The sequence below is a fragment of the Variovorax sucrosi genome, from assembly GCF_051216635.1.
Taxonomy (GTDB): Bacteria; Pseudomonadota; Gammaproteobacteria; order Burkholderiales; family Burkholderiaceae_C; genus Variovorax.
In genome coordinates, this window is the sequence record NZ_JBPJZU010000001.1 from 171,733 (window position 1) to 283,506 (window position 111,774).

Sequence of the window (111,774 nt, forward strand, 5' to 3'; positions counted from 1 at the left end):
CGCCCGACTGCAGCAGCCCCGTGTCGTTGGTCAATGCGCCCGAACGGACGTCGAGCGTGGTGGCGGCGATGACCGTGCCCCCCGCGTTGTCGAAGGCCTGGCCGTGGGTTTCGATGGCCACGGAGCGGCCCGTGACCTTGCCGCCTGCTCCGTGCAGGCCCGCGTTCTCGAGCACAACGGCGTTTTCGGCTTGCAGCGCTCCGGCCGTGTTGACAGTTGCAGCCGCGGTCGTGACACGCAGGTCGCCATGCACCGACGCCGCCGTGCCCCCCGTGTTGTCGAAGCTTTGCGCGCCGAGGGTCGTGTCTCCGTCGGCTGCCATCGTGCCGCCGACGTTGGTGGCCGCGCCGCTGATGACGGCAGACAGGTTGCCGACGGCCGTCAGCGTGCCGCCATCGTTGTTCAGGCCATCGGCACGAATCGACGCATCGGCTGTCGCGCCGATCTGCCCTGCATTCGTGTTTTGAATGTGCGAGGCGTCCAGCAACACCCGACCTGCGCTCAAGGTGCCGCCGTCATTGAGCAGTACCTGGCCCGCTCGAACGCGCGCGGCGACGGTCAGCGTTCCAGGGGTCACGACGGTCGCTCCGCTCGTGACCACGTCGCCCTGATCGGCGGCGATCGCGAGGTTCGCACCGCTGGTGTGGCTGCCGCCCAGGTTCACGCTTGCGCCCTGTAGCACGACATCGCCCGCCGCAAGGTTGGTGCCTTGGGCGACAAGGCCGCCGGCCGTCGTGACCTTCAGATCGCCGATGCCGGCGGCCGTGCCATTGGACTGGATGCCCGCGCCGAGAACGGCAGCCGCGCTGCTGTTCATGTCGGCCGCGGAAAGCACGGCATGTCGGCCGGCCGTGATGCTGCCCTCATTGAGCAAGGTGCCTGCCACCGCCAGGTTCAGATCGTTGCCGGCACGCACGGTGCCGACACCGGTGTTGGCCAGGCGACCCGCCTGAATACCGATGTCGACGCCGGCGACGATCACACCACCGCCGTTCGACAACGCACCGCCGGTGCTCAAGACCAGCGAGCCGCCAGCCGACAACGTGCCCGCGCCGTTGTCGACTTGACCACCCGCATGCAGTGCCATGTCGCCCTGGCTGACGAGCGAGCCACCGCGGTTGGACAACTCGCCGGTCGTGTCGATCGTGACCCGCCCGGCCTGCAGGGTGCCGCCGCTGTTGTCGAAGCTCCCCACGTTCGCAGTGAAGTCGCGGCTGACGTTGAGCGTGCCCCCCGCGTTGCTGAAGCGATCGCCGGTCACCGCCATCGTGCCCACGCTCAGCGCGCCACCGGTGTTGTCGATGCGCGGCGTGTTCAGCGCAATTTCGCCGCCCGCGTAGATGCGCCCGCCATCGTTGAGCACGCTGCCGGCGGCCACGATGGCACCGGGGCCGGTCGCGGCCGCTGGCTGCAGCGGCGCGACCTCGGTGATGCCCGCTGTGGAGGTCGCTGTGCCTGCCGTCGTGCCGGTGGTTGGCGTGGCGCCGGTGTTCGTGCCTGTTGCACCGGTGTCGGTGCCCGGTGTGCCCGATGCCGGATCCGCAGTTGCCACCGGCTCGGCCCCGATCACCCCGCCATTCGTGTTGCTCAGCACCGGCGCCGTAACACTGATGTCCCGCGTGCCCGCCTGCCGGATCGTCCCGCCCCGGTTGTCGATGTCCGCTGCGCTGCTCAGCTCGACCTTGGCACCTTCGAGCGTGCCGGTGTTCTCCAGCCGTCCCGCGGCCGTCACGGCGAGGCCGCCGGCACCGGCGCCGATGTGCCCCGCATTGCGCACGCCCACCCCTGCTTCAGTCCCCACCAGCGTGATCTTGCCGGCGTACATGCCGCCCAGCGCCGCCACGTCCAGCGCGAAGCTCGGCGCCGCGCCGTTGCCCGTCGTGGGCGTGGCCTGGCTGCTGTCGGCGCTGACCTGGTTCGCACCGGTCACCACCTTCAACTCGTTCGCCCAGAGGCCCGCATTGACCTGCACCGCCCGCGCGAGGATGGCCGCGTAGTCGGTCTTGCTCGCATCCAGCCCGGCGCCGTCGATGCTCACGCTGCCGCCGCGCACGACGAAGCTGTCGAGCCCACCCTGGGCATTGAACTGCGGCGTGCCGGTGGTCAGCGTCGCACGGCTCGCGTTGATGAAGCCGCCGCCATCGACCTGGATGCCCGCCGGGTTGGCGATGATCACTTCGGTGCGCGGGCCGGCCACTTCCACATAGCCGCGCAGCTGGCTCGGGTTGGCGCTGTGGACCTCGTTGAGGATGACGCGCGCCCTGCCGCCGGCCAGCCACGGGTTGCCCTGCACCCAGCCGCCGAGCTGGGTCTGCACGTTGCCTCGACTGTTGTTGAGGATGACGCCGTTGCGCTGCACGTCGAACCGCGAGTAGGTGTTGCGCGAGACGCCCGCGGCGCTGGGGGTCTGGATGTTCACCAGCGGCACGCCGTTGGGCGCAACGAGCACGGTCGGGCGCTGGCGCCCGGGGGCACCGGGGTCGGCCACGATCTGGGCATGCAGGGGAGCACTCATCAAGGCCGCGGCGATCGCAGCCACGCTGACGGCGGCGCTGCTGGCGCCTGCGCCGCCGCTGGCGGCCTTGCGCGCCCCACGGCCGGTGCTCTTGGCCGTCTCCTGCACGACCATGCGCAGGCCGCGGGCGGCGTTGAAGACGATGCGGTGTAGATGCTTGTTCATTTCTTGTTCTCTCCCTTTGCTATCGGCCGTGATCTTTCTGTGCTGTCCTGCCCGTCAGGGCGTGGCCAGGGCACCTTGCTTGGCTTCCAACGGCGGCAGTCCTTTGAACGCACGGTCGTAGGGGGTTCGATCGAAAGCCGGCAACGCGGCCTTCTTGATGTCGACGCCTTGGAGCGCCGGGAACGTCTCGCGAAAAGCGGCCAAGTCCTGGTCTGCCCGATCGGACACGATCACGTCGAAGGTGCCGCCGGTGACACCGGTCACGCTTTGATCGAGCAGGGGAAAGATCGGGCCGGCCCGAAATTCGTCGTCCTTCCGCGGCCTCAGTTCGGCAGCGACCCGTCCGAGGTACACCACGGACGTCGCGGGAACTTCGAAGGCGAGACCCAACGGAGCGAACCAACTGCCGGCGAACGGCAGCGTCACAACGGCGCCATCGGCGTCTGCCAACACGTACTGCCCAGGCGCCAGCGCCATGCGCACCAGAACGATGTTGTGCCTGCCATCGCCCTTGCTTGCGCCCTCGCTGTCGAGCGAGAAGCGCTTCGCTTGCTTCACTTCCTTGTTGGCCTGCGCACCCGTCGGTGCGACGGTGACGCCGTTCGGCCACGGGATCGAGAGTTTGCTGTCGCGCTTGGACATGTCCAAGCTCATCAGCACCACAGACTCCTTCGACAGGTCCAGGGGACCGGACTTGCTGTGAACAGCCATGCGTGTGGTTGCACAGCCTGTCAGCAGGAGTGCGCAAAGACCCGGGAGAAGGAAGGAGAGGCGAAGGGTAAGTGATGTCATGGTGATGGCTCAGAAGTTGAAGTTGAGGTTGAACCCTGCGGTAGTTGTCGCGGTGCGATACCCCGCGGGCTTGTGAATGGGCGCACCGATGAAGAAGTCGTAGTTCAGTCCCTGGACGGCGCCGCGCAGGCCGACGACGCCACCCGTCAGGCGCTTTCCCAGCAGGTTCGCGGTCGACATGCCGCCCACCTCGCCGTGGTCGATGCCCACGTACAACTCCGCCCCGCTCGCGCCGAGTGCGTCAAGGGCCCAGCCGATGTCGTTGCGCACCAGCCAGCCGCGCTCGGCCAGCAGGCTCGTCTCGCCGTCGAAGCCGCGCACCGTGTAGCGCCCGCCGATGGCAAAGTGGTCTTGCGGCGTGAGCGAGGTGCGGTTCCACTGCGCACGCCACAGCGCGGTGTAGCGCAGCTTCTGGTCACCGAGCTGGAAGGGCAGGTTCAGGTTGGCGTCGGCCGCAAGAAGGCGAAAGCGCGAACCGTCTTCGCCGGTGAGCTCATCCACTGCGGGGATGGCCCCGAAGGCGCCGGTGCCGCGGCGGACCTGCAGGTTGGCGTCGAGCGTGGCCTGGCCGATGAACTCGCGATGGTTCGCACCCAACTCCCAGCCGGCGACCACGGGCCGCTGAATGCCGATCTCGGTGTCGTCGATGAAGTTGTTCGAGGCGCGCCGGAAGCCGCGCAGCCACATCGTCGTCTTGCGGCGCTGGTCGCGGTACATCAGCCGCGACAGGCGCAGTTCGGCATTGCGGGTCTCGCCGGCGTAGACGTAGTCCTGGCTGAAGCCGGCCACGCTCTGGTGGTACTTGCTCTGGCTGGCGGTAGCGCCCAGCAGCCAATGGCCGTAGGGCACCGAGTAGTGCAGCGTCTGGCCGCTGGTGCCCTGGCCGCTGTGGTTGAAGAGGTCGTGGTTGACGCTGACGTAGGCCAGGTCGTTCAAGCCGAGCGGGCCGTCCCAGGCCAGGGTGGCGCCGCCCTGGGTGCGGCCGGTGGACTTCGTGCCGCTGTCGTCCAGGCTGAGCGTGGCGCGCAGGGGGCCGAGGGTTCGGGCAGGTCGGCTGTACTTCACGACCAAATCGCTGTCGCCGGGCTGGGCGCCGGGGGCCTGCGAGGGCTCGATCTGGATGTCGGCCTCGGCCGTGGGCAGGCGCTTGAGGTTCTCCAGGCCCTGTTCGATGTCGCGCAGGTTCAGCAGGTCGCCGGGTGTGGCCGGGATGGCGGTGCGCAGGCTGGTGGGGTCGGTCGTTCCTTCGGCGAAGCGGATGGCGGCGATGCGCCCGGGCACCAGGGTCAGGCGCAAGGTGCCAGAGGCCAGGTCCTGCGGGGCCGCGAGGACTCGGCTGGTGACCCAGCCACGGGCGATCAAGGCCTGCTGCAGGCGCTCCAGGACGGTGTCGACGCCTTGCGTTCCCAGGCAGCGGCCGAGAGGGCTGTCGTCATCTTGCTCACCAGCAGCTTCACGCAGGAGTCATTGGAAGTCGTCGGCGCGCTCGCCCTCGAGCACCAGGTGGGCGATGCGAAAGCACGGGGCCTCGGACTCCGGCAGGCGTCCGGCGCCGCGCACGGGGGCGGTAGGCAGGCGCACATCGACGGCGCGCTCCTGCTGCTCGCGCAGGGCGCGTTCTCGGTCCTGCCGGCGCAGTTCTTCGATGAAGGGCTGGGGGGCAGAGGGGTTGGCCTGCGCCCAGGCGCCGGTGGCTGCGCACAGCCACATCGCGCCAAGAATGCACGGGCGCAAAGCCCCGAGTCGCCCATGCACCCCTCCACGGACACCACGCCCCGCCGCGTTCTTGATCGACATCACCCGCCCTGTATCTGCTTGTAAGGCGCGGATTCTGGTGGCGGGTCAGCGCCTCAAATGTCAATGAATGTGGACTGGGCGTGAGCCAGGGGAATTCACCCTCGTTGCGTGATCGAAATCGCAGGTTCAGTGCGCGCGAAAAAGCGGTCTAGAACTTCTCGTGCGGCAGCAGGTAGCGCCACTCCCCCGGCACCAAGCCCGCGAGCGGCACGCGCCCGACGCGCAGGCGCTTCATCGCGACGATGCGCAGGTCGACGCTGTCGCACATCTGCGCGATCTGCCCGGGCCAGGCGCCCTTCATCGCGAAGCGCAGGCCGGTCACGCCCTCGTTCTGGCGATTGACGCTGACCTTGGCCGGCAGCATGGCGCGGCCGTCGACCACGGGTGACTGGTTCAGGCGGTGCAGTGCCTGCGGCCCCACCTCGCCCTGCACGTCGACCATCACCTCGTACTCCATCAGCCCGGCGTCTTCGACCAGCTTGCGTTCGATGCGCGGGTCCTGCGTGAAGACGATGAGCCCGCTCGCGCCCTTTTCCAGCGGCGTGAAGCAGTGCTGGTTGGCGAAGTGCCTTTGCAGCGTGGGCCGCTGCGAGTCGTCGGCCTCGCTGCGCTGCGCGGGCACCAGCAGCTTGGCGATGGGTGCATCGAACGCCAGGCCGGCGGGCTTGTTCAGCAGGATCGTCACGACCTGCACCGGCTCCGGCTTGGCGGCCTTGTCGATGTCCACCGTCTGCTGCGGCGTGACGCGTGCCTGCGGCACTTCGACCACCTTTCCGTCGACGCGCACCGCGCCGTTCTCGATCAGCAACTCGGCCTCGCGGCGCGAGCAGTTCATCTCGGCGGCTACGCGCTTGGCCAGGCGGATGCCTTCGTCCCGGGTCTGGAGGATGTTCATGCCAGTGCCCGTCCACGGATGCGTTCGACATGCGCCGCCAGCGAGCGTGCCGCCATCGGCCACAGGCGCTGCGGCACGTCGGCGTAGGCGATCGGCAGCCAGTCCTCCGGCGTGCCCTCCGGATGTTCGCGCATCGCCTCGAGGATGCGCGCTTCGCGCCGGAAGCGGTGCATCTTGAGCGCGGCGATGGCATCGCGTGCCGAGGCGATCGCGTAGCCGTGCGCGGGCAGGATGAAGTCGACGCCGCCGACGCGGCAGACGTCGTCGAGCAGGTCGAGCGAATCGAGGTAGGCGGTCATGTTGCCGTCCGGTGGGTCGACCACCGTGGTGCTGCCGTTGAGGATGTGGTCGCCCGAGAACAGCAGGCCGTCTTCCTGCAGCACCAGGCACACGTGGTTGGCCGCATGGCCGGGCGTGTGCACCACGCGCAGCGTGTGGCTGGCCTCGGCTGTCGGCCCTTCGAGCACCAGGCGTTCGCCATCGGCCAGCGCGCGGTCGGGCGTGAAGCGGGCGGTGGACTTGGCGGTCGCGGCCGAGGGCAGGCCGAGGATCGGCGGGCGCGCTTCGCACAGCGCCTGCAGCGGCCGCGCAGCCGGCGAATGGTCGGCGTGCGAATGGGTGCAGACGATCATGCGGATGTCGCCGCCGGTCGCCTCGTGCAGGCGCTGGATGTGCGCCGGGTCGAGCGGGCCTGGGTCGATCACCACATAGCCGGTCGCTTCGTCGCCGACGATGTAGCTGTTGGTGCCGGGGCCGGTCATGGCGCCGGGGTTGGGCGCGGTCAGGCGCCGCAGATGGCGCAGCAGCGTCACTGGCGCGTCGCACTGCCAGTCGAGCGCATGCACGATCTGGCCGTCGGGGCAGACCAGCGCCAGTTCGCCGTAGGCCGTCTCGTGCTCCATGAAGCGCGCTTCCTGGCCACCGAGCAGCCCGGCGCGCGGGCAACTGGTGAAGAGCGCTTGCTCCGCCGCGCAGTCCTCGAGCACCTCGTCGACGGTGGCATAGCCCGCCAGGCGCTCGAGCGTGCGCACCGTCGGGAACATGAGCTGGAAGCGGCGCGCCTTGTGGCGCTCCAGTGCCTCTGCCGGGCGCACCCAGACCGGCTCGAACTGCTCGGTCTCGTCGGCGGTGGGCACCTGGTCGTCCGGCATGCGTGCCACCAGAAAGGGCACGTCGAAGCGCTTGGGCAGGTCGCGGTCCGTCACCCAGTGCGCGAAGGTGAAGACCCGGTCGGTCGCCAGCACCAGGCCGCGCTTCGCGCACTGTGCGGCGAAGGGCGTCGCGCCGTCGGCCGTGCTGCGGTCCATCGCCGCGACGGACGCGGCCTGCACTGGCCGGCCGTCGTCGGCATGGTGGGCCAGCAGCACGCCCAACTCCTCGAAGGTCTCGCGCAGCGCGGCGATCGCCTGGGTGAGCTGCAGGTCGCTCTGGGTCGGGCGGCGCCGCGCGATGGCATGGGCCTGGGCGTCGGTCGGGTCGATGCGCCCGCCGGGGAACACATAGGCCCCGGCGCCGAAGCTGGCCCGGTCGGAGCGGCGCGTCATCAGCACCTCCAGGCCCGCCGGTGTGTCGCGCAGCAGCAGGAGGGTGGCTGCCGGCCGCACGGGTGCGGGCTCGCGCTGCGGGTGAATGAGTTGGGTAGGGCGGACCATCCCGGGATTATCGGCAGCATCGCGATGCGCTGGCGTCCGGCAAGCCGCCGATCGATCCGCGTGGCAAGATTGCCGCGTTTTCACGCCCGGGGCCTGCCTGCATGCTGATCAATTGCGTTGTCTACGAAAACGGCACCAAGCTGGCCGACATTCCGGTCGACCGCATCAACGAATACATCGCGCTTCCCAACTGCTTCGTCTGGGTGGCGCTGCACGATCCGACGCCCGAGGAGATGGACGAGGTGCAGCAGGCCTTCGACCTGCATCCGCTGGCCGTGGAAGACGCGCAGAACGGGCACCAGCGCCCGAAGGTCGAGGAGTACGGCGATTCGCTGTTCGTGGTGATGCACCTGATCGATGCCGACACGGCCGAAGCGCGCCACAACATGGAAGTGGGCGAGGTCGACGTGTTCGTCGGCCGGAACTACGTGGTGTCGGTGCGCAACCGCAGCACGCACGGTTTCGTCGAAGTGCGGGAGCGCTGCCAGCGCGAGCCGGAGCTGCTGAAGAACGGCTCCGGCTTCGTGCTGTATGCGCTGATGGATGCGGTGGTCGACCGCTACTTTCCCGCCATCGACGCTTTCGATGTCGAGCTCGAAGCCATCGAGGAAAGCATCTTCACCCTGGGCGGCGCGCGCGAGAACATCCAGCGGCTCTACGGCCTGAAGCAGCGGTTGACGGTGCTGAAGCACGCCGTGGCACCGCTGCTGGAGGGCACCAACCGGTTGCACGGCGGACGGGTGCCGCAGGTCTGCATGGGCACGCAGGAGTATTTCCGCGACGTGCTCGACCACCTGAGCCGCATCAACGGCACCATCGATTCGATGCGCGACACCATCGGCACCGCCATCCAGGCCAACCTGTCGATGGTGACCATCAGCGACGGCGAAGTCACCAAGCGGTTGGCAGCCTGGGCCGCGATCTTCGCGGTGTGCACCGCCTTCGTCGGCATCTGGGGCATGAACTTCGAGCACATGCCCGAGCTGAAGTGGCGCTACGGCTACGCGATGGCGATGGGGCTCATCGCGTGCGTGTGCGGCTACCTTTACTACCGCTTCCGAAAGGCTGGCTGGGTCTGACCCCCGGCCGGCGGCGACGCGCTCAGCGGCCCCAGCGCAGCACCAGCGGATCGAGTCGGCGCGCGATGTCGAGCAGGCCGCGGCGCACCTCGGGGTGCATCCCCGGCCACGGATGGCGCGGCGCGTCGCAGGCGATCACGCCGCCTTCCTTCATCAGCGCCTTGGCCGCCAGGAAACCGGCCTGCCGGTTCTCGTGGTTGATCAGCGGCAGCCAGCGTTGGTACAGCGTGAAGGCGAGGTCGGCATCGCCGCTTCGGTGCGCCTCGATGATCGGGCGGATGCCGTCGGCGAAGGCGCCGCCGGTCATGGCGCCGGTGGCACCCGCGTCCAGGTCGGCCAGCAGCGTGATGGCTTCCTCGCCGTCCCAGGGGCCTTCGATGGCTTCGCCGCCCAGGCGGATCAGCTCGCGCAGCTTGCTTGCCGCGCCGGGCGTCTCGATCTTGAAGTAGCTGACCTGCTCGATTTCGGTGGCCATCTTCGCGAGGAAAGGCGCCGACAGCACCGTGCCGCTGGCCGGCGCGTCCTGCACCATGATCGGAATCGACACCGCATCCGACAGCTGTGCATAGAACTCGAAGGTTTTTGCTTCGGGCACGCGGAAGGTCGCGCCGTGGTAGGGCGGCATCACCATCAGCATGGCGGCGCCCATGGCCTGCGCGCGCCGGCTGCGCTCGATGCACACGGTGGTGCTGAAGTGGGTGGTCGTCACGATCACCGGCACGCGGCCGGCCACGTGTTCGAGGGCGGTGCGGGTGAGCACCTCGCGCTCGTCGTCGGACAGCAGGAACTGCTCGGAGAAGTTCGCCAGGATGCAGAGGCCGTCGACGCCGGAGTCGATCATGAAGTCGAGGCAGCGCTTCTGGCTGTCGAGGTCGAGCGCGCCCGATTCGGTGAAGGTGGTGGGCGCGACCGGGAAGATGCCGCGGTAGCGTGGGTTCGAGAGGGTGTGGTTCATGGCGTGGATCAATGCGAGTGACGGGGAACGGCGGAGCCGCGGCAGCCGACGAGAAAGTCGAAGTCGCAGCCTTCGTCGGCCTGCAGCACGTGGTCGACATAGAGGCGCTGGTAGCCGCCGGCCATGCCTTCGGGCCGCGCAGCCAGGGAGCGCAGGCGCTCGGCCAGCTCGTCGTCGCTGATGTCCAGGTGCAACCGGCCGCCGGCGCAGTCCAGCTCGATGAAGTCGCCGTCGCGCACCGCGGCCAGCGGGCCGCCGTCGGCCGCCTCGGGCGCCACGTGCAGCACCACGGTGCCGTAGGCGGTGCCGCTCATGCGGGCATCCGAGATGCGCACCATGTCCTTGATGCCCTGGCGCAGCAGCTTCGGCGGCAGGCCCATATTGCCGACCTCGGCCATGCCGGGGTAGCCCTTGGGGCCGCAGTTCTTCATCACCATCACGCAGCTGGCGTCGATGTCGAGGTCTTCGTCGACGATGCGCGCCTTGTAGTGCTCCAGGTTTTCGAACACGACCGCGCGCCCGCGGTGCTGCAGCAGCGCCGGCGTCGCGGCCGAGGGCTTGAGCACCGCGCCGCGCGGCGACAAGTTTCCGCGCAGGATGCAGATGCCGCCGTCGGCGATCAGCGGGTTGTCGAGTGGCCGGATCACCTCGTCGTTGTAGCTGGGCGCGGTGCGCACGTTGTCCCAGAGCGAGCGGCCGTTGACGGTGAGGGCATCGGGATGCGGCAGCAGGCCGTTCTCGCCGAGCCGGCGCAGCACGGCGGGCAGGCCACCGGCGTCGTAGAACTCCTCCATCAGGAAGCGGCCCGAGGGCATCAGGTCGACCAGCGTGGGCGTGCCGCGGCCGATGCGCGTCCAGTCCTCCAGTTCGAGCGGGACGCCGATGCGCCCGGCGATCGCCTTCAGATGGATCACCGCGTTGGTCGAGCCGCCGATGGCCGCGTTCACGCGGATCGCGTTCTCGAAGGCCTCGCGCGTGAGGATCTTCGACAGCGTGAGGCCTTCCTTGGCCATCTCGACCGCGCGCATGCCCGACATCTGCGCCAGCACATAGCGCCGCGCGTCGACCGCCGGAATGGCCGCGTTGTGGGGCAGCGAGGTGCCCAGCGCCTCGGCCATGCAGGCCATGGTGGAGGCCGTGCCCATCGTGTTGCAGGTGCCGGCGGAGCGCGACATGCCGGCCTCGGCTGCGAAGAACTGGTGCTCGTTGATTTCACCGGCCTTGAGCGACTCGTGCAGCTGCCACACGGCCGTGCCCGAGCCGATGTTCTTGCCTTCGAGCTTGCCGTTGAGCATCGGCCCCCCGGTCACGACGATGGCCGGGATGTCGCAGCTGGCGGCGCCCATCAGCAGCGCCGGCGTGGTCTTGTCGCAGCCGACCAGCAGCACCACCGCATCGATCGGGTTGCCACGGATGGCTTCCTCCACGTCCATGCTCGCCAGGTTGCGGGTGAGCATCGCGGTCGGGCGCAGGTTCGACTCGCCGTTGCTGAACACCGGGAACTCGACCGGGAAGCCGCCGGCTTCGGAGATGCCGCGCTTCACATGCTCGGCGATCTTGCGGAAGTGCGCGTTGCAGGGCGTGAGTTCCGACCAGGTGTTGCAGATGCCGACGATCGGCCGGCCGTCGAACTCGTGGTCGGGGATGCCCTGGTTCTTCATCCAGCTTCGGTACATGAAGCCGTTCTTGTCGGCGGAGCCGAACCATTCGGTCGAGCGCAGTTTCTTCTTGGGCGGGGTGTCCGGCATCTTGGTGCGTCCTTGGCGGGCGGGAAAAGCGAGGGGAAGCTCAGCGCAGCGGTGCGCGCGAGGTGAAGAAGCGTTGAAGCAGGCAGAAGACGAAGAGCAGCGCACCGACCACGATGCGCGTCCACCACGAACTCAGCGTGCCGTCGAAGGAGATCAGCGTCTGGATGATGCCGAGCATCAGCGCGCCGAAGAGCGTGCCGGCCACGTAGCCGACGCCGCCGGTGAGCAGCGTGCCGCCGATCACCACCGCGGCGATCGCGTCGAGCTCCAACCCGACCGCATGCAGGCCGTAGCCCGACAGCATGTAGAAGGTGAAGATCACGCCGGCCAGCGCCGAGCAGAAGCCCGACAGCGTGTACACGCCGACGATCGTGCGCCGCACCGGCAGGCCCATCAGCATCGCCGAATGCTCGCTGCCGCCCACGGCGTACACGGCACGGCCGAAGGCGGTGCAGTGCGCGATGAACACTGCGGCCAGCACCACGGCGATGGCAATCAGCGCGCTGATCGACAGCGACGCGTCGCCCCAGACCGGGATGCGGACCTGCGCCACCTCGGTGTAGAACGCGTTGGTGATGCTGATCGAGTCGATGCTGATCAGGTAGCACAGGCCCCGCGCGAGGAACATGCCGGCCAGCGTCACGATAAAGGGCTGCAGCCGGAAGCGCTCGATGAGAAAGCCCATGAAGGCGCCGAACACCGTGCCCATCGCCAGCACCAGCGGGATCACCGCCAGCGGGCTCCAGCCATGGCGCTCGACCAGCGCGGCCGACACCATGGTGGTGAGCGCGATCACCGCGCCCACCGACAGATCGATGCCGCCCGAGAGGATCACGAAGGTCATGCCGACCGCCACCACGATCAGGAAGGCGTTGTCGATCAAGAGGTTGAGGAAGACCTGCGCCGAGAAGAAGCTGTCGTAGGCGAAGGAGCCGAAGCTCGCCATCAGCACGAACAGCGAGATGGTCGCGGTCAGCGGCAGGTACTTGGGGTTGATGCCGCGGCGGCGTGGCGCGGGCACCGTCGCCTTGGCCGGCGCCGTGGCGGGTTCGGGCAGCACGGCGCTCATCGACGCACCTCGCCCAGGGCAGGGCGCAGCGCCCAGCCCCGCACCGTGGTGCGGAACTCGGCCGACTGCAGCAGCATCACGATGAACACTACCACCGCCTTCACCACCAGGTTGATCTCCGGCGGCACGCCGAGCGAATAGATCGCATAGGTCAGGGTCTGGATGATCAGCGCGCCGATCGCGCTGCCCACCAGGCTGAAGCGCCCGCCGGTGAGTGCGGTCCCGCCCAGCGTGACCGCCAGGATCGCGTCAAGCTCCAGCAACTGGCCGGCGTTGTTGCCGTCGGCGCTCTTCACGTTCGAGCTGATCAGGAGGCCCGCGATGCCGGCGCACAGGCCGCAGAAGGCATAGGCGCCGACCAGCAGCCGGCGCGACTGCACGCCCGCCACGCGCGCAGCCGTCGGATTGATGCCCACCGCTTGGATGAAGAGGCCGAGCGCGGTGCGGGTGATCGCAAGGTAGAGCAGCGCAAACACCGCCGCCGCCACGAAGAGCGAGAAGGGCAGGCCCAGCAAATAGCCGCCGCCGAGGAAGAAGTAGGGCTTGTAGTAGATCGTGATGATCTGGCCGTTGGTGATGAGCTGCGCGATGCCACGGCCCGCCACCATCAGGATCAGCGTCGCGATGATCGGCTGCATGCCCACGCGCGCCACGAGCAGGCCGTTCCACAGCCCGCAGAGCAGCGCCACGCCCAGCGCCGCGCCGATGGCCAACGGCAGCGGGAAGCGACTGACGTCGCCGCCCATCGCGCCGCCGATCATCCAGGCCGCGGTCGCCGCCGCGATGGCGACCACCGCGCCGACCGAGATGTCGATGCCGCGCGTCGCGATCACCAGCGTCATGCCGAGCGACACGAGCACCAGCGGCGCGGCGCGGTTGAGGATGTCGATCAGGCTGCCGTAGAGGTGCCTGTCGCGCCACTCCAGGTGCAGGAAGCTCGGGTTGAACGCGGTGTTGAGCGCGAGCAAGAGCAGCAAGGTGATGACGGGCCAGGCGAGGCGATGGCGCATGGCAGTGGCCAGGGGGTTTTGTCTTTCTTGTGTCATGCCGCCGCAATCATTTCGTAGACCTCGTCCTCGGTCGAACCGCCCGGCAGCTCGCCCACCTTCTTCCGGTCGCGCAGCACCACGATGCGATGCGCCACGCGCACCACCTCGCTCATTTCCGACGAGATGAAGATCACCGCCATGCCGGCTTCGGCCAGCTTCAGGATCTGCTCCATGATTTCCTGCTTGGCCGCCACATCGATGCCGCGCGTGGGCTCGTCGAGGATCAGGAGGCGCGGCTCGGTGGCGAGCCAGCGCGCGATCATGGCCTTCTGCTGGTTGCCGCCCGACAGCAGGCCGATGGGCGTCTCGATGCTCGCGGTCTTGATGCCCAGCGCAGCGACGAAGCGCTCCGCCAACGCCGTCTGCTCGGCATGCGACAGGAACTTCGTGGTGCCCATGCGCGCTTGCAGCGCCAGTGCGATGTTCTCGCGCACCGAAAGCTCGGCCACGATGCCGTCGGTCTTGCGTTCTTCCGGGCACAGCGCCAGGCCCTGGCGGATCGCGTCGGCGGGGTTGGCGAAGCGCACCACCTGGCCGTCGATGCGGATCACGCCGCGGTCGGGCGTCTCCATGCCGAAGAGCAGGCGCGCGAGTTCGGTGCGGCCCGCGCCCAGCAGGCCGGCCAGGCCGACGATCTCGCCGGCGCGCACGCGCAGGTCCAGCGGCTGCAACTGCGTGGCCTGCGCCAGGCCTTCGGTCTGCAGCAGCGCAGGCGCCGTGTCGTCGAACGATGGCAGCACGTCGGGGCGGGCGGACTGGGCCGCGAGCTCGCGGCCGAGCATGGCGGCGATCAGCGCCTGCGGGCCCAGTTCGGCCGCGCGCCATTCGCCGACCCAGCGGCCGTTGCGCAGCACCGTGATGCGGTCCGACACTGCATACACCTGGTTCATGAAGTGGGTGACGAAGACGATCGCCAGGCCCTCGTCGCGCAGCCGGCGCAGCACCTCGAAGAGCTTGTTCACCTCCTCGTCGTCCAGGCTCGACGTCGGCTCATCGAGGATCAGCACCTTCGACGACACGCCGAGCGCACGCGCGATGGCCACCATCTGCTGCACCGCCACCGGGTAGCTCGCGAGCAGCCGCGTCACGTCGATGTCGAGGCCAATGCGGGCCAGCAGCGTGCGGGCGTGCTCGTTCACCGTGCGCCAGTCGATGCGAAAGCCCTGCGCGATGCCGCAGCGCGGGTAGCGCCCGGCGAAGATGTTCTCGGCCACCGACAGGTTTGGGCAGAGGTTGACCTCCTGGTAGACGGTGCTGATGCCCAGCTGCTGCGCCTCCAGCGGCGAGCCCGGCCGGATCGCCTCGCCGGCCAGCCGCATCTCTCCGCCGTTCGAGGCCAGCACGCCTGTCAGCACCTTGATCAGCGTCGACTTGCCGGCGCCGTTCTGGCCCATCAGTGCATGGATCTCGCCCGGGTAGAGGTGCAGCTGCACGTCCTCCAGCACCGGGATGCCGGCGAAGGACTTGCCGATGCCCGCAAGTTCCAGCACCGGGGCGGGATGGCTTCCAGCGGTCATCACTTGTTCTTGTTGTAGACGTCGATGAACACCGCGGCCAGCAGCACCAGGCCCTTGATGACCTGCTGGTAGTCGATGCCGATCCCGAGGATCGACATGCCGTTGTTCATCACGCCCATGATGAAGGCGCCGATGACCGCGCCCATCACCTTGCCCACGCCGCCGGAAGCCGAGGCGCCGCCGATGAAGCAGGCCGCGATCACGTCCAGCTCGAAGCCCAGGCCGGCCTTGGGCGTGGCGGTGTTGAGCCGGGCGGCGAACACCAGTCCAGCCAGCGCCGCCAGTGCGCCCATGTTCACGAAGGTGAGGAAGGCGAGGCGTTGGGTCTTGATGCCCGACAGCCGCGCCGCCTTCTCGTTGCCGCCCAGCGCATAGATGCGCCTGCCGAGCGTGGTGCGGTTCGTCACGAAGTCGTAGACCACGATCAGTACCGCCATCACCACCAGCACGTTGGGCAGGCCCTTGTACGACGCGAGCAGCCAGCTGAAGAACAGGATGACCAGCGCGAAGAACACGTTCTTCACCAGGAAGAAGGCATAGGGTTCCTGTTCCATCCCGTGCGCCGCCAGCTTGGCACGGCCGCGCAGTTTGAAGAACACCAGGGCCGCAGCCGCCAGCGCGCCGACGATCAGCGAGGTGGTGCGCAGGGTGTCACCGCCGAGCGGGTCGGGGATGAAGCCGGAGCTGAGCTTCTGGAAGGTCTCGGGGAACGGACCGACCGACTGGCCCTGCAGCAGCGCCAGCGTCAGGCCCTTGAAGACCAGCATGCCCGCGAGCGTGACGATGAACGACGGGATCTTCTGGAAGGCCACGAACCAGCCCTGCGCCGCGCCGATGAGCGCCCCCGCCAGGATGCTGACGATGGCGGTCGGCAGATAACCCCAGTCGTACTGCACCATCAGCACCGCGGCCAAGGCGCCGATGAAGCCGCAGACCGAGCCGACCGACAGGTCGATGTGGCCGGCCACGATCACCAGCAGCATGCCCAGCGCCATGATCACCACGTAGCTGTTCTGCAGCACCAGGTTGGTCAGGTTGAGTGGCCGCAGCAGCGTGCCGTCGGTCAGCACCTGGAACAGCACCATGATCGCGACCAGCGAGATCAGCATGCCGTATTCGCGCAGGTTGTTCTTGAGGAAACCCGCATGCAGCTTGCCGCCGGGGGCGGGCGTCAGCGGGGCGGCGGACTGCGCCGCTTCGGTGTCACTGGGGGACATGGACGGAACTCCCTGAATTCACGATCGCGCGCATGATGCGCTCCTGCGAAGCCTCGGCCACCGGGTATTCGGCGACGAAGCGGCCTTCGTTCATCACATAGATCCGGTCGCACATGCCGAGCAGCTCGGGCAGTTCCGACGAGATCATCAGGATGCCTTTGCCCTCCTGGGCGAGCTGGTCGATGATGGTGTAGATCTCGTACTTCGCACCGACGTCGATGCCGCGCGTCGGCTCGTCGAGGATCAGCAGCTCCGGCTTGGCGAACAGCCACTTGCTCAGCACCACCTTCTGCTGGTTGCCGCCCGACAGGTTCACCACCAGTTGGTCGGTGCCGGCGCAGCGGATGCGCAGCGCCTTCCGGTACTCGCCGGCCACCTGCCATTCGCGGCCCTCGTCGATCACCGAGCCGGTCGATACCGCCTCCAGGTTCGCCAGCGTGATGTTCTTGCGGATGTCTTCCTCGAGCACCAGGCCGTAGCCCTTGCGGTCTTCGGTCACGTAGGCGATGCCGTGGTCGATCGCCTTGCGCACCGTGCTCACGTCCACCGGCTGGCCGTTCATGCGCACCGTGCCGCGGATGCGCTGGCCGTAGGAACGGCCGAACACGCTCATCGCGAACTCGGTGCGGCCTGCGCCCATCAGGCCGGCGATGCCGACGATCTCGCCGCGCCGCACGTTCAGCTCGACGCCCTTGATCATCTCGCGCTCGGCATGCACCGCGTGGTGCACATGCCAGTCGCGCACCTCGAACACGATCTCGCCAATGGCCGGCGTGCGCTGCGGGTAGCGGTGTTCCATGTCGCGCCCGACCATCCCGCGGATGATCCGGTCTTCGCTGATCGGCGCGGCGCGGCAGTCCATGGTCTCGACCGTGGTGCCGTCGCGCAGCACGGTGATGGCGTCGGCCACCTTGGCGATCTCGTTGAGCTTGTGCGAAATGAGGATCGACGCGATGCCCTGGCGCTTGAGTTCCAGCAGCAGGGCCAGCAGCGCGTCGCTGTCGCGCTCGTTGAGGCTGGCCGTCGGCTCGTCGAGGATCAGCAGCTTCACGTCCTTCGACAGCGCCTTCGCGATCTCCACCAACTGCTGCTTGCCCACGCCCAGGTCGGTGACCAGCGTGGTGGGCGACTCGGCCAGGCCGACCTTGGCCAGCAACGCCCGCGTCTTCGCATGCGCGGCGAACCAGTCGATCACGCCGCCACGCGCGATCTCGTTGCCCATGAAGATGTTCTCGGTGATCGAGAGCAGGGGCACCAGCGCGAGCTCCTGGTGGATGATGATGCCGAGCTTCTCGCTGTCGGCGATGTCGCGAAAGCGCCGTGGCGCGCCCTCGAAGCGGATCTCTCCCTCGTAGCTGTCGCAGGGGTAGACGCCGCTGAGCACCTTCATCAGCGTCGACTTGCCGGCGCCGTTCTCGCCCACCACCGCGTGGATCTCGCCGGCGCGCACCGCCAACTCGACCTGGCTCAGCGCCTTCACGCCGGGGAAGGTCTTGGTGATGCCCCGCATCTCCAGCAGGGTGTCGCCGTGCACGCTCACTTGACCTGGCTTTCCTTGTAGTAGCCGCTGTCGACCAGCACCGGCTTCCAGTTCGTGATGTCCACGCTCACCGGCTTGAGCAGGTACGCAGGCACCACCTTCACGCCGTTGTTGTAGGTCTTGGTGTCGTTCACCTCGACTTGCTTGCCGGCCATCATCGCGTCGACCATTGCGACCGTGACCTTGGCGAGTTCACGCGTGTCCTTGAAGACGGTCGAGGTCTGCTCCTTCTTCTGGATCGACTTGACCGACTGCACCTCGGCGTCCTGCCCGGTCACCACCGGCATCGGCAGCTTGGGCGTGCCGTAGCCCACGCCCTTGAGCGACGAGATGATGCCGATCGAAATGCCGTCGTAGGGTGAGAGCACGGCGTCGACCTTGTCCTTGGTGTAGTAGGCCGACAGCAGGTTGTCCATGCGGGCCTGTGCCACTGCGCCGTCCCAGCGCAGGGTCGAGACCTTGTCCATGCCCGTCTGCTTGCTGCGCACCACCAGCTTGCCGCTGTCGATGTAGGGCTTCAACACCGACATCGTGCCGTTGTAGAAGAAGAAGGCGTTGTTGTCGTCCGGCGAACCGCCGAAGATTTCGATGTTGAACGGGCCCTTGCCGGCCTTCAGGTCGAGCGCCTTCTCGATGTAGGCGGCCTGCAGCACGCCGACCTGGAAGTTGTCGAAGGTGGCGTAGTAGTCGACATTCTTCGAGCCCTTGATGAGCCGGTCGTACGCGATCACCTTCACGCCCTTGTCGGCCGCCTTCTGCAGCACGTCGGACAGCGTGGTGCCGTCGATGGCCGCGATCACCAGCACCTTCGAACCCTTGGTCACCATGTTCTCGATCTGCGCGAGCTGGTTCGGGATGTCGTCGTCGGCGTACTGCAGGTCGGTCTTGTAGCCCTTCTCCTGGAAGTACTTGACCATGTTCGCGCCGTCGGCGATCCAGCGGGCCGACGACTTGGTCGGCATCGAGATGGCGATCGGGCCCTTGTCCTGGGCCTGAGCCAGGGAGGCCAGCGAGGTGGCGCCGAGGGCGCCGGTGACGGCGATGGCCAGCAGGGTCTTGAGGAAATAGCGTTTCATGGGTCGGGTCCTCAGTACTTGCGGTTCGGGAGTTCCTTGGCGGCGACTTCCATCGGGAAGATGCCTTCCACGGTGACGATGCGCTTGGGCAGCGGCTTGCCGGCCTTGATGTCCTTCACGGCGCTCATCAGCTGCGGCCCGAGCAGCGGGCTGCATTCGACCGACACGTTCAGCTTGCCGGCAATCATGGCTTCGAAGGCACCCTTGACGCCGTCGATCGAGATGATGGTGATGTCCTTGGCCGGCTTCATGCCGGCTTCCTCGATGGCCTGAATGGCGCCGATCGCCATGTCGTCGTTGTGCGCGAACAGCACGTTGATCTTCTTGCCCTCGGCCTTCAGGAAGGCTTCCATCACCTCCTTGCCCTTGGCGCGGGTGAAGTCGCCGGTCTGCGAGCGGATGATCTTGAACTTCGGGTCGGCCTTGACGATTTCCTCGAAGCCCTTCTTCCGGTCGATGGCCGGGGCCGAGCCCACGGTGCCCTGCAGTTCGACGATGTTCACGTCGCCCTTCTGGTCCTTCATCTTGTCGACCAGCCAGCGGCCGGCCTTGCGGCCTTCCTCGACGAAGTCCGAGCCCATGAAGGTGACGTACAGCGTGTCGTCCTTGGTGCTGACCGCGCGGTCGGTCAGTACCACCGGAATGTTCGCGGCCTTGGCCTCGCGCAGTACCGTCTCCCAGCCGGACTCGACCACCGGCGAGAAGGCGATCACGTCGACCTTCTGCGCGATGTACGAACGGATCGCCTTGATCTGGTTCTCCTGCTTCTGCTGCGCGTCCGAGAACTTGAGCTCGATGCCCGCGTCCTTGGCCGCGGACTTGATCGACTCGGTGTTGGCGGTGCGCCATTCGCTTTCGGCCCCGACCTGGGCGAAGCCCAGCACGAGCTTCTTCTGCGCCAGCACGGTGGCGGGCAGCAGCCCGGCAAGGGTGGCGGCCGCCAGGCTGGCGGTGACGGTGCGTCGGTTCATGGTCATGGTCTGTCTCCTGTCGTTGTTGAAGGGAAGCGCGGATGAAAGAGGTGGGGCGTCAGGCCGGCAGGTAGCCGGTGCGCGGGGTGCTGAAGAAGGGCGCCGCGCGTCGGTCGATGGCGTCGTCCGCCGCGGTCGTCGGCAGGCTCAACAGCGTCGTCGTGGCCGTGGCATGGCGGCGGAAATGCAGCGCATGGCGCAGCGACTGGGTGCACAGGGCGGCGCTCAGGGCGTCGGGCGTATCGTTGGCGAGCGCGAGGGCGTCTTCGTAGTCCACCGCACGCAGCACGCAGGCGATCGGGCCGAACAGGGCCTCGCGGGCGATGCGGTGCGTCGGTCGTGCGAGGAAGAGCGCCGGGCTCATGTAGTGGCCGGGCGTCGCACGCGTGAGCGCTTCGCCGCCCCAGACGCGTTCTGCGCCCTCGTCGCGTGCCAGTTGCACCCGCTCGAGGTTACGGGCCAGTTCGGTCGCGTCGGGCAGCGGGCCGAGCGCGGTGTCGCGTTCGAGTGCGTGGCCGACCTGCAGCGTCGCCAGCCGCTCGCGCAGCCGGGCGACGAAGGCATCGTGCAACGGCGCCTCGACCACGATGCGGCTCGATGCGCTGCCGCGGTGGCCATTGACGCCGTACGCCCCCTGCACCGCGCAATCGATCGCCTGCGCGAGGTCGGCGTCGGCCAGCACGACCAGGGTGTTGAGGCCGCCGGTGTCGAGCCGCAAGCGGGCACGCCGCGCGGTGGCCGCGAGCCGCACGCGCTCGGCCTTCGCGGCGGAGCCGACGAAGCTCAGTGCCTGCACCTGCGGGCTGTCGACCAGCGCCTGGCCCAGTTCTCGGCCGCTGCCCATCAGCAGGTTGAAAGTGCCCGCCGGCAATGCCGCGCGGCTGACGATGTCGGCCAGCGCCCAGCCGCAGGCCGGCGCCCGCTCGGCCGGCTTGAAGACCACGCTGTTGCCGGCGGCGAGCGCCTCGGCCACCTGCGCGGCAGGGATGGCGAGCGGGCTGCTCCAGGGTGTGATCAGCCCGACGACGCCGACCGGCGCATGCGACACATCGGCCTGCAGGCCGGCCCGCATCACGGCCCGCGTGCCCCAGCCGTCACCGGAGCCATGCCGCAGCGCCTCACCGGCCAGGAACTTCACGCTGCGCCCGGCCTGCACCGCCTCGGCAATTGCGTCCGTCAGGGGCTTGCCCGTTTCGCGGGCGATCAGCAGCCCCAGCGCGTCGCGGCGTTCGAGGATCTCGCTGCCGATGCGGTCGAGCACGTCGGCACGCCGCTGCGGCGTGCTGCGGGCCCAGTGCGGGAAGGCATCCGCGGCGGCCCGCACCGCGAGCTCGGCCTGGTGGCGGTCGGCCCGGGCGTATTCGGCCACCACCTCCCGGGTGTCGGACGGATTCACGCTGACGCCGGTCGTCGCGCTGGTTTCCCAGCGGCCGTTGATGTACTGCCGAACGTTCTGATGAATCTCGCCGTGTCTCACCGGGCCACCTCTCGTGCTTGTCTCGTCGTTCTTCGCTGTTCTCGGAAGCGGCGGCCAGTCTAAAAACGATTTGGATATCGATCCAATCATTTTTTCGTCAAAATAGATATCGATCGACGGATTCTGGAAAACCCCATGACCACCACCACCCACTGGTTCATTCGCGCCCGCCTCAAAACACGCCAGCTGCTGCTGCTGGTGGCGCTGGCCGAGGAAGGCAACATCCACCGCGCGGCGCAGGTGCTGAACATGACGCAGCCCGCTGCCTCCAAGCTGCTGAAGGACCTGGAAGACGTGCTCGAGGTGCCGCTCTTCGAGCGCCTGCCGCGCGGCATGCGGCCGACCTGGTACGGCGAAACCATGATTCGCCATGCGCGGGTCGCCCTGGGCAGCCTCAACCAGGCGCACGACGAGCTGCAGGCGCTCAAGGCCGGCAGCTTTGGCCAGGTGAGCGTCGGCGCGATCACCTCGCCGGCGCTCGCGCTGCTGCCGCCGGCGGTGGCGATGGTCAAGCGCGAGCAGCCGAACCTGCGGGTGTCGATCGAGATCGAGACCAGCCCGGTGCTGCTGGAGCGGCTGGAGCAGGGCAAGCTCGACATCCTGGTGGCGCGCCTGTCGGAGGAGCACGACAAGTCGCGGCTGCGCTACCAGGCGCTCACCGAGGAACTGGTCTGCGCGGTGGTGCGGCCGGGCCACCCGATGCTGGGCACGGCGGGGCTGGCGCTGCGCGATGTGGTCAACGCCGGCTGGATCGTGCCGCCGGCGGGCAGCGTGCTGCGCCACCGCTTCGAGCTCATGTTCCAGGAAGACGGGCTGGCGCCGCCGATCAACACGGTGGAGACCGCCGCGCTGCTGTTCATCACCCGCATGCTGCAGCAGAGCGACATGCTGGCGGTGCTCGCGGCCGACGTGGCGCGCTACTACGCGGCGCACGGCATCGTGGCGCTGCTGCCGCTGGAGATGCCCTGCCACATGGACAACTTCGGCCTCATCACCCGCACCGACCGGCTGCTCTCGCCGGCCGCGAAGGTCATGGTGAAGGCGCTGCAGGCGTCGAGCCTGCCGGTCTACAACCGCAAGCTGGCGCTGGCGGACTGATGGCTTTCAGACCCAGCCGGCATCGACGGTGAATTCCTGTGCGGTGCACATCGCGCCGTCGTCCGACGCCAGGAACAGCACCATGCGGGCGATGTCCTCGGGCAGCAGCTTGTCGGGCAGGCACTGGTTGCGCTTGAGCGCCTGCTCGCCTTCGTCGTCCAGCCACAGCTTGACCTGCCGCTCGGTCATGACCCAGCCGGGCGACACTGTGTTGATGCGGATGCGGTCGCGCCCGAGGTCGACCGCCAGCCCGCGGGTCAGGCCGTTGACCGAGGACTTGGCGATGGCATAGCAGGGGTAGCCCGAGCCCTTGCCGCGCCAGCCGGTCGAGCCGAGGTTGACCACCGAGCCGAAGCCCAGGCGCTGCATGCCCGGCACCACCGACTGGATCGCGAACAGGGCAGGCCGCTCGTTGATGGCCATGCGGTCGTCGTAGTAGTCCGGCGTGACCGAGGCCAGCGAATGGCGGTCGTCGCTCGCCACGTTGTTGACCAGCACCGCGAAGTCGCCCAGTGCGGCGGCGGCCTCCGCGATGGCGCCCTGCAGCGACGCGATGTCGCGCACGTCGCAGCGGCGCCACCACGGCGCGGTGTGGCCGGCCGCGGCGATCTGCCCGGCCAGCGTGCGGCTGGCGTCTTCGGCGATGTCGACGAAGGCCACACGCGCGCCCTGCGCCGCGAAGGCCGACACCATCGCGGCACCGATGCCGCTGCCACCGCCGGTGATGAAGACCGCGCGGTCGCGCAGGCTGGGGAAGACGGCGGTTTTCTGCAAGGCGGGGGGGGATGTGTTCATGGATGTCTCCAGTCTGATGTATTGCAACTTGCATATCGATTGATATGCGTATTCGTCTTTTCTTATATCAATATGCCCTGATACGATCCGCCGCGTCAAGGACCCGGAGCGGTCCGCCTGCCGAACCGGAGACATCCATGACCGCGCCTGCCCCCGTGCTCCCCATGCCCTCGATTCCGCGACCCCTCGGGGAACCTCGATGCCTCTGGCCGGCGCAGGCCACCCTGGGCGAGGGCACGCTGTGGTCGCCGCGCGAGCGCGCGCTCTACTGGGTCGACATCCTCGAACGCACGCTGCACTGCTGGCATGCCGACGACGGCTCGCGCCGGAGCTGGCATTTCGACGAGGAGATCTCCGCGGTGGCCGAGCGCGCGAACGCACCGGGCCTGCTGGTCACGTTGCGCTGCGGCTTCGCCTTCTTCGATCCAGCGCGGCCGGAGCGGGCGCCGGCGTACCTGCACCAGCCCGAACCGGCGCTGCCCGGCAACCGCTTCAACGACGGCAAGTGCGACGCGCAAGGCCGTTTCTGGGGCGGCACCATGGACTTCGCCTGCGAGGCGCCGACCGGCGCGCTCTACCGCTTCGACCCCGACGGCCGGTGCACCCGCCATGCGCACGGCTTCGCGGTCACGAACGGACCGACCTGGTCGGCCGATGGCCGCACGCTGTACTTCAACGACACGGTGCAGGGCCGCGTGCTGGCCTACGACTTCGAGCCCGAAGCCGGCACGCTCGGCAACGAGCGCGAGTGGCTGCGCTTCGCGCCGGGCGACGGCGTGCCCGACGGCATGACGACCGACGCCGCCGGCCGGCTGTGGATCGCGCACTGGGGCGGCGCCTGCGTGAGTTGCCACGACCCGGTGAGCGCCGCGGAGCTGTGCCGCATCGTGCTGCCGACCTCGCACATCACCAACTGCGCTTTCGGCGGCGAAGACTTCTGCACCCTGTTCATCACCAGCGCCTGCAGCGGCCTGAACGACGCGCAGCGCGCGGCCCAGCCCCTGGCCGGCAGTCTGTTCTCGGTGCGCATGGACAGCCCGGGCTTGCCGGCGCCGCTGTTCGGCGGTTGAAGTCGGCTGCTGCGCGTCAGCGCAGGCCGAAGCGGTGCAGCGTGCTGCTGGTGAAGCGCTCGCCCGGCCGCAGCACCGTCGACGGAAAGTCCGGCTGGTTGGGCGAATCGGGAAAGTGCTGCGTCTCGAGGCACAGCCCGTCGCCCTGGCGCACTACCGCACCCGCCCGGCCGACCAGCGTGCCATCGAGGAAGTTGCCCGAATAGAACTGCACGCCGGGCTCGGTGGTGAAGACCTCCATCACCCGCCCCGACCCGGCATGCTCGAGCCGCGCCGCCAGCGCCATGCCGGTGGTGGCGGGCCGGTCGAGCACCCAGTTGTGGTCGTAGCCGCGTGCCCGCACCATCTGTTCGTGCGGGCTGCGGATGCGTTCGCCGATGCGCGTCGGCGTGCGGAAGTCGAAGGGCGTGCCGGCCACGTCTGCCAGGCTGGTGGGGATCAGCGTCGCGTCGACGGGGGTGTAGCGGCTGGCCGGCAGCGTCAGCACATGGTCGAGCACCGAGCCGCTGCCCGCGAGGTTGAAGTAGTCGTGGTGGCTGAGGTTCAACACCGTGGGCCGGTCGGTCTCTGCGCTGTAGTCGATGCGCCAGCCCTGCTCGGCGTCGAGCGTGTAGCGCAGCTCCAGCGTCAGGCGGCCGGGGTAGCCTTCCTCGCCGTCGGGGCTCACGCGGCGCAGCGCGATGGCGACTTCGCCCGGCACGCCGGTGTCGACCGGCGCGATGTCCCACCAGCGCGCGCCGAAGCCGCGCAGGCCGCCGTGCAGGGAATTCGGGCCGTCGTTCACCGGCAGCTGGAAGGCCTCGCCATCGAGCATGAAGCGGCCGGCGGCGATGCGGTTGGCGTAGCGGCCGACGACGGTGCCGAAGTGCGGGTTGCGCGCGACGTAGTTGTCCAGCGAGGGCAGGCCCAGCACGACGCTGCTGCATTGGCCGGCCCGGTCGGGCACCTCCAGCGCGGTCACGATGCCGCCGAAGTTGATGGCGCTCAGGCGCAGGCCGCGGCCGTTGTCCAGCGTGTATTGCGTGACCGCTCGGCCGTCGGGTAGTGGGCCGAACGGTGTTTCGGTGAGGGAGGGCGTCGACATGCTTCAGGGGCTGTGGTCAGTAGTAGCGAGGGATCGGCCCGAGCTGCGGCGTGGTGTCGGGCAGTTCGACCATCACCTTGTCGGCGTAGCACCAGCCCCAGCCTTCGGGCGGGTCGTAGCCTTCGATGATCGGATGGCCGGCTTCCTTGTAGTGCGCGCGGGCGTGGCGGTTGGGCGAGTCGTCGCAGCAGCCGACGTGGCCGCAGCTGCGGCACAGGCGCAGATGCAGCCAGGTGCTGCCGGACTTCAGGCATTCCTCGCAGCCGCGGGCGCTGGGCGTGACGTGGTGGATGGTGTCGGTGTGGGTGCAGTGCTTGCTCATGACGTGATCTTTTTTCAGCTGTGGAATGTACGGCGCCAGTGGCCGGGCGGTGAGCCTTCGGCCCGCGAGAACACGCGGGTGAAATGGCTCTGGTCGGCAAAGCCGCAGGCGGTGGCGACCTCGGCCAGGGGCAGGTCCGACGCGCGCAGCAGATCGCGGGCACGCGCCAGGCGCTGCGCCTGCAGCCAGTCGTGTGGTGTCTGGCCCGTGGCGAGGCGGAAGGCGCGCGTGAAGTGGCTGCGCGACAGCTGGCAGGCGTCGGCGACGTCGGCGATGGCGATGCGGCCGTCGAGATGGCTGCGCAGCATCTCCTTGGCGCGCGCTTCGTGCATCGGCGCCAGGGCCTGGGCGGGGCGCGTCGCTGCCGGTGCCGTGCCGCCATAGCGGTCGTTCAGATGGATGCCGATGGCCAGGCAGAGCTGGTCGACGAAGAGCTGGCTGACCTCGCCCGGCCGCGTGAGCACCGGCGTGAGTGCGCCCACCAGGTGCGCGAGCACCAGGTCGTCGGCACCGGCCGTGGCGGTCAGCCCTTCGATCCGCGACCGGCCGGCGGCCTGCGCCAGCGCGGCATGCGACATCTCCAGCAGCAGGAAGTCGAAGGGACTTTGCATGTCGGCGCGGTAGTCGTCGCCAAAATTGCGCACGTACACGGCGTTCTGGCCGAAACCGCAGGCTTCGGCACGGCGGCCGTGGAGGATGCGCCGTCGGTGCCCGGCCGATTGCGAGACGCCGACCAGGAAGCCGCGGTCGCTGGCGGACGTGGCGACATGGCCGAGCCGCACGTCGTCGGAGCGCTTTCGGTAGAAGCGGATGCCCGAGCCGGCGTACTCCAGGCTGTCGCTCAACTGGGCCGACTGGCAGCCGAGCGTGTCGTGTGCCGCCGCGACGGCATGTGGCCCGGAGGCCGATGGCATAGCGTTCATCCCTGATGTCCTTGCATGGTTGGGGCAATTCGAACACCGTCGCGTGACGATCGCGCAAACGGAAAAAAGGCCGCGCCTTTGTTCAAGCCAGCAGCGCCCGACCCCCGTAGCCTTCGCAGGGCTTTCTCGATGCCCCGCCGGCCGCGCGCTCTGCGGCTGCTGCGGGGTGTGCCGACTTATGGCACGACCCGATCCGCCTGTCATCACCCCTTTGGAAGGACCTCACCATGCCCATCACCGCTACCCCCACGCCCGGCGCCAAGCTGCTCACCCCGAAGGACCACACGCTGGTCATGATCGACTTCCAGTCGCAGATGGCTTTCGCCACGCACTCGATCGAAGCCGTCACGCTGCGCAACAACGCCGCGCTGGTCGCCAACGCGGCCGCCGGCTTCGGCGTGCCGACCATCCTCACGACCGTGGCCGAGAAGAGCTTCTCCGGTCCGATGTTCGACGAGATCAAGGCCGCCTTCCCCGGCCAGGCCATGCTCGACCGCACCTCGATGAACACCTGGGAAGACGCCGCCGTGATCAAGAAGATCAACGAGATCGGCAAGACGCGCATCGTGCTGTCGGGCCTGTGGACCGGCGTGTGCATCGTCGGCCCGGCCCTGTCGGCCATCGACCAGGGCTTCGAGGTGTACGTGATCGCCGACGCCTGCGGCGACGTTTCGACCGAAGCGCACGAGCGCGCCATGCAGCGCATGGTGCAGGCCGGTGCGCAGCCCATGACCTCGGTGCAATACATGCTCGAACTGCAGCGCGACTGGGCCCGCACCGACACCTACGACATGACCACCGGCATCGCGAAGAAGTACGCGGGTGCCTATGGCCTGGGCATCACCTACGCCAAGACGATGTTCAACGCCCACGAAGGCTGAGCGGAGCGCGTGATGAAGCCGTACATCGTTTCTCTCGCACTGGGTGTGCTGGTCGGCGTCATCTACGCGCTCTTCAGCGTGCGCTCGCCGGCGCCGCCGATCATCGCGCTGGTCGGACTGCTGGGCATCCTGGCCGGCGAGCAGTTGCCGCCGCTGGTCAGGCGCCTGTTCGACAGCACGCCCACCACCAGCTCCTGGCTGCACCAGCAGGTCAAGCCGCACATGTTCGGCGAGCTGCCGCAGTGCGCCAAGCCGGCCGATGTGGCCGCCACCGACAGCGCCGACGGCACCGCGACCCGTGGCCGCACGTCCTGATCCAAGGAACCCGACATGGTCGACGCCCAACCCCCCGAACTCATCCTGCACCACGGCCGCTTCACCACGCTGGACCGTGCCAACCCCACGGCCACGGCCGTCGCCATCCGCGGCGGGCGTTTCACCCACGTGGGGCGTGACGAAGACATCCTGCCGCTCGCGCGCGACGTCACCCGCGTGATCGATCTGCAAGGCCGCGCCGTGCTGCCCGGCCTGATCGACAACCACCTGCACATCATTCGCGGCGGTCTCAACTTCAACCTCGAACTGCGCTGGGACGGCGTGCGCAGCCTGGCCGACGCCATGGCCATGCTCCAGCGCCAGGTCGCGATCACGCCGGCACCGCAGTGGGTGCGCGTGGTGGGCGGCTTCACCGAACACCAGTTCGTCGAGAAGCGCCTGCCAAACATCGCCGAGCTCAATGCCGTGGCACCCGACACGCCGGTCTTCCTGCTGCACCTGTACGACCGGGCGCTGCTTAACGGCGCCGCACTGCGCGCCGTGGGCTACACCAAGGACACGCCTGCGCCGCCCGGCGGCGAGATCGTGCGCGATGCCGCCGGCAACCCCAGCGGCCTGCTGCTGGCCAAGCCCAACGCGAGCATCCTGTACGCGACGCTGGCCAAGGGCCCGAAACTGCCCTTCGAATACCAGATCAACTCCACGCGCCACTTCATGCGCGAGCTGAACCGCCTGGGCGTGACCGGCGCCATCGACGCGGGCGGCGGCTTCCAGAACTTCCCCGAGGACTACCAGGTGATCCAGCAGCTGGCCGACGCCGGCCAGCTGACCATCCGCCTGGCCTACAACCTGTTCACGCAGAAGCCCAAGCAGGAGAAGGAAGACTTCCTGAACTGGACCGCCACGTCCAAGTACAAGCAGGGCGACGACTACTTCCGCCACAACGGCGCGGGCGAGATGCTGGTGTTCTCGGCGGCCGACTTCGAGGACTTCCGCCAGCCGCGGCCCGACATGGCGCCCGAGATGGAAGACGACCTGGAAGAAGTCGTGCGCGTGCTCGTGCAGAACAAGTGGCCGTGGCGCATGCACGCCACCTACGACGAGACCATCGAGCGCTCGCTCGATGTCTTCGAGAAGGTGAACCGCGACACGCCGCTGGCGGGCCTCAACTGGTTCTTCGACCACTGCGAGACGATCTCCGAGAAGTCCATCGACCGCATCGCGGCGCTGGGCGGCGGCATCGCGGTGCAGCACCGCATGGCCTACCAGGGCGAGTACTTCGTGGAGCGCTACGGCGCTGCGGCGGCCGAGGCGACGCCACCGGTCAAGCGCATGCTGGAGAAGGGCGTGAAGGTATCCGCCGGCACCGACGCCACGCGCGTCGCGTCGTACAACCCGTGGGTCTCGCTGTCGTGGCTGGTCACCGGCAAGACCGTTGGCGGGCTGCAACTGACGCCGCAGCGCAACTGCCTCGACCGCGACGCTGCCCTGCGCATGTGGACCGAGAACGTCACCTGGTTCTCCAACGAGATCGGCAAGAAGGGCCGGATCGAGGCCGGCCAGCTGGCCGACCTGGTGGTGCCCGACCGCGACTTCTTCGCCTGCCCCGAGTCCGAGATCGCCGACACCACCGCGCTGCTGACCATGGTCGGCGGCAAGGTGGTGTACGCCGCCGGCCCGTTCCAGGCGCACGACGACGGCGCACCACCGCCGGCCATGCCGGACTGGTCGCCGGTGCGCAGTTTCGGCGGCTATGGCGGATGGGGCGACAAGGAAGGCAAGCCGATGCAGGCCGCGATGCGCCGCATGGCCGCCGATTGCGCCTGCGCCAACGACTGCAACGTGCACGGGCATCAGCATGCGACGGCGTGGAGCAGCCAGCTGCCCATTGCCGACCTCAAGAGCTTCTGGGGCGCACTCGGCTGCGCCTGCTGGGCCGTCTGAGGATGGCCGCGATCCGCCGCCTCTTCACCGCGCGCGCCGTCCATTGGCTCGCGCTGCTCTTCCTCTGCGCCGCCTACCTGCAGGGCGGCTTCAACAAGGCGACCGACTTCCCGTCGGCCATCGCCGAGATGAACCACTTCGGCATCGCACCCGCCGGGCCGATGGCCGCGGTGGTCATCGTGCTCGAGTTCGGTGCGGCGCTGATGATCCTCACCGGCTTCTACCGCTGGCTGGGCGCATTGGGCCTCGCGGGCTTCACGCTGATGGCGACCTTCGTGGCCAACCGCTTCTGGGAGATGGCGATGCCCGAGCGCTTCATGGTGGCCAACTCGTTCTTCGAGCACTGGGGCTTGGTCGGGGGCTTCCTGCTGGTGGCCTGGCACGACTTGCGAGCGCGCGATGAGCGCTGAGAAAAACAAATCCCAAGGCAGCTTCGCGCCGCTGCGCCAGCCCATCTTCGCCGTGCTGTGGGCAGCCACGGTACTGGGCAACGTCGGCAGCTTCATGCGCGACGTGGCCAGTTCCTGGATGGTGACCGAACTGTCGGCCAGCCCGACGGCCGTCGCGCTGATCCAGACCGCGGCCACGCTGCCGATCTTCCTGCTTGCGATTCCTGCGGGCGTGCTGTCGGACATCCTCGACCGCCGGCGCTTCCTGATCTTCATCCAGATCATGCTGGCCTGCGTGAGCGGCACGCTGCTGGTGCTGGCGCGCACCAACACGCTGACGGTCGAGTACCTGGTCGCGCTGACTTTTGTCGGCGGCATCGGCGCCGCGCTGATGGGGCCGACCTGGCAGTCGATCGTGCCGGAACTGGTGCCGCGGTCCGACCTCAAGAACGCGGTGGCGTTGAACTCGCTGGGGATCAACATCGCCCGTGCCATCGGCCCGGCCGCCGGCGGCCTGCTGCTCGCGAGCTTCGGGGCGTCCTTCGCCTACGGTGCCGATGTGCTGAGCTATGTCTTCGTCATCGCGGCGCTGCTGTGGTGGAAGCGCCCGGCCGCGGTCGACACCGGCCTGTCGGAGCAGTTTTTTGGCGCCTTCCGCGCCGGCCTGCGCTATGCCCGCGCCAGCCGCGAACTGCACGTGGTGCTGCTGCGCGCTGCGGTGTTCTTCCTGTTCGCCAGTTCGGTGTGGGCGCTGCTGCCGCTGGTGACGCGCCAGATGCTCAGCGGCACCGCCGGCTTCTACGGCGTGATGCTGGGGGCTGTCGGTGCCGGCGCCATCCTGGGCGCGGTGCTGCTGCCGAAGATCCGCGCCAAGCTCGATGCCGACGGTCTGGTGCTGGCGGCCTCGCTCATCTCGGCGGTCGTGATGTGTTCGCTGGCCTTCGCGCCGCCAAAGGGGGTCGCGGTGCTGCTCATGCTGCTGCTGGGCGTGGGCTGGATCATTGCGCTCACCACGCTCAACGGCGTGGCGCAGGCGGTGCTGCCGAACTGGGTGCGCGGCCGCGGCCTGGCGATCTACCTGACTGTCTTCAACGGCGCGATGGCGGGCGGCAGCCTCGGCTGGGGCCTGATCGCGCAGGAGATCGGCCTGCCCGCCACACTGCTCATCGGCGCTGCGGGGCTGGCGGTGGTGGCCTTCGTTTTTCACCGGGTCCGGTTGCCGACCGGCGAGGCCGACCTGCAGGCGTCGAACCATTGGCCCGAGCCCTTGCTCAGCGCGCCGGTGGCGCACGACCGCGGGCCGGTCATGGTGCAGATCGAATACCGCATCCGCCCGGCAGACCAGCCGGCCTTCCTGCAGGCGCTCGAGAAGCTGTCGCTGGAACGCCGCCGCGACGGCGCCTATGCCTGGGGCATCACCGAGCACACGAACGACCGCGAGTGCCTGATGGAGTGGTTCCTGGTCGAATCGTGGGCGGAGCACCTGCGCCAGCACCAGCGCGTGTCGAACGCCGATGCCGACCTGCAGAACGAGGCCATCCGCTTCCACATCGGCCCGGGCCAGCCGGTGGTGCACCACTTCCTCGCGCTGGACATGAAGCATGCGCGCGCCGCGGCCCAGGGTGCGCCGGCGGCGGAGGAGCCGTCATGAGCGATGCCTCGACCCTGGCGCCGCCGAACGAGCGCCAGGCCGCACCCGAACAGCCCTTGCTGGCACGCCTGTCGGTCGCGATGTTCGGCATGGTGATGGGCGTCGGCGGGCTGGCCAACGCCTGGGCGCTGGCGCATCGCGCCTTCGGTGTCCCGGTGCTGATCAGCGAAGTGCTGCTGGGCCTTGCCGTGGCGATCTTCATCGTGCTGGGCATCGCGCATGGGCTGAAGCTGGCGCTGCATTCAACGGCCGTGCGGGAGGAGTTCGCGCACCCGGTGCGATCCAGCTTCTTCCCCACCGTCTCGGTGGCCGCCGTGGTGCTGTCGATCGGCCTGCGCCCGTATGCGCACGGCTGGGCCGAAGGGCTGTGGTGGTTCGGCGCGGTGCTGCACTTCGTGCTGGCCGTCACGCTCATCCGCCGCTGGATCCTGCATGCGCAGGACGAAGGCGTGATGACCCCGGCCTGGTTCATTCCGGTGGTGGGCAACATCCTGATCCCCATCGGCGGCGTGCCGCTGGGCTATGTCGAGATCAGCTGGTTCTTCTTCTCGGTCGGCCTGATCCTGTGGCTAGCCTTCTTCACCATCGTGCTGCACCGCGTGCTGTTCGTGCCCGCCATGAGCCAGCGCAGCATGCCCACGCTGTTCATCCTGCTGGCGCCGCCGTCCATCGGCCTGTCGTCGTACCTGGCCTTCACCGGCGGGCACGCGGGTGCGATGGGTGACATCTTCTATTGCCTGGCGCTCTTCATCGCCATCCTGCTCGCGACGCTGATCCATCATGCGGCGCACGGCGCCTTCTTCATGAGCTGGTGGGCGATGACCTTCCCGGCCGACGGCTGGGCCGGCGCCACCCTGGCCTACTACCAGGCGCGGCCGGGCCGCCACACGGCGGCCATCGCGCTGTGCGCGCTGACGGTCGCCACGGGGGTGGTCGTGTGGATCGGCGTGCGCACGGCCCTGCACATGGCGAGCGGCGCGGCGTTCAACGAGGACTGAGCCCTCACAGGCCCAGCAGCGTCCGCCCTTCCGGCGACAGCAGATCCTGCGTCTCCACATGCTTGCGCATGTACGCGGCGAACACCGGGCACTTGGGGACGACCGCCAGCCCGCGTTCGCGCGCGGAGGCCAAGCCCGCCAGCACCAGTTCTCTGGCAAGGCCGCGGCCCTGGAGTTCTTCCGGCACCAGCGTGTGGAGGAAGGTGATCACACCCGGCGCCAGGTCGTAGATGGCGACGGCGCGGTGGCCGTCGATCGTGATCTCGAAGCGGCTGTTCTCGGGGTGGTCTTGCACGCCCACGGTCGGGTCTTGCATCGTTGTGCCTCTTGATTACATCGATGGCCGCTCGCGCGGCCGCAGGTCGAACACCAGCACCTCGGCCTGCTCGCCCTTGGCGAAGCGCAGCTGGCGCTCGTCGCGGATACGGACGCCATCGCCTTCGCTCAGCTTCTCGCCATTGACCTCGATGCTGCCACGCGCCACGTGCACGTAAGCGTAGCGGTCGGGGCCGACATCGAGCGTCGTGCTCTCGGCGCCGTCGAAGAGGCCGGCGTACATCCGCATGTCCTGGTGCACGCCGAGCGATCCGTCGCTGCCTTCGGGCGAGGCGATGAGGCGCAGCTTGCCGCGCTTCTCGGCTTCGCTGAAGTGCACCTGCTGGTAGCGCGGCGCGGCGCCCTTCAGCGCCGGCACGATCCAGATCTGCAGGAAGTGCACGCCGTCGGTCTTCGAGTGGTTGAACTCGCTGTGGCGCACGCCGGTGCCGGCGCTCATCATCTGCACGTCACCCGGCCGGATGACCGAGCCAGTGCCCATCGAGTCCTGGTGCGCCAGCGCGCCGTCGAGCACGTACGAAAAGATCTCCATGTCGCGGTGCGGATGGGTGCCGAAGCCCTGCGCCGGGTCGACCCGGTCGTCGTTGATGACCAGCAGGTCGGAAAAGCCTTGCTGCTTGGGGTCGTGGTAGTGGCCGAAGGAGAAGGTGTGGCGGGAGCGGAGCCAGCCGTGGTTGGCGACGCCGCGTTGGTCGGCCTTGCGAAGTTCGAGCATGATGCGGTCCTTTTTCTCGTCTGTCTGTCGATGAAATTCACGATGGCTTCTGCGCTGTCTCCGTCCGGCTTGTTGGCATGACTGAGAGGAAAAGTTCGTGGCGTGGAGAAAGTATCGGCCGCAGAGGCCCTCTTCATGCTGAAACGTTTATGCTCGAACGATCGATGTTTTCGATGATTAATTGGAAGGCAGCCCGATGCTGAAGCTCACCCTCGAAGCCATCGAATTGGTCGATGCCATCGCCCGCCACGGCTCCTTCGCGGCCGCCTCCGAGCGGCTGCACAAGGTGCCCTCGACGATCTCCTATGCCATCGGCAAGCTGGAGGAGCAGTTGGGCCTGGCGCTCTTCACCCGGCAGGGCCCGCGCGTCACGCTCACGCCGGCCGGCCAGGAGATGCTCAAGGAAGGCCGCTGGCTCATCGCCGCCGCCGGCGAGCTCGAATCGCGCATGCGGCAGATCGCCACCGGCTTCGAGTCGGAGCTGCGGCTGGTGCACGACTCGCTCATTCCCACCAGCGCCTTCAACCACGACATCCGCGCCTTCGAGGACCTGAACTGCGGCACGCGGCTGCGCATCGGCTGCGACACCATGACCGGCACCTGGGAAGCGCTGCGCGATGGCCGCGCCGACCTCATCGTCGCCGCCAGCGACGGGCCGGCCGGCGGCGGCTACAAGGCGGTGGCCGTGGGCAGCCTGTCCTTCGTCTTCTGCGTGGCGCCCACGCATCCGCTGGCCATGCTGCGCCGGCCCCTCACGCGCGCCGACCTGCTGGCGCACACGGCGGTGGTGGTGGGCGACGGTGCCCGCGCCCTGTCCGACCGCACCATCGGCCTGCTGCCGGGCCAGCGCCGGCTCACGGTGCCGTCGATGGCTGCCAAGATCGCCTGCCAGATCGACGGGCTCGGCCACGGCTTCCTGCCGCGCGACTGCGTGCGCGAGGCGCTGGCGCGCGGTACGCTGGTCGAGCTGGCCTGTGACGAATCACGGCCGGAAGAAACCTTCTGGCTGGCGTGGAAGCCTACGGCCATGGGCGAGGCGCTCAAGTGGTGGCGGGCGCGGCTGCAACGGGAACTGGTGCCGGGCATCCTGCCGGGCTGAGCGTCCTGTGCAGTCGACTGAGCGCGCTGCCGCCGGTGCACTCAGCCCCGTGCCTGCGCGCGCGTCAGCAGGTAGTCCTGACGCACGACGTTGTCGATGTAGTACGGCGCGACCATCGCGTCGAATTCGGCGCGCAGCATGTCGAGCTTCGCGGGCTCGGCGGCATGTCGCTCAACGAGCTTTTGCATCGGGCCGATGGAGCGTTCCATGAAGAGACGGTAGTGCGCGCCGCTGAGCGCCGGAAAAGACATGGTGCCGCGCTCGAAAAAGGGCGCGTCGAAGCGTGTGCCCAGGCGCTCCGCGATCACCGTGGGGTCGCCCCACTGCGCCGGCGGTGACGCGCCGGCGGGCGGTGGCGGCGAATGGCGACCGACGAAGATGAACATCCGGCCCACGACATGCTCGGGCGGCCAGGTGGCGAAGGCGATCCGTCCGTCGGGCTTGAGCACGCGGCGCATCTCCGCGATGGCCACGTCGGGCCGCGGCGCGAACATGTGGCCGAACTGACTCAGCACGACGTCGAAGGACGCGTCGGAATAGGGCAGCTGTTCAGCGTCGCCCTCGGTCCAGGTGATGTCGTCTCGCTGCGCGATGCGCGCGTTTTCACGCGCCTGTTCGAGGAGTTCCGGCGTCAGGTCCAGCGCCTTGACCTGCGCGCCGGCGCGCGCGGCCGTGAGGGCGACGACGCCGGTCCCGGTGCCGACGTCGAGCACGGTGTCGCCCGGACCGATCTGCGCGAACTTCACGAGGTGCCCCGCCACCGGGGTGGTGAACATCGCCGTCGGTGCGAACGACGCCCACATCTCGCGCTGTCGTTGCTTCAGCTCTGCGAACGGGTCCTGGTTCATGTCGACCTCCGTGCTGCTCGCGCGTTGCGCGGGCCACCACGCACTGTAGTCCTCGCCCCATCAAAGGCAAGCCGCCCTGCGCGCGCAGAGCAGGCAGCATGTGGAGAGCGCGTTCCGAGGCCGCCCCGGGATCGCGCTAGCCCCGCCGCATGTGGCGCCAGCGTGCCGGCGGACTGCCCACCCGCGCACCGAACACGCGCGTAAGGTGGCTCTGGTCCGCGAAGCCGCAGGCGATCGCCACTTCGGGCAGCGAGGCGGCATCGTCGAGCAGCATCTGCTGCGCGGCCTCGATGCGCCGTGCCGTGCGCCAGGCATGCGGCGTCAGGCCGGTGGTCGTCTTGAAGGCCTTGCCGAAGTGGCTGCGCGACAGCCCGCACGCGGTGGCGATCTCGGCCAGCGACAGCTCGTGGGCCAGATCGGCACCGAGCAGTTCCCGCGCGCGGCGTTCCTGCCAGGGCGCCAGGCCCGCCGCCGTGCCCGCCCGGGGCGCCGAGCCGCCATAGGCATGGGCGACGTGGGCGTACAGGGCGAGCGCCATCTGGTCGAGGAACAGCGCGCTGGCCTCCGACGGCCGCTGCAGCGAAGGCAGCAGGGCGGCGGCGAGATGCGCGAGCACCGGGTCGGCGGTGCCGGGCGTGCAGCGCAGCGCGCCGACCGGGGCCACGCCGGCGTCCTGCGCGAATTCGTCCAGCGCCGCACGCGTGATGCGGAACAGCACCGAATGGAACGGGCTGCAGACGTAGGCCGACGGGCGGGTTGCGAGGTCGGCGATGTGCACCGTGCCGGCCTCCAGCAGCCCCAGGTGCATCTCTCCGCCTTGCTGGAAGAAGCGGCGGCTGCCGGCGCGCGACAGCTCGACGCTGACGACGAAGGCCTCGTCGGCCGGCAGCGGCGGCAGCACGAAGAGGTGCGGCTGCGCGTACTGCATGCGCGCCATGTCCAGCGGCTGCGTGCCGGCGCGCGAGGCGGCCACTTCGTCCAGGCCGTACTGCTGCGCGAGCTGGCGGGCGAAGCGGTTGGGTGTGGCGGCGAGGGCGGGCATGGGCGGTCGGTGGAAGGACCGGCATCTTAGGCAGGCGGGGTCGACCCTTTTGCCGGGTGGGGCAAGTGGCCGCCGCTCAGCTCAGCACGTCGACGGGCGTGTTGAACACGTAACCGGCGCCGCGCTCGGTCTGGATGAAACGCGGGGACGACGGGTCGCCCTCGATCTTGCGGCGCAGCCGCAGGATCTGCACGTCGATGGAGCGGTCATACACCTCGGCGCCGTGCAGGCGCGACAGCTCCAGCAGCCGATCGCGCGAGAGCACGCGCTGCGGGGCTTCGCACAGGGCCTGCAGCAGATTGAATTCGCCGTTGCTCAGCTCGACGCGGCGGCCGTCGGGGGCGGTCAGCCGGCGGGCCAGCAGGTTCAGTTCCCAGCCGTCGAAGCGGTAGGCGCGGCGCTGCGGGTCGTTCGCGGCGGCGACTGCCTCGCCGTGCTTCCGGTAGCGCCGCAGCACGGCGCGGATGCGGGCGAGCATCTCGCGGTTGCTGAAGGGTTTGGTGACGTAGTCGTCGGCCGCCATCTCCAGACCCATCACCCGGTCGGCCTCCTCGAGACGGCCGGTGAGGATGATCACCGGGATCTCGCCGCCTTCGCGCAGCTGGCGCGCCAGCTGCATGCCGTCTTCGCCATCGAGGCGCAGGTCGAGCAGCACCAGGTCGATCACATGCGCCTGCAGCAGCTGCGTCATCTCCGCGCCGGAGGCGGCGCCGCTCACGCGGAACTCGTTCTCGGTCAGGTAGCTGCCGACCAGTTCTCGGATGGCGTCGTCGTCGTCGACGACCAGGATGTGGGGGCGGTTGACCATATGCGCCGGGAGCGTAATGTAAATTTGTCGCGTGCAGCAACTGCCCCCTATTTCATCTGAAACACGGCCGCGTGGGGCGAAATCAGCCCGGCATCGGGCCGTGCGCCAATCGCATCCGAAGCGGCGGCAACTCCATGCCGTGCGCATGTCGTGGGTGGGTTCAATGCTGACAGTCGTGCTGATCGAGGAAGACATCGCCATGCAGGCTCTGATCGCCGAGTGGCTGACACAGGCGGGCTACCGCGTCGAGGTGCCGAGGCCCGGCACCGCTGTGCCGGTGGCCGATGTGGACCTGGTCATCGCCGATGTCCCGAAGGTGCGTGCGGGCGACGCGCTGCAGGTGCGAACGCTGCGCGAGCGCTACCCCGGTGCCCGGGTCATCGGCCTGTCGGCGCAACTCCGGCGCAGCCTGCCGGGCAGTTCGGACCGGGCGCAGGCGCTGGGCGTGGCCGCCTTGCTGGCCAAGCCCTGCACCGCCAGCGAGCTGCTCGCGGCCGTGGCCGACGCCCTGGCCGCTGCCCGCTGACATGCGTCCTTCCGCCCACCTGCGCGAGCGCGTCATCGCTGGCGGCCTGCTGCTGATCGCCGCGTTCATCGGCTCGGCCGCGTACGACGGCTGGCGGCTGCACCAGCAGGTGATGGCGGTCAACGAGCGCGAACTCGGCAACCTGGCGACCGCACTGGCCGGCGAAGCCGACCGCAACTTGCAGTCGGTCGACCTGCTGCTGCGCGACACGGCGAGCTGGTACGAGGCTTTCCTCTGGCGCGCCGACCCGGATGCCGTCAGCGCCGCGCTGAATTCGCGCGCGGTGGGCGTGCCGCAGGTGAGCGTGCTGACCATCGTCGATGCGGCCGGCATGCAGCGCTTCCGCTCGCGCCCCACCGGCGAGCCGCTGGCCGACGTCTCCGACCGGCCGTACTTCCTCAAGCAACGCGACACCGACACCGGCGGCCTGGTCATCAACGAGCCGATCGTCACGCGCACCGAGCGGCGGCCGGCGGTCGTGATCTCGCGCCGCCTGAGCCGGCCCGACGGCAGCTTCGACGGCGTGGTGACCGCCATCGTCACGCTGCAGGCGCTGCAGAGCGCGTATTCGGCCATCGAGCTGGGTGAGAGCAGTTCGCTGGTGCTGGCCCAGGACGACGGCAGCGTGGTCGTGCGCCAGCCGGCCGACGCACCGGGCACCCGCTACCCGGAGCTGTCGGCGCTCAAGGGCGGCGCGCGCATCGACCGTGCGGTCAGCCCGGCCGACCACCGTCCCAAGCTCATCGCGGCCGTCGGCGTGGGCAGCCTGCCGCTGGTGCTCGCCATCACGCGCGACGAGGGCGAGGCGCTGCGCCCCTGGTACGACGAGATGTGGAGCGCCGCCATCCGCACGGGGGTCGTGTGCCTGCTGGTCGACCTGACCATCGTCGCGCTGCTGCGGCAGCTGCGGCGCGACGCCGAGGCCGAGCGTGACCGGCGCCGGCTCGAGGCGCGGCTGCAGCAGACGCAGCGGCTGGAGGCGCTGGGTACGCTGGCTGGCGGCATCGCGCACGACTTCAACAACATCCTCGGCGCGATCCTCGGCTTCGGCGAACTGGCCCAGCAGCAGGCCGAGCCCGGCAGCGCGCTGCGGCGCCACATCGACCGCGTCATGCAGGGCGGGGCGCGGGCACGGCTGCTGGTGCGGCGCATCCTCGACTTCAGCCGCAGCGGCGTCGCCGACCGGGCGCCGGTGCATGTGCAGACGCTGATGGAGGAGGTGATCGCCCTGCTCGCGTCCACCCTGCCGGCCGGCGTCGACCTGCAGGCGCAGCTGGACGCCGGCGACGCCGCGGTGCTGGGCGACGCCACCCAGCTGTTCCAGGTGGCGATGAACATCTGCACCAACGCGGTCCAGGCGATCGAGGGTGCCGGCACGGTGTCGGTCCGGCTGTATCGGGCCGAGGTGACGGCACCGCGCGTGCTGCTGCACACCGAGCTGGCCACCGGCCCGCATGTCTGCCTGGAGGTCCGGGACACCGGCACCGGCATCCCGCCCGAGCTGCTGCAGCGCATCTTCGAACCCTTCTTCACCACCAAGAAGCAGGGCGAGGGCACCGGGCTCGGCCTGGCGGTGGTGCACGGCATCGTGGCCGACCTGGGCGGCGCCATCGACGTCGCGTCGGAACCCGGCGAAGGCACGCAGCTGTCCGTCTGGCTGCCGGTGTGCGGCGACTGCGCATTGCCCGCGGCGGCGAGCGTCGTCGCGTGGCCGAGCGGCAGCGGCGAGGTGGTGATGGTGGTCGACGACGAGCCCTCCCTGGTCGAGCTGGCGGAGGAGACGCTGGCCGGCCTGGGCTACGAGCCGGTCGGCTTCGCGTCCGCCGAGCGGGCGCTGGCCGCCTTCGAGGCCGACCCCGACCGCTTCGATGCGCTGCTCAGCGACGAGATGCTGCCCGGCATGCCCGGCACCGAGCTGGCGCGCCGGTTGCGGGTGCGGCGGCCGGCGCTGCCGGTGATCCTCATGAGCGGCAAGGTCGACAAGGCCATGCTCGAGCGCGCCCGGGCCGCCGGCGTGCACACGGTGCTGCGCAAGCCCCTCGCGCTGCACGAGCTGGCCACCCGCCTGGCCGAGGCGCTGGGTTGAGGCGCTCGGCTGAGTCGTTGGATCGAGGGCGGCCGCGGGCGGATCGAGCGGACAATCGCGGGCTACCAAGAAGCACGCCCATGCCACTCGACGCCCGCCTTTCCCACTTGCTTGCAGACTCTCGCCGCGAGGTGCCCCGATGAGCGCCGGACGGGATCGCCGATTGCGCGTGGAGGCCGACAAGCTCGAGGCCTTCTGCCTGCTGGTGCGGGCGGCCTCCGCAGCGCCGAACCAGGCCGCTTTTGCCGAAGTGAGCCGTGCTGCCGCGAAGGCGCTGCGCGCCAAGTTCGGTGGGGGGACGATCACCTCGGCATTCGCCTGGCTGAGCGGCCCCGCCGCGCAGGACGCGTTGGAGAGCGTGCGCGCCGGCCAGGTCGATCTGCAGGGGCCGTTGTCACTGGCCGAGCTGGCGCAGGCCGTGGCCCTGGCGAAAGAGGCAGAAACGCTTCAGCGTTGAGCGTTTGTCGCGGCGCCGTGGCGGGCCGCCTGCCCCGGCTTCAGCTCTGCCGGCCGGCTTCGAACAGGAACCAGGTGCGGCGCTCGGATTCGTCGATCCACACTTCCAGCAGGCTGGCGGTGGCGACGTCGCCGTAGCGGTCGCACAGCGCGTGCGTCTCGCGCATGAAGGCGGCGATGCGCTGGTTGTCCTGGCTCAGCTCGGCCAGCATGTCCGACGGCGTGACGAAGTCGGCGTCGTTGTCGCTCAGGCGCTGCAGGCGCACCGCATGGCCGCTGGAGCGCAGCGTGGTGCCGCCCAGCTTGCGCACGCGCTCGGCGATCGGGTCGACGGTGGCGAAGATCTGGTCGGACTGCTCGTCGAGCAGCAGGTGGTAGTCGCGGAAGGACGGGCCCGACATGTGCCAGTGGAAATTCTTGGTCTTGAAATACAGCGCGAAGGTGTCGGCCAGCAGGGCATTGAGTTCGGCGGAGATGTCGCGGGTGGCGTCCGCACCGAGCGGGGTCGGCGTGGTCAGCGGTGCGAGGCGATGTTTTTTGGCGGCGGCGAGGTCGGTCATGGGACTCCTGGATGAATGCGGCGTGTTGGCGTCGGGGGCCGCATCGGTACGAAGGTGCATCGATGCAGACGCGCCAATGTCTCAGGCCGCTGTTTCAGGGGGATTGCCCCGTTTGTCCGCCATGCTTCAACTGAAATATGTCAGCGCGCAACGGACATGGCCGGTGGCGCGCGCCCCCCTCCCGCACAGGGCCGGTCGTGATGCCGATGCCGGCCGACATCGGGGGCCCGTCGTTCAATCCCAGGCCGGCGCCAGGCCTTCGGGGCTGGTGAGGCGCTCGTTGCGGTCGAGCGCGGCGATCCGCGCCATGTCCGCGTCGTCGAGCTTCAGCTGTTGCGCCAGCCGATTGCTCGCCAGGTTCTCGCGCTTCGTCGACGAAGGGATCACGGCGTAGCCCAGTTGCATCGCCCAGGCCAGCACCACCTGGGCCGGCGTGGCGCGGTGCGCTTGCGCGATGGCCTCGATCACCGGGTCCTTCAGCGCCTTGCCGTAGGCCAGCGTCATGTACGAGGTGATGTGAATGCCCTGGCGCTTCGCGAAGTCGACCACCTTGCGGTTTTGCAGGTAGGGCGAGAGCTCGATCTGGTTCGTCGCGATGTTCTCCGCGCCTACCGCCGCGATGGCTTCCTTCATCAACGCGATGTTGAAGTTGGAGATGCCGATCTTCGTCGTCAGCCCCTGTGCCTTGGCCTCGGCCAGCGCGCCCATGAACTCGGCGACCGGCACTTCGTTCTTCGGCGACGGCCAGTGAATCAGCGTCAGGTCGGCGTGGTCGGTGCGCAGCTTCTGCAGGCTGTCCTTCAGGCTGGGCGTCAGCTTGTCCTTCGCGCAGTTCGCGGTCCAGATCTTGGTGGTGATGAAGAGCGCGTCGCGCGGCACGCCGCTCTCGGCGATGGCTTGGCCGACTTCGGCTTCGTTGCCGTAGATCTGCGCCGTGTCGACGAGGCGGTAGCCCAGTTCGAGGCCGGTGCTGACCGAGTCGATGACGACCTGGTCTTTCAGGCGGAAGGTGCCGAGGCCGAAGGCGGGGATGGTGTTCGTGTTCATGGTGTCGTTGTCCTTTGCGAAGTGATCAGTGGCCGACCGGCATCGGGCCATCGGTGCGTACGGGAATGCCGTTGCGCTTGTCCAGCACGCCGGACCATTGCGTGATGCACAGCGAGACCAGCACCACCAGCGCACCGATCCACGGCGTGTGCATCAGCCCCAGGTGCGTGACGATCAGCCCACCGGCCCAGGCCGCGCCGGCGATGCCGAGGTTGAAGGCCGCAATGTTCAGGCCCGAGGCCACGTCGACCGCTTGGGGCGTGAAGCGTTCGGCCTGCTTCACCACGTAGACCTGCAGGCCGGGCACATTGCCGAAGGCGACCGCGCCCCAGGCCAGCACGGTGGCCAACGCGAGCCACTTGTGCGGCGCGGTGAACTGGAGCACCAGCAGCACCGCGGCGAGCAGCGCGAAGATGATCTTCAGCGCCGGGATCGGCCCCAGCCGGTCCGCCAGCTTGCCGCCCCAGATGTTGCCGGCCGCGACCGACACGCCGTACACCAGCATCACCCAGCCCACCGCGCCGGCGCTGAAGCCCGACACGTCGGTGAGGATCGGCGCGAGAAAGGTGAAGGGGATGAACGATCCGCCGTAGCCGATGGCCGTCTTGGCGTACACCAGCAGGAGGCGCGGCTCGGCCAGCACCTGGGCCTGTTGCACCAGCGAGGCCGGCGCGCTGTGGCGGATGTCGGTCGGCACGAAGATCCAGCTGCCGACGAAGGCGATCACGCCCAGTGCCGACACGGCGAGGAAGGTCTCGCGCCAGCCGAAATGCTGGCCGATGAAGGTGCCCAGCGGCACGCCGGTGACCAGCGCCACCGTGAGGCCCGTGAACATGATCGCGATGGCGCTCGCCGCCTTTTCCTTGGGCACCAGGCCGGTGGCGATGGTCGAGCCGATCGAGAAGAACACGCCATGCGCCAGGCCGGTGAGGATGCGCGCCGCCACCAGTGTTTCGTAGCTGGGCGCCTGCCAGGCCAGCAGGTTGCCGGCGGTGAAGAGCGCCATCAGGCCGAGCAGCAGCGCCTTGCGCGGCACCTTGCCGGTCAGGGCGGTGAGCACCGGCGCGCCGACGGCGACGCCCAGCGCATACAGGCTGACCAGCAGGCCGGCCGACGGCAGGCCGATGCCGAGGTCGGCCGCGACGGTGGGAAGCAGGCCGACGATCACGAACTCGGTCGTGCCGATGGCGAAGGCGCTGAGGGTCAGCGCCAGAAGGGCAATGGGCATGGAAGCACTCCGTTGAAGCATTGCCACGGAGTGTCGGCCGATCGCCTTTGCAGAAAAACCCCGTAGTTCGCCAAAGACTGTTGATTCAGAATCAACAGTGATGAAGACCACCCTCGAAGAACTGCAGGCTTTCACTGCCGTGGCCGGCGCCGGCTCGATCACCGCTGCCGCCGTGCAACTGGGCCAGACCGTGTCGGGCGTGAGCCGCGCGCTGGGCCGGCTCGAGAAGAAGCTCGACACCACGCTGCTGCGGCGAACCACGCGCCGCATCGCGCTGACCGAGGAGGGCGCCGCCTTCCTCGCGCACAGCCGGGCCATCCTGGGCGCCATCGACGAGGCCGAGGAGCAGATGACCGCACGCCGCCAGAAGCCCGCCGGCCGGTTGCGTGTGAACGCGGCCACGCCCTTCATGCTGCATGCCGTGGTACCGCTGGTGCCCGAGTTCCGCCGCGCCTATCCGCAGATCACGCTGGAACTCGACACCGACGAGCTCAACATCGATCTGCTGGAGCGCCGCACCGACATCGCGATCCGAATCGGTGCGCTGCGCGATTCCACGCTGCACGCGCGCCCGCTGGGCACCAGCCGCATCCGCGTGCTGGCCAGCCCGGCCTACCTGGCGGAACACGGCCGGCCGAAGCGCGTGGCGGCGCTGGCCCAGCACGCGCTGCTCGGCTTCACGCAGCCGGAGTCGCTCAACCGCTGGCCGCTGCGCGGCACGCACGGCGACGAGTGGCAGATTGCGCCGGACATCCAGGCCTCGAGCGGTGAGACGCTGCGCCAATTGGCGCTGGAAGGCGCGGGCATCGTCTGCCTGTCGGATTTCATGACGGCCGGCGACCGCACACGGGGCGACCTGGTGCAACTGCTGGCGAAGGACACGGTCGACGTGCGGCAGCCGATCAATGCGGTGTACTACCGCAACACGCAGCTGGCGGCGCGCATCGCGTGCTTTCTGGATTTTCTCGCGGCTCGGCTCGGCAGCTGAGCCGCTGACTCAGGCCTTGCTCTTCTTGTGGGGGCCGAGTTCACCGCTCGCCGTCATGCGTTCTGCCCGTTCGAGCGCGGCTTCGAGCACCTCGACGGTGTTGGTGCCGGCATGCAGGCGGCGCGACTCCTGGCGCATCAGCTCGGTGGTCTCTTCGCCGGCGAGTTGCTGAAGTTGCGACATCAGCTCGCGCCGACGGCGTACCAGCGCCACCACCGGCGACTCGCGGGGACGGCGCATGCGCATCACCAGCAGGGCGAGGCACAGCACGCCAAGCGCCATGGCGATCCATGCCCAGGCCGGAAACCACGGTAACCATTCAGCCAATTCGTCGTCCTCGTTGCGCACGCCCCCAAACTGGAGCGTCGCGGCAGTCTAGGTGTCGAGGGACCCCGGGCGGGGTCGTCATTCGCGAACAATCGGGATCAGCATTGTCCGACGCACGGGCCGCTTCGGCCGGTCGTGCGCGCGGGTGTCGCGTGCCACCGATAATCCGTCGATGCGAATCCGCTTTACCAAGATGCAGGGCGCCGGCAACGACTTCGTCGTGCTCGACGAGACGCGCGCGCCGCTCGGGCTGTCCCGCGCGCAGTACCAGTTCCTCGCCGACCGCCATTTCGGTGTCGGCGCTGACCAGATCCTGTCGGTGCGGCCACCGCCGACGGCGGACATCGACTTCCAGTACCTGATCCACAACGCCGACGGCGGCGAGGTGGAGCAGTGCGGCAACGGCGCGCGCTGCTTCCTGCGCTTCGTGCGTGAACACGGCCTGACGGCGAAGGACGCGGTGCGGGTGCAGACGCTGTCGGGCGTGATCGAGCCGCGCGTCGCGCCGGACGGCCGCGTGACGGTCGACATGGGCGCACCGATCTTCGAACCGGCGCGCGTGCCCTTCGACGCCGCCGGGCTCGACCCGCAGCCCGATGGCGACTGGGAGACCTGGCACCTGGCGCTGTCGACGAAGGCCGAAGGCGCGATCGTGCCCTTCGCCATCCTGTCGATGGGCAACCCGCATGCGGTGCAGATCGTCGACGACATCGAGACGGCACGGGTGGCCGAGCAGGGCCCGCTGATCGAACACCATCCGCGCTTTCCGCAGCGGGTGAACGCCGGCTTCCTGCAGATCGTCGACCGCAGCCATGTGCGGCTGCGGGTGTACGAGCGCGGTGCCGGGGAGACGCTGGCCTGCGGGACCGGTGCCTGCGCCGCGGTGGTGGCGGGCATCCGCCTCGGGCGGCTCGACCCCCGTGTCGACGTCGAGACGCGCGGCGGCATCCTCACCATCGAATGGCATGGCATGGGCCAGCCGGTGCACATGACCGGCCCCGCCATCACCGTCTTCGAAGGCGAAATCGACATTCCAGACGAACTATGACCATGCCCAACAACAACAACGCCGCCATGAACCCGATCACCGAAGACGACATCGCCGACTACCTGGCGAACACGCCGGACTTCTTCGAACGCCATGCGCAGTTGCTGGCGCAGGTGCAATTGACCAGCCCGCACGGCAACCGGGCGGTGAGCCTGCAGGAGCGCCAGGCCGAGATGCTGCGCGAGAAGATCAAGGCGCTGGAGCACCGGGTGATGGACATGGTGCGCCACGGCACCGAAAACGCGGTGACGGCCGACCGGCTGCAGCGCTGGACCCGTGGCCTGCTCACCACCCGCGACCCGCGCGGCCTGCCGCCGCAGATCGCCGGCGAACTGCAGTCGCTCTTCATGGTGCCGCAGATCGCCATCAAGGTCTGGGACTGCGAGAAGGCCTACTGGGACGAGCCCTATGCGCAGTGGGTCAGCGATGACATCAAGGCTTTCGCCACCTCGCTCACCGCGCCGTACTGCGGGCTGAACGCCGGGCTCGAGCCCACCGCCTGGCTCGAGGATGCGCGCGCGGCGGTGTCGATCGCGCTGATCCCGCTGCGTGCCGAGCCCGAGGCGCCGGCCTTCGGGCTGCTGGTGCTGGCGTCGCCCGATGCGCAGCGCTTCAACGCCGACATGGGCACCGACTTTCTCGAACGCATCGCCGAACTCGCGTCGGCCGCGCTCTCCCGCCTGCGGCCTTGAGCCCTGCACGGTGGCGGCTGCGAACGGCGCTGCGGCTCCTGGGTGGCGCCGCCGCCCTGGGCGCAGCGCTTTACGCAGGCATCGCGTTCACGATCTGGCAGCGGGCCGAGGCCTTGCTCGCCGCCACGCCGCGGCCGGCCGACGCTGCTCTGGTGCTGGGCAACCGCGCCTACCGGCAGGGCGCGCCCAACCCCTGCCTCACCGGCCGCGTCGACGCCGCGGTCGCGATGGCGCGGGCCGGGCTGGTGCCGCGCCTGCTCATGTCGGGCGGCGTCGACCACGAGGACGGCCGCATCGAATCGCAGGTGATGGATGTGCATGCACGCGCCATCGGCTACAGCGGCCCGGTGCTGCGCGAAAGCCTGTCGAATTCGACCCGCGAGAACCTGGCGATGTCCCTGCCGCTGTTGCGCGAGGTCGGCGTGACGCGGGTGATCGTCGTGTCGGAGCCCTACCACCTGTGGCGGGTCGAGCGGCTGGCGCGCGCCAGCGGTTTCGACCGCGCCTTCGACGTGCAATACGCGGCCGCGCCGACCGCCTGCTGGCGCCGCTGGGGCATGCGCTTTCGCGGCGCGCTGCGCGAACCGCTGGCCATCGTCAACAATGCCGTCCATGGCTACTTCTGAGGACACCGCGGCGGGCGTGAGCGCCCCTGCCGCCGAGGCGCTGATCGAGCGTTACCTCGAGCACGCGCGCGTCGAGCGCCGGCTGGCCGAGCGCACCCTCGACATCTATGCCGAGCACCTGCAGGCGCTGGTCGCGAAGATGGCCGAGGCGCGTCTGCCGGTCGACCGTGTCACCGCCGCCCACGTGCGCCGCTGGATGGCGCAGATGCACAGCGCCGGGCGCGAGCCGCGCGGCATCGCGCTGGTGCTGTCGTGCTGGCGCAGCTTCTATCGGTGGCTCGGCCAGCAGCGGCTGGTGCCGCTCAACCCGGTGCAGGACGTGCGCGCCCCGAAGGCCGGCCGCCCGCTACCCAAGGCCTTGCCCGTCGACGATGCGGTGCAGCTGGCCGAATTGCACGACCCTGACGCGGACCCGTGGACCGAGGCGCGCGACCGCGCCATCGTCGAGCTGCTGTACGGCTGCGGCCTGCGCGTGAGCGAGCTGGTCGGGCTCGACGTGCATGCGGGCAAGGACGCGCGCGGCTGGGTCGACCTCGACGCCGGCGAGGCGCAGGTGCTGGGCAAGGGCAGCAAGCGGCGCAGCGTGCCGGTCGGTCGCAAGGCCCTGGAGGCGCTGCAGGCCTGGCTCGCGCTGCGCGACCATTGTGCGTCGCTGCCGGCGGCGACGCTGCGCGACCCGGCCAGCGCCGCGGCGCTCTTCATCGGCCGCAACGGCACGCGCTTCTCGGCGCAGTCGGTCTGGCAGCGCGTCAAGGCGCGCAGCCTGAAGGCCGGGCTGCCGGCGGCGGTGCATCCACACATGCTGCGCCATTCCTTCGCCAGCCATGTGCTGCAATCGAGCAGCGACCTGCGCGCGGTGCAGGAACTGCTCGGCCACGCCAACATCACGACCACGCAGGTCTACACGCGGCTGGATTTCCAGCACCTGGCCAAGGCCTACGATGCCGCGCATCCGCGGGCCAAGGCCAAAGACAACGACCAATGAAAACACTCCGTCTCAAGCCCGGCAAGGAAAAGTCGCTGCTGCGCCGCCACCCGTGGGTCTTCGAATCCGCCATCGCACGGGGTGGTGCCGATCCCGGCGAAACGGTGCGGGTGGAGTCGCACGACGGCCAATTCCTCGCGTGGGCGGCGTTCAGCCCGAGTTCGCAGATCCGCGCACGCGCCTGGAGCTTCGTCGAGACGCAGCGCATCGACGCTGCGTTCTTGACGTCGCTGTGCGCCCGCGCCGTCGGCGCTCGCCGCTTCTTCGATCTGCAGAGCGACGGCATCCGCCTCGTGCACGGCGAGGCCGACGGACTGCCGGGCCTGATCGTCGACCGCTATGGCGACACATTGGTCGTGCAGTTCGGCTCCGCCGGCGTCGAACGCTGGAAGGACGTGCTGGCCGATGCACTATTGGCGGCCACGGGCCTGACCAAGCTGTACGAGCGTTCCGATGCGAGCGGCCGTGAGCGTGAAGGGCTGAAGCCCGTCACCGGCTGGCTGCGCGGGGAGGGCGCCACCGAGCAGGTGATCCGCGAGCACGACTGGCGGCTGTCGCTCGACGTCGCGACCGGCCACAAGACCGGCTTCTACCTCGACCAGCGCGACAGCCGGCAGCGCTTCGCCGAGATCGCGAAGCATCGGCGGTTCCGCCGCCTGCTCAACTGCTTCTGCTACACAGGCGGCTTCACCGTGGCGGCGCTGGCCGGGCTGAAAGCGGCCGATGCGATCGACGGTGCCGAGCTGACTTCGATCGACTCGTCGCTGCCGGCCTTGGAGCGCGCCCGCACCAACCTGGCGCTCAACGGCTTCGAAGGCGCGAACGCGCAGTTCCTCGATGCCGACGTGAATGCCTCGTTGCGCCGCTTCATCGAGGAAGGCCGCAGCTTCGATGCCATCGTGCTCGACCCACCCAAGTTCGCGCCCACCGTGGCGCATGCCGAGCGCGCCGCGCGGGCCTACAAGGACATCAACCGGCTGGCGCTGAAGCTGCTCGAGCCGGGCGGCGTGCTGCTGACCTTCTCGTGCTCGGGCGGCATCGGTGCCGACCTGTTCCACAAGATCGTGGCCTCGGCCGGGCTGGACGCCGGCGTGGACGGTTACATCAGCGAACGTCTGGGCGCCGCGCCCGACCATCCGATGACCATCGAGTTTCCCGAAGGGGAGTACTTGAAAGGCCTGGTGGTGGTGCGCAAGTAGCCTTTGACCCTGCCGCGGCGCCTGTGGTGCCGCGTCGCTAAACTTTCCGCCTTTCCCGTTCTCGGAGTCCCGCCATGGCCCTCATCCCCGCCACCATCCTCACCGGCTTTCTCGGCTCCGGCAAGACCACGCTGCTCAAACGCATCCTCTCCGAGGCGCACGGCCAGAAGATCGCCGTGATCGAGAACGAATTCGGCGAGGAGAACATCGACAGCGACATCCTGGTGACCGAGTCGAAGGAACAGATCGTGCAGATGAGCAACGGCTGCGTCTGCTGCACCATCCGCGAAGACCTGCGCGAGGCCCTGCAGCTGCTGGCCGCCAAGAAGCGCCAGGGCCTGCTCGACTTCGACCGCGTGGTGATCGAGACCACCGGCCTGGCCGACCCCGGTCCGGTGGCACAGACCTTCTTCATGGACGACGAGATCGCCGAGAGCTACCTGCTCGACTCCATCCTGACGCTGGTCGATGCCAAGCACGCGCCGCAGCAGCTCAACGACCGCCAGGAGGCGCGCCGCCAAGTGGGCTTCGCCGACCAGATCTTCATCAGCAAGAGCGAACTCGTCTCCGAGGCCGAAACCGAGGCGCTGATCCACCGGTTGAAGCACATGAACCCGCGCGCGCCGCAGCAGAAGGCGCATTTCGGCGATGTGCCGCTGAAGGACATCTTCGACCTGCGCGGCTTCAACCTGAACGCCAAGCTCGACATCGACCCGGACTTCCTCAAGGAAGACGACCACGACCATCACGACCATGACCATGCGCACGGCGAGCATTGCGACCATCCCTCGCATGCGCACGAAGGCCATGGCCACCATCACCACACGGACGACGACGTCAAGAGCTTCGTCTACAAGGCCGACCGCGCTTTCGACCCTGCCAAGCTGGAGGATTTCCTCGGCGCGGTGGTGAACATCTACGGCCCCAAGATGCTGCGCTACAAGGGCGTGCTCCATATGAAGGGCACCGAGCGCAAGGTGATCTTCCAGGGCGTGCACCAGTTGATGGGCAGCGACCTCGGCCCGGAATGGGGCGCCGACGAGCAGCGCCAGAGCCGCATGGTGTTCATCGGCATCGATCTGCCGCGCGAGATCCTGGAGCAGGGCCTCGACCAGTGCCTGGTCTGAAAGCCCGGTCGCCGCATCGCCCTGGCGTGCGAAAGGCCCGCCCGGGTCATATCTATATACAATCGCGCGCCTGTTCCGCAGCCACCCCGACCTCTTCGAAGGCCGGGATGTGACTTCCGGCATAGGAGGGCATGCGTACCTGGCGTGCTTTCGAGGGTATAACCCCGAGGGCTCGCCGCTGGCGGGCATCTGACGAGGTAGGCCGTGAGGTCGAAGAACCGCACGGCTTTCAGGGAGAACCAGTGAAAGCGCATTCGAGTTCGTCGAAGGAGCCAGCCACCGTGAAGAAACCTGCCGTGAAGACCAAACCTGTCTTGAAACCGGTCGTCCCGAAGACGCCGGCGGCCAAGTCGGCAGCGTCGTCGGCGAAAAAGGCTTCCACCCCGTCGGCTCCTGCCAAGAAAGTCAGCGTGGCACCGGCAAAGACCGTCCGCGCTGCGAAAGCCGCTCCGCCCGCCCTGGCCCGCAAGGCTGTGGCGAAAAGCACACCGAAGGCAGCCTCCGTGGTTGCCGCGTCGTCCAAACCCATCGGCCGCAGTGCCGAACCACCTGCTCCTCCGCTCCCCATGAAAAAAACGGCTGCCGCCTCCACTTCCGCCCCGGCGACAACTCCCGTCACCTCGATCCCCGCCGCGCCCGCTCCGGCCGCCCGCGGTGGTCGGGTGTCGCGCCTGTCGCAACTGACCGTGCCATCGATGGCGCAGTCGATCGCCTCGACGGCGGCCAAGTCCAGCTTCACGCAGGTCGCCTCGACGGCGCTGGTGCCGCCGCCCCCGCTCGCCGTCAAGAAAGACCCGAAGCTCGCGAACAACTGGAAGACCAAGTCCGCCCAGGAATTGACCGATCCCGAAGTGATCGCCATGCCCGACAGCGAGTACATGAACGAGAAGCAGATGGCCTTCTTCCGCCTGAAGCTGATCGAGCTCAAGCGCGGCATCCTCGAGAACGCCGGCGAGACCACCGAGCACTTGCGCGAAGACACCGTGGTGGTGCCCGACCCGGCCGACCGCGCCACCATCGAGGAAGAGCATGCGCTGGAACTGCGCACGCGTGACCGCGAGCGCAAGCTGCTCAAGAAGATCGAGCAGTCGATCCAGCGCATCGATGCCGGCGATTACGGCTACTGCGACGAGACCGGCGAGCCGATCGGCGTCGGCCGCCTGCTGGCGCGTCCGACTGCCACGCTGTCGCTCGAGGCGCAGCAGCGCCGCGAGCTCAAGCAGAAGATGTTCGGCGACTAGCCCCTGGCCGCCCGACCCGATGACCGCCCGATCGATGCCCTGAGCTCCCGACGCCTCGCATGTCCAAGGAAGAACAGTCCGGCCGTCTGCTGTCGAAAGTGGCGAAGTTTGTGCGCAATCCGCTGAAGGATTGGGCCGAGCTGGACGCACAGGATTCGGCCGCGACCGAGAACGGCTACAGCCGCGAGATGCTCAAGGAGATGATCGAGCGGCGCCAGCGCAACGACTTCGTGCGCCGCCGCGAGTTCGACATGCTGCGCAAGCTGCGCCAGCGCGAGGCGGCCGGCGTGCGCGACCCGGGGCAGCCGTCGTCCCTGAATATCAGCAGCACCTCCGGACGCACCGAAGGGCGCGCGCTCACGCTCAAGAAGATCGACGAGATCGAAGAGCAGATGTCCAAGCAGTGGTGGAAGGGCGCACCGACCACCACGCCCGGCGACGACGAGCCGTCGGTCGATCCGGAAATCCTGGCGGCGCAGCGCGCACGCGCCTATGCGGACACAGCGCCCCAGGTGGCCGACAGCACCGTGCCCGCCGTGCCGCCCGAAATGCTCGCCGGCCCGGCCGAGCCGGCCGGTGCGGCGGCCACGCCGCTGCTGGTGTATGACAGCGCACTCGACGAAGCCGCCATCCGCTTCGCCCATGGCGACGATGCCGGCGCCGAATCGATCCTGCTCCAGAGCCTGCTGTCCGACGCGTCCCAGAACGACCACAACGACATCTGGCTGGCGCTGCTCGACCTGTATCGCGCCATCGGCGATGCCGAGAAGTTCGTGGCGGCGAGCACCCGCTATGCCCAGCGCATGAAGCGCAACGGACCCGAGTGGGTGTCCTTGCGGGCGCTGGCGCGCGGGGTGCAGACCAGCGTCGCAGCCACGGGTCAGCATTCGGCCGACTGGCGCAGTCCTGCGCAACTCAATCGGGAGGGCCTGGTCGAGCTGACGCGCGCATTGGGTGGGGCTGGTGCGGTCTGGACGCTCGACTGGCGGCTGCTCGCCAGCATCGACCTGTCTGCCGCCGGCCCCCTGAAGTCGCTGTTCGCCCACTGGTCCGGTGCGCCGGTCGACGTGCGCTTCCTCGGTGCCGGCCGTCTGCTGGCGGTGCTCGAGAAGGCCACGCCGTCCAACGACCGCGGCGTGGACGAGGCATGGTGGCAACTGCGCATGGCCGCATTGCGGCTGATGAACGAGGTCGACCTGTTCGAGTTGGTCGCACTCAACTACTGCATCACCTACGAAGTCTCGCCCCCGCCGTGGCAGGAGCCACAAGGTCGGTACGCGGCGGTGGAGCCGCCGGCGGCGAGTGGAACCGGCGGCTTCTCGATCAGCGCCGGTGGCAACACGCCGGCTTCGTCGCCAGCCGCCCCGGAAACGCTGGGCGCGACGCTCGCCGGCGACCTGAGCGGCGAATCCGAATCGACCTGGCGCCGGCTCGACGCGGAAATCGCCGATGCCGAGATGGCCGACGCGTCGGCACCGGCGACCATCGCCTGCGGGGCGCTGGTCCGGCTGGACCTCGCGGCCGCGGGCACGCTGCTGCAGTGGGTGACCGAGCGCGATGCCAACGGTCAGCGGGTCCAGTTCGTCGACGCCCACCGGCTGATTGCCGCCTTCTTCAAGGTCGTCGGCATCGCGGACCACGCACTGGTGCGCGTGCGCGACTGACGACCGCGCGCCCTCACAAGGGCGTTACCGGGGTGTTACCACGGTGGCTTTCGCGCTCCCTTGCATTGAGGGGCGCCATCCCCAGATGGCTGCGATGGAACAGTTTCACGGCACCACCATCGTGAGCGTGCGCCGCAAGACCCCCCAAGGCGATCAGGTCGCCATCGGCGGGGACGGGCAGGTCACTCTCGGCAATATCGTCATCAAGGGCACGGCACGCAAGGTCCGGCGGCTCTATCACGGCAAGGTGCTGGCCGGCTTTGCCGGCGCCACGGCCGACGCCTTCACGCTCTTCGAGCGCTTCGAAGCCAAGCTCGAAAAGCACCAGGGCAACCTGACCCGGGCGGCGGTCGAGCTCACCAAGGACTGGCGCACCGACCGCGTGCTGCGCAAGCTCGAGGCCATGCTGGCTGTGGCCGATGCCACCACCTCGCTCATCATCACCGGCAACGGCGACGTGTTGGAGCCGGAAGACGGCGTGGTCGCCATCGGTTCGGGCGGCGCCTACGCGCAGTCGGCCGCCAAGGCGCTGCTGGACAACACCGAGCTCAGTGCCGAGCAGATCGTGCGCAAGTCGCTGGCGATCGCCGGAGAAATCTGCATTTACACGAACATGAACCATACGGTGGAAGCGCTCTGACCATGTCCATGACCCCTCAGGAAATCGTCTCCGAGCTCGACAACCACATCGTTGGCCAGCCCGACGCCAAGCGCGCCGTCGCGATCGCCCTGCGCAACCGCTGGCGCCGCCAGCAGGTCGACGAGACGCTGCGCCAGGAGATCACGCCGAAGAACATCCTCATGATCGGGCCGACGGGCGTCGGCAAGACCGAGATCGCCCGCCGCCTGGCGCGGCTGGCCGATGCACCCTTCATCAAGGTCGAGGCCACCAAGTTCACCGAGGTGGGCTACGTCGGCAAGGACGTCGACTCGATCATCCGCGACCTGGCCGAGATCGCCGTCAAGCAGACGCGCGAGAAGGAGAGCGCCAAGGTGCGCATGCGCGCCGAAGATGCCGCGGAAGACCGCATCCTCGATGTGCTGCTGCCGCCGGCGCGCACCGGTGCCGATGGCGCGGCGGTCGCCGACAGCGGCAACGCCACCCGCCAGGCCTTCCGCAAGAAGCTGCGCGAAGGCGCGCTCGACGACAAGGAGATCGAGCTCGACCTGGCTGAAACGCGCGCGCCGCTCGAGATCATGGGGCCGGCCGGCATGGAAGAAATGACCGAGCAGCTCAAGGGCATGTTCGGCCAGCTCGGCCAGGCCAAGCGCAAGACGCGCAAGCTCAAGATCGCCGAGGCGATGCGCCTGTTGATCGACGAGGAGGCCGGCAAGCTGGTCAACGAAGACGAGATCCGCATCCAGGCGATCGCCAATGCCGAGCAGAACGGCATCGTCTTCATCGACGAGATCGACAAGGTGGCCACGCGCACCGACACGCAGGGCGCCGACGTGTCGCGCCAGGGCGTGCAGCGCGATCTGCTGCCGCTGGTCGAGGGCACGGCGGTCACCACCAAGTACGGCGTGGTGCGCACCGACCACATCCTGTTCATCGCCAGCGGCGCCTTCCACCTGAGCCGGCCGAGCGACCTGATTCCCGAGATGCAGGGGCGCTTTCCGATCCGCGTGGAACTGCAGTCGCTGTCGGTGGCCGACTTCGAGGCGATCCTCACGCAGACCCGCGCCTCGCTGGTCAAGCAGTACCAGGCGCTGCTGGCCACCGAAGGCGTCACGCTCGACTTCGCGCCGGACGGCATCACGCGCCTGGCCGGCATCGCCTTCGAGGTGAACGAGCGCACCGAGAACATCGGCGCGCGCCGGCTCTCGACCGTGATGGAGCGGCTGCTCGACGAGGTGAGCTTCGATGCCGCACGCCTGGAAGGCCAGTCGGTGCGCATCGACGCGGCCTATGTGGAACAACGGCTCGCGGCACTAAGTCACGACGAAGATCTTTCCCGCTTCATCCTCTGACGCGCAAGGCGTCGGGGCACTTGGCTTCGCGCAGAACATTCACTGCGTGAGCTAAGTGCTTCATTTGCAACGGAATTCGCGTTCTCGAAGGGTTCGAAAATCGCGCTAAGTCGTTGATTCCATTACAAAAAATAGACAACGGCCCCTGTTGTCGTACCTTGGTTTCCTGCTACAGTGCAAAAAAGTGCAGTTAAGTGGGAAAAAGTGTCGGATGTTGCCTCGTCGAGGTGCGCGACCGCTCCCACCACAGGGGTTCCGTGGCCGTGTTTCAAGGCGCTTCATCGCTGAGTCTGGATGCGAAGGGTCGGCTCTCCGTGCCGACCCGGCATCGCGACGTGCTGGCCGCCACGGCCGGCGGTCAACTCACGATCACGCGCCATCCCCACGGCTGCCTGATGATTTTCCCGCGCCCCGCGTGGGAGCAGTTCCGCGAGCGCATCGCCGCGATGCCGCTGAAGGACCAATGGCTCAAGCGCCTGTTCCTCGGCAACGCGATGGACGTCGACATGGACGGCACCGGCCGCATCCTGGTGTCGCCCGAACTGCGTGCCGCCGCGAACATCGGGCGTGACACGCTGCTGCTCGGCATGGGCAGCCACTTCGAGCTCTGGGACAAGGCCACGCACGACGCCAAGGAAGCGGAAGCGATCCAGGCCGGCCTGCAGTCCGAAGCGCTCCAGGACCTCGCCTTTTGACGAGCGCGCCCTTGGACACCTCCTGGACCCACACCACCGTGCTGCTGCACGAAGCGGTCGACGCACTGCTCGACGGACGCGCGCAGCCGCTCGGCGGCACCTATGTCGATGCGACCTTCGGCCGCGGGGGCCACAGCCGGCTGCTGCTGGAGCGATTGGCGCCGGAGGCACGGCTCATCGCGTTCGACAAGGACGCGGAAGCGGTGGCCGAAGCAGCGCGCATCACCGATGCGCGTTTTTCCATCCGGCACCAGGGCTTCAAGGATCTGGGGGAGTTGCCGCCGGGCAGCGTGACGGGGCTCCTGATGGACCTCGGCATCAGCTCTCCGCAGATCGACAACCCCGCACGGGGTTTTTCTTTTCGTTTCGACGGCCCGCTCGACATGCGCATGGACACCACGCGCGGCGAGAGCGTGGCCGAGTGGCTGGCAACGGCCGAAATTCAGCAGATTGCAGAGGTGATCCGTGACTATGGCGAAGAACGGTTTGCTGTTCAGATTGCAAAGGCGATTGATGCTCGCCGACAAGAACGGGGCCCAATTTCAACCACCACCGAGCTGGCCGAGCTCGTGGCTGGCACGGTCAAAACCCGCGAGCAGGGCCAGAACCCTGCAACGCGCACATTTCAGGCTCTTCGGATTTTCATCAACGCCGAGCTTGAAGAGCTGCAACAGGCGCTAGAGGCCAGCCTCGCGGTGCTGCAGCCCGGCGGCCGGCTGGCGGTGATTGCCTTCCATTCGCTGGAAGACCGGATCGTCAAGCAGTTCATCGCGACGCACTCGAAAGAGGTCTACGACCGCCGTGCGCCTTTCGCCGCGCCGAAGGTGATGAAGCTGCGCGCCCTGGGCCGCATCCGCCCGTCCGAGGCCGAGGTGGCCGCCAACCCGCGCGCCCGCAGCGCGATCCTGCGGGTGGCGGAAAGGACCGACGCATGACGCGCCTCAACGTCCTGCTGCTGCTGGCCGTGATGGCCACCGCGATGTTCCTCGTGCACACGCAGTACCGCTCGCGCCTGCTCTACACCGAGCTCGACCGCGCCGGCACCGAGGCGCGCCGGCTCGAGGTCGAGGGCGATCGGCTGCAGGTCGAGAAGCGCGCGCAGGCGACACCGCTGCGGGTCGAGAAGCTGGCCAAGGAGCAGCTGAAGATGCGCACCACCACACCCGCCATCACGCAGTACGTGCGCGCAGACGGCACGGTGATCCCGCCGATTCCGGCACCGGCGGCTTCCGCGCCTGCCAAGCCGCCCGCGCCCGCCCGGAGGAACGGTTGATGGCCCGCCGCAGCCGCAGCGTGCAGTACACGACCAGCCCCTTGCTCGCGAGCAAGACGCCGGTCTGGCGCAGCAAGTTCATCGTCGCCGCGATCGCGCTTGGCTTCGTGGTGCTGGCCGCCCGTGCAGCCTACGTGCAGGTGGTCGGCAACGAGTTCTTCCAGAAGCAAGGCGAGGTGCGCTTCGCCCGCACGCTCGAGCTGCCGGCCAACCGCGGCCGCATCCTCGACCGCAACGGGCTGCTGCTCGCCTCCAGCGTGGTGGCGCCGAGCATCTGGGCCATCCCGGAAGACATCGAGCGCAACGACCCCGAGGTGAAGGCCAAGCTCCGGCAAGTGGCCAAGCTGCTGGGCATGGCGCAGAAGGACTTCGACAAGAAGCTCGAGGACGAGGACAAGACCTTCGTCTGGATCCAGCGCCAGGTGGACGCGCCGATCGCCAAGCAGATCGCCGACCTCAACCTCAAGGGCATCTACCAGCGCAAGGAATACAAGCGCCAGTACCCCGAGGGAGAGGCTGCGGCGCACGTGGTGGGCTTCACCAACGTGGAAGACCACGGCCAGGAGGGCATCGAGCTTGCGTTCGACAAGGAGCTCGCCGGCAAGGCCGGTTCGCGCCGCGTCATCAAGGACCGCCTGGGCCGCGTGGTCGAAGGCGTCGGCGAGAGCGTGCCGCCAGTGGACGGCCGCGACATCCAGCTGTCGGTCGACAGCAAGGTGCAGTTCTTCGCCTACCAGAAGCTGCGCGACGCGGTCATCGCGCGCCGTGCCAAGGCCGGCAGCGTGGTGGTGCTCGACAGCACCACCGGCGAGATCCTCGCGCTCGCGAACTACCCGAGCTACGTGCCCGACAAGCGTCAGAACCTCACCGGCGAGCAGCTGCGCAACCGCGCGCTCACCGACACCTTCGAGCCCGGCTCGACGATGAAGCCGATCACCGTGGCGATGGCGCTCGAGGCCGGTCGCGTGAAGCCGTCGACGCTCATCGACACCGGTCCCGGCCGCTTCCAGATCGGCGGCTTCACCATCAGCGACACGCACAACTACGGCACGCTGACGGTGGAGGGCGTGATCCAGAAGTCGAGCAACGTCGGAGCGCTCAAGATCGCGCAGAAGATGACGCCGCACGAGATGTGGGACACCTACACCGCGCTCGGCTACGGCCAGAAGCCGCAGGTGCAGTTTCCCGGCGCCGTCACCGGCCGGCTGCGCCCGTGGAAGAACTGGAAGCCGGTCGAGCAGGCCACCATGGCCTACGGCTACGGCCTGTCGGCGTCGCTGTTTCAAATGGCGCATTCGTACACAGCCTTCGCGCACGACGGCAGCATCATCCCGGTGACGATGCTCAAGAGTTCCGACGCGGCGGTCGGTGTGCGCGTGTTCTCCGCCGAGAACGCGCACGCGGTGCGCAAGATGCTGCAGATGGCCGCCGGCCCCGGCGGCACCGGCCAGCTCGCGCAGACCGTGGGCTACTCGGTGGGCGGCAAGTCCGGCACGGCGCACAAGCAGGTCGGCAAGGGCTACGCCAGCAACAAGTACCGCGCCTGGTTCACCGGCATGGCGCCGATCGAGAAGCCGCGCATCATCGTCGGCGTGATGATCGACGAGCCGAGCGACGGCCAGTATTTCGGCGGCCTGGCCGCCGCGCCTGTCTTCAGCGAAGTCGTGCAACAGACGCTGCGCATGATGAACGTGGCGCCCGACCTCGCGGTCAAACCGCTGGTCATCACGCAAGGCGTGGACGAGAGCTTCTGATGGACGACCTGAACCTCCGCACCCCCAACGAAGCCGCGCACTGGCTGCGCTCCTGCGTGGGGGGCGACCTGCACGCCGACAGCCGGCAGGTCGGTGATGGCGATGGCTTTATCGCCTGGCCCGGCGCCGCGACCGACGGGCGCGCGCACGTGGCGTCCGCGCTGGCGCAGGGCGCCTCGGTGTGCCTGGTCGAGCGCGAAGGTGTCGAGGCCTTCGGCTTCGACGAGCGCCAGCCGATCGCCAGCTTCGCCGGCCTGAAGGCCGCGACAGGGCCGATCGCCGCGTCGTTCTACGGCCAGCCGTCGAGCCAGATCCCGCTCATCGCCGTGACCGGCACCAACGGCAAGACCTCGACCGCCTGGTGGCTGGCCGAAGCGCTGACGAAGCGTCCGGGCCACGGCCCTTGCGCGCTGATCGGCACGCTCGGCATCGGCGTGCCGCCCGAGCTGCGCTACACCGGCCTCACCACGCCCGACCCGGTGATGCTGCAGCGCGAACTGCGCCGCTTCGTCCGGCAGGGCTTCAGCGCCTGCGCCATCGAGGCCTCGTCGATCGGCATCGCCGAACGCCGGCTCGACGGCTGCGAGATCCGCGTCGCGGTCTTCACCAACTTCACGCAGGACCACCTCGACTACCACGGCAGCATGGACGCCTACTGGGAGGCGAAGGCCGAGCTGTTCCGCTGGCCCGGCCTCGCCGCGGCGGTGGTCAACATCGACGACCTGCACGGCGCGACGCTGGTCAAGAACCTGATCGACCGCGGCACCGGCGCGCTCGACGTCTGGACCGTGTCGGCCAGCGGCGGCGCCGCGCGCCTGATGGCGCAGGCCATCCGCTACGACGCCGAGGGCCTGCGCTTCGACGTGGTCGAGCAGGGCGCCGACACGCGGACGCTGTCGACCCGACTCATCGGCCAGTACAACGTCGCCAACCTGCTCGGCGTGATCGGCGCACTGCGCGCCCTCGGCATGACGCTGGCCGATGCGGTCGATGCGTGCCGCGACCTGCAGAGCGTGCCGGGCCGCATGGAGCGCGTCGCGCTGCCGGGCCAGCCGCTGGCGGTGGTCGACTACGCCCACACGCCCGATGCGCTCGACAAGGCGCTGGCCGGCCTGCGGCCGCTGGCTGCGCAACGCGGCGGCGCGCTGTGGTGCGTGTTCGGTTGCGGCGGCGACCGCGACGCGACCAAGCGCCCGTTGATGGCGGCCGTCGCCGAGACGCAGGCCGATCGCGTGGTGATCACCAGCGACAACCCCCGCAGGGAGAAGCCGGCCGCGATCATCGGTCAGATCCTGCTCGGGCTGACGGACCCCGATGCCGCGCAGGTCGAGCCGGACCGCGCACGCGCCATCGCCGAAACGCTGGCCCAGGCGGCACCCGCCGACGTGGTGCTGATCGCCGGCAAGGGCCACGAGGCCTGGCAGGAAGCCGGTGGCGTGCGCACCGAATTTTCAGATCGAATCCACGCGCTCGACGCGTTGCAACGCAGGAGTGCCGAATGAGCGCGCAGGTCCCCATGATGACGCTCGGCCAGGCACTCGCCTGGGTGCCCGGTGCACGCCTGGTGGGCGATGCCGGAACGCCGATCGTGCGCGTGCACAGCGACACCCGCAGCCTGCAGCCGGGCGACCTCTTCGTGGCGCTGCGCGGCGAGCGCTTCGATGCCAACGACTTCCTTGCCGACGCCCGGGCCAAGGGCGCGGTGGCCGCCATCGCGCACGGCGGGCTCGAGGCCGCCGGCCTGCCGGGCCTGGAAGTGCCCGACTCGCTGGCCGCACTCGGCGCGCTGGCCGCCGGCTGGCGCGCCCAGTTCGACCTGCCGCTGGTGGCCGTCACCGGCAGCAACGGCAAGACCACCGTCACGCAGATGGTCGCGACCATCCTCCACGCCGCCTGGGGCGACCGGGCGCTGGCGACGGTCGGCAACTTCAACAACGAGATCGGCCTGCCGCTCACGCTGTTGCGGCTGCGGGCGCACCACCAGTTGGCGGTGGTCGAACTGGGCATGAATCACCCGGGCGAGATCGCGCGGCTCGCGACCATCGCACGGCCGACCATCGCCCTGGTCAACAACGCCCAGCGCGAGCACCTGGAATTCATGGCGACAGTCGAGGCCGTGGCGCGCGAGAACGGCAGCGTGTTCACCGAGCTGCCCGAAGGCGGCACGGCCGTGTTTCCGTTCGGCGACGCCTTCACCACGCTGTGGAACGAGATCGCGCACGAAGGCGCGAGCCACCGCTGCCTGACCTTCGGCGACCATCCCGATGCCGACATCGGTCTGACGCGCGCCGAATGGCGTCAGGGCGCCTGGGCCATCGCAGTGCGCACGCCGCTCGGTGCCATGCAGACCACGCTGGCCATCGCCGGCCACCACAACGTCATCAATGCGCTGGCCGCCACCGCCTGCGCGCTGTCCAGCGGCGTCTCGCTCGAGAAGATCGCCGAGGGCCTGGCGGCCTTCGAGCCGGTCAAGGGCCGTTCGAAAGCCACCGAGTTGACGCTGGCCCCGGGCCGCACGCTGACGCTGATCGACGACACCTACAACGCGAACCCCGACTCGGTGCGCGCCGCCATCGACGTGCTGGCGGCCCTGCCCGGCCCGCGCCTGCTGGTGCTGGGCGACATGGGCGAAGTCGGCGACCAGGCCGAGGGCTTCCACGCGGAAGTGGGCGAATGGGCACGCGACCGCGGCGTCGAGATGCTGTTCGCCCTGGGCAAGGACAGCGTGCACACCGTGGCAGCGTTCGTCGTCGACGAGCGGGTGCGCCGTCGGGGTCGCCACTTCGAGGACATCGAGGCGCTCAACGCGGCCGTGTGCGAACAGTTGCCCACACTGGCCAGCGTGCTGGTCAAGGGCTCGCGCTTCATGCGGATGGAGCGGGTGGTTCAGGCCATCGCCGAGTCCATCGAGTCCACCGAGCCCATCGCGATTTCCGACAACCACAACAACAAGGAGGCCGGTCATGCTGCATGAACCGCGCACCACCGCATGCTGATGAGCCTGGCCCAATGGCTGCAGACGCTCTCGCCCGAGTTCGGGTTCCTGCGCGTCTTCCAGTACCTCACCTTCCGTGCGCTGATGGCCGCGACCACGGCGCTGCTGATCGGCCTGGCGGTCGGCCCGTACGCCATTCGTCGCCTGACCGCGCTCAAGATCGGCCAGCCGGTGCGCGGCTACGGCATGGAAACCCACCTGACCAAGAGTGGCACGCCCACCATGGGCGGCGTGCTGGTGCTGTTCTCCATCGCCTTCGCCACCGTGCTCTGGTTCGACCTGAGCAACCGCTTCGTCTGGATCGTGCTGTGGGTGACACTGGGCTTCGGCGCCATCGGCTGGGTCGACGACTGGCGCAAGGTGGTGCGCAAGGACCCGGAAGGCATGCGCTCGCGTGAGAAGTACTTCTGGCAGTCGCTGGTCGGCCTGCTGGCCGGTTTCTACCTGCTGTTCAGCATCTCGGAGAGCTCCAACTGGCGCGTGCTGGAGCTGTTCTATGCCTGGGTGCGTTCGGGCTTCGCGCTCGACTTCCCGCCCAAGATCAACCTGTTGGTGCCCTTCTTCAAGGAAATCAGCTATCCGCTCGGCGGCATCGGCTTCGTGATCCTGACCTACCTGGTGATCGTGGGTTCGAGCAACGCGGTGAATCTCACCGACGGCCTCGACGGCCTGGCGATCATGCCGGTGGTGATGGTCGGTTCGGCGTTGGGCGTGTTCGCCTACGTCACCGGCAGCTCGGTCTATTCGAAGTACCTGCTGTTCCCGCACATCCCCGGCTCGGGCGAGTTGCTGGTGTTCTGCTCGGCGATGGCCGGCGCGGGCCTGGCTTTCCTGTGGTTCAACACCCACCCGGCGCAGGTGTTCATGGGCGACGTCGGCGCGCTGGCGCTGGGCGGCGCGCTCGGCACCATCGCGGTCATCGTGCGCCAGGAGATCGTGTTCTTCATCATGGGGGGCATCTTCGTCGTCGAGGCGATCTCGGTGATGGCGCAGGTGATGTACTTCAAGTACACCAAGAAGCGCTTCGGCGAAGGTCGCCGCATCCTCAAGATGGCGCCGCTGCACCACCACTTCGAGAAGAGCGGCTGGCGCGAGACGCAGGTCGTCGTGCGCTTCTGGATCATCACGATGCTGCTGTGCCTCGTGGGCCTGTCGACACTCAAGCTTCGGTGATCACGTGAAGCACCTGCACGACCTCCCCGTCCTCGTCCTCGGCCTCGGTGCGTCCGGCCTGGCGATGGCGCGCTGGTGCGCGCGGCACGGTGCAGAGGTGACGGTGGCCGACACGCGCGACACGCCGCCCGCCCTGGCGACGCTGCAGGCCGAGTGGCCCGGCGTGCGCTTCGTCGGCGGACCGCTGACCGCTGCCTTGATCGAAGGCACACCGATCCGCGCCGTGTACCGTTCGCCTGGCCTGACGCCGGCGACGATCGCACCGGTGGTCGACGCGGCACGTGCCATCGGCCTGCCGGTCGGCGGCGAACTCGATCTGTTCGCGCAGGCGCTGCGTGATCTTCGGACGGTGGAGCTGCCGGAGCCCGAGGTGGCCGCATCGAGCCCGGCGGAGGCCGCGGCGGAGGCTCCGGCGGAGGAGCCACCGCCCGTCGCCGACGAAGCGGCGCCCGCAGCGGAAGAGGCGGTCGACCCAGTCATCGAACTGTCGGAGCCCGTCGCGGCCGAGACGTCGACGCCCATCGAGCCGGTCGACGCTTTGCCGGAGCCCGCGCCTGAGCCCGTGGCAGCGGCCAGCGTCCGAGCTCTGCCCGCGGCCGGCAAGCCCTACGTGGCAACCGCTGCCAAGGATGCGGCGGAGTTCGTGGCGCGCATTGCCGAACTGTCGGCCACCAACCCGGCGTCGGCCATCGTCGAGGAAGAATCTCCCCAGCTTCCGCTGGTGCCGCATGCCGAGCCCGAGCCGCCCAAGGGCTATGCGCCGGCGGTGCTCGCCATCACCGGCACCAATGGCAAGACCACCGTCACCGCGCTGACCGGCCTGCTGGTCGAGCGCGCTGGCAAGACCGTGGCCGTCGCCGGCAACATTGGCCCGACGCTGCTCGACACCTTGTCTGCGCACCTCGATGCAGAGACGCTGCCGGACGTCTGGGTGCTGGAACTTTCCAGCTTCCAGCTCGACGGCGTGCAGGATTTCGAGCCGACCGCCGCGGCCGTCCTCAACCTCACGCAGGACCACCTCGACTGGCACGGCGACATGGCGGCCTACGCGGCGGCCAAGGCGCGCATCTTCGGCCAACAGAGCCTGATGATCCTGAACCGCGACGACGCGGGCGTCATGCAAATGCTGCCGCCGCCGGTTCGGGTCAAGCTGCAGCGTCCGCAGATCCGCACGCACCTCACCTTCGGCGCCGGCCTGCCGCTGCGCCCGAGCGACTTCGGCATCGAGCGCGTCAACGGCATGGCCTGGCTGGTGCGCGCCCTGGAGGCCGACGAGACCATCAAGCGCAAGCGCGGCGCTGCGGCGCAAGAGGAAGAGATCTTCCTGCAGCGCCTGATGCCGGCCGACGCGCTGCGCATCCGCGGCCAGCACAACGCGCTCAATGCGCTGGCGGCCCTGGCGCTGGCCAGCGCGGCCGGCTGCCCGCTGGGCCCGATGCTCTACGGCCTGCGCGAATACCACGGCGAGCCGCACCGCGTCGAATCGGTGGCCATCGTCGACCAGGTCGAGTTCTTCGACGACAGCAAGGGCACCAACGTCGGCGCCACCGTGGCCGCGCTCCATGGCTTGGGCGCCGAGCGCCGCATCGTCGCCATCCTCGGCGGCGACGGCAAGGGCCAGGACTTCGAGCCGCTGGCCGCGCCGGTGCGCCAGGTGGCGCGCGCGGTGGTGCTGATCGGGCGCGACGCGCCGGCGATCGAGGCCGCGCTGGGCTCGACAGGTGTCACGCTCGTGCATGCCGCGTCAATGGACGAAGCCGTGCGCCTGGCTGCCGAGCGGGCCCATCCGGGCGACGCCGTGCTGCTGTCGCCGGCCTGCGCCAGCTTCGACATGTTCAAGGACTACGCACACCGCGCGCAGGTGTTCTGCGATGCGGTGCAGGCACTGGCCGACGCGCCGTCGATGCGCATGGGAGAGGATGCATGAGCGATATGGCCGGCGCCACTCCCAACGCGACAGCAGGCCGCTTCGGCGGCTGGTTTCGCCGTGCCGCCAAGAGCGGCATGGACGCGCTGCCGATGCATCTGCCGGTGCGCCTCGGCGGCGGCAGCGTGGCACAGACCAAGGCCGCGCCGATGCGCGTGCTGGGCTTCGACCAATCGCTGCTGTGGGTCACGCTGGCGCTGCTGGCGTGGGGCATGGTGATGGTCTATTCGGCCTCGATCGCACTGCCGGACAACCCGCGCTTCGCGCGCGCCGGCTACGGGCCGATGTTCTTCCTGCTGCGCCACGTGCTGTTCATCGGCATCGCCTTCGTCGCCGCGCTGCTGGCTTTCCAGATCCCGATGCAGACCTGGGAGCGGGCAGCGCCGTGGATCTTCGTGGTGTCGTTGCTGCTGCTGGTGCTGGTGCTCATTCCGCACGTCGGCCGGGTCGTCAACGGCGCGCGTCGCTGGCTGCCGCTGGGCATCATGAACTTCCAGCCCTCCGAACTTGCGAAGCTGGCGATGGTGCTTTACGCCGCCAGCTACATGGTGCGCAAGATGGAGATCAAGGAACGCTTCTTCCGCGCGGTGCTGCCGATGGGCATTGCCGTGGTGGTGGTCGGCATGCTGCTGCTGGCCGAGCCGGACATGGGCGCCTTCATGGTGATCGCGGTGATCGCGATGGGCATCCTGTTCCTCGGTGGCGTGAATGCGCGCATGTTCTTCGTCATCGCTGCGCTGGTGGTGGCGGCCTTCGCGCTGATCGTGATGACCAGCGAATGGCGGCGTGAGCGGATCTTCGCCTACCTCGACCCCTTCAGCGAAGCGCATGCGCTCGGCAAGGGCTACCAGTTGTCGCACGCGCTGATCGCGATCGGCCGTGGCGAGGTCTTCGGCGTCGGCCTGGGCGGCAGCGTCGAGAAGCTGCACTGGCTGCCCGAGGCGCACACCGACTTCCTGCTGGCTGTGCTGGGCGAAGAGTTCGGCCTGGTCGGGCTGCTGCTCATCATCGGCATGTTCCTGTGGCTCACCCGCCGCATCATGCACATCGGCCGCCAGGCCATCGCGCTCGACCGCGTGTTCTCCGGCCTGGTGGCACAGGGCATCGGCATCTGGATCGGCTTCCAGTCCTTCATCAACATGGGCGTGAACCTGGGCGCGTTGCCGACCAAGGGGCTCGGCCTGCCACTGATGAGCTTTGGCGGCTCGGCCATGCTGATGCAGCTGATCGCGCTGTCGATCGTGCTGCGCGTCGACTACGAGAACCGCGTCCTGATGCGTGGAGGTCGCGTATGACGCGTACCGCACTCGTCATGGCGGGCGGCACCGGCGGCCACATCTTCCCGGGGTTGGCCGTGGCCGAGGCGCTGCGCGACCGCGGCTGGGCGGTGCACTGGCTGGGCGCACCCGGCGGCATGGAGCAGCAATTGGTGCCGCCGCGCGGCTTCGCCTTCGAGCCGGTGCAGTTCGGCGGCCTGCGTGGCAAGGGGCCGCTCACGCTGCTGATGCTGCCGGCGCGGCTGCTGCGCGCCTTCGTCCAGAGCATCGGCGTGCTGCGCCGGGTGCGGCCCGACGTGGTCATCGGCCTCGGTGGCTACATCACCTTTCCCGGTGGCCTGATGAGCGTGCTGCTCGGAAAGCCGCTGGTGCTGCACGAGCAGAACTCGGTGGCCGGGCTGGCCAACAAGGTGCTGGCGAGCGTCGCGAACCGCGTCTTCACCGCCTTCCCCCATGTGCTGAAGAACGCGCAATGGGTGGGCAACCCGCTGCGCGAGGCCTTCGTGTCGCAGCCCGATCCGGTCGCACGCTTCACCGGCCGCAGCGGTCCGTTGAAGCTGCTGGTGGTCGGCGGCAGCCTGGGCGCGAAGGCGCTCAACAGCATCGTGCCCAAGGCCCTGGCGCGCATCGCGCCGGCGCAGCGGCCCATCGTGATGCACCAGAGCGGCGCCAAGCAGATCGACGAGCTGCGCGCCAACTACGTGGCCGCCGGCGTCGAGGCCGAACTCACGCCCTTCATCGACGACACCGCCACCGCCTACGCGACCGCCGACCTGATCGTCGCGCGCGCCGGTGCCAGCACCGTCACCGAAATCGCAGCCGTCGGCGCCGCAGCGCTGTTCGTGCCCTTTCCTTCCGCGGTCGATGACCACCAGACCACCAACGCACGCTTCCTCGTCGACGCGGGCGGTGGCTGGCTGGTCCAGCAGACCGAACTCACGCCTGAATTGTTGGCCGACTTGCTACAGAAACTCGAACGAACCACGCTGGTGGAGAAGGCCGTGAAGGCCAAGACGATGCAGAAGACCGAGGCGGTCAGTGCCGTGGTGCTGGCTTGCGAAGAGCTCGCAGCGAAGAAGCGCGGAGGCGGCGCATGAAGCACGCCATTCGCCACATCCATTTCGTCGGCGTGGGCGGCGCCGGCATGAGCGGCATCGCCGAGGTGTTGCTCAACCTGGGCTACCGCATCTCCGGCTCCGACCTGTCGGACAGCGTCACGCTGCGCCGCCTGGCCGGCCTGGGCATCGCGACGAACGTGGGCCATGCGGCGGCGAACATCGCGGGCGCCGATGCCGTGGTCACCTCCACCGCGGTGCAGGCAGACAACCCCGAGGTCATCGCCGCGCGCGAGAAGAAAATTCCCGTGGTACCGCGCGCCCTGATGCTGGCCGAGCTGATGCGACTGAAGCAGGGCATCGCCATCGCCGGCACGCACGGCAAGACGACGACGACCAGCCTGGTGGCCAGCGTGCTGGCGGCGGCCGGGCTCGACCCGACCTTCGTGATCGGCGGGCGCCTGAACAGCGCCGGCGCCAACGCGCAGCTGGGCAGCGGCGACTACATCGTGGTGGAGGCCGACGAGTCCGACGCGTCCTTCCTGAACCTGCTGCCGGTGATGGCGGTGGTCACGAACATCGACGCCGACCACATGGAGACCTACGGGCACGACTTCGGGAACCTGAAGAAGGCCTTCGTCGACTTCCTGCACCGCATGCCCTTCTACGGTGTGGCGATCCTGTGCACCGATGACGCGGCGGTGCGCAGTATCGTGTCCGAGGTGACCTGCCCGGTGACGAGCTATGGCTTCAACGAAGACGCTCAGGTGCGTGCCGTCAACGTGCGGGCGGCCGGTGGCCAGATGCACTTCACCGCGCAGCGCCGCAACGGCATCACGCTGCCCGACCTGGACATCGTGCTGAACCTGGCCGGCGAGCACAACGTGCTGAACGCGCTGTCGGTGATCGCGGTGGCGGTCGAGCTGGGTGTGACCGACGAGGCGGTGCAACGCGGCCTGGCCGACTTCAAGGGCGTGGGCCGGCGCTTCCAGAGCTATGGCGACGTGCCGGCGAAAGAGGCTGCCGCTGCCGGTGGCTTCACCCTGATCGAGGACTACGGCCACCATCCGGTCGAGATGGCGGCCACCATCGCGGCGGCGCGCGGTGCCTTCCCGGGGCGCCGGTTGATGCTGGCCTTCCAGCCGCATCGCTACACCCGCACCCGCGATTGCTTCGAGGATTTCGTCAAGGTGCTGGGCACCGCCGACGCGGTGCTGCTGGGCGAGGTCTATGCCGCCGGCGAGGCGCCCATCGTGGCCGCCGACGGCCGGTCGTTGTCGCGCGCGCTGCGCGTGGCCGGCAAGGTCGAGCCGGTCTTCGTCGACGAGATCGGCGAGATGGCGCAGGCCATCCTCGACAACGCCCGCGCCGGCGACGTCGTGATCTGCATGGGGGCCGGTTCCATCGGCACCGTGCCCGCACGCGTCGTCGAACTCGGCGGCGCCGCACCCCCGCCGAAATCCGGAACATTCACCCGCGAAGGACGTGCCCTGTGACGAGCCTGCCTACTTCCTCCTTCGGCAAGGTCGCCGTGCTGTTCGGCGGCACCTCGGCCGAGCGCGACATCTCGCTGCTGTCGGGCAGCGGCGTGCTCGAGGCGCTGCGTTCGCGCGGCGTCGACGCCCATGCCTTCGACCCGGCCGAGCGCGACCTGGTCGAGCTCAAGCGCGAAGGCTTCGCGCGCTGCTTCATCGCGCTGCATGGCCGCCACGGCGAAGACGGCACGGTGCAGGGCGCGCTGGAACTGCTCGGCATCCCCTACACCGGCTCCGGCGTGATGGCGTCGAGCGTGGCGATGGACAAGGTCATGACCAAGCGCATCTGGCAGGCCGACGGCCTGCCGACGCCCAAGTACGTGCGACTGGCCGCCGACCAGCAGAGCCGCGAACAGATCCGTGCCGTGCCCGACGTGCTCGGTCTGCCGTTGATCGTGAAGCCGCCGCGCGAGGGCTCGTCCATCGGCGTCACCAAGGTGGCCGGCTATTCGCAGATGCAGGACGCGGTGGCGTTGTCGGCCAGATACGACGCCGACGTGCTGTGCGAGGAGTTCATCGAGGGTGAGGAAGTCACCTGCGCCGTGATCGGCCACGGGCTCGACGCGCAGGCCCTGCCGGTGGTGCGCATCGCCGCGCCGGAGGGTGCCTACGACTACCAGAACAAGTACTTCACCGACGACGTGAAATACCACTGCCCGAGCGGCCTGCCCGAGGCCGAGGAAAAAGAGATCCAGCGCCTCACGCTGGCGGCCTACCGCACGCTCGGTTGCCGCGGCTGGGGCCGCTCCGATGTGATGATCCGCGCCAGCGACCGCAAGCCCTTCCTGCTGGAGATGAACACCTCGCCCGGCATGACAACGCATTCGCTGGTGCCGATGTCGGCCCGTGCGGTGGGCATCGCCTACGAGGACCTGTGCGTGCGCGTGCTCTCCCTCGCAGCGCTCGATTCGGAAGGCAAGGTCTGACCATGGCCGCCGCGGCACCCGTCCCCTTCGACGTCAAGCTCATGAACCTCACGGCGACGCTGGTCTTCGCCCTGTTCGGTCTCGTGCTGCTGGCGGCGGGGGCGTGGTGGGTGCTGCGCCAGCCCTTCTTCCCGATCGCCGGCATCAAGGTCGACGGCGAGGTGACGCACAACAACGCGGTCACGCTGCGCGCCAACGTCGCGCCGCAGCTGGCCGGCAACTTCTTCACCGTCGACCTGGCCCGTGCGCGCAGCGCCTTCGAGTCGGTGCCCTGGGTGCGCAAGGCGGTGGTGCGGCGCGAGTTCCCGAACAAGCTGCGCGCCACGTTGACCGAGCATGTGCCGGTCGCGCACTGGGGCGACGAAGCGGGCTCCAAGCTGGTCAACGGCTTCGGCGAGGTCTTCGAAGCCAACGTGGCCGAGGTCGACGACCAGTTGCCGCGGCTGGACGGTCCGGTCGAGCAGGCCGGGCAGGTGCTGGGCATGTACCGCCTGCTGTCGCCGCTGTTCCAGCCCTACGAACTGTCGGTGGTCGAGCTCGGCCTGTCGAGTCGCGGCAGCTGGCATGTGCTGCTCGACAGCGGCGCCTTGATCGAACTCGGCCGCGGCCGCAGCGAAGAAGTGGTGGCGCGCACCGAGCGCTTCCTGCGCACCGTGAAGCAGGTGGCGGGCCAGTACGGCCGCACCGTGGCATCGGTCGAAGGCGCCGACCTGCGTCACAACGAGGGCTATGCGCTGCGGATGCGCGGCGTCACCACGGTCGTCAACGACCCCAAGAAGAAATAAGCGAACACCCGAGGACATTCCATGCCCAAAGAATACAAAGACCTGGTCGTCGGCCTCGACATCGGTACCGCCAAAGTGATGGTGGTGGTGGCCGAGGTCCTGCCCAACGGCGAACTCAAGCTCGCCGGCCTCGGCGTGGCGCCGAGCAATGGCCTCAAGCGCGGCGTGGTGGTGAACATCGACGCCACGGTGCAGAGCATCCAGCAGGCGCTGAAGGAAGCCGAGCTGATGGCCGATTGCAAGATCGGCCGCGTCTACACCGGCATCACCGGCAGCCACATCCGCGGCATCAATTCCAGCGGCATGGTGGCGGTGAAGGACAAGGAAGTGACGCCGGCCGACGTGGCCCGCGTGGTCGAGACGGCGCGCGCCATCAACATCTCGAGCGACCAGCGCCTGCTGCTGGTGGAGCCGCAGGAATTCGTGATCGACGGCCAGGACGTGAAGGAGCCGATCGGCATGAGCGGCATGCGTCTCGAAGCCAAGGTGCACATCGTGACGGGTGCGCAGAGCGCGGCCGAGAACATCATCAAGTGCGTGCGCCGCTGCGGGCTGGAAGTCGATCAGCTGATGCTGAATCCGCTGGCCTCGGCGCAGGCGGTGCTGAGTGAAGACGAGCGGGAACTCGGCGTGTGCCTGGTCGACATCGGCGCCGGCACGACCGACGTGGCGATCTTCACCAACGGCGCGATCCGCCACACGGCTGTGATCCCGATCGCGGGCGACCTGATCACCAGCGACATCGCGATGGCGCTGCGCACCCCGACCAAGGACGCCGAGGACATCAAGGTCGAGAACGGCTACGCCAAGCAGCTGCTGGCCGACCCCGACACGCAGGTCGAGGTGCCGGGGCTGGGCGACCGCGGCCCGCGCATGCTGAGCAAGCAGGCGCTGGCCGGCGTGATCGAGCCGCGCGTCGAGGAGATCTTCTCGCTGGTGCAACAGGTGGTGCGCGAGTCGGGCTACGAGGAGGTGCTGTCGTCCGGCATCGTGCTGACCGGCGGCAGCGCGGTGATGCCCGGCATGGTCGAACTCGGCGAGGACATCTTCCTCAAGCCGGTGCGCCGCGGCATCCCGAAGTATTCGAGCGCGTTGTCCGACATGGTGGCCCAGCCCCGTGCGGCTACCGTCATGGGCCTGCTCGAAGAGGCGCGCTTTGCACGCATGCGCGGCTACAAGGTCGCGCAGAAGAACGGATCGGTCAAAACCGCATTCGGACGCTTCAAGGACTTCATCGTGGGGAACTTCTGAGATGAAGTACCACCCTCTCTGGCTGGCACGCGGCAGTCCGCCCCGGCACTTCAACGAGCGATGGCGGCGGACCGGTCCGCCATCACCACGAGCAACCGGTCCGCGCACAGAAAAATAGTTCAGAAACACACGGCAACTGCAAGCATTCTAGGAGTCACCAAATGGCCATCGAAATGATCGAAATGGAAGAGTTCAACCAAGGCACGCAGATCAAGGTGATCGGCGTGGGCGGCGGCGGCGGCAACGCGGTCGCGCACATGATCGAACGTGGCGTGCAGGGCGTGCAGTTCTCCTGCGCCAACACCGACGCGCAAGCCCTGTCGCGCAGCAATGCGCCGAAGCTGATCCAGTTGGGCAACAACGGCCTGGGCGCCGGTGGCAAGCCCGACAAGGGCCGCGAGGCTGCCGAACTGGCGGTGGACGAGATCCGCGCGGCCATCGACGGCGCCCACATGCTGTTCATCACCGCCGGCATGGGCGGCGGCACCGGCACCGGCGCGGCACCCGTGATCGCGCGCATCGCCAAGGAGATGGGCATCCTCACCGTCGGCGTGGTCACCAAGCCCTTCGATTGGGAAGGCGGCAAGCGCATGAACAACGCCGACAACGGCCTGGCCGAGCTCGAAGCCAACGTCGATTCGCTGATCGTGATCCTGAACGAGAAGCTGCTCGAAGTGTTGGGCGAAGACGTGACGCAGGCCGAAGCCTTCGCACATGCCAACGATGTGCTGAAGAACGCGGTCGGCGGCATCTCGGAAATCATCAACGAATACGGCGGCGTGAACGTCGACTTCGAAGACGTGCGCACCGTGATGGGGGAACCCGGCAAGGCCATGATGGGCACGGCAGCGGCCAGTGGACCGGACCGCGCGCGCATCGCCGCCGAGCAGGCCGTGGCCTGCCCGTTGCTCGAAGGCATCGACCTCTCGGGCGCCAAGGGCGTGCTGGTGCTGGTGACGGCCTCCAAGGGCTCGCTGAAGCTGTCGGAATCGAAGCTGGCGATGAACACCATCCGCGCCTATGCCTCGCCGGACGCGCACGTGATCTATGGCGCCGCCTACGACGAGAACCTCGGCGACGAGATGCGCGTGACGGTGGTCGCCACCGGCCTGTCGCGCCCCGACGCACGCCGCCAGGCCCCGACGCTGGAAGTCATCCGCACCGGCACCGACAACATCCCGTTCACCATGCCGACCCTGGGCGGCGTGGGCCATGCCGGTGCGCACGGCCAGCCGAACTACGAAGGCATGGCAGTGCCGAGCGTGTGGCGTACCAACCGCACGATGGCGGCGGCCAAGGTCGACGCGCTGTCGTCCGGCGGCATGGATGACTTCGAGATCCCGGCGTTCCTCCGCAGGCAGGCTGACTGAGGCCGACCGTGTGACTATGGAGGCCATAGCGAGTCGTGCGTTTCGGCGCACGCCTCGCGCTCCTAAAATCACGGCCGTGCTGCAACAACGAACGCTCAAGTCCATCACCCGCGCCGTCGGCGTGGGGCTGCACAGCGGGCAGCGGGTGGAGCTCACGCTGCGCCCGGCAGCGCCGGACACGGGCCTGGTGTTCCGACGCGTCGACCTGCCCGAGCCGGTGGACATCCCGATGACGGCCGAGGCCGTCACCGACACGCGCCTGGCATCGACCGTCTCCAACGGCGGCGCCAAGGTGCAGACCGTCGAACACCTGATGTCGGCCTGCGCCGGCCTGGGCATCGACAATCTGGTCATCGACATCACCGCGGACGAAGTGCCGATCCTCGACGGGTCGGCATCGTCGTTCGTCTTTCTTCTCCAGAGCGCGGGCATCGTGCTGCAGCAGGCACCGCGCCGCTTCATCCGGGTGGTCAAGCCAGTCGAGGTGCGCGAGGGCGGCGGTGCCAACGCCAAGTGGGCGCGGCTCGAGCCGTACCACGGCTTCAAGCTGAGCTTCGAGATCGACTTCGACCACCGCGTGGTCGACTCGACCGGCCAGCGCGTCGAGTTCGACCTGGGTAGCGGCTCTTACAGCCGCGACATCGCGCGGGCACGTACCTTCGGCTTCACCAAGGAAGTCGAGTACATGCGCAGCAAGGGCCTGGCACTCGGCGGCGGGCTCGACAACGCGATCGTCATGGACGACACCAAGGTGCTGAACGTCGGCGGCCTGCGCTACGACGACGAATTCGTGAAGCACAAGATCCTCGACGCGATGGGCGATCTGTATGTGATCGGCCGCCCGCTGCTGGCCGCCTACAGCGCGTTCCGCTCGGGCCACGCCATGAACAACCAGCTGCTGCGCGAACTGTTGCGGCACGAGGACGCCTACGAGATCGTCACCTTCGACGACGAAAAGCTTGCCCCTGCAGGCTTCGCCGAAGTGGCACGCGCCTGGTAGCGCCGGCGCACCGACCGATGCTGCTGTTCCGCTGGGCCATCCTCCTGCTGCTGCTCGTGGCCGGCGTGTCGTTTGTGTTCTATGCGGGCACCGGGCAGGTGAAGTACCGGCGCTTCGGCTGGGTCGTGCTCAAGTGGACGATGCTGGCGGCGTTCGGGTTCTTCGCGGTGCTGATCGCCGAGCGCGTGGCCTGAAGGCTTCAGCGCGTTCTGCCCTTGCGGTACATGCCGCTGGTGCTGCGTGACAGATCGGCCGCCTCGCCCAGCCGCGCCATCGAACTGCCGACATGCGCATGCGTGATCGCGATGCCCAGTGCGTCGGCGGCGTCGCTGCCGGGCAAGCCCGGCAGCTCGAGCAGGCGCTTGACCATCTCCTGCACCTGCGCCTTGGCCGCCTGGCCGTGGCCTGCGACCGCGCGCTTCATCTGCAGCGCGGTGTACTCGGCGACCGAGAGATTGCGCGACACCAGCGCCGTGAGGCAGGCACCGCGCGCCTGGCCGAGCAGCAGCGTGGACTGCGGATTGACGTTGACGAAGACGATCTCGACCGCTGCCGTGTCGGGCTGGTAGCGTGCCACGATCTCGCCGATGCCGTCGAACAGCACCTTGAGCCGCTCGGGCAGGTTGCCGCGCTCGAGGTGCCTGGTGCTGATCGTGCCGCTGGCCACGTAGCGCAGGGAATGACCCTCCAGGTCGACCACGCCGAAACCGGTGGTCTGCAGGCCGGGGTCGATACCGAGGATGCGCATGTCGAAGGCAGAGCAGCGCCCACGGCACGGGCCGCCGGCCGCAAGGGTGGTGGGCCTTCGAATGTAGCCGACCGACCCTTGGTGTCCGGGTGCGATCAGAACCTGTGGCGGACGCCGACGGTGTAGCCGTTGCGGCTCTTCGGCCCGCCAGAGGTCGTCGTGCCGTTGAGGTTGGCTTCGCCCTTCAGCCGCGTGGTGTCGAGTTCCGCATAGATGTCGGTGCGGCGCGACAGCGCGTAGTCGGCCGCGAAGACGAAGAAGTCCGCCCGCGCGTCACCGGCGACCGTGGGGCCCGACTGCTTGGTGCGGTAGTAGTGCGCGCCGAGATTGAGCAGCGGCGTGATCTGGTAGCCCAGGCCGATGGTCGCAAGGTCGCGCTGGTTGGCGGCCAGGAAGGCCGGTCCGCCGAAGTTGCCGTTGGCCACGGAAGAGCCGCTCCACAGGCTCGACAGCACGGCCAGGTCGACGGGCGCGGTCAGCGGGCCGCCGTCGAGCTTGTTGCGGGCGTACCCCAGGTTGATGTACCACTTGTCGATACGATAGGAACCACCCAGTGTCCAGGCGTCGAGCTGGCGGCCCGATCCGAACTCGTAGTTCTGGAAGGCCCCGCCCACGGCCAGGCCACCGGTGGCATAGCGCAGGTAGGCGCCGACCGTCCGGCCCCCGGTGGGCGCGTCTTCGTCGAACGAGTACTGCAGGCCGCCGCGGAAGCCGCCGTACTCGGCGACGTACTTGATCATGTTGCTGGCTCGGGCGCCCGCCGCAAAGCCGATCTCCGGCTTGAACGAATCGAAGTACGGCGAGTAGGGAAACGACGCATAGGTGCTGGTCACCACGTCGAACAGCACGTTGTACTGGCGTCCGAGCATCACGCGGCCGAAGCTGCTGCTCTGCAGGCCGACCCAGGACTGCTGGAAGTAGTTGGTAGTCGCCTGGGCACCGGTGTCCGTGCCGAAGCGGTTCTCGAGGTTGGCCAGCGCACGCAGCCCGCCGCCCATGTCCTCGGTCACGTTGATGCCCCAACGGCTTTGCGACATGCCGCCACCGACCATCTGCGTGAGGCTTCCGTTACCCGCCGGGCCTTCGTTGGTCGTGTGCCGGACGGCGGCGTCGACGATGCCGTAAATCTGCACGCTGGACTGGGACCAGGCCAGCGGGGCGGCGGCGAGCAGGGCACCGGCCATCGAAGCTTTCTTGAGCATTCTGCGTCTCCTCGTAGTGGTGCCCGCTACTCTAGGGGAGGACCACATCGGTGCGACGAAGTGTTTCCTGCTCGATTTCCCCTATGGGTGAATCCGGCGCAACTTGCTACCGCGCGGTAGAAGCAGAGCGCCGAAGGCGTGTTTTCGATCCGGATCCGTTTGCATGCTTCAGAGACCGAAGTACCAGCGCACCGAGTGGAAAAACACCGGTGCTGCAAAGCACAATGCGTCGACACGGTCGAGCAGGCCGTTGGCGCCGGTCACGCCGACGCCTTTCTGGCCCCAGTTCGGAATGCCCCGGTCTCGCTTGAGCGCCTTCATCACCAAATGGCCCATCGAGCCCGCGACGCAGGCGATGAGCGCCATGGCCAGCGCCTGGCCGAACTTGAACGGCGTGATGAAGGACATCGCCGCGCCGACCACGCTGGCAATCGCCATGCCCAGGCCCCAGCTGGCCCAGTTGAAGCTGCGGCTCACGTTGGGGGCGAAAGGCTCGCGCGCCAGCCAGCGCCCGACAATGCTGCGCCGCGCGGCATCGGCCTCGTCCGGCGGCAGGTACGCGAAGCGGCGTGCGATCAGGTGCTGCACCACCATGCAGGTCTGCACCACGAAGACCAGGAAGAACACGAGAAAGGCGCTCTTGCCTTCGTAGCCGGGGAAGGACAGCAACAGCAGCGCCGGCACGTGGCTCAAGCCGTAGACGCAGACCATGATGCCCCACTGCAGCTTGGCGTTGCGCTCCAGAAAATGGCTGGGGTCGTTCGCCAGCGCGCTCACCACGGGAATGGCGATGAACACGTAGACCGGAATGAAGACGGTGAAGAGGTCGAAGCGCGCGGTGCCCACCAGGATGAACTGGACAGGCAGCACCACGAAGAAGGCCAGGATCAGGCTGCGGTGGTCGCCCCGCCGCGTCGGCGACAGCGTGATGAACTCGCGCAGCGCGAAGAAGGCGATGAAGGCGAACAACAACGTGGCCACGCTCGGCCCGAGCGCCCAGCCGATCCAGAACACCACCACCATGAACCAGGTGGTGCGCAGCAGCGCGCGGAAGTCGGCGAACTCGCGCAGCCAGGCTTCACCGTGGGCCGCGTTGCGCCGCTCGCGCAGGCTGACGAGCAGCGTGGCGATGCTCACCAGCGTGAGCACGCCGAAGACGATCAGGAAAAGGGCGGCGACCTGGTGGGTCGGCGAGAGGGTTCGCAGGAAGGCGTTCATACGTGTCGCAGCGCCATCACGGCATCGCGCGCGCGGTCGAGAAAGGCGCGGCGCTCTTCGCCCGGCGCCAGGATGATCGGCGCGCCGAAGGTCACGGAGCAGAGGATCGGCACCGGCACGATCTCGCCCTTGGGCATGACGCGCTGCACGTTGTCGATCCACGCCGGCACCAGCACCACGTCAGGGAACATCTGCGCCAGCGTGAACAGGCCCGACTTGAATTTCTGCGGTTCACCGGTGTGGCCGCGCGTGCCTTCGGGAAAGATGATGATCGAGTCGCCGCTGGTCAGCGCCTCGACGAGCGGCTGCAGCGGCGCCATCGGGTCGGACGGCGGTGCGCCTTCCTCGGCCGGTGCCGGCGTGCCGCCGCGCTCCACATAGATGGCGTTGAACACCTCCGTGGTAATCCAGCGCTTCATCGGCGTGTTGGCCCAGTAGTCGCGCGCGGCAATCGGCCGGGTGATGCTGCGCAGTTCTTCGGGCAGCGCGGCCCAGATCATCACCAGATCGAGGTGGCTCTGGTGATTGGCGAAGTAGATGCGCTGCTCGGCCTTGGGCGGGCAACCCCACCATCGCGCCTGCGCGCCGGTCAGCAAACGCACCAGGCCCAGCAGCATCCACCCCAGCAACTTCGCAGCAAGCATGGCGGCGATGATACGGGGCCATGACGACACCTCCTGCCCTTGCCTGGCGTTTCGATGCGCGTGCCTTCGCCGTTGCGCTGGGGCTCTTCGTCCTCCTCGTGCTGCTGGCTACCTTGGGTGCGCGCGCCGGTTGGCTGCGTGGCTTCTTCGGCGATGTGCTGGCCGTGGCCTGGCTGTACTTCGTGTTGAAGACGGTGGTGGCCGCGCGGCCGATGCCGCTCGCGCTGGCCGCCTTCGGCGTGGGGTGTGCGCTGGAACTCGGCCAGTACTTCGCGCGGCTGGGGCATTGGCAGATCGCGAACCCGATGCTGCGCGTCGTCATCGGCAGCACGCCGGACTGGCTGGACGTGCTGGCCTACGCCATCGGTGCCGTGGCGGTTGTCTCGATCGAGCAGCGGGAAGCACCGTAGAGTCGAAGCATGACGACGCAACGACTGCTGCCTGCCCGCGCCGAGGACATCCCGGCGCTCATCGACCTGATCCTCACGCATGGCCCCAACCCATGGAACTGGCTGCCGCCCGATGACGTGGCGCGGCATGTAGCGCAAATCGCGACAGGGGAGGTCGGCGCGGTCGTCGCTTGGGAGGGCGATACCGTGCAAGGCGTCGTCACCTTTTGCCAGACGCAGCACTTCGCGTGCTATCAGCCGGCCGGCCACGCCGCGCAGCCGCAGGGCTATGTCTGCGAAGCGGTCGTGCACCGCGATGCCGTCGGGCAAGGCCTGGGTGCGCGATTGCTGCGGGCCGCGCTCGACGCGCTGAAGGCAGAGGGCCTGCGCGAGGTCTACATCGACCGCCATGAAGAGAACGCCGCCTCGGCCGGGATGATGCGCAAGGCCGGGTTCACGGCCATCGATACCTTCGACGAGCCCGCGAAACGGCACCACGGCTCGGGTCGCACGACCGTGTGCCGCTTCGTCTTCGGCAAAGACGATGCTCTGTCCGTCTAGGGCAGATCAGCCGCCGACATCCGCGCCATGATGGTCGACGCGCGGCCGCTCACGTAGGGCGAGCCGGGGCGCTTCTCGAAGAATTTGGGGCTGGGCAGCATCACCGCGAGCCGCGCTGCCTCGTTGGCGCTCAGCCGCGCTGCCGGCTTGTTGAAGTAGTGTTGCGCCGCGGCTTCGGCACCGAACACGCCTTCGCCCCATTCGACGCTGTTGAGGTAGATCTCGAGGATGCGGCGCTTGCTCAGCAGCAGCTCGAGCGCGGTCGCGAGCACCATTTCCTGGCCCTTGCGCAGCAGCGTGCGTTCGCCCGACAGCAGCAGGTTCTTCGCCAGCTGTTGCGTGATGGTCGAGCCGCCGCGGATCTTCGCGGGCGCCGGCTCCTTGCCGCGGGCTCGGGCCTGCGCAGCGCGCCGCGCGGCGATCTCCTCGGCCTTGGCGTTTCGCTGGCGGGCGCGCTCGATGGCTTCCCATTCGATGCCGCGGTGGTAGGTGAACTCGGCGTCCTCGCTGGCAATCACCGCGCGCTTGAGCGTGTCGGCGATGCGTTCGTAGGGCACCCATTCCTGCTGCCAGCCGGGCGACTCGCCGCGCTTCGCATTCGCACGCCCGTTCGTCGCGATCTGCCAGGCTTCCGACCGCTGGAAGGCGGTCGATTCCGGTGCGATCACCGCCATGAACGCGATGCGCCCGAGGAAGAAGCCTTGAAGCGCGATGCCCGCCACCATCAGGCAAACCAGCCAGCGCGCGGTCTGTCGCATGTGCCTAGCCGTCGACCAAGGCGCGCAGCTCGGCCAGCACCTGCGCCGCCGGCGGGCGAACGCCGCGCCAGATCGCGAAGGCTTCGGCCGCCTGTTCGACCAGCATGCCGAGGCCATCGCGCGGCACGGCACGGTGCGCGCGCGCCCAGTCGAGGAAGCCCGCGGCGGCCGGCCCGTACATCATGTCGATCGCCAGCGTGCCGGGCTTGAGCACCGACGCCGCCACCGGCACCGCACCGCCCGACAGGCTCGACGCGCTGGCGTTGACCACGATGTCGAAATCACCCGCCACGGTGTGCAGTTCCTGCGCCTCGACGCTGGCCTGGTGTTCGAGGGCCAACGCGGCGTGGCGCTGCACCAGCGTGATGGCCTTCGCCAGCGTGCGGTTGGCGACCACCACGCGCCGCGCACCCGCCGCCAGCAGCGGGCCGAGCACGCCCGACGCACCGCCGCCAGCGCCGATCAGCAGCACGTCGCGCCCAGTGATCGGGACGCCGGCGTTGCGCTGGATGTCGTTGACCAGGCCCACGCCGTCGGTGTTGTCGCCGTGCACGCCATCGTCGCGAAAGCTCAGGGTGTTCACGGCCTCGGCCAGCGCGGCGCGTTCGCTCAGGTGCTGGGCAACGTCGCACGCGTCGAACTTGAACGGCACCGTGACGTTGCAGCCGCGTGCGGTGCCGGCAGGGTCGGCGCGGAAGGCGGCCAGGCCTTCGGCAAAGCCGCCGAGCTCGATGCGGCGCCGGCCGTAGTCCAGGGTTTCGCCGGTCAGTTCGGCGAAGCGGGCGTGGATCCAGGGCGAGCGGCTGTGCTCGACCGGGTTGCCCATGACGCAATACAGGTCCATGGTGCTCAGTTCTGGCGGGACGACAGCTGCGTCTCCAGCGTTTCGTCCCGCGTGAAGCGAAAGCGTGAGGGCAGCACGATCTGGTCGGCCTGGCGCCGCATCGCGTCGCTGAAGCGGCCGAAGTTGCCGATGCTGCGCACGATGGCCTGGGCCCGGCGGTCGAGCGCGAGATTGCCCGAGGTCTCGACCACCTCGGTGGCCAGCAGGCTGCCGTCGAAGTTGACCGTGACCAGCATGGTGAGCTCGCCGTAGAGCTTTTTGCCGGCGACTTCGGGAAAGTTCTCGGTGCCGCGCGATTCGATGCGCCGGCGCAGTGCGTCGACGTACACCGCATAGGCCGCTTCGCGCGTCGACGGGCTGATGTAGCGCTTCTTGGGACGGGCGTTCTCTTCGTTCACCCGGCGTTCGATCTCGGCGAGCAGGTTGACCAGCTGCCGGCGCTTCTCTTCCTGCGCCTTGGCCTCGTTCGGATTGCCCTGCTGGCGCGGGTCCGGCATCGGCATCGCGGCGAGCTGCTGCTTGATCTGGGCCAGCAGCAATTGCTGCTGCGCCTGCATCGCCTCGACCTTGCGCTCGGCCTCTTCCATCGAGTCGCCGATGGTGGTGAAGGTCGAGGGCGGTAGCGGGCTGGTCGCACGGCCGCGGTCGAGGTCGCCGCCGCCGGCCATCGACTTCTGTGCGATCGCCATCGCCTTGTCGGGCGTCTCGTTGGTCGACGCGTTGACCAGGATGATCTCGAGCGGTGTGTCCTGGAACACGCGATTGAACGCCTGCGGGTCGACGAAGCGCACCGCCAGCAGTGCGGCGTGCGCCACCACCGACAGGCCGAGGGCGATCTGCAGGGTGCTCAGGTCTTTGAGGTTCATGGCGCTCTCGGCGGGCCGGTGCTCAGGCCGGCGTGTTCTCCGCGGGGGTCTCGCTGTCGTTGAGGTCCACGGCGATGGCGATCGGGCCCGCCACTTCTTCCTCCTCGTCGGCACCGCCCTCGTCGAGCGCGGCCGCATCGGCCGGTGCGTCGAGGCGTTCGAGCACCGTGCCGTGCACGTCGAGCGCGATCTCGTCGATCTCGCCCAGCTTCACGCGCACATGCGCGCCGCGTTCCTGCTGGCCCGCCACCGGGAACACCAGCGGCAGCGTGTCGGCGCGCACCAGGGCACCGTTCGGTATGTCCTTGATCACCGTCGCGGTCAGTTCGCCAATGCCCTGCTGCTGCAGGTACTTCAGCGTCCAGAAGCGCTCCATGCCGCCCTGGTAGGCGTTGTAGGTCGCGTAGGCCGCGTCGAAGCCCGAGAGGATCGAGAACAGGTCGGCGTCCTTCGGCTTGAAGGGCGCGGCCAGCGCGGCGGTCTTGCCGTGGCGGGCCGCCGCGATGATCTGCCACTGGTTCACCAGGTCGGTGTAGCGGCGCAGCGGTGAGGTGCTCCAGGCGTAGCTCTTCACGCCCAGGCCGGCGTGGGGCAGCGCCCGGGTGCCCATGCGCACCTTGATGCCGGGCGCCAGGCTGGCCTGGCTGCGGTAGAGACCCGGCACGCCGAGCGCGCCCAGCCAGCCGCCCCAGCCGCTGTTGGCCAGGATCATGGCTTCGGAGACGATCAGGTCGAGCGGTGCGCCGCGCTGACGCGTGCTGATCTGCACCTGCTCGTGGCCCTCCGGCTCGCCGTCGTTGCCGACCAGGCGGAAGTTGTAGTCGGGCCGGTTGAAGTTCTCTGGCTTGCCGCGCACGACTTCGCGCTGCGCCTTCAATTGCTTGGCCAGGCGGAACAGGAAGCTGAGCGGCGCGCGCAGCGTGCTCACGATGTCGGGCGTGTCGGCGCTGATCGCTGCAGCGTCTTCCAGCCAGGCCTGCGTGATGACACCGTCGAGCCGGTCATGCCGCAGGTTGGCGACGATCGGCACGCGCTCGATCTTCGTCTCGGTGCCCTGCAGCTCCAGCGTGGCTTCGTCGAAGCGCGCGTAGAGCGACACGGCCGGGCGGTCGCCGCCCTCGAGCAGCGTGTAGCTCTGCACCACCGCGTCGGGCAGCATGGTGATCTTGTAGCCCGGCATGTAGACGGTGGACATGCGCGCACGCGCCACCTGGTCAAGCGGGCTGCCGGGTGCGAAGGCCAGGCCGGGTGCGGCGATGTGCACGCCGACCGTCACCGTGCCGCTGCCCAGGCCCTGCACCGACAGCGCATCGTCGATTTCGGTGGTTTGCGAATCGTCGATCGAGAAGGCCTCGACGCCGTCGGCGCGCGGCAGGTCGTCGGCGATTTCCGGGGCGCTGAGCGCGGGCGGGAAGGCCGTGCCCTTGGGGAAGTTCTCGAACAGGAAGCGCTTCCAGTGGAACTGGTAGGCCGAGTCGATGGCGCCGGCGCGCTCCAGCAGGTCGAGCGGCGCGCGCTGTGCGGTGCGCGAGGCCTCGACCACCGCCTTGTACTCGGGCGCGTTCTTGTCGGGCTTGAAGAGGATCTTGTAGAGCTGCTCGCGCACGGGCGCCGGGCATTCGCCCGCCACCAGCTGCCCGGCCCACTCGGCGATCTGCGCCAGCACCTGCTTCTTCTTCTCGATCGCGGCCAGCGCCTGCTGGATGATCTCGGCCGGGGCCTTCTTGAAGCGCCCCTTGCCGGCGCGGCGGAAGTAGTGCGGCGCCTCGAACAGCGCGAACAGCGCCGCGGCCTGCTGCACCAGCGAGGGGTTGGCCTGGAAATACTCGGTCGCCAGGTCGGCGAAGGCGAATTCGCCTTCGGGCGCGAATTCCCAGGCGAGGTCCAGGTCCATGCCGGCGGCGAGCACGCGCGCTTCGGCGATCAGCTCGGCCGGGGCCGGCTTCTCGAAGCGCAGCACGATGTGCGCGCTCTTGACCTTGACCCGCTTCCCGGACTCGAGCTCGACCTGCGCCGACGCTTCGGCCTCCGACAACACGCGGCCGCCGAGGTACTTGCCGGCTTCTTCGAACAATACAAACATGGGCGCGATTGTCCCATGGGCCACCCGGCCACCGGCGACGGCTGCCCCGGCGTCAGATCGGATCGATGAAGCGCAGAACGTCGTCGAGGTGCTGGGTCTCGAAGTCCGACAACGCATGGTCGCCGCCTTCGAGCAGGCGCACCCGGCTGCCCGGGTAGCGGGCCGACATCTCGCGCCAGTCCAGCACCTCGTCGCCCTTGGCGATGATGGCGAAGATGCGCTCGGGCCGGGTGACCGGGCCGACTTCCAGCGTGCGCAGCTCGTCGATGAACGCCGGCTGGAAATAGAAGTGCTGCGCCGGGTCGTGCCAGGCGGTCTGATCGCCGATGTAGCGGGCCAGGTCGCGCGCCGGGTCGACGGCCGGGTTGAGCAGCACCGCCGGGCAGCGCGTCATGGCCGCGACGTAGGTCGCGTAGAAGCCGCCCAGCGACGAGCCGATGACCGCCATGGTGTCGCGTGGCCACTGAGCAATGCCGCGCATGACCATGTCCATCGCTTCGCGCGGCGAGGGTGGCAACTGCGGGCACCACCAGTGCACGCCCGGGTGGCGCTGCGCCACCCGTTCGGCCACCCCGCGCGCCTTCATCGACTGCGGCGACGAGCGGAAGCCGTGCAGGTAGAGGAGATGGGTGGTGGGCATCGTCGGCATGCTAACTGCCACGCTGCCGGCGGCGGGGGCCGCCGGCCGGCGTCGGTACGAAAAAGGCCCCGCCGAGGCGGGGCCGTGACGCTGTCATCGAGCGGGTCACTGCAGCTTGTAGGTACCGATCTTCTTGCTCATCTCGACCTGCCGCGTGTTGCGCGCCCACAGTTCGAACATGTTCAGCGTGGTGCCCTTCGCATACTGGCTCGGCGAGGTCGCGTCGCAATGCGCGTCCGACTGGCTCTGCTTGGAGCAGTAGAGCTTCGCCTTGCGCGCCGTGATCGACACGCCGGTGCTGTCGTTGTAGCGCGCCCCCTGGACGTTGTTCACCGTCGGCGCGCGGCCGTAGGCGGACAGCGAGGTCGGTGCCAGGGCGCCGCTCGGCACCACCCAGCCGGCCAGGTCGCCGTCAGCGCTGAAGTCGATGATGTTCGGCTCGGCCGGGTCGAGCGCCTCGAACACCAGGTTGCCCGAGGGCGACGAAGCCGACTCTTCGATCAATTCGGCGCGCAGTGCCGGCGTCACGTCGACGAAGACGAGCTGCCTGATCTCGGCGATCGACTGGGCACGCGAAAGGGTGCGGTAGCTCTGCACGACGTTCGGCAGCTGGGTGTCGACGTGGAAGAACTCCAGCTTCCAGACGCTCTGGTCCTGCAGGGCGCGGACACCGGCTTCGTCGTACTGCGGCGTGGCGGTGAAGAAGCCTTCCTTGTCGACCGGATTTCCAGCGGTGGCGGCATCGCGGTACGCCGCGGTGAGTCGGTAGATCGGGGTGCTGGTAGGCACACCGTTGTTCTGGATGACGAGGTAGGACAGCCCGCCGCTCGGAACGTACGTCAGTTGTGTTCCCAAGGGGGTGGTCACCAGCACCTTCTGGAAAATCGGGGCGCCATTGCCGTCGACGCGGTTGTCGATGCTGACGTTGTAGCCGGTGGTGTACGAACTGAACGCTGGCGTGTTGATCAATTCCCGGTCCTCCGAGAACGGGCGAACGCTCGCGCTGTAGACATTGCCGTTGCCGACCAGCTTGAGCGTGCCGTTCACGTTGCGAGCGATGAGCGTGTCGTTGTCGACGTTGCCGGTGGGGTCGACCCAACGGTAGCTGATGACCACGTCACCGTTCGTGCGGAGGAACTCGAAGTTGCCGCGCTCCCACTTCAGGCCCGTGGCGCCGCCGCGGAACAGGCTCGCGTAGGCGCCCCGGTTGTTGGCATCCCGGCCGACGGTGTTGCCGTTGCTCGAGAAGGTGGCCGGGTCGTCGCCGAGGAACATGCCCCGGCAGACCGGCGCCACCACGTTGACTGCGGTGCCGGTGACGGCGCCGCTGTCGTTGCCGTTCGTGACGCGCTGCGAGGCGGGCAGGGCGTAGCAGGCGGTCATGCGCTCGAACAGGCCGGCCACCATCGCCGGCGACGGAATCGCCTCGAGCTGGGCCGCAGTGACCGCCGGCAGCGTCGGCACGCTCGTGGCGTCGCTGCGGAAGGCGATGGACAGTGGCGCGGCGTCGGCGCTCGCGGGCTGTGCCTTCACCGTGATCTCGATGTTGGCGGCGGTGCCGTCGGGCCGCACGCTCACCGAGATGGCGTCGAGCAGCTTGTCCTGGCCGGTTCCGTCGGCGATGAAGCTGCCGGCCATCGGGTCGACCGTCAGGTTCAGCGCGGTCAGCAGCGGCTGCAGCGCGGTGATCAGTTCGCTCACCTGTGCCTGGATCGCCGTGACCGTGACGGTCTCGGGCTTCGTGGTGATGGCGCCGGCCAGGCTGGCCGGGTTGCCGTCGGGCGACAGTTGCGAGACAACGATGGTCGTCAGCGGCGTCACGTTGGCGGTGCCGCTGCCGGCGCTGGCCGTGGTGCTGTAGAGGCTCAGTTCGTCGCGGCTGGCCTTGATGACCAGCGGCGCCTTGGTGCCCAGGGGCAGCGTGCAGCCGTAGGCGCCCTTGTCGTCGGTGACGGTCGTGCAGACCGTCGCGCCGGTCTGGTCGGTGACGATGATGGCGGCGCCCGCGAAGGCTGCACCGGTGGCGGCCACGCCGCTCAGGGAGGCCTGAGTCGCGACCGGTGGGGTCGTCGTCGGAGGCGTTGTGCCGGTGCCGGTGCCGGTGCCCGCAGATCCGCCATCTCCTCCTCCGCCGCATGCGGCCAGGGACAGCAACAGCGCGGCTGCCAAACCCGCACGGGTCCTCGTGTTCATCGTCATCTCGATCCTTTGGATTGATTCGTTACAAGGTCGTTACATGCGACCGGGCGCCAGTGTCTTCGGCGAGGCGCTCAAGCACATCCCATGAATCAGGGAGTCACCAAAGATTTCCAACTGTTTCACGGCGTATGCTTCCCGCCCATGCATACCGAGGTATCAACTGGGCCGGGGAAACCGTTCAGGGTGCTGGTCGTGGAGGACGACGTGCGGGCGCGCAGCTTTTTCGAGCAGAGCGTGCGCGCGAGCGACCGCCTCCGCTGGATGGCCGGCCTCGGCACGGTGCGCGAGGCGCTGGCCTGGCTGGCCGCATCGCCCGAGGCGCCGGATGTCCTGCTGGCCGATCTCGGCCTGCCCGACGGCAGCGGGCTCGACGTCATCCGGGCCGCCGTGGCCCGTTTTCCCCAATGCGAGCCGCTCGTCATCTCGGTCTTCGGCGACGAGGACAACGTGCTGGCGAGCATCGAGGCCGGCGCGGTCGGCTACCTGCACAAGGACGCGCCGCCGGAGGACATCGCGCAGACCATCCTCGAGATGAAGGCGGGTGCGTCGCCCATCTCGCCCATGATCGCGCGTCGCGTGCTGGCCAAGTACCGCAGCCTGCATTCCGAGGCCAGCGCCGGTGCGCGCGCCGACGCGCTGGCGGCCGTGCCCCCGCCGGCCGTGCCGAAGGCCGATGCGCCGGCGCTGCTGTCGGGGCGCGAGCAGGAAGTGCTGGGCTTGATCGCCCGCGGCTTCTCCTATGCGGAGATTGCGCGGCTCAAGTCGCTGAGCGTGCACACCGTGCAAACGCACATCAAGAACCTCTACGGGAAGCTGGCGGTGCATTCGAAGAACGAGGCCGTGTTCGAGGCGACGCGGCTCGGGCTGCTGCGCCACCCGGGCTGAGCGGCGGGCCGGATGCGGGCGATGCGGCGATTCGTTCTGCTGGCGTTGGCGGCGCTGTGGGCGGGCCTCGCGGCGGCGGACGACTCCAGCGCCACCCTGCACGCCTTGCGCGAAGGCACGGTGACAAGCACCGTCGACGGCATCACGCGCGAGGCGCCCGTCACGCTGCCCTACCACTGGGATCGCGTGCACAAGGGCCGGCCGGGCGAGGCGCGTTTCACGCTGCCCTTCAGGCTGGCGGCGACGCCGGCCGAGCCCTGGGGCCTGTTCATCCCGCGCGTGGGCAGCACCGTGGAGGTCGCCTTGAACGGCAGCGTGATGGCCACCTACGGTGATCTCGCGCGGCCCAACACGGTCGACTACGCCAAGGCCCCGGTCTACCTGCCGATTCCGGCCCATCTTCTGCTACCGGGTGACAACGTGGTGCAGATCCGGATCCACGCCGATTCGGGCCGCCGCGCCGGGCTGTCGGTGCCCACGCTCGGGCCGTCCGGTCCGGTGCGCGGGGAGCTGTTCGCGTCGGCCTACGCCTGGCGCTTCACCGGCTCGGTGCTGCTGTCGGCCTTCAGCATCGTGGTCGGCACGATCTCCCTGGGGCTGTGGCTCACGCAGGCGGCCGCCGGGGAGACCGGCCGACCGCACCGCGAGTCCCTGTACCTCTGGGCGGCGCTGGCGGAATTCTGCTGGGCGCTGCGGGTGGCCGACGGCGCCATCCGCGAGCCGCCCCTGCCCTGGGTGGCGTGGGGCGTGCTGATGACGGCCTGCTATTCGGGCTGGGCCGGCTCCTGCCTCATGTTCTGTCAGCACCTGGCCGGCTGGCAGGACCGGCCCGGCATGCGCTGGCTGCCGCCCACGGTGGCCGTCGTCTTCACCGTGCCGGTGTTCGCTTGCTACGTCGCCTTGGCGCGGGGCGAGCCGATCTGGCTGACCGGCTGGCTGGCGCTCGAGATCGTCGCGGTGACGGCCTACGTCCTTTTCTTCCTGGGCGCGACGATCCGTCGGCCGACGGCCGCGCGGATGCTGGTGGCGTCGGCCCTCGTGCTCACCCTGGCGGTGGCGGTGCGCGACTGGTTCGTCATCCGCATGAGCGACGCCTACGGCGACACGACCTGGGTGCGCTACACCTCGCTGTTCTTCGGCATGGCGCTGCTGGGCGTCGTGCTGATGCGCTTTCGCGAGGCCACGGCCCAGTCGCGTGAACTGTTGCGCACGCTCGCGGTTCGTGTGGCCGATCGCGAGCGGGAGCTGGCGTCGGCCTACGGCCAGTTGGAGATGGTGGCCCGCGAGCAGGCGCGAACCCAGGAGCGCGAGCGCATCCTGCGCGACATGCACGATGGCGTGGGCTCGCACATCAGCGCGGCGATCCGCCAGATGCAGTCCGGCCAGGCCAACGTGATCGAGGTGCTGCGCACACTGCGTGATTCGATGGACCAGTTGAAGCTGTCGATCGACTCGATCCAGTTGCCCCCGGGCGACGTGCAGGCGCTGCTGGCCGGCCTGCGCTATCGGCTCGAGCCCCGCTTCGCCAGTTCGGGGCTGGCGCTCGAATGGGCGGTGGACGAACTGCCGCTGCTGCCGCGGCTGGACGCCCCGTTGATGCGCCAATTGCAGTTCCTGCTGTTCGAGGCCCTGTCGAACGTGCTGCAACACGCGCAGGCCCGCGTGCTGCGCATCGAGGCGGCGATGGCAGGCACCGCGGTGCGCATCGGCGTGATCGACGACGGCGTCGGCTTCGACGCTGCGCGCCTCCCGCGTGCGCTCGCCCTGCGCGCCGAGGCGATCGGCGCGACCATCGAGGTGCAAAGCCGACCCGGGCGCACGGTCGTCCAGGTCGATCTCGCCTGAGAAAGCGGCGCGGGCGTCGATAATCCGCGCCCATGTCGGCCGTCTTCAATCAACCCTCGTTCGCGCGCCGCATCGCGCCCATCTTCCAGGGCTTCGACGGCTTTCTCGCGTTCGCGGTGTTCCTCTTGGCCTGTGCCGGCCTGCTGACGATGTACTCGTCGGGCTACGACCACGGCTCGCGTTTCATGGACCATGGCCGCAACATGCTGCTGGCCGGCTTCATCATGTTCGTGGTGGCGCAGGTGCCGCCGCAGCGCCTGATGAATTTTGCGGTGCCGCTCTACGCGGTGGGTGTGGCGCTGCTGATCGCCGTGCTGCTCTTCGGCATCACCAAGAAGGGCGCGCGGCGGTGGATCAACGTCGGCATGGTCATCCAGCCGAGCGAAATCCTGAAGATCGCCATGCCGCTGATGCTGGCCTGGTGGTTCCAGCGGCGCGAGGGGCAGCTGCGACCGCTGGATTTCGTGGTGGCGACGGTGCTGCTGGCGGTTCCGGTCGGCCTCATCATCAAGCAGCCCGACCTCGGCACCTCGTTGCTGGTGCTGGCGGCCGGGCTGTCGGTGATCTTTTTTGCCGGCCTCAGCTGGAAGCTGATTCTCCCGCCGGTACTGATCGGCGTGGTCGCGGTCACGCTGATCGTCGGCTTCGAGTCGCAGCTGTGCGCCGACGGCGTCGACTGGCGGGTGCTGCACGACTACCAGAAGCAGCGCGTCTGCACGCTGCTCGACCCGACCAAGGACCCGCTGGGCAAGGGCTTCCACATCATCCAGGGGATGATCGCCATCGGTTCGGGCGGCGTGGGCGGCAAGGGCTTCATGCAGGGCACGCAGACGCACCTGGAATTCATTCCTGAGCGCACCACCGACTTCATCTTCGCCGCGTACTCCGAGGAATTCGGCCTGGCGGGCAACCTGTTCCTGATCAGCGCCTTCGTCTTCCTGATCTTCCGCGGCCTGGCGATCGCCATGGACGCGCCCACGCTGTTCTCGCGCCTGCTGGCCGGTGCCGTGACCATGATCTTCTTCACCTACGCCTTCGTGAACATGGGCATGGTCAGCGGCATCCTGCCGGTGGTGGGCGTGCCGCTGCCCTTCATCAGCTACGGCGGGACGGCGATGGTCACGCTGGGGCTGGCGCTGGGCATCCTGATGTCCATCTCGCGCGCCAAGAAACTGGCGCAGAGCTGAAGCCATTGCCCCCGGCGAGGGGTAGGCGAAGCAGGCACGTCCCCACCGCGCAGCCAGGGGGCGAGCAATAATGCTTTGATGATCTCCCGCGAACCCACCATCGAACGCCTCGCCACGGCGCAGGCGCTGCTGCTCACGCCCTTCGGACTCGACGAGTCCCACCTCGGCAAGGCGCTCGCCGAGATCAAGGCCCACCAGGTCGACGACGCCGACCTCTACTTCCAGTACACGCGCAGCGAAGGCTGGAGCCTGGAAGAGGGCATCGTCAAGACCGGCAGCTTCAGCATCGACCAAGGCGTCGGCGTGCGCGCGGTGAGCGGCGAGAAGACGGCCTTCGCCTATTCCGACGACATCTCCGAGGCGTCGCTGCTCGATGCGGCGCGCACCGTGCGTTCCATTTCATCGGCTGCGCGCAGCGGCCGGGCCAAGGTGCCGACGCGCAAGATTGCTTCCAGTCGCTCGCTTTACAACGGCATCGACCCGATCTCGACGCTCGACAGCACGGCCAAGGTCGAACTGCTCGGCAAGGTCGAGAAACTGGCGCGCTCGCGCGATCCGCGCGTGGCGCAGGTGATGGCCGGCCTGGCCAGCGAATACGACGTGGTGCTGGTGGCGCGGGCCGACGGCACGTTGGCGGCCGATGTGCGTCCGCTGGTGCGCCTGTCGGTGACGGTGATCGCCGAGCAAGTCATTGGCGGCGTGAGCCGCCGCGAGATCGGCTCCGGCGGCGGTGGTGGTCGATTCGGCCTGGCCTATTTCGATGACGAGCACATCGCCGAGTACGTCGATCAGGCCGTGAAGGCCGCGCTGACGAATCTGGAAGCACGTCCTGCGCCGGCCGGCGAAATGACCGTCGTGCTCGGCCCAGGCTGGCCCGGCATCCTGCTGCACGAAGCCATCGGCCACGGGCTCGAGGGCGACTTCAACCGCAAGGGCTCGAGCGCCTTCTCGGGCCGCATCGGCCAACGCGTGGCGGCCAAGGGCGTGACCGTGCTCGACGACGGCACCATCGCCGACCGCCGTGGCTCGCTCAACGTCGACGACGAGGGCAACGCCAGCCAGCGCAACGTGCTGATCGAGGACGGCATCCTCAAGGGCTACATCCAGGATTCGATGAACGCCCGCCTGATGGGCGTGAAGCCCACCGGCAACGGCCGCCGCGAAAGCTACGCCCACGTGCCGATGCCGCGCATGACCAACACCTACATGCTGGGCGGTGACAAGGACCCGAAGGAGATCGTCGCCAGCATCAAGAAGGGCCTCTACGCCACCAACTTCGGCGGCGGCCAGGTCGACATCACGAGCGGCAAGTTCGTCTTCTCTGCGAGCGAGGCCTACTGGGTCGAGAACGGCAAGATCCAGTACCCGGTGAAGGGCGCGACCATCGTCGGCAACGGCCCCGATGCGCTGACCCGTGTGACCATGATCGGCAACGACATGGCGCTCGATTCCGGCGTCGGCACCTGCGGCAAGGAAGGCCAAAGCGTGCCGGTCGGCGTCGGCCAGCCGACGCTGCGCATCGACGGCCTCACGGTCGGCGGCACCGCCTGACGCCCTGGCGCAACGCGCATTTCCCGAAACCCGTGCTACATTCGCGCCCTATGTCGCAACGCGCCGCTTTCTATTTTTCGTACTTTTGGTTCCGGATCTCCGGCGGCCTAGAGGCGAGCGCGTAAGACAAACGTACACCCTCCAAAGACCGCCGGCGCTCACGCCCCGGCGGTTTTTTTATGCCCTTTTGATCCCCGAACCTTAGACCCAGGAGCCGCACGATGACCCATCCCTCCGCACCCACCAGCGACAGCTGGTATGCGCGCGTCGAAAAAACCAGCGAAACCGACGACGAACGCATCAAGGACATCAACGTGCTCCCCCCTCCTGAACATCTGATCCGCTTCTTCCCGATCCGCGGCACCGCGGTGGAAACGCTGATCACCGGCACCCGCCGCAACATCCACAACATCATGGCCGGCACCGACGACCGGCTGCTGGTGGTGATGGGGCCGTGTTCGATCCACGACCCGGCCGCAGCGCTGGAGTACGCCCGCCGCCTCAAGGTGCAGCGCGACAAGTACGCCGACTCGCTGGAGATCGTGATGCGCGTGTACTTCGAGAAGCCGCGCACCACCGTCGGCTGGAAGGGGCTGATCAACGACCCGTACCTGGACGAGAGCTTCCGCATCGACGAAGGCCTGCGCATCGCGCGCCAGCTGCTGATCGACATCAACCGCATCGGCCTGCCGGCCGGCAGCGAGTTCCTGGACGTGATCTCGCCGCAGTACATCGGCGACCTGATCAGCTGGGGCGCGATCGGCGCGCGCACCACCGAAAGCCAGGTGCACCGCGAACTGGCCTCGGGCATCTCGGCGCCGATCGGGTTCAAGAACGGCACCGACGGCAACATCCGCATCGCGACCGATGCCATCCAGGCGGCGGCGCGCGGCCACCATTTTCTGTCGGTCCACAAGAACGGCCAGGTCGCGATCGTGCAGACCAACGGCAACAAGGACTGCCACGTGATCCTGCGCGGCGGCAAGGCGCCGAACTACGACGCCGAGAGCGTGGCGGCGGCCTGCCGCGATCTGGAGGCCGCCAAGCTGCCGCCGACCTTGATGGTCGATTGCAGCCACGCCAACAGTTCCAAGCAACACCAGAAGCAGATCGACGTGGCGCAGGACATCGCGGGTCAGATCGCCGGTGGCAGCCGCAACGTGTTCGGCGTGATGGTCGAAAGCCACCTGAGCGCCGGCGCCCAGAAGTTCACGCCGGGCAAGGACTCGATCGGCGGGCTGGCCTACGGGCAGAGCATCACCGACGCCTGCCTGGGCTGGGACGATTCGACCGCCGTGCTCGACACCCTGTCGCAGGCGGTGAAGCGCCGCCGCGGCTGAGAGTCACGCTCAGTCCCGGGCGCGCAGTGCGGCCAGCAGCTTGTCGTGCACGCCGCCGAAGCCGCCGTTGCTCATGCAGACGATGTGATCGCCCGCGCGCGCCGCGGCCGCGACCTGCGCCACCAGCGGTTCGATGGCGTCGACGACGCGCGCCCGATCGCCCATCGGCGCGAGCGATGCTGTCACGTCCCAGCCCAGGCCGCCGCTGTGGCAGAAGGACAGGTCGGCCGCCTCCAGGCTCCATGGCAGTTGCGCGGCCATGGTGCCCAGCTTCATGGTGTTGCTGCGCGGCTCGAAGACCGCCAGGACGCGGTCGCCGCGCCGGCCCTCGCCGTCCAGCTTGCGGCGCAGGCCGTCGAGCGTGGTGCGGATGGCGGTGGGGTGGTGCGCGAAGTCGTCGTAGACGGTGACCGCGCCGCCGTCGCGTTCGACCGTTCCGCGCAGTTCCATGCGCCGGCGCACGTTGTGAAAGCTGCCGAGTGCGGCGGCCGCCTCGGCCGGCGACACCCCCACGTGGTCGGCGGCGGCGATGGCGGCCAGCGCGTTCATTTGGTTGTGCTCGCCCGAAAGCGTCCAGTCGACGCGGCCGACCGGCTCACCATGGCGAAGCACGTCGAAGGCATCGTGCGCGCCGCGGGCTCGCCATTCCGTGCCCGGGCCGCCTGCGCCGAAGCCGCTCACCTCGCTCCAGCAGCCCTGCGCCAGCACGCGCCGCAGGCTCTCCTCGTTGGCGTTCACGACCACGCGGCCGGTGCCGGGCACGGTCCGCACCAGGTGATGAAACTGCCGTTCGATGGCCGCCAGGTCGTCGAAGATGTCCGCGTGGTCGAACTCGAGGTTGTTGAGGATCGCGGTGCGCGGCCGGTAGTGAACGAACTTGCTGCGCTTGTCGAAGAAGGCGGTGTCGTACTCGTCCGCCTCGATGACGAAAGCGGGCCCCTGGCCCAGCCGCGCCGAGACGCCGAAATCGAGCGGCACGCCGCCCACCAGGAAGCCGGGTGCGCGACCGGCGCGCTCCAGCACCCATGCCAGCATCGACGTGGTGGTCGTCTTGCCGTGCGTGCCCGCCACGGCCAGCACATGCCGGCCCTGCAGCACATGCTCGGCCAGCCACTGCGGGCCGCTGGTGTAGGCGGCGCCGGCATCGAGGATGGCTTCCATCAGCGGGAACTTCGGTCGGCCATCGGCGAGCCGGGCGCGCGACACCACATTGCCGACGACGAACATGTCGGGCGCAAGCGCCATCTGGTCGGCGCCGAAGCCTTCGATCAGGTCGATCCCGAGCGCGCGCAGCTGATCGCTCATGGGCGGGTAGACGCCGGCGTCGCAGCCCGTCACTCGATGGCCGGCTTCGCGTGCGAGCGCTGCGACGCCGCCCATGAACGTGCCGCAGATGCCGAGGATGTGAATGTGCATCGGTCGATTCTAGGGAAGCTCCCCACCATGGCTTCATGGAATGCTGCAGTGCGGGCAGAATGCCCGGATGGACACGTCGAAGCGCGAAATCGCTGCTGCAGCCGCCCGCCTCGTGGTTGAGGAAGGGCTGGAGTACGGGCCGGCCAAGCGCCGCGCCTTGCGCGATCTCGGCCTGTCTGCGCGGACCGCACTGCCGCACAACGACGAGATCGAAGCCGAGATCCGCGAGTACATCGCGCTCTTCTGCGCCGACTCCCAGCCGCAGGAGCTGCGCGCCCTGCGTCAGCTCGCCCTCGAGTGGATGGAGCGCATGGTGGCTTTTCGGCCGCATGTGGGCGGGGCGGTGTGGCACGGCACCGCCACCCGGCTTTCCGACATCTACATCCAGCTCTTCTGCGACGACTGCAAATCGGCAGAAATCGCGCTCATCGACCACCACGTCGACTACGAGCCGCGCATGGTGAGCGGTTTCCATGGCGAGCAGGTCGAGGCGCTCAGCGTGCATGCGATGAGCCGCGTCCTGGGCGAGGAGATCGGGGTGCATCTGCTGGTCTACGACCTCGACGACCTGCGCGGCGCCCTCAAACCGGACTCGCAGGGGCGGACACCGCGCGGCGACCTGGCGGCCCTGCGCCGCCTGATGGAAAAGGATTCGCCGTGACGAGGCCTTCGACGAGCCGTCGGGCCTGGCTGCTTGGCGGCGTGGCCGCGGCGGCTGGTGTGGCTGGCGCAGGGACCGCCTGGTGGCGCCATGCCACAGGCGCCGGCGCGACCCCCGCCGGCGAGCAGCTTCCGTCCATCTTCTGGTCTTCCCGCTTCGAACGCCCGGAGGGGGGGCAACTTGAAATGGCCTCGTTGCGCGGCAAGCCGTTGCTGCTGAATTTTTGGGCCACCTGGTGTCCGCCGTGCGTGGAGGAGCTGCCGATGGTCGACCGCTTCTTCCGCGAACAGGCGGCGAACGGTTGGCAAGTGGTAGGCTTGGCTATCGACCGGCCGGAATCCGTGCGTAAATTTCTCACCCGCACCCCGGTCAGCTTTCCGATCGGCATCACGGGTCTCGATGGCACGGAACTGGTCCGCGAACTGGGAAATACCGGCGGCGGCCTGCCTTTCACGCTGGTTTTGGCTGCAGATGGGAGCGTCGCCGCCCGTAAAATGGGTCAGCTCCTGCCCGCCGATCTGGACACTTGGCGACGCGCAGAAGTTCACAGTTAGAATCTCCTCGATACAACCCGGCACTTGGCGTATGAACGCCGAACTAAGCCGATTTTCAGGTGAGTTCTATCCGAATGACCGGCAACCCCGGCAATGGAGTCCCATGGATCTGCGCAAACTCAAGACACTGATCGACCTGGTGTCTGAATCGAATATTTCCGAACTGGAAATCACCGAAGCCGAAGGCAAGGTCCGCATCGTCAAGGCGGGCGAAGCCGCCCCCGTGCAATACGTCCAATCCGTGGCGGCGCCTGCCGTAGCTGCGCCTGCTGCTTCCGCGGTATCGGCCGCAGCGCCGCCTGCGGCTGCACCGGCCGTCGTCGGTCACACGGTGAAGTCGCCGATGGTCGGAACGTTCTACCGGTCTTCCAGCCCCGGTGCACCGGCCTTCGTCGAGATCGGTGCCCAGGTGAAGGAGGGCGACACCGTCTGCATCATCGAAGCGATGAAGATCCTGAACGAGATCGAAGCCGACAAGTCCGGCACTGTCACCCAGATCCTCGGCGAGAACGGCCAGGCGGTCGAATATGGCCAACCGCTGTTCATCATCGAGTGACCATGTTCAAGAAGATTCTGGTTGCGAACCGCGGCGAGATCGCGCTTCGGATTCAGCGGGCCTGCAGCGAACTCGGCATCAAGGCCGTGATGGTCTATTCGGAAGCCGACCGCGACGCCAAGTACGTCAAGCTGGCGCAGGAGGCGGTGTGCATCGGCCCGGCGCCGTCGTCGCTCAGCTACCTCAACATGCCGGCGATCATCTCGGCGGCCGAAGTAACGGATGCCGAGGCAATCCATCCGGGCTACGGCTTTCTGAGCGAAAACGCGAACTTCGCCGAGCGCGTGGAGCAGAGCGGTTTTCAATTCATCGGCCCGAGCCCTGAATCAATCCGGATCATGGGCGACAAGGTGTCGGCCAAGCAGGCGATGATCAAGGCCGGCGTGCCCTGCGTGCCGGGCTCGGAAGGCGAACTGTCGGACGACGCCGCCACCAACAAGCGTATCGCGCGCGCCATCGGTTACCCGGTCATCATCAAGGCCGCCGGCGGCGGCGGTGGCCGCGGCATGCGCGTGGTGCACACCGAGGCGGCACTGGTCAACGCGATCCAGATGACCAAGGCGGAAGCCGGTGCGGCCTTCAACAACCCGGCCGTGTACATGGAGAAGTTCCTCCAGAACCCGCGCCACATCGAGATCCAGATCCTCGCCGACAAGCACAAGAACGCGGTGTACCTGGGCGAGCGCGACTGCTCCATGCAGAGGCGCCACCAGAAGGTGATCGAGGAATCGCCGGCGCCGGGCATCGCGCGCAAGCTGATCGAGAAGATCGGCGAGCGCTGCGTTGCCGCCTGCAAGAAGATCGGCTACCGCGGTGCGGGCACCTTCGAGTTTCTCTACGAGAACGGCGAGTTCTATTTCATCGAGATGAACACCCGCGTGCAGGTGGAGCACCCGGTGACGGAATTCACCACGGGCATCGACATCGTGAAGACGCAGATCATGGTGGCTGCGGGCGAAAAGCTGCCATTCACGCAGCGCCAGATCGAGATGCGCGGCCATTCGATCGAATGCCGCATCAATGCGGAAGACGCCTACAAGTTCACGCCCTCGCCGGGCCGCATCACGATGTGGCACCCGCCGGGCGGGCCGGGAGTGCGCGTCGATTCGCACGTGTACACCAACTACTTCGTGCCGCCGAACTACGACTCGATGATCGGCAAGATCATCGTGCACGGCGACACGCGCGAGCAGGCGATGGCGCGCATGCGCACGGCGCTCAACGAGACCGTGATCGAAGGCATCCAGACCAACATCCCGCTGCACCGCGAGCTGATGGTCGACGCCAAGTTCATGGCCGGCGGCACCAACATCCACTACCTCGAAGAGTGGCTCGCGGCGCGGGCTCGGTGACACGCCGTGTTTGAACTCCGCCTGCTGGCGCCGGAAGAACGCGTCGAAGACCTGAGCGATGCGCTCGATGCACTCGATGCGCTGAGCGTGTCCGTCGAAGATGCCGATGCCCAGACGGATGCCGAGCAGGCGCTGTTCGGCGAGCCTGGCATGCCGCCACCGAAGGACGGTTGGCAGCGCTCGCGCGTGATCGCGCTGTTCCCTGACGAGCGTGCGGCGCACGAGGCAGCCACGTTGCTGTCCGCTCAGGATTTCTTCGCCGGCTGCAAGGTGGTTGGCGTGGCCGACGTGCCGGAGCAGGACTGGGTGCGGCTCACGCAATCGCAGTTCGCGCCGGTCGAGATCACGCCCGAGTTCTGGATCGTGCCCACCTGGCACGAACCGCCGGCCCAGGCGCGCCAGATCATCCGCCTGGACCCTGGCCTGGCCTTCGGCACCGGCACCCACCCGACCACGCGCATGTGCCTGCGCTGGATCGCAACGCGGCAACCCGCCGCACCAGCGCGCGTGCTCGACTACGGTTGCGGCTCGGGCATCCTGGCGATCGGTGCGGCGAAGTTCGGCGCGGTGAGCATCGATGCCGTCGACATCGATCCGGCCGCCGTCGAGGCCACACGTCTCAACGCCGACGCCAATGCGGTGCAGCTGCACACGGGCTTGCCCGATGCGGCGCAGGGCCGCTACGACGTGGTGCTGGCCAACATCCTGGCCACACCGCTCAAGGTGCTCGCGCCGCTGCTGTGCGCGCACGTCGCGCCAAGCGGTTCGCTGGTGCTGGCCGGCATCCTCGAACGCCAGGCCGACGAACTCAAGAGCGCCTACGCGCCGTACGCGGCGCTCGAGGTGAGCGATGCCGAGGACGGCTGGATCCTCATGACGGCGCACCTGTAGCCGCCGCCGGCCCGCCGACCTGGGCGAGGCCCGATCCTACAATCGACGCCTCATGAGTCTTGCCACCCGCTGCCCCGAATGCGGCACCACGTTCAAGGTGGTGCGGGACCAGCTACGCATTTCCGACGGTTGGGTGCGTTGCGGCCGTTGCAGCCATGTGTTCGACGGCAACGAGCATCTGCACGACCGCGACGTGAGCGCGCCCGAGCAGCCGTCGCCGCCTGTGCCTGAGCCCGCGCCTCCAGGGCCCGTCGACGAAACCTCGCCGACCGCGATCCCGGTCGCTGCAGCACCTGCACCCGGTCCGCCCCATTCGGCCGCAGCGCCGTTGGCCGACACCGATTTCTTCAGCGATACCCTGCTTCGCCTGCAGGTGGATGCGCCAACCCCCGGCGGCTTTGGCGCCGAGGCCGTGGCGCCGCCGTCGGTCATCACCGACCACATTCCGCAGCCACCGCGCACACAGCCGGTGACGCTGGAGGCGCCACCCCTCGGCTGGCCCGCCTTCAGCGGCTATGCGACGACTTCCACGGTGCCGGTCATCGAATTCCCGGGCGACGAGCACCCGGTGCCCTCCGCCATCGGCATGCAGGCCGTCGATGCCTGGTCACGGCTGCCCTCGCTGCACCTGGGCAACATACCGCGGCGGGTCGAGGCGGTGGCGGCCGGAGCCGATGCGGACGGCAGCCATGCCGACGATGCCCAGCTCCAAAAAGCCTTGCGACGCGCCCGCGTCAAGTCCGCGAAGATTGCGAAGGCGCGTGCCAAGGCCAAGGACAGCGAGCCTGCCGCGATCGTGCTGACGGCGAGCGAGGCGGTTGAACCGGCACCGGCCGTGCCGGATGCGATGTCTGACGCGTCGAGCCGTCGCGCCCGACGCGAGTTGGACGTACCGCCCCGGCGCGGCTTCCGTCCCGGTTGGGCCTGGACGATGGTGTCGATCGCGGCGTTGTTGCTGCTCGCGGGGCAGGTCGTTTATCAGGAGCGCAGTGCCATCGTCGCCCGCCAGCCGTCCTGGCGACCCGCGTTCGCGAGTGCTTGCGAAGTGCTGGGCTGCCAACTGTCAGCCTTGCAACGCATTGCCGACATCACCATCGACGGTGCCTCCTTTGCGCGGGAGAAGGGCGGCGAGGGCTACCAGCTGAGCTTCACGCTGCGCAACCGCGCAGACGTGCCGCTGGCCATGCCGGCGGTCGAGCTGTCGCTGATCGATCTGCAGGAGCGCACCGTGGTGCGGCGCGTGCTGCGACCCGCCGACTACGGCGCGCCGGCCGTGCTCGCCGCGCATGCGGAGCGCACCGCGCTGTTGCCGATGGCGCTCGCCGGCGGCGATGCCGCTGCATTGCCGCGCGTGGCGGGCTTCCATCTCGATGCCTTCTATCCCTAGTCGCGCTCCGGCGCGACTCCCTTTTCTCCCCACCAACGGTCCATCTCATGGCAGCAGTGATTTGCGGTTCTCTCGCGTTCGACACCATCATGAATTTCGAAGGGCGGTTCGCGGACCAGATCCTTCCGGACCAGGTGCACATCCTGAACGTGTCCTTTCTGGTGCCCGGCTTGCGCCGGGACTTCGGCGGTTGCGCCGGCAACATCGCGTACAGCCTGAATGCGCTGGGTGGCAAGGCGCTGCCGATGGCCACTGTCGGCAGCGACGGTGCCGACTACATCGCCCGCCTGCAAGGCCTGGGCATCGGCACCGAATTCGTCCGCGAACTCGGCGACACCTACACCGCGCAGTGCTTCATCACGACCGATCTCGCCAACAACCAGATCACGGCCTTCCACCCCGGTGCCATGCAGCAGGCGCACCTGACCCGCATCCCGCCGCGCGACGACATCCAGCTCGGGATCATCTCGCCCGACGGTCGCGACGCGATGCTGCAGCATGCCGAGCAGTTCAAGCTGGGCGGCATCCCCTTCGTCTTCGACCCGGGTCAGGGCCTGCCGATGTTCAATGGGGACGAACTCGCGCGCTTCATCGAGCAGGCGGACTGGGTCACGGTCAATGACTACGAAGGAAAGATGCTCAGCGACCGCACCGGTTGGGACCATGCCGAGATCTCGCGCCGTGTTCGCGGCCTGGTGGTGACGCTCGGCGGCGATGGCTGCGACGTCTGGGTCGACGGCGAATGCACGCACGTGCCGGCGGTCGCACCCGAGGCCGTGGTCGACCCGACCGGTTGCGGCGACGCCTGGCGCGGCGCGCTGCTCTTCGGTCTGGAGAAGGGCTGGTCGCTGGTGGATTGCGCGACCCTGGGCAATCGCGTCGGCGCGATCAAGATCGCTCAGCGCGGGCCACAGAACTACGAGCTCGACCGCCAAGCGCTGGGCGTTTGAGCGTCTTCCCAAAAGCAGTTCCGACGGCGCAATAAAAAAGCCCGACACCTTGCGGTGCCGGGCTTTTGCCTTGGAGGCCGCTGAGAAACTCAGGGCTTGCTGGCCGTCGGAAACGGCCAGGCAGCCTGCGGGTTCAGCGTCGTCTGCGCAGCAGGGGCAGGCGCTACAGCAGCCTTGGCGGGCGCTTTCGCGGCCTTCTTGGCAGCGGGCTTTTTGGCAGCAGGCTTCTTCGCAGCTTTCTTGGCAGCGGGCTTCTTGGCCGCCGCCTTTTTCGCGGGGGCCTTCTTCGCAGGCGCCTTCTTGGCTGCGGCCTTCTTGGCCGGCGCCTTCTTGGCAGCGGCCTTCTTCGCCGGAGCCTTCTTGGCGGCTACCTTCTTGGCAGCAACCTTCTTCGCCGGAGCCTTCTTCGCTGCGACCTTCTTTGCCGGTGCCTTCTTGGCGGCTACCTTCTTGGCAGCAACCTTCTTTGCCGGAGCCTTCTTCGCTGCGACCTTCTTTGCCGGTGCCTTCTTAGCCGCGACCTTCTTTGCCGGAGCCTTCTTTGCTGCGGCTTTCTTCGCCGGTGCTTTCTTTGCAGTTGCCATTTTCTTTCTCCTTGGTCAAGTTGAAAAATCAACCTTTTGAAGCACTTCGCGCGCGCTGTTGCGCTTGAAGCGATCCATGGCGTTGGAAATCAAGTCCCAGCACCATGAACACCTGAGCCCTCTGCACCGCCGCGCTCTGTGGCGCGGTCGATACGGAGGGCAATTCCTGAATCCATCGATTGTTGTCGTTAAAAAGCTCAATCCCAGGAGAGCGCGCCACCCGACTGGTATTCGATCACGCGGGTTTCGAAGAAATTGCGCTCTTTCTTCAGGTCAATCATTTCGCTCATCCAGGGGAACGGGTTTTCTTCGTTCGGGAAGAGCGTCTCGAGGCCGATCTGCTGTGCACGCCGGTTGGCGATGTACCGCAGGTAGCCCTTGAACATGGAGGCGTTCATGCCGAGCACACCGCGGGGCATGGTGTCTTCGGCGTATTGGTACTCGAGCTCGACGGCCTTCAGGAAGAGGGCCTTGATCTCTGCCTTGAACTCTGCTGTCCAAAGGTTGGGATTCTCGAGCTTGAGCTGGTTGATCAGGTCGATGCCGAAATTGCAGTGCATCGACTCGTCGCGCAAGATGTACTGGTACTGCTCGGCCGCGCCGGTCATCTTGTTCTGGCGGCCGAGCGCGAGGATCTGCGTGAAGCCGACGTAGAAGAACAGGCCTTCCATCAGGCAGGCGAACACGATCAGCGACTTGAGCAGGGTCTGGTCGGTTTCGTGCGTGCCGGTCTTGAAGTTCGGGTCGCTGATCGCTTCGATGAAGGGGATCAGGAACTCGTCCTTGTTGCGGATGGAGGCGACCTCGTTGTACGCGTTGAAGATCTCGCTCTCGTCCAGGCCGAGCGATTCGACGATGTACTGGTAGGCGTGCGTGTGGATCGCTTCTTCGAAAGCCTGGCGCAGCAGAAACTGGCGGCACTCGGGCGCCGTGATGTGGCGGTAGGTGCCCAGCACGATGTTGTTAGCGGCCAGCGAATCGGCGGTCACGAAGAAGCCGAGGTTGCGCTTGACGATGCGGCGCTCGTCTTCGGTCAGGCCGTTCGGGTCTTTCCACAACGCGATGTCGCGCGTCATGTTCACTTCCTGCGGCATCCAGTGGTTGGCGCAGGTGGCGAGGTACTTTTCCCAGGCCCACTTGTACTTGAACGGCACCAGCTGGTTGACGTCGGTCTGGCCATTGATGATGCGCTTGTCTGCGGCGTTCACGCGGCGCGCGACGGGTGCTGGAGCAGTGGGGCGAACAGGTGCCGATGCGCCGTCATCGAGCGTCGTGCGAGGCGCAGGCGTGGCGGCAGAGGCTGTTTGCGGCGTCGGGAATTCCATCGAGCGGGCGACAGGTGCGCCGCTTTGCGATGGTGAGTGCTGCAATCCTTGTGGCATGTCCTTTGGCAAGGATGGCTTGACTTCTTCGTCCCAGGTCAACATAGAAAAATCCAATGCTCAAATTATGTGAGCAACGATGTGAGTTGCAAAGTGCAGCCTCACATCGCGCCCGAATTATCTCTCGCTTATGTTGTTCGCATGCATCGCATTTTGTCGGGCGATGCCGCGAATCACATTCGCATCACGCTGACATCACTGGCACGCTTCGCACGTCGGGTCATCGACACCGCAGAACGCGATGTCGGTGGCGGGCATCGCATTGAGCTGCGCCTGTGCGGCTGCAGCGGCAGCTTCGATCGCGCTCATCTTCGGCGCGTCGTTGCTGCCGCCCGAGGACACCGCGTTGAGCCGGCCCGATTGCACCGTCGACTTCTCGGCGTGCGTCGCGCTCTGCGTGCGCAGGTAGTAGGTGGTCTTCAGGCCGCGCAGCCAGGCGAGCTTGTAGGTGTCGTCGAGCTTCTTGCCCGATGCGCCGGCCATGTAGATGTTCAGCGACTGCGCCTGGTCGATCCACTTCTGGCGACGCGAGGCGGCTTCGACCAGCCACGTGGTTTCCACCTCGAACGCGGTGGCGTAGAGCGCCTTCACGTCTTGCGGCACGCGGTCGATCGGACGCAGCGAACCGTCGAAGTGCTTCAGGTCCATCACCATCACGTCGTCCCACAGGCCCAGACGCTTGAGGTCGCGCACCAGGTAGTGGTTGATCACGGTGAACTCGCCCGACAGGTTCGACTTGACCGACAGGTTGCCGAAGCAGGGCTCGATCGAGGCGTCGACGCCGATGATGTTCGAGATGGTCGCCGTCGGTGCAATGGCCACGCAGTTCGAATTGCGCATGCCCTGGGTCTTGATCTTCTGGCGCAGCGCGTCCCAGTCGAGCGTGGACGAGCGGTCGACCTCGACGTAGCCGCCGCGGGCCTTCTCCAGCAGGTCGAGCGTGTCGATCGGCAGGATGCCCTTGTCCCACAGCGAGCCCTTGTAGCTCGAGTACTTGCCGCGCTCGCGCGCCAGGTCGGCCGATGCCGAGTACGCGTGGTAGCAGATGGCTTCCATCGACTCGTCGGCGAACTGCACGGCTTCCTGAGAGGCGTAGGGAATGCGCAACTCATACAGCGAATCCTGGAAACCCATCAGGCCCAGGCCGACCGGACGGTGGCGCAGGTTCGAGTCGCGCGCCTTCTTCACGGCGTAATAGTTGATGTCGATCACGTTGTCGAGCATGCGCATCGCCGTCGAGATCGTCTTCTTCAGCTTTTCCTGGTCGACCTTGCCGTCCTTCAGATGCTGCAGCAGGTTCACTGAACCCAGGTTGCAGACCGCAGTTTCGGTGTCGCTGGTGTTGAGCGTGATCTCGGTGCACAGGTTCGAGGAATGCACGACGCCGGCGTGCTGCTGCGGTGAGCGCACGTTGCAGGCGTCCTTGAACGTGATCCACGGATGGCCGGTCTCGAACAGCATCGTGAGCATCTTGCGCCACAGGTCGCTGGCCGGCAGCGTGCGGCTGGGCTTGATCTCGCCGCGCTGCGCCTTCTCTTCGTAGGCCACGTAAGCCTTCTCGAAGTCGGCGCCGAACAGGTCGTGCAGGTCGGGCACGTTCGAGGGCGAGAACAGCGTCCAGTTGCCCTTTTCCATCACGCGGCGCATGAACAGGTCGGGGATCCAGTTGGCGGTGTTCATGTCGTGCGTGCGGCGGCGGTCGTCGCCGGTGTTCTTGCGCAGCTCCAGGAACTCCTCGATGTCGAGGTGCCAGGTTTCCAGGTACGTGCAGACCGCACCCTTGCGCTTGCCACCCTGGTTCACCGCCACGGCCGTGTCGTTCACCACCTTGAGGAAGGGCACCACGCCCTGCGATTCGCCGTTCGTGCCCTTGATGTGCGAGCCGAGCGCGCGCACGCGGGTCCAGTCGTTGCCCAGGCCGCCGGCGAACTTCGACAGCAGCGCGTTTTCCTTGATCGACTCGTAGATGCCGTCGAGGTCGTCCGGCACGGTGGTCAGGTAGCAGCTCGACAGCTGCGAGCGCAGCGTGCCGGCGTTGAACAGCGTCGGGGTCGATGACATGAAGTCGAAGGACGACAGCACTTCGTAGAACTCGATGGCGCGGGCTTCACGGTCGATTTCGTTCAGCGACAGACCCATGGCCACGCGCATGAAGAAGGCCTGCGGCAGTTCGATGCGCGACTTGCGCACGTGCAGGAAGTAGCGGTCGTACAGCGTTTGCAGGCCGAGGTAGTCGAACTGGTTGTCGCGTTCAGCCTTCAGGGCGGCGCCCAGGCGCGGCAGGTCGAACTGCAGCAGCTTCTCGTCGAGCAATTCGTTGTCGACGCCCTTCTTGATGAACTGCGGGAAGTAGTCGGTGTAGGCCTGCGCACGTTCGGCGGGCATCACTTCGCGGCCGATGATCTCCTTGAAGATCGTGTGCAGCAGCAGGCGCGCGGTGGCGAAGGTGTAGTCGGGGTCTTTCTCGATCAGCGTGCGGGCGGCCAGGATCGAGGCCTTGTAGACCTCGTCGAGCGGCACGCCGTCGTACAGGTTGCGCATCGTCTCGGCCTGGATCGGCGCGGCCGTGATGCTGTCGCCCAGGCCTTCGCAGGCCGATTCGATCAGGCCTTTGAGTTCGTTCAGGTCGAGGGCGACGCGCTCGCCGCGGTCGAGCACATGCAGCGTCGGTGTCGCGGGCGCTTCCTGAGCGCCTTGCTTCGAGCGTTCCTGCGTGCGGCGTTCGCGGTACAGCACATAGGCACGGGCGATCTCGTGGTGCCCGCCGCGCATCAGGCCGAGCTCGACCTGGTCCTGCACGTCTTCGATGTGGAAGGTGCCGCCGCCCGGGCGCGAACGCACCATGGCGCGCACCACGGCCTGCGTCAGCGTGTCGACCGTCTCGCGCACGCTGGCCGAAGCCGCGCCTTGCGTGCCGTGCACCGCGAGGAAGGCCTTCATCATGGCGATGGCGATCTTGTTCGGCTCGAAGGGCACCACGGCGCCGTTGCGACGGATGATCTGGTAGTGCGCGAGGGCGCTGGCGGTCGGCGAGCCGGCGGTGTCGCGGGCGGTCGAGCCGGCCGCAGGCGAGGGCGTTGCGCGGGAGGCGGTGGACGGGGTGTTCAGGGCTGTTTGCATTCGGTCCTCGTTTGGCAAATTCTTGTTGGGGGAAAGCGGCGGGATCGGTGTCCGGCAGCGGCGGCCGGGGGATATCGGCCGGGCAGCACACTATATCTAGTGTGTCGGGGGGTCACAATCACTAGATGTAGTGTTTTTCACGAAGATCAATGTCTGTGAAAAACTTCACATGTGGCGTCGAGGCCGGTGCATGCCCCACAGTCGCCCCGCCGTTGCTGGATCAGTTTGAAGGAAGCCAGCAACGGTGCACTTTCCAGCGGTTTTTGGGCTTGAAAGCCGCATGGTTGCTGGACACATCGCAGGGGCTGCAAGCCCTCTTCGCACCGATCGCCGAGCCATCGATGCCCCGGCCTCGATTGAAAATTATTAGTCGACCTGCGTCTCGGGCGGGAACATCGCGCGCGGCCATCCGGTGTCGGCCTGCAATCGAGGCCACAGGAAGCCCGGGCCGGGGTCTCGCTTGCGGCCCGGCGCGATGTGCTCGTGGCCGGCGACGAAGCCGATCGGGTAGCGCTGCGCGAGGGCGGGGAAGAGGCTCGCCAGCGCCTCGTACTGGGCGTCCTCGAAGCGCTCGCCCTCGAGGCCCTCGAGTTCGATGCCGACGGAATCGTCGTTGCAGTTCGGTCGGCCCCGCCACGCCGAGCCGCCGGCGTGCCAGGCCCGCGCGTCGCAGCTCACGAACTGCCAGAGTTCGCCATTGCGGCGCACATAGAAATGCGCAGACACCTCTGCCCCGCGAATCTGCTGGAAGTACGGATGCGCATCCCAGTCGAGCCGGTTGGTGAAGAGCCGCTGCACCTCGTCGCCGCCGTACTGGCCGGGCGGCAGACTGATGGAGTGCAGCACGATGAGGTCGATCTGCGCGCCGGGCGGGCGCGGGCCGAAATTGGGCGAGGGCAGCGCTTTCGCGAGGCGATACCAGCCATCGGGCCAGAGGCCGGACGGCGCCTCGCCCGGATCGCTCATTCCACGCGGCTCACTCATCCCCGCCTGCATCGTCGTTGCCGTTGGGCGTGCCGATGCCCAGCCGCGCGATGCGGTAGCGAATCTGCCGCAGGCTCAGGCCCAGCCGCGCTGCGGCGGCCGTGCGGTTGAAGCCGCTCTCCCGCAAGGCGCGCACCAGGATCTCGCGCTCCTGTTGGTCGAGGTAGGTCTGCAGGTCGGCCGGCACGGCCGGCGGCTCCGCGGGCATGGCCGGTACGGCGAGCGGCGGTGGTGGCGGCGGGGGTGGCGCGGCGATCGTCATCGGCGCGAAGTCGGACACGCGTTCGAGCGGTGCAATGTTGCTCGGCTCGAAGTCCAGGTGCAGTTCGTCGCCGTCGTTCAGGGCCACGGCCCGGTGCAGCAGGTTCTCGAGTTCACGCACATTGCCCTGTAGTGGATGCGCGGCCAGGCTGTCGATCACGGCGGGCGACAGCACCGGCACGTCCATGCCCGCGTCTTGCGCGATGCGGGCCAGCAATGCGGCGCACAGCGCCGGCAAGTCCTCGCGTCGATCGCGCAGTGCGGGCACGGCGATCTCGATCACGTTGAGGCGGTAGAACAGGTCCTGGCGAAAGCGGCCGGCCTGCACCTCGGCCTGCAGATCCTTGTGGGTGGCGCTCACGATCCGCACGTCGACCGCATCCTCCTGCGTCGAGCCGATCGGGCGCACGCTGCGTTCCTGGATGGCGCGCAGCAGCTTCGACTGCATCGCCAGCGGCAGGTCGCCGATCTCGTCGAGGAACAGCGTGCCGCCGCGTGCGGCCTGGAAGTAGCCGTCGCGGTCGGCGGCCGAGCCGGTGTAGGAGCCCTTGCGGGCGCCGAAGAACTCGGCTTCGAGCAGGTTCTCCGGGATGGCGCCGCAATTCACCGCGACGAAGGGTCCGTCGCTGCGCTGGCTGCAGGCGTGCACCGCGCGGGCGACCAGTTCCTTGCCGGTGCCGGACTCGCCGCGCACCAGCACCGGCGCCATGCCGCGTGCCACTTTGGCGATGCGCGACTTGACCAGACGCATCGGCTCGGAATCACCGACCAGCCGCGCCAGCGCGGCGCTGCCGCTGCCGCCCACCACCGCTTCGGTGCTGCCTCGGGTGGTGTCGACTGCGCTGGCGGCCGGCGTCTGCGGTCGTGCCGGCGCCGGTCGCGCCTGCACCGCCGATGCGACCACGCCGCGAAACTGCTTCAGGTCGACCGGCTTGGTGAGGTAGTCGAATGCGCCGGCCTTCAGCGCCTCGACCGCGTTTTCGGCCGAGCCGTAGGCGGTCATGACCACGCAACGCTCGCTGCGCTGTTCGCGCTGGATCCGCTGCAGGATCTCCATGCCCAGCCCGTCGGGCAGCCGCATGTCGGTGATGACGACGTCGAAGCGTTCGGCCTGCAGATGCTGCGCCGCTTCGGCGACGCTCCCGGCGGCTTCGACGCGATAGCCCTCCCGCAGCAGCGTCAGTTCGTACAGGGTGCGCAGGTCGGGCTCGTCGTCGACGACCAGGATCTGTGCAATGCGCGGCGCGGACGGGGTGGAGGTGCTCACGGCGTTATTGTGTCAGCCGAACTTCCGCGGCCGCGAAGTTGACGAGGAAGGCGTTGCCTTCCGGCCCGCCGTGCGCAACGATGCGCCTGTCGTAGCCCATCGTCGCGCCATGCCGCTCGCAGAGTTCGCGGCACAGAAACAGGCCGAGACCGCTAGAGCGGCTCTCCGACGAGAAGAAAGGCTCGAACAGGTGCCGCTGCACCGCGGGCTCGAGCGGAGCGCCGTCGCTCCACACTTCGAGCCCGGCGCGCCCGCCGCTGGCGCGCCGCGTGACGACCTGAATCGAGCCCTCGCGTGCGCTGGCGTAGCGTGCCGCGTTGTCCAGCAGGTTGACCAGGATGCGGCGCAGGTGCTCGATGTCGAAGCGCACGTCGAGGCCGCCGGCCTCCAGCAACAGCTGCACGCCACGGCGTTGGGTATGCCGGACCCACTCGTCGACCAGCATCTGCACCGTGGGGTCGAGCGCGAGTTGTTCATCCAGCGGCAGCACGCGCTGCTGCCGCGCACGGGCGACGTCGAGCACGTCGTCGACGATGCGCGCCAGCCGCTGCGCGTTCTGCTCGACCATCGCGGTCAGCTGCCGGTGCGCCGGATCGGTCAGGTCTTCGTTGAGCAGGGCGCTGGCCTGGGTGATCGCGGCCAGCGGATTGCGAATCTCATGCGCCACCGCGGCCGACATGCGGCCCATCGCGGCCAGCTTCTCGGTGCGGATGCGGGCCTCGAGTTCGCGCAGGTCCTGCAGGAACATCACGCACAGGCTGTCGTTGCGGCCGTCGGTCGACGGCGTGAGGCGCGTGCGCACCCGGACCTCGCGCGCCGGGCCCTGCGCCTGGGCGACCGGCAGCTCGCGCGATTGCGCGGCGCGGCGCGAGAAGGTGCGCCCCGCCAGCGCGGCCAGCGGCCGCCAGGCTGGCTGCGTCGCCAGCACGAAGGGCGGCGTCATCGACGCCAGCCCGTGCCCGAGGATCACGTCGGCCGCCGGGTTGGCCGCGTGCACCCGACCGTCGGCGTCGATCACCAGCACGCCTTCGCTCAGCGTCTCGATCACCAGGTCGTTCACCTGCGCATGCATCTGCGCCGCACTGCGGCCGCGCTGCGCCAGCGCTTCCTCGCGCGCCAGCCGCCGCGCGAGTTCGTGCGCCAGCAGCGCCACCACGAAGAGGCCGGTGCCGGTGAGCGCCGCCTGCACGAAGCGCGCGCTGGCATCGGCCGGCGATTCGATCCAGCGCCAGCCCGCGTCCGCCAGCAGCAGCAGGGTGACGGCCGCGGTCGTGCCGAGGCCGACCGTCACGGTGCCGAGCACCGCGCCCATCAGCACCGGCAGCGCGAACAGCGGCGTGTAGTTGATGCTGCCGACCTGCAGCACCTGCAAGGCGGTGAAGCTCGCCAGGTCCACGCCGATCGTCACCAGCCAGGCCATCCCGAAGCTGCGGATCGGCGGGCGGAACGGCGTGAAGCGCACCGCCAGCAGGGCGGCGATCAGATAGCCGACGGAGAGGCCGACGGCCAGCCAGTGCACCGACTGGCCGATCGCATAGGTGACGAACTGCAGCAGCAACAGCACGGCCGCCACGAAGCAGCGCGCCGTCATGAAGCCGCGCCACAGGCGCTGCAGCGCGGTGTCGCGTTCGGTCCGGGTGTCGAGCGCTGCCCAGTCGGTCAGGGGTTCGCCGCGCGACCAGAGCAGGGAAGCCATGGCGGCGGTCAGCCTTCTGCCGCGCGTCGGTGCGCCGCGCTGCAATACAGCGCACCGCCCGGTCCTGGCAGGGCGTCGGTGGCCGGCAGGTGCAGGCCGCAGTGCGCGCAGCGCACCATCGCCTGCGGCGCGCCGACCGCGGGCGGCGTCGGGCGTTGGGGCGGCACCGCGCGTTCACGCATTTCCTCGCGCCGATTCTTGCGCCAGAGCCAGATGCCGACCGCTACCACGAAGAGGACCAGCAGGTACTTCATGCGGCGCCCCGCGCCAGCAGCACTTCGAGCACGAAGCGCGAACCGACGTAAGCCAGCAGCAGCAACGCGGCGCCCGCGTACAGCACGCGACGCGCCGTGCGGCCTCGCCATCCGAAGCGGGCACGGCCGATCAGCAGCACCGCGAAGGTCAGCCAGGCCAGCACCGAGAACAGGGTCTTGTGGTCCCACTTCCAGGCCCGGCCGGCGGCGCCGTAGAGCGTCTCGCTGAAGAGCAGGCCGGCCAGCAGCGTGGCCGACAGCAGCACGAAGCCGGCGTTGACGAAGCGGAAGGTCAGGCGCTCGAGCGTCAGCAAGGGCATGCCTGCCTCTGGATCGGTGGCCAGCCGGATCTGCGCCTCGGCACGCGTGGTCAACCAGGCGTGGACCACCGCCGCGCCGAACAGGCCATAGGATGCGATGCCAAGCGCCAGATGCAACGGAAGCCACGGCGACGCCTCGACATCGAGCACCTTGCCCGGAAACAGGGTCGCCAGCAGCACAGCGCCTGCGCCGAGCAAGGCGAGCCCGCGCCGGATTGCGAGCTTGGGGTACATGCGGCTTTCGATGCCGTAGACAGTCAGCACGAGCCAGGCCGTGACCGACAACGCCGGCGCCCAGTCGAAGTGCGGTTGCCGGCCGACGAGGCCCCACGTCAGCGCGGCGGCGTGCAGCAGCCAGGCCAAGCCGAGCAGCGAGCGCGTGGCCGATCGCCCGAATCGCGATGCGCCCGCAGCCACGATGCCGTAGGCGGCGGCGGTGGCGAAGCCCAGCGCCACGCCGAGCGGGGAGGGGCTCGCTAAAATCATGGTTCCGAGTTTAGCTGCGCCTTTGCGCGCGCTCGGGTCTCAAGGCATTCCACTCCATGGCCACCGCACTCACCGAAAAATTCTCCCGGCTCGTCAAGACGATGAGCGGGCAG

103 protein-coding genes and 2 pseudogenes (2 of these 105 cut by a window edge) are annotated in these 111,774 nt (G+C 68.3%); 56 read left to right on the forward strand and 49 right to left on the reverse strand.

The window, feature by feature from the left end; genetic code table 11:
* The 5 genes and pseudogenes from ACSFBE_RS00755 to ACSFBE_RS00775 form a co-directional block, all read right to left on the reverse strand.
* A protein-coding gene (locus tag ACSFBE_RS00755) for a two-partner secretion domain-containing protein (protein ID WP_435488454.1) crosses the window boundary here: on the reverse strand, positions 1–2,680 show its 5' portion. Its footprint begins 5,837 nt before the window's first position; 2,680 of the gene's 8,517 nt are visible here — the first part of the coding sequence; its start codon is at positions 2,678–2,680; its stop codon lies beyond the left edge, outside the window.
* Between the two features lie 54 nt (positions 2,681–2,734).
* Positions 2,735–3,472: a hypothetical protein gene (locus tag ACSFBE_RS00760; protein WP_435488455.1), complete on the reverse strand. Its 738-nt coding sequence runs from the start codon at positions 3,470–3,472 to the stop codon at positions 2,735–2,737.
* Between the two features lie 9 nt (positions 3,473–3,481).
* Positions 3,482–5,182, reverse strand: a pseudogene (locus tag ACSFBE_RS00765) (ShlB/FhaC/HecB family hemolysin secretion/activation protein).
* A gap of 235 nt (positions 5,183–5,417) precedes the next feature.
* Positions 5,418–6,164, reverse strand: coding sequence for an RNA pseudouridine synthase (locus ACSFBE_RS00770; RefSeq protein WP_435488456.1), 747 nt, complete (start codon positions 6,162–6,164; stop codon positions 5,418–5,420).
* A complete protein-coding gene (locus ACSFBE_RS00775) occupies positions 6,161–7,816 on the reverse strand; it encodes an MBL fold metallo-hydrolase (RefSeq protein WP_435488457.1) in 1,656 nt (551 codons plus the stop codon). The genes ACSFBE_RS00770 and ACSFBE_RS00775 overlap by 4 nt, the downstream gene beginning before the upstream one ends.
* Before the next feature lie 101 nt (positions 7,817–7,917).
* Between ACSFBE_RS00775 and corA the strand changes: the two genes are divergently transcribed.
* The gene (gene corA / locus ACSFBE_RS00780) at positions 7,918–8,895 is read left to right on the forward strand and encodes a magnesium/cobalt transporter CorA (protein WP_435488458.1); all 978 of its coding nucleotides are present in this window, start codon (positions 7,918–7,920) and stop codon (positions 8,893–8,895) included.
* Between the two features lie 22 nt (positions 8,896–8,917).
* On the opposite strand, the gene ACSFBE_RS00785 is transcribed toward corA, so the two are convergent.
* The 10 genes from ACSFBE_RS00785 to ACSFBE_RS00830 are packed head-to-tail and all read right to left on the reverse strand — an operon-like array spanning position 8,918 to position 21,514.
* Positions 8,918–9,850: a dihydrodipicolinate synthase family protein gene (locus ACSFBE_RS00785; RefSeq protein WP_435488459.1), complete on the reverse strand. Its 933-nt coding sequence runs from the start codon at positions 9,848–9,850 to the stop codon at positions 8,918–8,920.
* An 8-nt stretch (positions 9,851–9,858) separates the two neighbouring features.
* Entirely contained in the window at positions 9,859–11,598 is a 1,740-nt protein-coding gene (locus tag ACSFBE_RS00790) for an IlvD/Edd family dehydratase (RefSeq protein WP_435488460.1), read from the reverse strand.
* Between the two features lie 40 nt (positions 11,599–11,638).
* Positions 11,639–12,667, reverse strand: coding sequence for a galactofuranose ABC transporter, permease protein YjfF (yjfF, locus tag ACSFBE_RS00795; protein ID WP_435488461.1), 1,029 nt, complete (start codon positions 12,665–12,667; stop codon positions 11,639–11,641).
* Positions 12,664–13,677, reverse strand: a complete 1,014-nt coding sequence (locus ACSFBE_RS00800; RefSeq protein ID WP_435488462.1) for an ABC transporter permease — start codon at positions 13,675–13,677, stop codon at positions 12,664–12,666. Before ACSFBE_RS00800 ends, yjfF begins: the two co-directional genes overlap by 4 nt.
* A gap of 32 nt (positions 13,678–13,709) precedes the next feature.
* Positions 13,710–15,233, reverse strand: a complete 1,524-nt coding sequence (locus tag ACSFBE_RS00805) for a sugar ABC transporter ATP-binding protein (protein WP_435488463.1) — start codon at positions 15,231–15,233, stop codon at positions 13,710–13,712.
* Positions 15,233–16,450 (reverse strand): multiple monosaccharide ABC transporter permease, encoded by a 1,218-nt coding sequence (gene mmsB, locus ACSFBE_RS00810; protein WP_435488464.1) that lies wholly within the window; start codon positions 16,448–16,450, stop codon positions 15,233–15,235. Before mmsB ends, ACSFBE_RS00805 begins: the two co-directional genes overlap by 1 nt.
* Positions 16,437–17,960: a multiple monosaccharide ABC transporter ATP-binding protein gene (mmsA, locus tag ACSFBE_RS00815; protein ID WP_435488885.1), complete on the reverse strand. Its 1,524-nt coding sequence runs from the start codon at positions 17,958–17,960 to the stop codon at positions 16,437–16,439. Before mmsA ends, mmsB begins: the two co-directional genes overlap by 14 nt.
* A 26-nt stretch (positions 17,961–17,986) precedes the next feature.
* Complete coding sequence (chvE, locus tag ACSFBE_RS00820; protein WP_435488465.1) at positions 17,987–19,066, reverse strand: multiple monosaccharide ABC transporter substrate-binding protein; 1,080 nt, start codon at positions 19,064–19,066, stop codon at positions 17,987–17,989.
* 11 nt (positions 19,067–19,077) lie between these two features.
* Positions 19,078–20,043 (reverse strand): ABC transporter substrate-binding protein, encoded by a 966-nt coding sequence (locus ACSFBE_RS00825; RefSeq protein ID WP_435488466.1) that lies wholly within the window; start codon positions 20,041–20,043, stop codon positions 19,078–19,080.
* Between the two features lie 52 nt (positions 20,044–20,095).
* Positions 20,096–21,514 carry an aldehyde dehydrogenase family protein gene (locus ACSFBE_RS00830; protein WP_435488467.1) on the reverse strand — a complete coding sequence of 473 codons (1,419 nt, stop codon included), beginning with the start codon at positions 21,512–21,514 and terminating at the stop codon, positions 20,096–20,098.
* Positions 21,515–21,649: 135 nt separating this feature from the next.
* Here ACSFBE_RS00830 and ACSFBE_RS00835 point away from each other — a divergent pair, with 135 nt between their 5' ends.
* Entirely contained in the window at positions 21,650–22,612 is a 963-nt protein-coding gene (locus ACSFBE_RS00835) for a LysR family transcriptional regulator (protein WP_435488468.1), read from the forward strand.
* A 6-nt stretch (positions 22,613–22,618) separates the two neighbouring features.
* Here ACSFBE_RS00835 and ACSFBE_RS00840 read toward each other — a convergent pair whose 3' ends face one another.
* Positions 22,619–23,407, reverse strand: a complete 789-nt coding sequence (locus ACSFBE_RS00840; RefSeq protein ID WP_435488469.1) for an SDR family NAD(P)-dependent oxidoreductase — start codon at positions 23,405–23,407, stop codon at positions 22,619–22,621.
* A gap of 137 nt (positions 23,408–23,544) precedes the next feature.
* Here ACSFBE_RS00840 and ACSFBE_RS00845 point away from each other — a divergent pair, with 137 nt between their 5' ends.
* Complete coding sequence (locus ACSFBE_RS00845; RefSeq protein ID WP_435488470.1) at positions 23,545–24,477, forward strand: SMP-30/gluconolactonase/LRE family protein; 933 nt, start codon at positions 23,545–23,547, stop codon at positions 24,475–24,477.
* 16 nt (positions 24,478–24,493) lie between these two features.
* Here ACSFBE_RS00845 and ACSFBE_RS00850 read toward each other — a convergent pair whose 3' ends face one another.
* Genes ACSFBE_RS00850 through ACSFBE_RS00860 form a run of 3 tightly spaced genes read right to left on the reverse strand, consistent with a single transcriptional unit; the run spans position 24,494 to position 26,806 of the window.
* On the reverse strand, positions 24,494–25,561 hold the full coding sequence (locus ACSFBE_RS00850) for an aldose epimerase family protein (protein WP_435488471.1): 1,068 nt from the start codon (positions 25,559–25,561) through the stop codon (positions 24,494–24,496).
* 16 nt (positions 25,562–25,577) lie between these two features.
* A complete protein-coding gene (locus ACSFBE_RS00855; protein ID WP_435488472.1) occupies positions 25,578–25,883 on the reverse strand; it encodes a UBP-type zinc finger domain-containing protein in 306 nt (101 codons plus the stop codon).
* A gap of 14 nt (positions 25,884–25,897) precedes the next feature.
* Complete coding sequence (locus ACSFBE_RS00860; protein ID WP_435488473.1) at positions 25,898–26,806, reverse strand: helix-turn-helix domain-containing protein; 909 nt, start codon at positions 26,804–26,806, stop codon at positions 25,898–25,900.
* A 227-nt stretch (positions 26,807–27,033) separates the two neighbouring features.
* On the opposite strand from ACSFBE_RS00860, the gene ACSFBE_RS00865 reads away from it, so the two are divergent.
* The 6 genes from ACSFBE_RS00865 to ACSFBE_RS00890 are packed head-to-tail and all read left to right on the forward strand — an operon-like array spanning position 27,034 to position 32,945.
* Positions 27,034–27,687 (forward strand): hydrolase, encoded by a 654-nt coding sequence (locus tag ACSFBE_RS00865; protein WP_435488474.1) that lies wholly within the window; start codon positions 27,034–27,036, stop codon positions 27,685–27,687.
* A gap of 12 nt (positions 27,688–27,699) precedes the next feature.
* Entirely contained in the window at positions 27,700–28,002 is a 303-nt protein-coding gene (locus ACSFBE_RS00870) for a XapX domain-containing protein (RefSeq protein WP_435488475.1), read from the forward strand.
* 15 nt (positions 28,003–28,017) lie between these two features.
* Positions 28,018–29,907, forward strand: a complete 1,890-nt coding sequence (locus tag ACSFBE_RS00875; RefSeq protein WP_435488476.1) for an amidohydrolase — start codon at positions 28,018–28,020, stop codon at positions 29,905–29,907.
* A gap of 2 nt (positions 29,908–29,909) precedes the next feature.
* Positions 29,910–30,317: a DoxX family protein gene (locus tag ACSFBE_RS00880; RefSeq protein WP_435488477.1), complete on the forward strand. Its 408-nt coding sequence runs from the start codon at positions 29,910–29,912 to the stop codon at positions 30,315–30,317.
* Complete coding sequence (locus ACSFBE_RS00885; protein ID WP_435488478.1) at positions 30,307–31,947, forward strand: MFS transporter; 1,641 nt, start codon at positions 30,307–30,309, stop codon at positions 31,945–31,947. The genes ACSFBE_RS00880 and ACSFBE_RS00885 overlap by 11 nt, the downstream gene beginning before the upstream one ends.
* A complete protein-coding gene (locus ACSFBE_RS00890; RefSeq protein ID WP_435488479.1) occupies positions 31,944–32,945 on the forward strand; it encodes an SLAC1 anion channel family protein in 1,002 nt (333 codons plus the stop codon). Before ACSFBE_RS00885 ends, ACSFBE_RS00890 begins: the two co-directional genes overlap by 4 nt.
* Before the next feature lie 4 nt (positions 32,946–32,949).
* On the opposite strand, the gene ACSFBE_RS00895 is transcribed toward ACSFBE_RS00890, so the two are convergent.
* Entirely contained in the window at positions 32,950–33,261 is a 312-nt protein-coding gene (locus tag ACSFBE_RS00895; RefSeq protein ID WP_435488480.1) for a GNAT family N-acetyltransferase, read from the reverse strand.
* A gap of 15 nt (positions 33,262–33,276) precedes the next feature.
* Entirely contained in the window at positions 33,277–33,996 is a 720-nt protein-coding gene (locus ACSFBE_RS00900) for a pirin family protein (protein ID WP_435488481.1), read from the reverse strand.
* Positions 33,997–34,192: 196 nt separating this feature from the next.
* Between ACSFBE_RS00900 and ACSFBE_RS00905 the strand changes: the two genes are divergently transcribed.
* Positions 34,193–35,095 carry a LysR family transcriptional regulator gene (locus ACSFBE_RS00905; RefSeq protein ID WP_435488482.1) on the forward strand — a complete coding sequence of 301 codons (903 nt, stop codon included), beginning with the start codon at positions 34,193–34,195 and terminating at the stop codon, positions 35,093–35,095.
* Between the two features lie 41 nt (positions 35,096–35,136).
* Here ACSFBE_RS00905 and ACSFBE_RS00910 read toward each other — a convergent pair whose 3' ends face one another.
* From ACSFBE_RS00910 to ACSFBE_RS00920, 3 genes are all read right to left on the reverse strand, one after another.
* Positions 35,137–35,943 carry a class I SAM-dependent methyltransferase gene (locus tag ACSFBE_RS00910; protein WP_435488483.1) on the reverse strand — a complete coding sequence of 269 codons (807 nt, stop codon included), beginning with the start codon at positions 35,941–35,943 and terminating at the stop codon, positions 35,137–35,139.
* A gap of 136 nt (positions 35,944–36,079) precedes the next feature.
* The gene (locus ACSFBE_RS00915; RefSeq protein ID WP_435488484.1) at positions 36,080–36,985 is read right to left on the reverse strand and encodes a helix-turn-helix domain-containing protein; all 906 of its coding nucleotides are present in this window, start codon (positions 36,983–36,985) and stop codon (positions 36,080–36,082) included.
* Between the two features lie 76 nt (positions 36,986–37,061).
* Positions 37,062–37,793, reverse strand: a complete 732-nt coding sequence (locus tag ACSFBE_RS00920; RefSeq protein WP_435488485.1) for a response regulator — start codon at positions 37,791–37,793, stop codon at positions 37,062–37,064.
* A 163-nt stretch (positions 37,794–37,956) separates the two neighbouring features.
* Here ACSFBE_RS00920 and ACSFBE_RS00925 point away from each other — a divergent pair, with 163 nt between their 5' ends.
* The 3 genes from ACSFBE_RS00925 (at position 37,957) to ACSFBE_RS00935 (ending at position 40,862) form a co-directional block, all read left to right on the forward strand.
* Positions 37,957–38,319: a response regulator transcription factor gene (locus tag ACSFBE_RS00925; RefSeq protein WP_435488486.1), complete on the forward strand. Its 363-nt coding sequence runs from the start codon at positions 37,957–37,959 to the stop codon at positions 38,317–38,319.
* A 1-nt stretch (position 38,320) separates the two neighbouring features.
* Positions 38,321–40,405 carry an ATP-binding protein gene (locus ACSFBE_RS00930; RefSeq protein WP_435488487.1) on the forward strand — a complete coding sequence of 695 codons (2,085 nt, stop codon included), beginning with the start codon at positions 38,321–38,323 and terminating at the stop codon, positions 40,403–40,405.
* A gap of 139 nt (positions 40,406–40,544) precedes the next feature.
* The gene (locus ACSFBE_RS00935; protein ID WP_435488488.1) at positions 40,545–40,862 is read left to right on the forward strand and encodes a hypothetical protein; all 318 of its coding nucleotides are present in this window, start codon (positions 40,545–40,547) and stop codon (positions 40,860–40,862) included.
* A 40-nt stretch (positions 40,863–40,902) separates the two neighbouring features.
* Here the strand turns inward: ACSFBE_RS00935 and ACSFBE_RS00940 are convergent, their stop codons facing one another.
* From ACSFBE_RS00940 to ACSFBE_RS00950, 3 genes are all read right to left on the reverse strand, one after another.
* Positions 40,903–41,421: a Dps family protein gene (locus ACSFBE_RS00940; protein ID WP_435488489.1), complete on the reverse strand. Its 519-nt coding sequence runs from the start codon at positions 41,419–41,421 to the stop codon at positions 40,903–40,905.
* Positions 41,422–41,655: 234 nt separating this feature from the next.
* Positions 41,656–42,468, reverse strand: a complete 813-nt coding sequence (gene dkgB, locus ACSFBE_RS00945; RefSeq protein WP_435488490.1) for a 2,5-didehydrogluconate reductase DkgB — start codon at positions 42,466–42,468, stop codon at positions 41,656–41,658.
* Between the two features lie 25 nt (positions 42,469–42,493).
* A complete protein-coding gene (locus ACSFBE_RS00950; protein WP_435488491.1) occupies positions 42,494–43,696 on the reverse strand; it encodes an MFS transporter in 1,203 nt (400 codons plus the stop codon).
* A gap of 100 nt (positions 43,697–43,796) precedes the next feature.
* Here ACSFBE_RS00950 and ACSFBE_RS00955 point away from each other — a divergent pair, with 100 nt between their 5' ends.
* A complete protein-coding gene (locus ACSFBE_RS00955; protein ID WP_435488492.1) occupies positions 43,797–44,684 on the forward strand; it encodes a LysR substrate-binding domain-containing protein in 888 nt (295 codons plus the stop codon).
* A 9-nt stretch (positions 44,685–44,693) separates the two neighbouring features.
* Here the strand turns inward: ACSFBE_RS00955 and ACSFBE_RS00960 are convergent, their stop codons facing one another.
* On the reverse strand, positions 44,694–45,011 hold the full coding sequence (locus ACSFBE_RS00960; RefSeq protein WP_435488493.1) for a hypothetical protein: 318 nt from the start codon (positions 45,009–45,011) through the stop codon (positions 44,694–44,696).
* 172 nt (positions 45,012–45,183) lie between these two features.
* Here ACSFBE_RS00960 and dapF point away from each other — a divergent pair, with 172 nt between their 5' ends.
* The 6 genes from dapF (at position 45,184) to ACSFBE_RS00990 (ending at position 50,688) form a co-directional block, all read left to right on the forward strand.
* Positions 45,184–46,059 carry a diaminopimelate epimerase gene (gene dapF, locus ACSFBE_RS00965; RefSeq protein ID WP_435488494.1) on the forward strand — a complete coding sequence of 292 codons (876 nt, stop codon included), beginning with the start codon at positions 45,184–45,186 and terminating at the stop codon, positions 46,057–46,059.
* Entirely contained in the window at positions 46,056–46,751 is a 696-nt protein-coding gene (locus ACSFBE_RS00970) for a DUF484 family protein (RefSeq protein ID WP_435488495.1), read from the forward strand. The genes dapF and ACSFBE_RS00970 overlap by 4 nt, the downstream gene beginning before the upstream one ends.
* Positions 46,748–47,377 (forward strand): YdcF family protein, encoded by a 630-nt coding sequence (locus tag ACSFBE_RS00975; protein WP_435488496.1) that lies wholly within the window; start codon positions 46,748–46,750, stop codon positions 47,375–47,377. Before ACSFBE_RS00970 ends, ACSFBE_RS00975 begins: the two co-directional genes overlap by 4 nt.
* Positions 47,364–48,362 (forward strand): tyrosine recombinase XerC, encoded by a 999-nt coding sequence (locus ACSFBE_RS00980; RefSeq protein ID WP_435488497.1) that lies wholly within the window; start codon positions 47,364–47,366, stop codon positions 48,360–48,362. Before ACSFBE_RS00975 ends, ACSFBE_RS00980 begins: the two co-directional genes overlap by 14 nt.
* Complete coding sequence (locus ACSFBE_RS00985) at positions 48,359–49,561, forward strand: class I SAM-dependent rRNA methyltransferase (RefSeq protein ID WP_435488498.1); 1,203 nt, start codon at positions 48,359–48,361, stop codon at positions 49,559–49,561. The genes ACSFBE_RS00980 and ACSFBE_RS00985 overlap by 4 nt, the downstream gene beginning before the upstream one ends.
* Before the next feature lie 74 nt (positions 49,562–49,635).
* On the forward strand, positions 49,636–50,688 hold the full coding sequence (locus tag ACSFBE_RS00990) for a CobW family GTP-binding protein (protein WP_435488499.1): 1,053 nt from the start codon (positions 49,636–49,638) through the stop codon (positions 50,686–50,688).
* Between the two features lie 229 nt (positions 50,689–50,917).
* Here ACSFBE_RS00990 and ACSFBE_RS00995 read toward each other — a convergent pair whose 3' ends face one another.
* Complete coding sequence (locus tag ACSFBE_RS00995) at positions 50,918–51,217, reverse strand: hypothetical protein (RefSeq protein ID WP_435488500.1); 300 nt, start codon at positions 51,215–51,217, stop codon at positions 50,918–50,920.
* 37 nt (positions 51,218–51,254) lie between these two features.
* Between ACSFBE_RS00995 and dksA the strand changes: the two genes are divergently transcribed.
* The 4 genes and pseudogenes from dksA to hslU form a co-directional block, all read left to right on the forward strand.
* Positions 51,255–51,929, forward strand: coding sequence for an RNA polymerase-binding protein DksA (gene dksA, locus ACSFBE_RS01000; RefSeq protein WP_435488501.1), 675 nt, complete (start codon positions 51,255–51,257; stop codon positions 51,927–51,929).
* 59 nt (positions 51,930–51,988) lie between these two features.
* Positions 51,989–53,593 carry an STAS domain-containing protein gene (locus tag ACSFBE_RS01005; protein ID WP_435488502.1) on the forward strand — a complete coding sequence of 535 codons (1,605 nt, stop codon included), beginning with the start codon at positions 51,989–51,991 and terminating at the stop codon, positions 53,591–53,593.
* Between the two features lie 94 nt (positions 53,594–53,687).
* Positions 53,688–54,233, forward strand: coding sequence for an ATP-dependent protease subunit HslV (gene hslV / locus ACSFBE_RS01010; RefSeq protein WP_435488503.1), 546 nt, complete (start codon positions 53,688–53,690; stop codon positions 54,231–54,233).
* Positions 54,234–54,241: 8 nt separating this feature from the next.
* Positions 54,242–55,501, forward strand: a pseudogene (hslU, locus tag ACSFBE_RS01015) (ATP-dependent protease ATPase subunit HslU); the annotation flags it as partial.
* A gap of 29 nt (positions 55,502–55,530) precedes the next feature.
* On the opposite strand, the gene ACSFBE_RS01020 reads toward hslU, so the two are convergent.
* Positions 55,531–55,584 carry a hypothetical protein gene (locus tag ACSFBE_RS01020; RefSeq protein ID WP_435450892.1) on the reverse strand — a complete coding sequence of 18 codons (54 nt, stop codon included), beginning with the start codon at positions 55,582–55,584 and terminating at the stop codon, positions 55,531–55,533.
* Between the two features lie 243 nt (positions 55,585–55,827).
* On the opposite strand from ACSFBE_RS01020, the gene mraZ reads away from it, so the two are divergent.
* The 17 genes from mraZ to ACSFBE_RS01105 all read left to right on the forward strand — a co-directional run bounded on the left by mraZ (position 55,828) and on the right by ACSFBE_RS01105 (position 74,774).
* Positions 55,828–56,259, forward strand: coding sequence for a division/cell wall cluster transcriptional repressor MraZ (mraZ, locus tag ACSFBE_RS01025; protein WP_435488886.1), 432 nt, complete (start codon positions 55,828–55,830; stop codon positions 56,257–56,259).
* An 11-nt stretch (positions 56,260–56,270) separates the two neighbouring features.
* Positions 56,271–57,194 (forward strand): 16S rRNA (cytosine(1402)-N(4))-methyltransferase RsmH, encoded by a 924-nt coding sequence (rsmH, locus tag ACSFBE_RS01030; protein ID WP_435488504.1) that lies wholly within the window; start codon positions 56,271–56,273, stop codon positions 57,192–57,194.
* Positions 57,191–57,532 carry a cell division protein FtsL gene (gene ftsL, locus ACSFBE_RS01035; RefSeq protein WP_435488505.1) on the forward strand — a complete coding sequence of 114 codons (342 nt, stop codon included), beginning with the start codon at positions 57,191–57,193 and terminating at the stop codon, positions 57,530–57,532. Before rsmH ends, ftsL begins: the two co-directional genes overlap by 4 nt.
* Positions 57,532–59,286: a peptidoglycan D,D-transpeptidase FtsI family protein gene (locus ACSFBE_RS01040; RefSeq protein WP_435488506.1), complete on the forward strand. Its 1,755-nt coding sequence runs from the start codon at positions 57,532–57,534 to the stop codon at positions 59,284–59,286. Before ftsL ends, ACSFBE_RS01040 begins: the two co-directional genes overlap by 1 nt.
* Entirely contained in the window at positions 59,286–60,788 is a 1,503-nt protein-coding gene (locus ACSFBE_RS01045) for a UDP-N-acetylmuramoyl-L-alanyl-D-glutamate--2,6-diaminopimelate ligase (RefSeq protein ID WP_435488507.1), read from the forward strand. Before ACSFBE_RS01040 ends, ACSFBE_RS01045 begins: the two co-directional genes overlap by 1 nt.
* Positions 60,785–62,260 carry a UDP-N-acetylmuramoyl-tripeptide--D-alanyl-D-alanine ligase gene (locus ACSFBE_RS01050; RefSeq protein ID WP_435488508.1) on the forward strand — a complete coding sequence of 492 codons (1,476 nt, stop codon included), beginning with the start codon at positions 60,785–60,787 and terminating at the stop codon, positions 62,258–62,260. Before ACSFBE_RS01045 ends, ACSFBE_RS01050 begins: the two co-directional genes overlap by 4 nt.
* A gap of 15 nt (positions 62,261–62,275) precedes the next feature.
* Complete coding sequence (gene mraY, locus ACSFBE_RS01055) at positions 62,276–63,454, forward strand: phospho-N-acetylmuramoyl-pentapeptide-transferase (RefSeq protein WP_435488509.1); 1,179 nt, start codon at positions 62,276–62,278, stop codon at positions 63,452–63,454.
* 4 nt (positions 63,455–63,458) lie between these two features.
* Positions 63,459–65,381 carry a UDP-N-acetylmuramoyl-L-alanine--D-glutamate ligase gene (gene murD / locus ACSFBE_RS01060; protein WP_435488510.1) on the forward strand — a complete coding sequence of 641 codons (1,923 nt, stop codon included), beginning with the start codon at positions 63,459–63,461 and terminating at the stop codon, positions 65,379–65,381.
* Positions 65,378–66,676, forward strand: coding sequence for a putative lipid II flippase FtsW (gene ftsW / locus ACSFBE_RS01065; RefSeq protein WP_435488511.1), 1,299 nt, complete (start codon positions 65,378–65,380; stop codon positions 66,674–66,676). Before murD ends, ftsW begins: the two co-directional genes overlap by 4 nt.
* Positions 66,673–67,755 (forward strand): undecaprenyldiphospho-muramoylpentapeptide beta-N-acetylglucosaminyltransferase, encoded by a 1,083-nt coding sequence (gene murG, locus ACSFBE_RS01070; protein ID WP_435488512.1) that lies wholly within the window; start codon positions 66,673–66,675, stop codon positions 67,753–67,755. Before ftsW ends, murG begins: the two co-directional genes overlap by 4 nt.
* The gene (murC, locus tag ACSFBE_RS01075) at positions 67,752–69,209 is read left to right on the forward strand and encodes a UDP-N-acetylmuramate--L-alanine ligase (protein WP_435488513.1); all 1,458 of its coding nucleotides are present in this window, start codon (positions 67,752–67,754) and stop codon (positions 69,207–69,209) included. The genes murG and murC overlap by 4 nt, the downstream gene beginning before the upstream one ends.
* Positions 69,206–70,174, forward strand: a complete 969-nt coding sequence (locus ACSFBE_RS01080) for a D-alanine--D-alanine ligase (protein WP_435488514.1) — start codon at positions 69,206–69,208, stop codon at positions 70,172–70,174. The genes murC and ACSFBE_RS01080 overlap by 4 nt, the downstream gene beginning before the upstream one ends.
* Before the next feature lie 2 nt (positions 70,175–70,176).
* The gene (locus tag ACSFBE_RS01085; protein ID WP_435488515.1) at positions 70,177–70,959 is read left to right on the forward strand and encodes a cell division protein FtsQ/DivIB; all 783 of its coding nucleotides are present in this window, start codon (positions 70,177–70,179) and stop codon (positions 70,957–70,959) included.
* Between the two features lie 21 nt (positions 70,960–70,980).
* Complete coding sequence (gene ftsA, locus ACSFBE_RS01090) at positions 70,981–72,210, forward strand: cell division protein FtsA (RefSeq protein WP_435488516.1); 1,230 nt, start codon at positions 70,981–70,983, stop codon at positions 72,208–72,210.
* Positions 72,211–72,371: 161 nt separating this feature from the next.
* Entirely contained in the window at positions 72,372–73,580 is a 1,209-nt protein-coding gene (gene ftsZ / locus ACSFBE_RS01095) for a cell division protein FtsZ (RefSeq protein ID WP_435488517.1), read from the forward strand.
* 76 nt (positions 73,581–73,656) lie between these two features.
* Positions 73,657–74,580, forward strand: a complete 924-nt coding sequence (gene lpxC, locus ACSFBE_RS01100; protein ID WP_435488518.1) for a UDP-3-O-acyl-N-acetylglucosamine deacetylase — start codon at positions 73,657–73,659, stop codon at positions 74,578–74,580.
* A 17-nt stretch (positions 74,581–74,597) separates the two neighbouring features.
* Positions 74,598–74,774, forward strand: coding sequence for a hypothetical protein (locus ACSFBE_RS01105; RefSeq protein WP_435488519.1), 177 nt, complete (start codon positions 74,598–74,600; stop codon positions 74,772–74,774).
* A gap of 5 nt (positions 74,775–74,779) precedes the next feature.
* Here the strand turns inward: ACSFBE_RS01105 and ruvC are convergent, their stop codons facing one another.
* From ruvC to ACSFBE_RS01125, 4 genes are all read right to left on the reverse strand, one after another.
* A complete protein-coding gene (ruvC, locus tag ACSFBE_RS01110) occupies positions 74,780–75,328 on the reverse strand; it encodes a crossover junction endodeoxyribonuclease RuvC (RefSeq protein ID WP_435488520.1) in 549 nt (182 codons plus the stop codon).
* Between the two features lie 95 nt (positions 75,329–75,423).
* Entirely contained in the window at positions 75,424–76,530 is a 1,107-nt protein-coding gene (locus ACSFBE_RS01115; RefSeq protein WP_435488521.1) for a porin, read from the reverse strand.
* Between the two features lie 168 nt (positions 76,531–76,698).
* The gene (locus ACSFBE_RS01120) at positions 76,699–77,748 is read right to left on the reverse strand and encodes a phosphatidate cytidylyltransferase (protein ID WP_435488522.1); all 1,050 of its coding nucleotides are present in this window, start codon (positions 77,746–77,748) and stop codon (positions 76,699–76,701) included.
* Positions 77,745–78,392 (reverse strand): lysophospholipid acyltransferase family protein, encoded by a 648-nt coding sequence (locus ACSFBE_RS01125; protein WP_435488523.1) that lies wholly within the window; start codon positions 78,390–78,392, stop codon positions 77,745–77,747. Before ACSFBE_RS01125 ends, ACSFBE_RS01120 begins: the two co-directional genes overlap by 4 nt.
* Before the next feature lie 20 nt (positions 78,393–78,412).
* Between ACSFBE_RS01125 and ACSFBE_RS01130 the strand changes: the two genes are divergently transcribed.
* Both ACSFBE_RS01130 and ACSFBE_RS01135 read left to right on the forward strand, forming a co-directional pair.
* Positions 78,413–78,802: a ribosomal maturation YjgA family protein gene (locus ACSFBE_RS01130; protein WP_435488524.1), complete on the forward strand. Its 390-nt coding sequence runs from the start codon at positions 78,413–78,415 to the stop codon at positions 78,800–78,802.
* Between the two features lie 9 nt (positions 78,803–78,811).
* On the forward strand, positions 78,812–79,342 hold the full coding sequence (locus tag ACSFBE_RS01135) for a GNAT family N-acetyltransferase (protein WP_435488525.1): 531 nt from the start codon (positions 78,812–78,814) through the stop codon (positions 79,340–79,342).
* Here the strand turns inward: ACSFBE_RS01135 and ACSFBE_RS01140 are convergent.
* The 6 genes from ACSFBE_RS01140 to ACSFBE_RS01165 form a co-directional block, all read right to left on the reverse strand.
* Positions 79,339–80,100: a transglycosylase domain-containing protein gene (locus ACSFBE_RS01140; RefSeq protein WP_435488526.1), complete on the reverse strand. Its 762-nt coding sequence runs from the start codon at positions 80,098–80,100 to the stop codon at positions 79,339–79,341. The genes ACSFBE_RS01135 and ACSFBE_RS01140 overlap by 4 nt on opposite strands.
* A 4-nt stretch (positions 80,101–80,104) precedes the next feature.
* A complete protein-coding gene (gene aroE, locus ACSFBE_RS01145; protein WP_435488527.1) occupies positions 80,105–80,944 on the reverse strand; it encodes a shikimate dehydrogenase in 840 nt (279 codons plus the stop codon).
* A gap of 5 nt (positions 80,945–80,949) precedes the next feature.
* Positions 80,950–81,810: an energy transducer TonB gene (locus ACSFBE_RS01150; protein WP_435488528.1), complete on the reverse strand. Its 861-nt coding sequence runs from the start codon at positions 81,808–81,810 to the stop codon at positions 80,950–80,952.
* A 22-nt stretch (positions 81,811–81,832) separates the two neighbouring features.
* Positions 81,833–83,893, reverse strand: a complete 2,061-nt coding sequence (locus tag ACSFBE_RS01155) for a ribonuclease catalytic domain-containing protein (protein ID WP_435488529.1) — start codon at positions 83,891–83,893, stop codon at positions 81,833–81,835.
* Between the two features lie 52 nt (positions 83,894–83,945).
* On the reverse strand, positions 83,946–84,533 hold the full coding sequence (locus ACSFBE_RS01160) for a YqiA/YcfP family alpha/beta fold hydrolase (protein ID WP_435488530.1): 588 nt from the start codon (positions 84,531–84,533) through the stop codon (positions 83,946–83,948).
* 105 nt (positions 84,534–84,638) lie between these two features.
* Entirely contained in the window at positions 84,639–86,726 is a 2,088-nt protein-coding gene (locus tag ACSFBE_RS01165; RefSeq protein ID WP_435488531.1) for a carboxypeptidase regulatory-like domain-containing protein, read from the reverse strand.
* A 147-nt stretch (positions 86,727–86,873) separates the two neighbouring features.
* Here ACSFBE_RS01165 and ACSFBE_RS01170 point away from each other — a divergent pair, with 147 nt between their 5' ends.
* The 5 genes from ACSFBE_RS01170 to ACSFBE_RS01190 all read left to right on the forward strand — a co-directional run bounded on the left by ACSFBE_RS01170 (position 86,874) and on the right by ACSFBE_RS01190 (position 93,540).
* On the forward strand, positions 86,874–87,617 hold the full coding sequence (locus tag ACSFBE_RS01170; RefSeq protein WP_435488532.1) for a response regulator: 744 nt from the start codon (positions 86,874–86,876) through the stop codon (positions 87,615–87,617).
* Positions 87,618–87,638: 21 nt separating this feature from the next.
* A complete protein-coding gene (locus tag ACSFBE_RS01175) occupies positions 87,639–89,462 on the forward strand; it encodes a sensor histidine kinase (RefSeq protein ID WP_435488533.1) in 1,824 nt (607 codons plus the stop codon).
* A 32-nt stretch (positions 89,463–89,494) separates the two neighbouring features.
* On the forward strand, positions 89,495–90,649 hold the full coding sequence (gene rodA / locus ACSFBE_RS01180) for a rod shape-determining protein RodA (protein WP_435488534.1): 1,155 nt from the start codon (positions 89,495–89,497) through the stop codon (positions 90,647–90,649).
* 78 nt (positions 90,650–90,727) lie between these two features.
* The gene (gene tldD / locus ACSFBE_RS01185) at positions 90,728–92,200 is read left to right on the forward strand and encodes a metalloprotease TldD (RefSeq protein ID WP_435488535.1); all 1,473 of its coding nucleotides are present in this window, start codon (positions 90,728–90,730) and stop codon (positions 92,198–92,200) included.
* A 221-nt stretch (positions 92,201–92,421) separates the two neighbouring features.
* Positions 92,422–93,540, forward strand: coding sequence for a 3-deoxy-7-phosphoheptulonate synthase (locus ACSFBE_RS01190; RefSeq protein ID WP_435488536.1), 1,119 nt, complete (start codon positions 92,422–92,424; stop codon positions 93,538–93,540).
* A 9-nt stretch (positions 93,541–93,549) separates the two neighbouring features.
* On the opposite strand, the gene mpl is transcribed toward ACSFBE_RS01190, so the two are convergent.
* Positions 93,550–94,956, reverse strand: a complete 1,407-nt coding sequence (gene mpl / locus ACSFBE_RS01195; protein WP_435488537.1) for a UDP-N-acetylmuramate:L-alanyl-gamma-D-glutamyl-meso-diaminopimelate ligase — start codon at positions 94,954–94,956, stop codon at positions 93,550–93,552.
* Positions 94,957–95,023: 67 nt separating this feature from the next.
* Between mpl and ACSFBE_RS01200 the strand changes: the two genes are divergently transcribed.
* From ACSFBE_RS01200 to ACSFBE_RS01230, 7 genes are all read left to right on the forward strand, one after another.
* Positions 95,024–95,617: a hypothetical protein gene (locus ACSFBE_RS01200; protein ID WP_435488538.1), complete on the forward strand. Its 594-nt coding sequence runs from the start codon at positions 95,024–95,026 to the stop codon at positions 95,615–95,617.
* Positions 95,614–96,171 (forward strand): TlpA family protein disulfide reductase, encoded by a 558-nt coding sequence (locus ACSFBE_RS01205; protein WP_435488539.1) that lies wholly within the window; start codon positions 95,614–95,616, stop codon positions 96,169–96,171. Before ACSFBE_RS01200 ends, ACSFBE_RS01205 begins: the two co-directional genes overlap by 4 nt.
* A 103-nt stretch (positions 96,172–96,274) precedes the next feature.
* Complete coding sequence (accB, locus tag ACSFBE_RS01210; RefSeq protein WP_435488887.1) at positions 96,275–96,727, forward strand: acetyl-CoA carboxylase biotin carboxyl carrier protein; 453 nt, start codon at positions 96,275–96,277, stop codon at positions 96,725–96,727.
* Positions 96,728–96,729: 2 nt separating this feature from the next.
* A complete protein-coding gene (gene accC / locus ACSFBE_RS01215) occupies positions 96,730–98,079 on the forward strand; it encodes an acetyl-CoA carboxylase biotin carboxylase subunit (protein ID WP_435488540.1) in 1,350 nt (449 codons plus the stop codon).
* A gap of 6 nt (positions 98,080–98,085) precedes the next feature.
* On the forward strand, positions 98,086–98,970 hold the full coding sequence (gene prmA / locus ACSFBE_RS01220) for a 50S ribosomal protein L11 methyltransferase (RefSeq protein WP_435488541.1): 885 nt from the start codon (positions 98,086–98,088) through the stop codon (positions 98,968–98,970).
* Positions 98,971–99,022: 52 nt separating this feature from the next.
* Positions 99,023–100,357, forward strand: a complete 1,335-nt coding sequence (locus ACSFBE_RS01225; RefSeq protein WP_435488542.1) for a zinc-ribbon and DUF3426 domain-containing protein — start codon at positions 99,023–99,025, stop codon at positions 100,355–100,357.
* A 47-nt stretch (positions 100,358–100,404) separates the two neighbouring features.
* Positions 100,405–101,307: a carbohydrate kinase family protein gene (locus tag ACSFBE_RS01230; RefSeq protein WP_435488543.1), complete on the forward strand. Its 903-nt coding sequence runs from the start codon at positions 100,405–100,407 to the stop codon at positions 101,305–101,307.
* A gap of 89 nt (positions 101,308–101,396) precedes the next feature.
* Here the strand turns inward: ACSFBE_RS01230 and ACSFBE_RS01235 are convergent, their stop codons facing one another.
* The 8 genes from ACSFBE_RS01235 to ACSFBE_RS01270 form a co-directional block, all read right to left on the reverse strand.
* On the reverse strand, positions 101,397–101,891 hold the full coding sequence (locus tag ACSFBE_RS01235; RefSeq protein WP_435488544.1) for a histone H1-like DNA-binding protein: 495 nt from the start codon (positions 101,889–101,891) through the stop codon (positions 101,397–101,399).
* 197 nt (positions 101,892–102,088) lie between these two features.
* Positions 102,089–103,318, reverse strand: a complete 1,230-nt coding sequence (locus ACSFBE_RS01240; protein WP_435488545.1) for a ribonucleotide-diphosphate reductase subunit beta — start codon at positions 103,316–103,318, stop codon at positions 102,089–102,091.
* A gap of 150 nt (positions 103,319–103,468) precedes the next feature.
* Entirely contained in the window at positions 103,469–106,393 is a 2,925-nt protein-coding gene (locus ACSFBE_RS01245) for a ribonucleoside-diphosphate reductase subunit alpha (protein WP_435488546.1), read from the reverse strand.
* A 366-nt stretch (positions 106,394–106,759) separates the two neighbouring features.
* Entirely contained in the window at positions 106,760–107,377 is a 618-nt protein-coding gene (gene ampD / locus ACSFBE_RS01250) for a 1,6-anhydro-N-acetylmuramyl-L-alanine amidase AmpD (RefSeq protein WP_435488547.1), read from the reverse strand.
* Positions 107,370–108,905 carry a sigma-54-dependent transcriptional regulator gene (locus ACSFBE_RS01255; RefSeq protein ID WP_435488548.1) on the reverse strand — a complete coding sequence of 512 codons (1,536 nt, stop codon included), beginning with the start codon at positions 108,903–108,905 and terminating at the stop codon, positions 107,370–107,372. Before ACSFBE_RS01255 ends, ampD begins: the two co-directional genes overlap by 8 nt.
* A 4-nt stretch (positions 108,906–108,909) precedes the next feature.
* A complete protein-coding gene (locus ACSFBE_RS01260) occupies positions 108,910–110,601 on the reverse strand; it encodes a two-component system sensor histidine kinase NtrB (protein ID WP_435488549.1) in 1,692 nt (563 codons plus the stop codon).
* Positions 110,602–110,609: 8 nt separating this feature from the next.
* Positions 110,610–110,855 carry a PP0621 family protein gene (locus ACSFBE_RS01265; RefSeq protein WP_435488550.1) on the reverse strand — a complete coding sequence of 82 codons (246 nt, stop codon included), beginning with the start codon at positions 110,853–110,855 and terminating at the stop codon, positions 110,610–110,612.
* Positions 110,852–111,661: a cytochrome C assembly family protein gene (locus tag ACSFBE_RS01270; protein ID WP_435488551.1), complete on the reverse strand. Its 810-nt coding sequence runs from the start codon at positions 111,659–111,661 to the stop codon at positions 110,852–110,854. Before ACSFBE_RS01270 ends, ACSFBE_RS01265 begins: the two co-directional genes overlap by 4 nt.
* Before the next feature lie 56 nt (positions 111,662–111,717).
* Here ACSFBE_RS01270 and ffh point away from each other — a divergent pair, with 56 nt between their 5' ends.
* Positions 111,718–111,774 carry the start of a signal recognition particle protein gene (gene ffh, locus ACSFBE_RS01275; RefSeq protein ID WP_435488552.1) on the forward strand. It continues 1,332 nt past the right edge of the window, so the window shows 57 of its 1,389 coding nt (coding positions 1–57); its start codon is at positions 111,718–111,720; its stop codon lies beyond the right edge, outside the window.

Bases quoted from the DNA above. Each gene is read 5' to 3' on its own strand.
- ftsA (WP_435488516.1), top strand. From the start codon at position 70,981: ATGCCCAAAGAATACAAAGACCTGGTCGTCGGCCTCGACATCGGTACC.
- ACSFBE_RS01155 (WP_435488529.1), bottom strand. From the start codon at position 83,893: ATGTTTGTATTGTTCGAAGAAGCCGGCAAGTACCTCGGCGGCCGCGTG.
- ACSFBE_RS01245 (WP_435488546.1), bottom strand. From the start codon at position 106,393: ATGCAAACAGCCCTGAACACCCCGTCCACCGCCTCCCGCGCAACGCCC.
- ACSFBE_RS01115 (WP_435488521.1), bottom strand. From the start codon at position 76,530: ATGCTCAAGAAAGCTTCGATGGCCGGTGCCCTGCTCGCCGCCGCCCCG.
- dkgB (WP_435488490.1), bottom strand. From the start codon at position 42,468: ATGAACACGAACACCATCCCCGCCTTCGGCCTCGGCACCTTCCGCCTG.
- chvE (WP_435488465.1), bottom strand. From the start codon at position 19,066: ATGAAACGCTATTTCCTCAAGACCCTGCTGGCCATCGCCGTCACCGGC.
- ruvC (WP_435488520.1), bottom strand. From the start codon at position 75,328: ATGCGCATCCTCGGTATCGACCCCGGCCTGCAGACCACCGGTTTCGGC.
- rodA (WP_435488534.1), top strand. From the start codon at position 89,495: ATGTCGGCCGTCTTCAATCAACCCTCGTTCGCGCGCCGCATCGCGCCC.
- ACSFBE_RS01105 (WP_435488519.1), top strand. From the start codon at position 74,598: ATGCTGCTGTTCCGCTGGGCCATCCTCCTGCTGCTGCTCGTGGCCGGC.
- mmsB (WP_435488464.1), bottom strand. From the start codon at position 16,450: ATGTCCCCCAGTGACACCGAAGCGGCGCAGTCCGCCGCCCCGCTGACG.
- dksA (WP_435488501.1), top strand. From the start codon at position 51,255: ATGAAAAAAACGGCTGCCGCCTCCACTTCCGCCCCGGCGACAACTCCC.
- ACSFBE_RS00955 (WP_435488492.1), top strand. From the start codon at position 43,797: ATGAAGACCACCCTCGAAGAACTGCAGGCTTTCACTGCCGTGGCCGGC.
- ACSFBE_RS01150 (WP_435488528.1), bottom strand. From the start codon at position 81,810: ATGAACCTCAAAGACCTGAGCACCCTGCAGATCGCCCTCGGCCTGTCG.
- ACSFBE_RS00950 (WP_435488491.1), bottom strand. From the start codon at position 43,696: ATGCCCATTGCCCTTCTGGCGCTGACCCTCAGCGCCTTCGCCATCGGC.
- ACSFBE_RS00790 (WP_435488460.1), bottom strand. From the start codon at position 11,598: ATGCCGGACACCCCGCCCAAGAAGAAACTGCGCTCGACCGAATGGTTC.
- ACSFBE_RS01270 (WP_435488551.1), bottom strand. From the start codon at position 111,661: ATGATTTTAGCGAGCCCCTCCCCGCTCGGCGTGGCGCTGGGCTTCGCC.
- ACSFBE_RS00865 (WP_435488474.1), top strand. From the start codon at position 27,034: ATGCCCATCACCGCTACCCCCACGCCCGGCGCCAAGCTGCTCACCCCG.
- ACSFBE_RS01125 (WP_435488523.1), bottom strand. From the start codon at position 78,392: ATGCTTGCTGCGAAGTTGCTGGGGTGGATGCTGCTGGGCCTGGTGCGT.
- ftsW (WP_435488511.1), top strand. From the start codon at position 65,378: ATGAGCGATATGGCCGGCGCCACTCCCAACGCGACAGCAGGCCGCTTC.
- hslV (WP_435488503.1), top strand. From the start codon at position 53,688: ATGGAACAGTTTCACGGCACCACCATCGTGAGCGTGCGCCGCAAGACC.
- ACSFBE_RS01200 (WP_435488538.1), top strand. From the start codon at position 95,024: ATGGACACGTCGAAGCGCGAAATCGCTGCTGCAGCCGCCCGCCTCGTG.
- mmsA (WP_435488885.1), bottom strand. From the start codon at position 17,960: ATGCGGGGCATCACCAAGACCTTCCCCGGCGTGAAGGCGCTGAGCCAG.
- ACSFBE_RS01040 (WP_435488506.1), top strand. From the start codon at position 57,532: ATGGCCCGCCGCAGCCGCAGCGTGCAGTACACGACCAGCCCCTTGCTC.
- ampD (WP_435488547.1), bottom strand. From the start codon at position 107,377: ATGAGTGAGCCGCGTGGAATGAGCGATCCGGGCGAGGCGCCGTCCGGC.
- corA (WP_435488458.1), top strand. From the start codon at position 7,918: ATGCTGATCAATTGCGTTGTCTACGAAAACGGCACCAAGCTGGCCGAC.
- ACSFBE_RS00825 (WP_435488466.1), bottom strand. From the start codon at position 20,043: ATGACCATGAACCGACGCACCGTCACCGCCAGCCTGGCGGCCGCCACC.
- ACSFBE_RS01175 (WP_435488533.1), top strand. From the start codon at position 87,639: ATGCGGCGATTCGTTCTGCTGGCGTTGGCGGCGCTGTGGGCGGGCCTC.
- ACSFBE_RS00840 (WP_435488469.1), bottom strand. From the start codon at position 23,407: ATGAACACATCCCCCCCCGCCTTGCAGAAAACCGCCGTCTTCCCCAGC.
- ACSFBE_RS00860 (WP_435488473.1), bottom strand. From the start codon at position 26,806: ATGAACGCTATGCCATCGGCCTCCGGGCCACATGCCGTCGCGGCGGCA.
- ACSFBE_RS01225 (WP_435488542.1), top strand. From the start codon at position 99,023: ATGAGTCTTGCCACCCGCTGCCCCGAATGCGGCACCACGTTCAAGGTG.
- ACSFBE_RS01260 (WP_435488549.1), bottom strand. From the start codon at position 110,601: ATGGCTTCCCTGCTCTGGTCGCGCGGCGAACCCCTGACCGACTGGGCA.
- ACSFBE_RS00850 (WP_435488471.1), bottom strand. From the start codon at position 25,561: ATGTCGACGCCCTCCCTCACCGAAACACCGTTCGGCCCACTACCCGAC.
- tldD (WP_435488535.1), top strand. From the start codon at position 90,728: ATGATCTCCCGCGAACCCACCATCGAACGCCTCGCCACGGCGCAGGCG.
- ACSFBE_RS00775 (WP_435488457.1), bottom strand. From the start codon at position 7,816: ATGGTCCGCCCTACCCAACTCATTCACCCGCAGCGCGAGCCCGCACCC.
- ACSFBE_RS00870 (WP_435488475.1), top strand. From the start codon at position 27,700: ATGAAGCCGTACATCGTTTCTCTCGCACTGGGTGTGCTGGTCGGCGTC.
- ACSFBE_RS00855 (WP_435488472.1), bottom strand. From the start codon at position 25,883: ATGAGCAAGCACTGCACCCACACCGACACCATCCACCACGTCACGCCC.
- ACSFBE_RS00920 (WP_435488485.1), bottom strand. From the start codon at position 37,793: ATGGTCAACCGCCCCCACATCCTGGTCGTCGACGACGACGACGCCATC.
- ACSFBE_RS00890 (WP_435488479.1), top strand. From the start codon at position 31,944: ATGAGCGATGCCTCGACCCTGGCGCCGCCGAACGAGCGCCAGGCCGCA.
- ACSFBE_RS00760 (WP_435488455.1), bottom strand. From the start codon at position 3,472: ATGACATCACTTACCCTTCGCCTCTCCTTCCTTCTCCCGGGTCTTTGC.
- ACSFBE_RS00925 (WP_435488486.1), top strand. From the start codon at position 37,957: ATGCTGACAGTCGTGCTGATCGAGGAAGACATCGCCATGCAGGCTCTG.
- ACSFBE_RS00770 (WP_435488456.1), bottom strand. From the start codon at position 6,164: ATGAACATCCTCCAGACCCGGGACGAAGGCATCCGCCTGGCCAAGCGC.
- ACSFBE_RS01005 (WP_435488502.1), top strand. From the start codon at position 51,989: ATGTCCAAGGAAGAACAGTCCGGCCGTCTGCTGTCGAAAGTGGCGAAG.
- ACSFBE_RS00940 (WP_435488489.1), bottom strand. From the start codon at position 41,421: ATGACCGACCTCGCCGCCGCCAAAAAACATCGCCTCGCACCGCTGACC.
- ACSFBE_RS00875 (WP_435488476.1), top strand. From the start codon at position 28,018: ATGGTCGACGCCCAACCCCCCGAACTCATCCTGCACCACGGCCGCTTC.
- aroE (WP_435488527.1), bottom strand. From the start codon at position 80,944: ATGGACCTGTATTGCGTCATGGGCAACCCGGTCGAGCACAGCCGCTCG.
- ACSFBE_RS00985 (WP_435488498.1), top strand. From the start codon at position 48,359: ATGAAAACACTCCGTCTCAAGCCCGGCAAGGAAAAGTCGCTGCTGCGC.
- yjfF (WP_435488461.1), bottom strand. From the start codon at position 12,667: ATGAGCGCCGTGCTGCCCGAACCCGCCACGGCGCCGGCCAAGGCGACG.
- ACSFBE_RS00935 (WP_435488488.1), top strand. From the start codon at position 40,545: ATGAGCGCCGGACGGGATCGCCGATTGCGCGTGGAGGCCGACAAGCTC.
- ACSFBE_RS00785 (WP_435488459.1), bottom strand. From the start codon at position 9,850: ATGAACCACACCCTCTCGAACCCACGCTACCGCGGCATCTTCCCGGTC.
- ACSFBE_RS01050 (WP_435488508.1), top strand. From the start codon at position 60,785: ATGAGCGCGCAGGTCCCCATGATGACGCTCGGCCAGGCACTCGCCTGG.
- ACSFBE_RS01135 (WP_435488525.1), top strand. From the start codon at position 78,812: ATGACGACGCAACGACTGCTGCCTGCCCGCGCCGAGGACATCCCGGCG.
- ACSFBE_RS00845 (WP_435488470.1), top strand. From the start codon at position 23,545: ATGACCGCGCCTGCCCCCGTGCTCCCCATGCCCTCGATTCCGCGACCC.
- ACSFBE_RS01170 (WP_435488532.1), top strand. From the start codon at position 86,874: ATGCATACCGAGGTATCAACTGGGCCGGGGAAACCGTTCAGGGTGCTG.
- ACSFBE_RS01085 (WP_435488515.1), top strand. From the start codon at position 70,177: ATGGCCGCCGCGGCACCCGTCCCCTTCGACGTCAAGCTCATGAACCTC.
- ACSFBE_RS01165 (WP_435488531.1), bottom strand. From the start codon at position 86,726: ATGAACACGAGGACCCGTGCGGGTTTGGCAGCCGCGCTGTTGCTGTCC.
- ACSFBE_RS01235 (WP_435488544.1), bottom strand. From the start codon at position 101,891: ATGGCAACTGCAAAGAAAGCACCGGCGAAGAAAGCCGCAGCAAAGAAG.
- mpl (WP_435488537.1), bottom strand. From the start codon at position 94,956: ATGCACATTCACATCCTCGGCATCTGCGGCACGTTCATGGGCGGCGTC.
- murC (WP_435488513.1), top strand. From the start codon at position 67,752: ATGAAGCACGCCATTCGCCACATCCATTTCGTCGGCGTGGGCGGCGCC.
- mraY (WP_435488509.1), top strand. From the start codon at position 62,276: ATGCTGATGAGCCTGGCCCAATGGCTGCAGACGCTCTCGCCCGAGTTC.
- dapF (WP_435488494.1), top strand. From the start codon at position 45,184: ATGCGAATCCGCTTTACCAAGATGCAGGGCGCCGGCAACGACTTCGTC.
- ACSFBE_RS00880 (WP_435488477.1), top strand. From the start codon at position 29,910: ATGGCCGCGATCCGCCGCCTCTTCACCGCGCGCGCCGTCCATTGGCTC.
- ACSFBE_RS00900 (WP_435488481.1), bottom strand. From the start codon at position 33,996: ATGCTCGAACTTCGCAAGGCCGACCAACGCGGCGTCGCCAACCACGGC.
- ACSFBE_RS01120 (WP_435488522.1), bottom strand. From the start codon at position 77,748: ATGAACGCCTTCCTGCGAACCCTCTCGCCGACCCACCAGGTCGCCGCC.
- ACSFBE_RS00990 (WP_435488499.1), top strand. From the start codon at position 49,636: ATGGCCCTCATCCCCGCCACCATCCTCACCGGCTTTCTCGGCTCCGGC.
- murG (WP_435488512.1), top strand. From the start codon at position 66,673: ATGACGCGTACCGCACTCGTCATGGCGGGCGGCACCGGCGGCCACATC.
- ACSFBE_RS00910 (WP_435488483.1), bottom strand. From the start codon at position 35,943: ATGAACCAGGACCCGTTCGCAGAGCTGAAGCAACGACAGCGCGAGATG.
- ACSFBE_RS01160 (WP_435488530.1), bottom strand. From the start codon at position 84,533: ATGCCCACCACCCATCTCCTCTACCTGCACGGCTTCCGCTCGTCGCCG.
- ACSFBE_RS01130 (WP_435488524.1), top strand. From the start codon at position 78,413: ATGACGACACCTCCTGCCCTTGCCTGGCGTTTCGATGCGCGTGCCTTC.
- ACSFBE_RS00895 (WP_435488480.1), bottom strand. From the start codon at position 33,261: ATGCAAGACCCGACCGTGGGCGTGCAAGACCACCCCGAGAACAGCCGC.
- ACSFBE_RS00885 (WP_435488478.1), top strand. From the start codon at position 30,307: ATGAGCGCTGAGAAAAACAAATCCCAAGGCAGCTTCGCGCCGCTGCGC.
- ACSFBE_RS01230 (WP_435488543.1), top strand. From the start codon at position 100,405: ATGGCAGCAGTGATTTGCGGTTCTCTCGCGTTCGACACCATCATGAAT.
- ACSFBE_RS00980 (WP_435488497.1), top strand. From the start codon at position 47,364: ATGGCTACTTCTGAGGACACCGCGGCGGGCGTGAGCGCCCCTGCCGCC.
- ACSFBE_RS00905 (WP_435488482.1), top strand. From the start codon at position 34,193: ATGCTGAAGCTCACCCTCGAAGCCATCGAATTGGTCGATGCCATCGCC.
- ACSFBE_RS01240 (WP_435488545.1), bottom strand. From the start codon at position 103,318: ATGTTGACCTGGGACGAAGAAGTCAAGCCATCCTTGCCAAAGGACATG.
- ftsL (WP_435488505.1), top strand. From the start codon at position 57,191: ATGACGCGCCTCAACGTCCTGCTGCTGCTGGCCGTGATGGCCACCGCG.
- ACSFBE_RS00915 (WP_435488484.1), bottom strand. From the start codon at position 36,985: ATGCCCGCCCTCGCCGCCACACCCAACCGCTTCGCCCGCCAGCTCGCG.
- ftsZ (WP_435488517.1), top strand. From the start codon at position 72,372: ATGGCCATCGAAATGATCGAAATGGAAGAGTTCAACCAAGGCACGCAG.
- ACSFBE_RS01045 (WP_435488507.1), top strand. From the start codon at position 59,286: ATGGACGACCTGAACCTCCGCACCCCCAACGAAGCCGCGCACTGGCTG.
- ACSFBE_RS01140 (WP_435488526.1), bottom strand. From the start codon at position 80,100: ATGCGACAGACCGCGCGCTGGCTGGTTTGCCTGATGGTGGCGGGCATC.
- ACSFBE_RS00835 (WP_435488468.1), top strand. From the start codon at position 21,650: ATGACCACCACCACCCACTGGTTCATTCGCGCCCGCCTCAAAACACGC.
- ACSFBE_RS01190 (WP_435488536.1), top strand. From the start codon at position 92,422: ATGACCCATCCCTCCGCACCCACCAGCGACAGCTGGTATGCGCGCGTC.
- ACSFBE_RS01265 (WP_435488550.1), bottom strand. From the start codon at position 110,855: ATGAAGTACCTGCTGGTCCTCTTCGTGGTAGCGGTCGGCATCTGGCTC.
- accB (WP_435488887.1), top strand. From the start codon at position 96,275: ATGGATCTGCGCAAACTCAAGACACTGATCGACCTGGTGTCTGAATCG.
- ACSFBE_RS00995 (WP_435488500.1), bottom strand. From the start codon at position 51,217: ATGGGTTTGGACGACGCGGCAACCACGGAGGCTGCCTTCGGTGTGCTT.
- ACSFBE_RS00970 (WP_435488495.1), top strand. From the start codon at position 46,056: ATGACCATGCCCAACAACAACAACGCCGCCATGAACCCGATCACCGAA.
- ACSFBE_RS00800 (WP_435488462.1), bottom strand. From the start codon at position 13,677: ATGCGCCATCGCCTCGCCTGGCCCGTCATCACCTTGCTGCTCTTGCTC.
- ACSFBE_RS00805 (WP_435488463.1), bottom strand. From the start codon at position 15,233: ATGACCGCTGGAAGCCATCCCGCCCCGGTGCTGGAACTTGCGGGCATC.
- accC (WP_435488540.1), top strand. From the start codon at position 96,730: ATGTTCAAGAAGATTCTGGTTGCGAACCGCGGCGAGATCGCGCTTCGG.
- ACSFBE_RS00930 (WP_435488487.1), top strand. From the start codon at position 38,321: ATGCGTCCTTCCGCCCACCTGCGCGAGCGCGTCATCGCTGGCGGCCTG.